The sequence below is a fragment of the Bacillus sp. BPN334 genome, assembly GCF_008368885.1.
Classification (GTDB): domain Bacteria; phylum Bacillota; class Bacilli; order Bacillales; family Bacillaceae_G; genus Bacillus_A; species Bacillus_A wiedmannii.
In genome coordinates this window covers 1-111,411 of sequence record NZ_QOZW01000012.1, presented here as the reverse complement: position 1 = coordinate 111,411, position 111,411 = coordinate 1, and the positions used below count along the sequence as shown (strand labels likewise).

The window sequence follows — 111,411 nt, the reverse complement described above, 5'->3', positions numbered from 1 at the left end:
CATAACGGCTGCGATTGGTGTTTTTAATTCATGGGATACCATAGACATAAATTCTTTACGAGATTGTTCTAATTGTTGTTCTCTCTTGAGCTCGTTTCTTAAATCTTGATTGCTTGCATGTAAATTCTTCACGATATTTGGGACCTGTGAAGCAGCTACTTGTAAATTAAAATCAGTTTGGTCTGTATTTTTGTTAAGTAGCTTTTTATCTGAGAAATCAAGATTCATAATATCTTTTAAAGCATCGCTCATAAATTGAAAAGGTTTGGCAATTAGTTTTGTATAAATTAAAGATCCGAGTAAAGATAATGCAAGCATTGTCGCGCCAATATGTGGAGCTAATTGCTGCAGTACATCTGTTAATTTTGGATTATCTTGTGCATCATTTGTTTTACTTGCTGCATTTTGTTTATGTAAGGCATCATTAGTAGCGACTTGCTTTTCCATCTCTGTAAGTGGAGCAGAAGTGCTATTTTTCCCCGTACTACTTTGTGTATGTTCTTTTGCTTTTGCAGTTTGGCTAGGCTGCAAAAGATGATTGATAGCTGTAGAGAGTGATTTATAATCTATAATAGAAGATTGGAAATTAAAAATGTCTCCCTGTGATACAGCTTTATTTTGATTCGTTTTACTTTGGTCGTTTTGTTTGTCTGAATCCGCTTGTTCTGTAGACAGCGCTCCATTTTCTTTTGCAAAACGTTCTTTATCGTAGTTTGAAGCTAGGAAGTAAATAATTTGATAAAGACAAAGTGATAAAAGAATACAAAATAATAAGGTTTTGATGAAGATATTTTTGGTGATGTTGTCTGTGCTACGATTCGATTTTGTAGCCAATGCCTTTCACCGTTTTAATATAAGGAATCCCTAATTTTTTTCTTAAGTTTTTAATATGTGTATCTATAACTCTTACATCACCATAATGTTCATAGCCCCATACCTTATTCAGCAAATCACTTCTTGATAATACTTTTCCCCGATTTTGCAGTAAAGTATAAATAATTTCAAATTCCTTTGTTGTTAATTCAATTTGATTACCATGAACATAAGCGGCATATGCTGTAGAATTTAACATCAATTCACGGAATTGTAGTATAGTTGCGGTTTCTGCTTCCTTCGTTGCTGCCCTTCTTAATACAGCTTCTACACGTTTAATAAATACGGTGTAATGAAACGGTTTCGTAATATAGTCATCAATACCTAATTCAAATCCTTTAATTTCACTTTCTTCATTATGTAAGCCTGTTAACATAATAATCGGTACATCAGATTGTCCTCGCATAATTTTACAAATACTATAGCCATCTATATCTGGTAACATCACATCAAGGAGGACAAGATCGTATGAATTTTTTTGGAAAAGAAGTATACCTTCTGTTCCAGCGCCAACGACATCAACGGTAAAGTTTTGTGCCATTAGAAATTCACGAATTAGTTCTTGTATATCTGGGTTGTCTTCAATCACCAGTATATGCGTCATAGTAACACCTCCTAAATAACGCTTTTTACTGCAATATTCGAATTCATCATTTTTCCGATGACTCAGATTGTTTATACATATAATAAGCCCCCGCCATAAAATAATCATGAAAGTAGCAAGGGGAGTTGTTTTAGTGAAACTGAATATTTAAGAATTACAGTAATTCTATTATAGTATGTATTGTAAAATTTATAAAATATTATAACTGTATAATTTTAATATCCATGTTTATCAATGTTTAGATGTTACTTAATACAATCTATCCCTATTATATATGTAAATACAGTTGTTTTGCTACTGTAAATGAAGAAATAAAATAAGCCAAGATATAAAATTCTTGGCTACACGTAAATCGTGTTGTTAGGTTATTTTACAGTGACAGTAGCCTGCTGGGGAATACGCTCAAATAACCAGTGTATATCATTGTTATACATACGAATGCAACCTAGTGTTGTCCATTTGCCAATTGCCTGATTATTGTTCGTACCATGAATCGCATAAGTTGTTCCGTAAGTTCCTGCCATGTTTAGTCCGAGCCAACGGTCACCCAGTGGATTACGTGGATCGCCGCCTTTAATTTTGCCTGTATAATAAGGACGATTTTTAATTTTATTTACGATTTGAAAAGTACCTTTAGGTGTAGGAGTAGCTGCTTTTCCAGTAGCGACAGTAAAACTCTTTATAAATTTTCCATTTTGATAATAATCCATTTTATTTAACTGCGTGTTTACAATCAGTTGATCGTTCGTTGTAGCTGCCTCAGCATTTGTGAATGGAATAGTTAAAAATCCTAATGATAATAGTGCGCTTAATAATAGTTTTTTCATTATATTCTCCTTTTTACTATTGTAATAGTCTTACATACAATGAATTTGCAATCCTCGTAATACTTTATTTACATTTTCATCTAATGTTTCAAAGAAGGTAGTAATCTTTGGATTTTGTTTGTTGTTTTTATCAATAAGTAATCTTTCATTTAGTAAAAGTTCACCATGCAGTCCAAAACTTTGAACTTGAATATTTAGCTCATCTTCAGTTTCAGAAATAATTGGTAAGAAGTAGTGGAAAGCTTTCGTTGGAATGATGTAACTTTTACCAATCATGCTTTCTTGATTTGAATTAATCCATTTTTTCGTAACAATCTTAATGTTCTTTTTTGAAACGATAAAAGACAGTGTTGTAGATTTTGTTAAACTTACGTCAAATTCACTTGTTTCACATATGTGTAAATTAAAAACGGTTTCATTTTGGTGAGATTCAACATTTGTATTAATAAAATCGTGCATTTTATAAGCTTCCATTTCTTATTCACCCTTTTTTTAATTTCGAAAAGCGACTTATATTTATTCAATTTAATGATTAGTAATATATTAGTTAAATTTTTCAACAAATTCCGCTATAATCTTACAATACGTATATGAAGCTAATATGAAGTTAGTATGAGTTTGTAGTGGTTTTTTATTGAGAACGAAATAAGGTGATTTTTAAGTGTTAAAAAATGGATGAAAAATGTATATTAAGGCCAGGTTTCTCACGGTATATATTTGTTAAGTTGTTTTTAAATGAACGTACATAGAAGTAAATAAAGAACAGAAAACTTTAGTGTGAGCCTTACAAAAATGTAATAAAAATGTAAGCTATTGTGATAGTTATTTCGACAATTTTTTTATACAATAATAGTAAGAAGTTGTACGTGATTGAAAGGAGAGATGACATGGAGTGGGTTCATGAATTATTTCAGCAGTACGGGTACTATGTTGTACTTGTTGGTTTGCTGTTAGAATATATTGCACTTCCGTTTCCGGGAGAGCCAACGTTAGCATATGCGGGGTTTTTAGCACAGAAGGGCGATTTAAGTTTACCGATTTTAATTATCTTATCCTTTATTGGGACAAGTGTAGGAATGACAATTCAATACTTTTTAGGAAATAAATTAGGTATGCCCTTTGTTCAAAAGTATGGGAAATACGTATTTTTAACACAAAGAAAAATCGACTTAACAAGAATGTGGTTTGATAAGTATGGATACTTCCTTATTTTTATCGGCTTCTTTATTCCTGGTGTACGTCATTTTACAGGATATTTTGCAGGAATTATTAACTTACCATTCCGTCGTTTTGCAATTACAATTTACTCAGGTGCTCTATTTTGGGTATCATTCTTCTTAATCGGTGGTTATTGGTTAGGTGGAAACTTACATGACATCTTTGGAGTGCTAGAAGATCATATCGGTAAAATCATTGTTGGAGTTATCGTTATCGTAGCAATTACGTTAGGTGTTCGTTTCCGCAAACAGTTAAAACGAGTATTGTTACAAAACGCAAGTTAATATGGAATCCATTCTATGTCAGAATTTAGGAAGGCAGTGCAAAAGCACTGCCTTTTTATTTTATATTCCAATCTATTCTCAACTTTCCTTTTAACTTATTGCCATTAACTATAATGTAATACGTTCCCGTCTTAATTGCTGCAAATTGGTATGTATTAGGACCGTTTGAAGCTAAATAATTTTCTTCCTCTTGAAACTCACTAGCCATTTTTACGGCTCCCATGTAGCCATCTGGATTTTCAGCTCGTGATTCAATGGTAAATTCTAATATGTCACCTCGTTTTAGTTCAATGGGGACTTTATGTTCACCACTAAAATGTTGAAAAGATGCTTCGAAAGAGTTTTCTGTTTTTGTTTCGACCCATTGTTCTTTTGATGTTCCAATCTTTCCTAGATCGATTAAGTTGATTGTGATAAATATAATAAGCATAATACCTGGCACGACATATTGTATCCACTTAAATTTTGTTGCTATAACTGCACATAAGTAGAAAAAAAGAGAACACACTGCTCCAATTGATCCGAGAAACAAGAACTGTATTAGACTAGCTTCTTTAAATATTAGGAATGGAAGAGAAAATAAATAGCCGCAAAAAATATAAAGGCATAATGTCTTCAGTCTTGTATATGTTTTTAATTTCAATTTATCGATGCAAATAGAACAAAAAATTGCATATGCCGCAAGAATAGGAACGAAGGGAACATATAGTAGTTCTCGTAATCCAGCTAAGAAACTATATAATGTTTGTTGACTAGTTGTTAAGAGAAGCGTGCTAATAAGTAATAATAATAATAAAGCTGCTGTAAGCTTAGTAAGAATGTAAGAAAAGGTAGATGTTTTCTTCATATGGAACCTCCTTTGTTTAATATTTCACATTCATTATATAAGTTATTTTCATCATAATACATCTTTATTTTTGTCAATTATTATAGTCGTAATGACAATTATAATTGACAAAGATAAGGATATTATTTACAATTTTAATTAAATAAATGAAAAAGAGGGAAGACATGAAGCTTCAAAATCGAGTGAGGGAATTGCGAGCAAAGTATCGTTTATCACAAGGGGATTTAGGGAAAGCGATAGGATCATCACGGCAAACGATTAGTTTAATTGAGCGCGGGGATTATGCACCATCTATCGTATTATCGTTAAAAATCGCACAAATTTTCAATGTACCGGTGGAGGAAATATTTACGTTAGTGGAGGGGGAAGAGGATGATGAAGAGTAAACGAAAAAAACAATTTGATTTTGTGGGGAAAATAGCATTAAGTATGATGGGTGGCTTTTTAACATCTTATATAGCTTTAAATTTACCCTCGGATGAACCGAGAAAATTATCATCTAATACATTTATAGGTGTATGTACTATTTTTGGAATCTTAATGATGTACTACACTTGGAAGAATACACGTATGTTAGCGGAGGCACGCGATGAAGAAGAGAGCGTACAAGGCAGAAAGTTAGGTATTATAAGTATATATTTACGTGTAGGTGATATAGTTACCCAGGCATGGTTTGTATATGCAGTTATTACATGTAGACGTGCACTGTTGCAGGATACAAATGTGTCATTTGCAGTGTGGAATTTAGTAGCTGCTATTGTCTGTTTGACTATTGTAGTGGTTATCGGGCTCATAACAAAAAATCGTTATAATAAGTTATATCCTGAACAAGGTGTAACATATATGGAATCTATGAAAATGTGGACGAAAAACGCAGATGAAGGATTAAAGCACATTGTGCATGAAGCTGGATATAAAGCGTATGAATTTACGAATACAATATTAGCATATGTATGGTGGGCTGCCGTTATATATACAGCGGCTAGTGATATCGATTTTGTATTAATTGGCTTAATCTCATTTATTTGGATATTGCATCTCGGAAAATTCATGTACGAGATGCAGAGAAAAATGATTTATTAAGGGGAGAAAAAGGTGGATATTTTAAGAAGGCCAGCTGGTTCTATGACGGTGGCGTTAGTTTTGTCCATTTTATACGGAGTAATCCGAACTGGAAAATTAGAAACAATGCTGAACATATGGGCATTATTGGCTATTTTTCTGTTAGTGGTAATCATTCATGAGTTAGGACATGTCATATTCGGCGTAATGGGTGGTTTGACATTTAAATTTATGACAGTAGGGCCTATTACTGTTCAAAAAGAGAAGGGGAAAGTACGTATTCGAGAAAATAAATTATGGGCGTACTTCGGAGGCGTGGCAATGTTAATACCGCCTTCTATAGTAACACCGAACCTTTCGAAAAAATGGGCATGGATGACTTTAGGTGGACCGATAACAAGTTTACTATTTGGTATTACTTTTGGTTACATATACATGGTAAGTTATTATCAATATCTGTTATATTTTTCTGTTTTCCATTTTATCATTTTTGCGGTTACAATCGTACCGATAAAAGGAACGCTTATGAGCGATGGTATGCAATTTCTTATTTTAATTAAAGATGATGAAAAGGCGAAGCAGCATGTATATAACATTCAAGTATCGAGTGAGTTATTTAGTTATAAGAGGCCGAAAGATTGGGACGAGAGATTAGTAAAACTTACCGAAGATAAAATAAAAGAACATAAAAGTATAAGAGAGATCATGAGCGGACTTATGCTTGTCTTCCTTGCCCGGTCGGATCAAAAGGGAATGGAAAGAGCGATACCATATATAGAACAAGTTGCCCAGCTCCCTGTAACGAAAGAAAATAAATATTTCGTTAGCAGTTTTCACAGTTGGTATCTTTTATATAAAGCTCTTTATGAGATGGATCGTCTTTCTCTGCAAGAAGCGAAGGTGCATGGGAAGGCCATTACAAAAATAGACCTACATGGGTATTATCGAGCACAAGCAATTGTTACATATGCAGAGAATGATTTAGAAGCTTCCCGTATGTATATGAAGAAAGCCGATAAAGAATTACAGAATGCTGAAAAGAATGAACTGGGATATTTACAATTAGAGAGAGAATGGTTTGAGCAGTTGAAAGAGAGGGTATCTTACGATGGGTAAGGTATCCTCTTTTTTCTATGTCGTCTTCTGCCGTTCCATAAAAAGTCTGGGGCGAGTAAAATAAGATTAGAAGAGCAAAGCTTGGAGGAATTCTAGATGGAAATTTTAACGATTATTTTAATAGTCTTGCTCATTTATGCTGTTTTTAAAGTAGCATATGTAGCATTAAAGATACTCGCGATCCTATTAGTTATCTTTTTAATCGTAGAGTTCGGCAGTAAATTGCTTGGGGGATAGGGTATATTGTACGCTTTGAATGTCGGTAAGTCGATATGTTGTGTCGAAGCGTCGATATAATGAAAAAATCGCCGATATAAGTGGAGAAATGATCGATATATTTGAAAAATCGTTGATATATTTTAGTGAATACTAAGTGGGGTATGTGGAAAAGAAGTTGCCATGAGGGTAGCTTCTTTTTATTTTGATAATGGGTATGAACAAGAAAGAATAACAAACAAAAAAGCTGGAAGATATTCTTCCAGCTTACGAGTTACTTTCAATTTGGCGACCGTTTTCTTCTTCATTGTCTTGTAAAAGGTTGAATACGTCTGCTAGGCAGAATGCAATGAACCAAGTCCATAGACCGTGGAAGAAAGCTGAGCTTAATTGAAGTGGTAATGTATAGTTAGTCATTGAGTAGGAAATACATCCGCCAACGATTCCGATCATTGTTAATAACATTGTTTTTTGTGCATTTTCTTCTGGATTGAAGAGGAAGTAAATGTATCCACCTAAAATTGAAGCGCTTACAAGCGTTTCGATTCCATTAAAAATGATATTCTCTCCAAGCTGAGTGTTTGTCCAGAAGCAGATTGTTCCGCCGATAATAGCAAACAGGACAGCTATTGTATATCTTATATATTGATTCATATGTTCATCTCCTTATGTAATAAGATGATTTGGAAGTCAAAAAGGTAGGTATAGTATATTGAAGTGAATTTTAGTTGTACGTATCTTTTTATAAAAAGATCATGGAAGAATAACTAAGATGATCGGTTTTTTAAACCGTTACGTGTATGGTGTTTGAAATATACCTGACTGCTCGTTTCTTTTTGCTTGTAAAAATAAGAGAAACTTCCAAGTCTATATACTCTTTTTTTGTGAGTCTGCTTTCATTATAACACATTTAGGGCCACAATAATAGAATTATCTGATTTTGTAATAAGTGTAAAAAATAAAAATCGCAAGGAAATACCACTAACAATGCAGTTTAGTGGAAGAAGGATTTTAATTTATTATGATGAAATATGTAATCAAGGTGAGATTTAAGAAGGAAGCTTACATACTATAAAAAATGTTTTGTAGCATGAATGTAAGGGAGGAGAGCTAACTTGGAGATCACAACAGAAAGATTAATAATTAGACCTTTTAAGAGTACTGATTTACAGGATGTATTTGCTATTTATAATAATGATGATACATGTAAGTTCCTATTACATAATAAGTGGACTCATGAAGACATGCAGAAAAAATTTAATAAGAAGCTAGCAAACAGTGTACTTACTGAAGAATCAATATTAAGTTTGGCAGTTATATACAAGGCTAAAGTAGTTGGTGATTTATCCGTATGGTACACAAATATGAAAGATACTGTTGAGATTGGTTATAGTTTTTCAAATGAAGTAGCTGGGAGAGGTTTGGCAACAGAAGCAGTAAGTAGTTTGGTATTTAAATTATTTAATGAATTTAATGTACACCGTATACAAGCTAACCTTGATGCACGTAATACTGCTTCAAAAAAATTGTGTGAACGAATAGGTATGAGAAAGGAAGCCCATTTCATACAAGATTTTTGGAATAAAAATGAATGGACAGATAGTTTTGTATATGGAATGCTATTCTCCGATTTGTAGTAATAAACTTCGTGATTTTATTATGCTAAAGGGTGCGTTAGTTGCATAACAAAGGGCATAACATATTATATATGACTAATATGTTATGCCCTTTCATGTATTAACCTTTTTTATATGCGTTTGAAACGGCCGACAATTTCAACTGTTTCAGTAATGTTCATGAATGCTTTGTTATCCACTTGACGGATAATACGTTTCATTTCGCCTAACTCATAGCGAGTCACGACAGTGTAAATCATTTTTTTCTTATGGTTTGTATAGCCGCCGACAGCATCTACCATTGTCACCCCGCGTATGCCGTGATGCAATAGTGCGCTTTTTATTTCCTCGCCTTTTTCTGTAACTGTCATTATCGTTAATTTAATATGTTTCGTATGCACAGCATCGATAACTTTGCTGACTACAAACCGGCTAATTAACGTATAAAGCGTAATATCCCATCCGAAAATAAATCCTGCTGCAACAAGTAAGATTAAGTTGAATCCAAAGATGATTGCTCCAATTGAAATATCTCGATGTTTCGCTACAATCAATCCAACAACATCAAAGCCACCTGTTGAAGAAGCAAATCGGAATATGATCCCTGAAGCTGCTCCACAGATTACACCACCGAATACAGAAGATAGTAAAATATCGTCTGAAACTTGGTGTACAGGGATAATGTTCATCGCTAACGATGATACAGCTACAAAGTACGCTGTTAAAAAGGTTGTCTTCTTGCCTAAGTAAAAGTGACTTAAAATAAGAAGAGGAATGTTTAGTAAAAAGATAAGTGCACCGATATTGTAGTGCATTAAATAACCGATAATCATCCCTACACCAGCGAATCCACCGCTAATCATGTTATGCGGGATAAAGAACATATTCATAGAAATTGCATACAAAATAGAGGCTACGAAAATAACAACCAACTGTATGATAAATTCTAAGTGGAATGTTTTAGCTGCTGGGAAGGATAAAAAGGCGGTGTCGGGAACGTAATCGGCGTCTCCTAGTTGACCCATAGTATGTTTCATCTCCATATTCATTTTTGATTACAAGAAGAGAATAAAGGTTTTTTCAAAAACTGGCAATAGTTTTATTATAATGCAAAAATTTTATAAATTTCTAACAAATTAAACCTATACAAGGATGCGTGTGAATATACTAAAGAAAGCGAATACATTAGTTTTTTAGCATAGTTTTCTTGAGAAAATATGCAAAATACTTTTTTGACGATAAAAGGAAATAGAGAATGTTTGTGGAATGTGCTAAAATGACCTTATTAAGGATGTGAAGCGATGGAATTTTTATTGCAGGATGCAATTCTATATATATCGTTTGTAACGACAGCACTTTGTTTATTAGAAGTTTTCTTCCTTGCTAATGTTTCTCGCTTTGTGCGTCAGCAAGCATCAAGCGGTAGACAAAGAGCTTTTAAACTAGTTAATACGTGTGAAGAGGGTACTGGTAATGTATCGCTTTTCTCTATTTTTTATAAATATGGAATGATTCGTTCTGTGCGCAGACAAGAATCCAGTGAAGAGAATGACGAGGTCGGTCCGTATACACCAATGTTTCGCTAAATAATTACGAAACATTGGAGGAATGAACATGTTAAAATCATACCGAGCTGTGCTCGTTAGTTTATCATTATTACTTGTTTTTGTTTTATCTGGTTGCAGTAATGCAGCCCCAATTGATGCACATAGTACGGGAATTTGGGATCATTATTTCGTATATCCAATCTCGTATATGATTCAATTTGTTGCTCATCATATACCAGGAGCTAGCTTCGGGATTGCTATCATTATTATGACGCTCTTTATTCGTTCAGCCATGATTCCATTAGCTGTTTCGCAATATCGTAGTCAAGCGAAAATGAAGAAAATGCAACCTGAACTGCAGAAGCTGAAACAAAAATACGGTGATGTGGGTAAAGATCTTGAAAAACAAAAGCAGTATCAAAAGGAAATGTCGGAACTAATGAAATCAGGCGGTTGGAATCCACTTGCTGGTTGCTGGCCAATCTTTATACAAATGCCGATTTTCTCTGCTTTGTATTATGCGATTAGCCGAACAGAAGAGATTCGCACATCTTCATTTTTATGGGTGAACTTAGGACATGCAGATCCTTATCATATATTACCGATTATCGCAGCGTTAACGACATTTATTCAGATGAAAGTTTTCCAATCTAATATTACACCTGGAGAACAAGTACAGATGCTGAAAATGCAGCAAATTATGATGCCGGCAATGATTCTATTTATGGGATTTGCGGCGCCATCAGGACTTGTGTTGTACTGGATAACGGGTAATTTATTTACAATGACACAAACAATTGTATTAAGAAGAATAATGGAACGTGAAGAATTACAATTACAAAAAGCTTAGAAAAACACCGCTCGGGATGAGCGGTGTTTTTTGGTTAAGTCGTTAAGGAAATGTTAAGAAACCAACATTACTATAGGCATTGTATACGATAGTGTACATGCTTTAGAAATATGAAGGAGGAAATTTCCTATGAAGAAGAAAACAGTTGGGTATTTAGCGATTGCAGGTGCTTTATCATTCGGAATCATTGGAGGAGTCGGTATTCCGGCATTCGCGGCAACGAATACTCCAGCAGCTGAGCAGTCTACAAAAACGGCGAAAAAAGATTTGGATGACGCTACAAAACAAAAAGTAAAAACGATTATGGACGATACAAAGAAACAGTTGAAGGAGTTAGGTGTAAACCTTCCAGAGAAAGAAAAACGGAAAGATATGTTCGCTAACTTAGACGAAGCAACAAAAGAAAAAGCGAAATCAATCTTAGAACAAGAGAAATCCGGCAAACTAACACGTGAACAAGCAAAAGAAGAATTAACAAAGCTAGGTGTGAAATTCCCTGAGAAAGGTAAGCATAAAGACATGCTTGCTGACTTAGATGAAGCAACAAAAGAAAAAGCAAAGTCTATTTTCGAACAAGAAAAATCCGGGAAATTAACTCATGAGCAAGTAAAAGAAGAATTAACAAAGCTAGGTGTGAAACTTCCAGAGAAAGAGAAGCATGAAAACATGTTTGCGGGATTAGATGAGGCAACGAAAACAAAAGCAAAAGCGATTTTAGAAAATGAGAAGAAACAATTAGAGGCGTTGAATGTGGATCTTCCGCATCATAAGATTTTTATGAAAAAAGATGAGAAATAATTGAGTGAAGTCGTATCTTTCGTGTGGGCAACCGGAAGGTACGTGCGAGGACCGATTTCTGTTAGCAGAAATCGGTCCCTTTTAATGATTCAATAAAATTTTTTTCATTGTTAGTATGTATCCAAAGACGCAGTAGAAGATTGCAAAACCGATAAACACTTCTGTGTATTGGTATTTACCTAATACGTAGAAGGCAGCAGCTGGTATAATAGCTACCGCTAAAATGCTATAACCAGGATACTTGTGCCTGTACATGATAGCGAATAGAACAGAAAGAAACGTAGCGATGATACAAAAAACAGCAATCATTATTGGTGCACCTCCTATATAGATTGTACCATTTTTAGGGAATTAGAGAAGTGTCGTAACTTCTGTTATAATATAAGAAGAGAAATATTTCTTATGTTATATAAAAAAATATATTGATTTTTTCTAACAATTCAATATAATGAACAATAACTACAAAATTCGACATCAAGAAGTGATGATGAGGACATGATCAATTTTTTACGATTCTCAGAGAGGGAAGCCTTTGGCTGTGAGCTTCCTAATACGGAAAACTGGATTACCACCTCTGAACTGCAGCAGTGAACGGATACCTAGTAATTGCTTGCCGGCAAAAACCGTTATTTAGACTTGAGAAATTGGTGAAGTGTGTTACTTTGCGAATTGAAACAAGGGTGGAACCACGAATACAACACTCGTCCCTTTTTTAGGGAGGAGTGTTTTTTTATTTCATTTTTGCATCACACTAGAATTGGAAGGAGGATACGCAGCATGCATCATGATGAGAAGAACAAAATTGGTTTAACAGTAGCACTTTCTATCGTAGTAGGAACGATTATTGGATCTGGTGTGTTTATGAAACCAGGGAGCGTATTAGATTACTCAGGGAGTTCTAATATGGCTATTCTTGCTTGGGTAATTGGTGGACTATTGACGCTAGCCAGTGGTTTAACAGTAGCTGAAATTGGAGCGCAAATCCCGAAAAATGGTGGGTTGTATACGTATTTAGAGGAGATTTACGGAAGCTTTTGGGGATATTTATCAGGCTGGATGCAAACGATTGTTTATGGACCAGCTATTATTGGAACATTAGGATTGTACTTTAGTTCTTTAATGATTAATTTTTTCTATTTAGATAAAGTATGGAATTTACCAATTGCTATTGGAACAGTTGTGTTCCTTGGCGTTGTAAATAGTCTGGGAACAAAATACGGAGGTATCGTTCAAACAATCACGACAATTGGGAAAATGATTCCGATCGTATTAATTGTTGTACTAGGTTTTTGGAAAGGGAATAGCGATATCTTTAATGTAGTAGTGCCGATATCAGAAAATCAAAGTATCGGTATGGCAATTTTAGCAACATTATTTGCTTATGACGGCTGGATTCTACTTGCTTCGATTGGCGGAGAAATGAAGAATCCAACAAAGTTATTACCGAAAGCGATGACAGTTGGGATTTTAATTGTAACGGCTGCTTACGTACTAATTAACTTAGCGTTATTAAATGTATTACCAGCAGCGAAAATTGTAGACCTTGGAGAGAATGCAACAGCGACAGCTGCGGGCATGTTACTTGGAGAATATGGCGGAAAAATCATTAGTATCGGTATTATCGTTTCTATTTTCGGTTGTTTAAATGGAAAGATTTTAACGTTCCCACGTATTCCGATGTCGATGGCAGAGCGTGGACACCTTCCGTTTTCTAAGTTTATCGCAAAGGAAAGTCCAAGATTTAAAACACCAGCAAATGCGATTACTGTTGAAATCATTTTAGGAATTATTTTAATGATTATTAGTGATCCGAATAAGCTATCTGAGATTTCCGTATTCATTATTTATATTTTCTATGTAATGACGTTTATTGGTGTCTTCATTTTAAGAAAACGTAACAAGAATAAAGAGCGTGCATACAGTGTACCGTTATTCCCGATTGTACCAATCGTTGCGATTTCAGGATCATTGTTTGTACTTGGAAGTGCGATTATTAATGATCCGGTAAGTTGTTTCTTATCAATTGGAATTGTCTTTACTGGACTGCCGGTGTATTGGTATTTAAATAAGAAGAACAAAAATAGTGTTTCATAATTAGAAGGCAGGCGTATGATACGCCTGTTTTTTTACTGTAAAAAAATTGTACTTGTTTTCAATTTCTTTTTTGGTTACTATAGTCGTAGTAACCAAAAAGAAAGCGTGGGGAAAAACTTGAATTTTCGTGTGTATATTTTAGCTATCGCGGCTTTCGTAGTCGGAACGGTTGAGCTAATTATAGGAGGAACGCTCGATCTAGTTGCCAATGATTTAGGAGTATCTATTAGTGCAGCTGGTCAGCTTATAACAATATTTTCAGTAGTGTTTGCTTTATCAGGTCCGGTTTTATTAGCGGTAACTGGAAAATTTGAAAGAAAAAGATTATACATTGGGGCATTATCAATTTTTTTAATCGGAAATATTATTTCAGCATTTAGTGTGAATTACGGGATGTTAATGTTTTCAAGGGTTGTTTGTGCAGCGAGTGGTTCGCTTATTATTGCACTATCAGTAACACTTGCTTCTAGTGTTGTAGAACCGCATTTTCGTGCGCGTGCAATTGGAATTATTTTCATGGGGATTAGTGGATCGCTCGTACTTGGAGTACCACTTGGACTTGTACTAGGAAATGCATATGGATGGCGTGCACCATTTGTATTAATTTCGGTATTAACAGTTATAGCAATCGCTTGTATTTCATTATTCTTAACGAAAGTACCACCGACATCAGTGTTATCAATAAGAGAACAAATTGCTACGTTAAAAGATAAGAAAATCGTAAGTGCACAGTTAACATCATTTTTATTTTTAACGGGGCATTTAACACTATATGCATATTTAACACCATTTTTAAAAGATGTGATGCACGTGGAAGCGGATTGGATTAGTGTATTTTACTTCATTTTCGGAATTGCAGCGGTACTTGGAGGCGGTCTTGGGGGCTTGCTTGCTGATAAATGGGGATCGAAGAAAAGTATTATTTCCATCATTATTGTATTTGCATGTGCAATCTTTATATTACCAATGATGACATTCTCATTCCCGCTGTTCATTATTATGATGGGACTTTGGAGTATGCTGAGCTGGGCTATTTCGCCAGCGCAACAAAATTATTTAATTGAAATTGCGCCAGAATCAGCTGGTATTCAGCAAAGTTTAAATAATTCTGCCCTTCACTTAGGAATTGCACTCGGTTCAACAGTAGGCGGAGTTGTTATTGAAAAATCATCTGTTATATATAACGCTTGGGTAGGAGGCGGCTTTATTATATTAGCGCTGCTTTGTGCGATTTTCTCTATTACGAGAGGACGTTCTGCTCAGTTTGCGAAGGAAGAATCTATCGTTTGATAGGTTCTTTTTTTTATTTGTAAAAAATTGCAGGTTTTAGTAGGTATATGGAGAAAGTTGTATGCAGCGAGGTGATGGGTAAATGATGTTTAATTTCTCGATATTCGGTATAATACTTGCACTATTGCCGATAGTTGTAGTTGTTTTTGTATTAGGGTGGATTCGTGTCATCTATCAAAATTCAGAGAAACAAGTGGAGCAAAATGAGAAAATTATTGAGCTGTTGATGGAGATAAAGGAGCAAAATAAAAAGGAGTCTAGGTGAAGAACTAGACTCCTTTTTTGTATGCAATTAATACCGCAACTTCCGCAACAAACTTTTAATTTCCTCATCTTGCATGAAGAGATCCAGATGCTTCTCTGTAATTTTTGCAAGTGCAACGTCGTGATAGAAGAATTCTGTAAAGAACTTTACGAAAGGTTGTGACATTGTTTTCATCGCTTGCCATGACTCTTGCTCTACACCAGCAAATAAAATTTCGCGGTCGTCAACGATTAGCAGCAAGTAGCGTTCTAATGCATTAGGTTCTTCAGTTGGGATTAGAAAATGCATGTTTTCTAAGTCTGTTTCTACTTGTCCAACTATAAGGGACTCGAGTTTGACGCCTTGTTTTGCTTTTTCTTCTAATGAAGAAAGGTATTCTAAAAGAGTATCATTCCAAGCTGAAATGCGAATCGATTCTTTTGCACTTTCGATGAGTTCCTTACTTTGCACTCGAATAGAAGATTGCATTTTTAAGCTCCACACACGGTCATCTGTAAATGATTTTTTCGATATATTTGTTTCCAATTCTTTAATATTTGATTGGAATTCTGTCGTTAATTTTTCAATTGCTAGCTTGAGTGGTAAAGCTGTATACAGCTTTTTCTTTTCTGAAACAGAATCCATTACCATCCCTTTATCGATCAGGCGTGCTAGCACTTCATATATTTTTGCTTTTGGAACACCAGAGTGCTTCACAATCGTTGTAGCATCTAGTGGTTCGTTGCTTGATACGACAACTTCATAAGCTTGGCTTTCATATTGTGAGAAACCGAATTTTTGTAACATAGTTCCCTCCGAACGAATGAGATTATATAGCTTAAGGATAATGAACTATTTGTTTTTGCACAAGTGGTAGTAGGTTGTCTACTCAAATTGAGATGAGAATTAATTTCAATTTTTTAATTTTATCCATTATACTTAATATAGTGATTAATATGATTACAATACAACGAGAAGGGGATGCTTGGGGGAAGATGTTAAGAAGTTTACGTTTAAAAATTGCGGTAGTATTTTCGGTGCTTATTTCTATGATGTTTGTAATATTAGGTACAGCAATGTATCAATTACAGAAAGAGAAGGAAGTGCGCTCCTTAGACCAGTATTCTCAAAATACGATGGATCTTGTGACAGAGCAACTTACGACATTTGTTCAAAGAACGGATGAAGATATGGGATATTATGCGAACAGTGAGATGGTTCGTAATATACTTCAAGACGGTGTTACTCCAGAAGAAGAAGCCTTTTTGACGAAAGAGTTTTCGGAGTACAAAAAGAATCATCCTGGCATTTTAGACTTATATATTGGTACGAAAGATAAAAAAACATTAAGTGCCAATCTTGCTGAAGGTGGACAAGTGCCAGAAGGATATGATCCAACGACAAGATCATGGTATAAAGACTCAGAAGCTGATGTGAAAAAGGTTCACTGGGGACAACCTATGTATGAAATTGCAACAGGTAAGCTAAGCGTGGGAGTTTCTAAAGCAATTACAGCTCAAGATGGATCTGTATTAGGTGTTGTTGCGATGGATGTATCACTTGGAACAATTCAGAAATTACTTCATAATATTCAATACAATAATGGCGGAGAAATGTTTATTATAAATGATAAAAGTATGGCTCTTGTTTACCCAGAGAAAATAGGGAAAGATGTTTCGAAAGAGCCACTTGTGAAGAGTTTAAATAAAGAGGTAACAAAATATGCTGTCACTACATTAAAAGGTGAAGATGTAGTTGTTTATAGCCAGTCATTTGATTTGATGAAATGGAAAATAGGAATTTTTTATCCGAAAGAAACGATTGATGGGCTATTAAATAGTACGAGAAATACAGTCATTATAATGGCTTGTATTAGCTTATTAGTTGGAATCGCAGCTTCATACTTGTTCTCAAGAAGATTAGCAAGACCATTGCAACTATTAACGAATCACGTTCAAAAAGTAGCAGAAGGTGATTTAACGTTGCAAATGAAAGTGACAAGTAAGGATGAAGTTGGAGAACTGACGAACCACTTTAATCATATGGTTGAGCAAATGAATGAAATGGTAAGTAAAATTAAAAATAGTGTATCAACAGTGCAACAATCAACGAATAATCTACATTATTTAACGAATGAAACTGTAGCAGCTAGTAGAGAAGTATCAGGTGCAATGGATGATGTGAGCGGAGGAGCGTCCACTCTTGCTAATAGTGTAGATGAAGTTTCAGAACAGCTCGAGAATATGGCGCAGTCAGTGGAACAAATGAATCACTCCGTTGGTGAAATAAAAGGTGTGGCTGGCAAAGCTGAAGAGGCATCTAAGCAAGGATTAAATACGATGCGTAATTTAGTTCGTACGAGGGGCCAATCATCATCGATTGTTGTTCATACAGAGGAAGCATCCGGAAAGTTAGAGCAAAGAGTTGGATCGATTCAAAATGTTGTAGAGCTTATAAAAGGTATTTCGGATCAAACGAATTTACTTGCTTTAAATGCTTCAATTGAGGCGGCACGTGCAGGGGAACAAGGTAAAGGCTTTGCTGTTGTGGCCGAAGAAGTTCGAAAGTTAGCGGAACAATCTAAAGAGGCGACAGGAGAAATCGCAACGATGATTGGCGATGTACAAGTAGAGGTAAGACGGGTTGTAGAAGTTGTAAGTAAATTAAAAGATATTGCAGATATACAAAATAAAGTTACGACAGAGGCAGAAACGGAATTCCGCACAATTATGTCAGTTGTAAATACGATTAGTACTTCAGTCGAACAAATTGTAGAAGAGGTACATAACATCGGTTATGAGCAAGGAGAAATTACAACGGTAATGCATACAATTGCTAGTACGAGTCAAGAAAGCGCAGCTGTTTCGGAAGAAGTAAATGCTGCAACTGAATCTCAAGTGAGTCATCTAGAAAAGGTAGCTCATACGATGGAAAGTTTGACGGAGCATATGAGAGACTTAGAAAGATTGGTTGAGCAGTTTAAAATAGAGGAATAACAAATTAGTAAAATGATGAGTATTTCGGTAAAATAGACAATGGATATATAAGAAGCAATTATAGGAGGAAGACTACTATGGCAATTGTTGACGTATCGATTATTCCAGTAGGAACGGGTAATCCAAGTGTTAGTGAATATGTAGCAGAAGTACAAAAGGTGCTAGAGAAAAATGCAGATCGCGTGAAGTATCAATTAACACCAATGAATACAGTAATTGAAGGAGATCTTCCTGTCATTCTAGAAGTAATTCAACAAATGCATGAAGTTCCATATACGAAAGGTGCACAGCGCGTTGCAACAACAATTCGTATCGATGATCGTCGTGATAAAGTAAGCACAATGGAGAAGAAATTAAACTCTGTTCGATCAAAATTATAAGAAAAAGCAGCGATTTTCGCTGCTTTTTTCATATAGGAGGTAAATAAAATGAGTGAAAAGTTTAACGAGCAATTTGACGGATTACTAGAGAAATACACGGAGTTATTACTGGGAGAGAGCAATGAAGAGAGAAAAGAACAGGTACAGAAGTGGGCCCTGTATTCTTATATTGCAAAGACGATGCCAGCTTTAGTGAAGCACTGGAATGAGACATATCCCGATGCAAAAGAAGAGATGGTACAGTTAATTACAGATATTAAAAAGCTGAATGAAGAGAAGAGAAATGAGCAATAAAAAACTTGAGGTAAATATAATCTCAAGTTTTCAGTATTAATATCCTTATATAATTTACATGGAATATAAAGGGTTTTATAAGCATGTCGAATATTTTCGACATGCTTATTTTGTGCCTAGTAAATTCGTTTTTTCTAAATGTCGAAAAATATTCCCTGCATATTTATAAGCGGAAATATAGGGTTTTAAATGTTTTTATAGTATTTTATAAATTATCTAAATAATTATTTGTATCCAATAATTTTAAACAGTGATATAATTTTGAAGAGGGGTAAAAAACAGATAAATCACAGTCATAGGGGTGAATTACATGGAACAATTAATGCGAAATTCGTTTCTTTTCTTGTCAAAAAATAAAGCGCTAACAAAACTGGCTAAAAAGTATGGTTTGCGCTTTGGTGCAGGTCGCTTCGTCGCAGGGGAGACGATTGAATTAGCGACAGCTGCAATTAAAGCATTAAATAAGCAAGGTCTTTGTGTAACAATCGATTATTTAGGTGAATTCGTTGATAACGAAGCGGAAGCAAATGAAATGGCTAGCGAATCGATTGAAGCGATTCGTGCAATTGGAAGAGAAGGTCTTAATTCGCAGCTTTCTTTAAAGATGACTTCTATGGGATTAGATATCTCTGATGAAATCGTAATGAACAATATGCGCCGTATTTTAGAAGCTGGAAAAGAAAATGGTGTGTTTATTACAATTGATATGGAAGACTATACGCGCTGCGGGAAAACAATTGAGATCTTTAAACAATTAAAATCTGAATACGATAATATTGGTACAGTTATTCAAGCTTACCTATATCGTACAGAAAAAGATATGGAAGAATTAAATGCTTATAGTCCTAATTTACGTCTTGTAAAAGGAGCTTATAAAGAGCCTGAAGAGGTAGCGTTCCCGGATAAGAAAGATGTAGATGATAACTATAAAAAAATTATTAAAATGCACTTATTAAATGGAAATTATACTGCAATTGCTTCACATGACGAAGCGATTATTGAATATACGAAAAAACTTGCCGAAGAACACAACATTCCAAGAGACCAATTTGAATTCCAGATGTTATATGGTATTCGTAATGAGCGTCAACTTGAGCTAGTAAAAGAAGGTTACAAAATGCGTGTTTACGTACCTTATGGAAACGACTGGTATGGCTACTTCATGCGTCGTCTAGCAGAGCGTCCAGCAAACGTTGCGTTCGTATTAAAAGGTATGGTTAAAAAATAACCAAGGAGAAAATACTCCTTGGTTATTTTAATTGCTGAAATGCGTAATGTGCCATTTTTTTCGTATCAGGATATAGTTGTGTGCGAGTAGAAGATAATACAACATTAATGACGCGTTTACCGTCTTTTTCATCCACTGTTACGACCGTATATTTTCCGAGTGCTGATAGACCGCTTTTACTTCCAATTGCATATGGATCGTCATATAGTTCTTCTCGTCCATAGTTTGCGATGTTTGGAGAGCGTTCTGAAGTATGTAGAGTTGTACGTGTTGAATTCATATATTCTAAAACAACTGGGTACTTTAATGCTTCTTTCGTAATCATAGCAATATCATATGGTGATACTTTATTTCCGAGTGCATCAGCACCACTTGCATTTTTGAAAGTCGCATGCTTTGTACCAAGTTCCTTCGCTCTTGCATTCATCATTTTTACAAATTCATTTTTTGATCCTACGATATGTTCTGCGATAGATTCAGCGATTGGGTCTGCACTAATGATAAGCATAAGTTTTAATGCCTCATCACGCTTTAACTTTTCCCCAGCACGAAGTTTAATCTTCTTACTTTGACTTTCCGTTTTAATTGCGTTCTCTGTAACCGTAATTTCTTCATCTTCTTTTACATTCTCTAGTAAGAGTAAGGTAGTCATCATTTTCCCTATACTAGCGGGATAAGAGCGTTCGTCTTCCCGTTTTCCATACAAAACTTCACCTGTGTCTGCATCGATTGTAATGCCGTATTGCCCAGTAATGTTAGGTTGATCCGCTCTTACAGCTTGTTGCCTTTGTGCATAAGAGAAGAAAATCATCCCTGTAAATAGTGTAGCAATCATTACAATCATAACTATTGTTCGTTTCATCATCGTTCCCTCTTTTGTTTTCCATATGTACAAATAAATTGGGCAGAAAAAGCAGCCATTACCCATTATGCCACGTTTTCTGCCCAAAAATATACCGTTATTTTTCGCCCATATTATGCTTCTTATATTGTTGGTTATTACCTTGACGGCCCTTTTCCACACCGTGATTATGCGGACCTGCATTTCCCGTTACGCTTGCTGCGCTAATTCCAGCCTTTGAAGGGTTCTTCTTAAGTTTTGCCATATATATTCCTCCATTTTCGTCAGATTATAAAAAGGAAAAGTGTATTTGAGTGAAGAAAATACATATATATAGCATGGACAAATAAAAGAAAAATATTTATTTCAGAAAATTTTATCAATAAATATATTGCGAAAATTCAAACTGTATCATATATTTATTAGTAGAGGCTCACTCATTGATTGCGACTTATGTCGAAAAATTGAATGAGCATTCATTCAAGAATAGGGGGAGAATTGGATGTTCCAAATTAAAAAGGCTGCTGTTCTAGGTTCAGGCGTAATGGGTTCAGGGATTGCGGCACACTTAGCTAATATTGGTATTCCGACATTATTGCTTGATATTGTACCACCTGCGCTAACAAAAGAAGAGGAAGCGAAGGGACTTACATTAGAACATAAAAGTGTGAGAAATCGTTTTAGTAATACGGCTGTGCAAAAACTACTAAAGCAAAAACCAGCTCCTCTGACAGTGAAAGGAAATCTAGCACTGATCGAAGCAGGTAACTTAGAAGATGATCTTGAGCGTCTAGCTGATGTTGATTGGATTATTGAAGTAGTAGTTGAAAACTTAGATATTAAAAAGAAACTATTTGAAAAAGTAGATGCTGTTCGTAAAACGGGTTCTATTGTAAGCTCGAATACGTCAGGCATTTCAGTAGAAAAAATGGCAGAAGGTCGTTCAGACGACTTCCAGAAGCACTTCTTAGGCACACACTTTTTTAACCCACCACGATATTTAAAACTTCTAGAGGTAATACCGACGAAAGAAACAGATCCACAAGTATTAAGCTTCATGAAACTATTTGGCGAAGACGTTCTTGGAAAAGGCGTTGTTATCGCAAAAGACACACCAAACTTTATTGGAAACCGCATCGGTACGTACGGTTTATTAGTAACTCTTCAAGAGATGATAAAACGCGGCTATAGCATTGGGGAAGTTGATTCTGTAACAGGCCCACTTATTGGTCGTCCGAAGAGTGCAACATTCCGTACATTAGATGTTGTCGGTTTAGATACATTCGTACACGTTGCAAATAACGTATATGAAAACGTACAAGAAGAAGAGCGTGATGTATTTAAAGTACCAGCTTTCATGCATGACATGCTTGATAAAAAATGGCTTGGAAGCAAAACAGGTCAAGGCTTCTTCTTAAAACAAGGAAAAGAAATTTTAGAATTGAACCCTGAAACGATGGAGTACGAAGCTCGCAAAAAATTAAAAGCTGCATCTATCGAGTTAAGTAAACAAGAAAAAGGTTTATCGAATAAATTGAAAGCGCTTGTATACGCGAAAGACCGTGCAGGAGAGTTGTTATGGAACATCATTACACCGACTCTTTTATACTCTGCAAAACTTCATAAAGAAATTGCTGACGATATCGTTGCAATTGACCAAGCGATGAAGTGGGGCTTCGGCTGGGAGCAAGGACCATTTGAAGTTTGGGATGCAATTGGCGTTGAAAAGTCCGTTCAAAAGATGGAAGAAAACGGTGCAGTTGTTCCGACTTGGGTGAAAGAAATGGTAGAGAAAGGTTTCACTACTTTCTACAAACATGATAACGGAGATAGCTACTATTACGATAATGGCGAATATAAGCTAATCGAACGTAATAAAAAGGCAATTTCTCTTAAACAATTAAAAGCGAAAAATGGCGTATTAAAGAAAAATAGCGGAGCGAGCTTAATTGATTTAGGTGACGGCATCCTTTGCTTAGAATTCCATTCGAAGAGTAATGCAATTGGTATGGATATTACGCAAATGATTAACTACGCTGTTGATGAAGTAGAAAAGAATTATAAAGGTCTTGTTATCGGTAACCAATCGAAGAACTTCTGCGTTGGTGCGAACCTAGCAATGATCTTAATGGAAGCACAAGATGACAACTACTTTGAAATTGAGTGGGTTGTGAAAAACTTCCAAGATGCAATGACGAAAATTAAATACTCTTCTAAGCCGGTTGTAGCAGCACCATACGGTATGACGCTTGGCGGAGGTACAGAAGTTTGTTTACCAGCAGCTAGCATTCAAGCTTCTAGCGAAACGTATATGGGCTTAGTAGAAGTTGGTGTTGGCTTAATCCCTGGCGGAGGCGGTAATAAAGAGCTATACATTAAACACTTAAATAAAATGCCAAACGGTGTAGAGTTTGATCTGCAAAAAGTTGCGAATAAAGTATTCGAATCTGTAGCGATGGCGAAAGTTTCTACATCAGCACAAGAAGCTGTATCGAACAACTTCTTAGGCGATAAAGACGGTATTAGTGTGAATGGTGATCACTTACTATATGATGCGAAACAAAAAGCACTTTCTTTATATGAAGCAGGTTATAAAGCGCCGATTCGCAAAAAGATACCAGTTGTTGGTGAAACAGGATATGCAACACTTGTACTTGGTGCAGAAGCAATGCATTTATCAGGTTACATTTCTGAACATGATCTTCACATTGCGAAGAAACTTGCATATGTCATTGCGGGCGGAAAAGTGCCGTACGGAACAGAAGTTGATGAGCAGTATTTATTAGATGTAGAACGTGAAGCATTTATTAGCTTAGTAAGTGAGATGAAATCACAAGCAAGAATGCAGCACATGCTTGTAAAAGGAAAGCCATTACGTAACTAATAACGAGGGGAGATATCGTTCATGAGAGAAGCTGTCATTGTTGCGGGAGCAAGAACACCAATTGGAAAAGCAAAGAGGGGTTCATTAAAAACAGTTCGTCCTGACGATCTAGGGGCGTTAGTAGTAAAGGAAACGTTAAAGCGTGCGAATTATGAAGGACCAATCGACGATTTAATTTTCGGTTGTGCAATGCCAGAAGCAGAGCAAGGTTTAAATATGGCTCGTAATATCGGCGGACTAGCAGGACTTTCTTACGATGTTCCAGCTATTACAATTAACCGTTACTGTTCTTCAGGGTTACAAAGTATTGCTTACGGAGCGGAGCGTATTATGCTTGGTCACTCGGAAGCAGTATTATCAGGCGGAGCGGAATCAATGAGTTTAGTTCCGATGATGGGACACGTTGTTCGTCCAAATAGTCGCCTTGTTGAAGCAGCTCCAGAATATTATATGGGTATGGGACATACAGCAGAGCAAGTTGCTGTGAAATATGGAATTTCTCGTGAAGAACAAGATGCATTTGCAGTAAGAAGTCATCAACGTGCTGCGAATGCATTAGCTGCAGGGAACTTTGCTGATGAAACAGTATCTGTAGATGTAACGTTACGTACTGTTGGATCAAACAATAAACTGCAAGAAGAAACAATCATTTTCGCACAAGACGAAGGTGTAAGAGCAGAAACGTCGCTAGACATTTTAGGTAAATTACGTCCAGCATTTAACGTTCGCGGTTCTGTAACAGCTGGTAACTCTTCACAAATGAGTGACGGTGCAGCATCTGTACTATTAATGGATCGTGAAAAAGCAGTGAGTGATGGCATGAAACCACTTGCGAAATTCCGTTCATTTGCAGTAGCTGGCGTACCACCAGAAGTAATGGGAATCGGCCCAATTGCTGCAATTCCAAAAGCGTTAAAATTAGCTGGTTTAGAGCTATCTGATATTGGCTTATTCGAACTAAATGAAGCATTCGCTTCTCAATCGATCCAAGTTATTCGTGAGCTTGGTTTAGATGAAGAAAAAGTAAACGTAAACGGCGGTGCAATCGCACTTGGACATCCACTTGGCTGTACAGGAGCAAAACTAACACTATCTCTTATTCACGAAATGAAACGCCGCAACCAACAATTCGGTATCGTAACAATGTGTATCGGTGGCGGAATGGGAGCAGCGGGAGTGTTTGAATTACTATAAAAAGTGGAAGCGGCTCGTTCAGAATGTGAGGAAGAAGCGAAGCCACCGAACATTCTAGCCGCTGGAACTAGATTATAAAAAGTGGAAGTGGCTCGTTCAGAACGAGACGCCCATGCAAAGAATGGAAGCAACAAAGGTTTATAAAAAATAAAATTGAGAGCCAGCTTCTTTCAAAAAGAAAGGAGCGGCTTATGAAAATATGAAGGAGGAAATTTTCATGGAAAAAACAGTAGGAAATGCGGTTAAAGGCGGTAGCTTTTTAGTTGATGAGATTACGATTGATCAAGTGTTTACGCCAGAGGATTTTTCATCTGAGCATAAAATGATTGCAAAAACGACAGAGGACTTTATCGTAAATGAAGTTCTTCCAGAGCTTGAATATTTAGAGCAACACGAGTTTGATCGTTCTGTTCGCCTTTTAAAAGAAGCTGGGGAACTTGGTTTATTAGGCGCTGACGTACCAGAAGAGTACGGCGGAATTGGCCTTGATAAAGTAAGCTCAGCGTTAATCGCAGAGAAATTCTCTCGCGCTGGTGGTTTTGCAATTACTCACGGTGCTCACGTAGGTATCGGATCTTTACCAATCGTTTTATTTGGTAACGAAGAGCAAAAGAAAAAGTATTTACCATTACTTGCAACTGGTGAAAAATTAGCGGCATACGCATTAACAGAGCCAGGTTCAGGGTCTGATGCATTAGGTGCGAAAACAACTGCACGTTTAAATGCAGAAGGTACACATTACGTATTAAATGGTGAAAAACAATGGATTACAAACTCTGCATTCGCTGACGTATTTATCGTATACGCAAAAATTGATGGAGAGCACTTCTCTGCATTTATCGTAGAGAAAGAATATGCTGGCGTATCTACAAGCCCAGAAGAAAAGAAAATGGGTATTAAATGTTCTTCAACTCGTACGTTAATTTTAGAAGATGCATTAGTACCGAAAGAAAACTTACTTGGTGAAATCGGTAAAGGTCATATTATCGCGTTCAACATTTTAAATATCGGCCGTTATAAATTAGGTGTTGGTACAGTTGGATCTGCGAAACGTGCAGTAGAAATTTCAGCACAATATGCAAACCAACGTCAACAGTTCAAACAACCAATCGCTCGCTTCCCATTAATTCAAGAGAAACTTGCGAACATGGCAGCGAAAACATATGCAGCTGAAAGCTCTGTATACCGTACAGTAGGTTTATTCGAAAGCCGCATGAGCACATTATCTGAAGAGGAAGTAAAGGACGGTAAAGCAGTAGCAGCTTCTATCGCTGAATATGCAATCGAGTGCTCTTTAAATAAAGTATTCGGTTCTGAAGTACTAGATTATACAGTAGATGAAGGTGTTCAAATTCACGGTGGTTACGGATTTATGGCAGAGTACGAGATTGAAAGAATGTACCGCGATTCTCGTATTAACCGTATTTTCGAAGGAACGAACGAAATTAACCGCCTAATCGTACCAGGTACGTTCTTACGTAAAGCGATGAAAGGTGAATTACCACTTCTTCAAAAAGCACAAAAATTACAAGAAGAGTTAATGATGATGATGCCAGAAGAAGTAGGCGATGAGCCATTAGCACTTCAAAAATATTTAGTAACTAACGCGAAGAAAATCGGCTTAATGGTAGCTGGATTAGCTGCTCAAAAATACGGTAAAGCATTAGATAAAGAGCAAGAAATTCTTGTGAATATCGCTGATATCGTAAGCAACCTTTACGCAATGGAGTCAGCTGTTCTTCGTACAGAAAAAGCAATTAAAACAACTGGTCTTGAAAAGAATAAACAAAAAGTGTTATACACTGAAGTATTCTGTCAAGAAGCATTCAACGAAATCGAAGCAGATGCGAAAGAAACACTTATCGCAGTTGAAAACGGCGACATGCTGCGCATGATGTTATCATCATTACGTAAATTAACTCGCCACACACCACTTAACGTAATTCCGAAGAAGCGTGAAATTGCTGCGAAAATTTTAGAAGATGAGCGTTACACAGTTTAATAGGTGTAAAGAACAGTAGTCGTATAAACGGCTACTGTTCTTTTTTTTTTTTTTTTTTGCAAAAATGAAAATTTTAGTGTCATAAAACTAATACCATTAGTATAATGAAACTAATAGCATTAGTTTTATTCAGAAAGGGAGCTGGAAATATGAGAGTGATACATGAAAAAACGGTATACCAATTGTCATTTTTGCCAAGAGTGTTTCCTGTGAATTGTTACTTTGTCGAGGAAGAAGATGGTTTAACTTTAATTGATGCGGCTTTGCCATATAGCGCGAAAGGAATTTTACAGGTGGCTGAGAAAATAGGGAAGCCAATTACTAAGATTGTATTAACACATGCGCATGATGATCATATTGGTGCATTAGACGCATTAAAGGAAGTGCTTCCTAATGTTCCAGTCTATATTTCTAAGCGGGACGCAAAGCTTTTAGAAGGAGATACGAAGTTACAAAAGGATGAACCGAATATGCCGATAAAAGGCGGTGTACCTAAAAAGATAAAAACGGTACCTGATGTTTTATTGGAAGATGGCGACCGAGTTGGATCGCTTCTTGCGATTATGACACCGGGACATACGCCAGGATCCATGTCGTTCCTTGATGTAAGAAATAAAGCTCTTATTGTCGGGGATGCCTTCCAAACAAGAGGAGGTATGGCTGTTTCGGGACAAATGAAATTTTGGTTTCCGTTTCCTGCGATGGCAACGTGGAGCAAAGAAATATCACTACAAAGTGCAGAGAAGTTAAGCGAATATGAGCCTTCCTTGCTTGCGACAGGACATGGGAAAATGATAAAGGATCCAGGCACTGTCATAAAACTTGCTATTAAGGAAGCTAAGCGGAATATAGAAAGTAGGAAAGAAGGTTAATTTATGTCACCGAGAATCGGACTTACATTGCAAAAAATTGTAGAAACAGCAGCAGAAATTGCAGATATAAATGGAATACAAGAAGTAACGTTAGCCTCATTAGCGCAAACATTAGGGGTACGTTCACCCTCGCTATATAATCATGTGAAAGGTTTACAAGATGTACGGAAAAATCTTGGTATGTACGGAATAAAACAGCTGCATAACAGACTGGAAGAATCGGCTGAGGGTAAACGTATGGATGAAGCAATTCATGCTTTAGGAGAAGCGTATGTAGCATTCGTCCGCAAACACCCTGGACTGTATGAAGCAACCTTTTTACGAGATGAAGAAGTAAGAAAAGCAGGTGACGGAATTGTAAAGCTTTGTCTTCAGGTTTTACAGCAGTACGGCTTAGAAGGAGAGAATGCACTTCATGCGACACGTGGATTCAGAAGTATTTGCCATGGATTTGCGTCGATTGAACAGCAGGGTGGATTTGGTTTGCCGCTAGATTTAGATACAAGTTTACATGTATTATTGGAAACATTTATTAAAGGATTACATGTAATGAGAGGTTGAATAGGAAGCGAGACAACCCGAAACCTTAGAAGCGATTCTAAGGTTTTTTAGTATATATGATTTCAAAAGAACGGTAGATGGATAAAAGTTCCATTTGGTGTTAAAAATAGTTTACATGATGTTAAAAATAAATTACAATTAAAATATAGAAAACAATGTAAAAAGAGGAGAGATTATGAAACAGAGTGGAAATTTACAAAATAATCTCGTTGTACTTAGAGCAGAAAAGCGCTGGTCACAAACAGATTTAGCGAACAAAGCTGGGGTAAGTAGACAAACGATCGCCTCAATTGAAGCGAATCGTTACAATCCATCTTTAATTTTAGCTTTTGAAATTGCACATATTTTCGGTAAGGAGTTTCATGAAGTTTTTCAATATAAGATAGAGGGGGAAACGGAATGAGTGTTGTAATAGGGATCATAATCTCAGTAGCAGGAATAATAGGTGTTTTATATTCAACACGTTTTCAGAAGAATGAAGGGGAAGATGAAAGAGGCGAGCATATTACAGGGAATGCAGCTAAAATTTCATTATTTGTATTTTTATTTCTATATTTAGTTATCTTTTTAATCGGGAATCTATATTCATTGACAGGCGAAGAGTATAAGTTAGCAAATGCATTTTTATTAGCTGGAGTACTTTGTTCGTATGCTTTAACTATTGTAGTTTTGAAAAGAAGATATTAGATGGAAAAGAGTCTCTAATGGTTTAGAGGCTCTTTCTTATTAAATGATATTATTTTGCAGGTTTGAAAAATGTATATATCGCTAAGAAAAAGCAAACGAAACTGAATGCGATAGGATCTTGATAGGGACTAGGTTCAGAGCCTTTCTGAATTTCTGTAAGGAATTCATGGGTTTTCATAGTCATTGCTCCTTTAACTAATAAGTTTTATATGATGCGAGGGGTATGGTGGATAGAAAGTTTTTTGAAACTTCATATAATAATTATTGTATAGCAATCTGATTCCTAAAACTATAGAATACAAAGTTTTCATAATATGTAAAATTGCATATTATTCTTTTGAAAGATTTGCTATATTATCTTTATATTTACATTAAAGGATTTTTGTTGAGGGAAATGAAAACAAATGGAGGAATATTATGAGTAAAACAGTGTTAGAAGCGTATAGTGCGGAAAGAAAAATAGAGAATATAACATATAAAAATCTATTTGTAATGATAGCAACCATTTTAGGATTCTTACTTCTGGGAGGATTATTCCTTGGTTTGGCTTTGGGGATTTATGGTGAGGAAGCGTTGCGTGATAATTTAGAGGGGTACTATTTCCTTTTAATAGATGCAGCTGTTGTTGCTATCGTTTTACTAGCTTATAAACCAGTTCTTCATTTTATTAAATCTATTTGGGATGTATCCGTTTTGAAGAATGGGAAGACATATTTATATCTATTAATTGGTTTTATAGTCATTGCGTTATCACAATATTTAATGTTACATGTGTTTAGTTTTGAAAGTGCAGAAGAACAGAAGGAACAATTAGGGAGCTTAGGGATTCAAAATAGCATACAAAGTATTATATATGTGTTAAGTGTTGCTATAATTACACCGATTAAAGAAGAAATTCTATTTCGAGGTATTTTATATCGATTTTTAGAAAAGAAATATAATTTTTTAGTTGGTATCATTATTTCTTCCTTCATTTTTGGAATTCTTCATGGAGGTCTTCTGATTACGGCAACGATTATGGGAATGGTATTTGCAATGTTATACAAAAAGACGCAATCTATTATACCTAGTATTGTTTTACACATTGTATGGAACTTACTTGTGAGTATAAGTATGATTGTGTCTCTATAAAAATAAATACATAACCAGTATAAAAGATGAATGGCTTAGCTATTCATCTTTTATTTTGTATGCACGTGAAAAAGTTAATTCATGTATACAATCAAAAAAGAGCTAAATACTAACAGTGAACGAATAAAGAAAGGTAGGAGTATTCTATGCAAAATTTAACAGAGCTTGAAGTAGAAAACTTACGCCATTTAATTGGTGGACATGCAACAATTATTAATAAGTTAGACCAGTATGCACAGGCTTGTACAGATCCACAACTGAAACAAATGTTACAAAAGGATGCGCAAGATGCACGAAATACGAAACAGCAATTAATGACTTTCCTAGGATAGGAGGAAACGACAGATGAATGAAAAAGATATGGTAAACGATTATTTAGCAGGATTAAATGCAAGTTTAACAAGTTATGCAAATTATATTTCTCAGTCTGATAATGAACAGTTACATCAAACGTTAATCCAAATTCGTAATCAAGATGAGATGCGTCAACGTAATATGTATGAGTACGCAAAGCAAAAGAGTTATTATAAGCCAGCTGCACCTGCTAACCCAATGATTGTACAGCAATTAAAAGGCCAATTAAGTGCAGAATAATGGGATGAAAAAACGGGCGAATGAAGTCGCTCGTTTTTTTGTTTTGTCCCGTAAAAGTACAATTGGTGAAGGGTGATTAAGGTTTCACTTTATATATGTCAATAAATATATAATAAATATTTTTCCAGTTGTAACAAATATGACGAAAATGGAATATAACAATTCGCAAAAAAGACAAAAAGTTTGCTCAATGATTCACAAAGTATCCATGGTTTATATCGTGGGAATCTATATAATGAGGAGTGTAAAGAACAAAAGAAATAGATTATATGATCAATTAGGAGAGATTGCTATGAAAAGAAATACAAGAAAAATTGCAATTATCGGTACTGGATTAGTTGGATCAAGTTGTGCATATTCCATTGTAAATCAAGGCATTTGCGAAGAACTATTATTAATTGATATAAATCATGAACGTGCAGTTGGGGAAGCGATGGATTTATCACACTGCATTAATTTTACAAATACAAGAACAAAAGTATATGCAGGAAGCTATGAAGACTGCAAAGATATGGACATCGTTATTATTACAGCAGGACCAGCACCAAAACCTGGACAAAGTCGCTTAGATACTTTAGGAGCGAGTGCGAAGATTATGGAAAGTATTGTTGGAGGCGTAATGGAAAGTGGATTTGATGGTATTTTCTTACTTGCATCGAACCCAGTTGATATTATTACATATCAAGTGTGGAAATTATCTGGATTACCTAGAAATCGTGTGATCGGTACTGGTACATCATTAGATTCTTCTCGCTTAAGAACAATTTTATCTGAAATGTTACATGTAGATCCTCGTAGTATTCATGGGTATTCTCTAGGAGAACATGGTGATTCTCAAATGGTTGCTTGGTCTCACGTAGCGGTTGGTGGAAAGCCGATTCTACAAATTTTAGAAGAGAAAAAAGACCAATTTGGTGAAATAGATTTAGATGAAATTGTTGAGAAGACTGCAAAAGCTGGATGGGAAATTTATAAACGAAAAGGTACTACTTATTACGGAATCGGAAATTCTCTAGCGTATATTGCGAGCTCAATCTTTAATGATGATCACCGTGTAATTGCTGTATCAGCCATTTTAGATGGTGAGTATGGTGAATATGATATTTGTACAGGAGTGCCAGCTATTATTACTAGAGATGGTATGAAAGAAATTGTAGAACTAAATTTAACAGAGGATGAAGAATCTCGATTCGCAAAATCAAACGATATTTTACGTGATTATATGAAAACAATTGGTTACTAACTTATAGGAGAAGGTGAAACAAATGAAGGAATATATAATGTCTCGTGTATTTAAAGCATCAGCTGGAATCGCACAAGGTATTTTCGTATCCCTTGGAATTGGTTTACTAATCGAAAATATAGGAAGAATTGTTGATATTCCAATGCTTATTACAATCGGGGTTGTTGCAAAATCACTTATGGCACCAGCCATTGGTGCCGGAATTGCCTTTATGCTCGGTGCAAATGGTCTTGTAATTTTCTCGGCTATGGTAGCTGGAGCGATTGGTGCCGGATCCATTTCCATTACTGAAGCGGGTCTAATCATTAAAACAGGTGAACCAATCGGTGCATTATTAACAGCAACTTTAGCTGTATATATTGGTAAACGTTTAAGCGGAAAAACTGCGTTAGATATGATGCTCGTTCCATTTGCAGCAATATTAGGTTCTGGTTTAGTCGGTATATGGTTATCTCATAATATTACTCCTGTGTTAAATACAGTTGGAGCATTCATTAAAGATAGTTCAGCTGGTAGCCCGTTCATCGCTTCTATTGTTATTGCAGTCGTTTGGGGACTATTACTTATCTCTCCAGCTTCATCAGCTGCGTTAGCGATCGCACTTAGCTTAGACGGTGTTGCAGGTGGTGCTGCTCTTGCAGGCTGCGTTGCTCAGTTTATCGGATTCTCTGTAATCTCAGCGAAAGAAAATAATTTAGGCGGTATATTAGCTCAAGCGCTTTGTACTCCGAAAGTACAGTTGCCAAATATCACTAAAAATCCAATGATTCTCGTCCCAACTGTCGTCGCCAGTGCTATAGTTGGTCCAGTATCTGCATTAATTTTCCAACTGGAAGCAGGAAAAGAAATTGCAGGTCTTGGATTAAGTTCTCTTATCGCACCAATTAATTTAATTTCTAGCGAAGGATGGGAAGTTGTCCCAGCGATGGTAATCACTTATATCATCATTCCAGTAGCTGTTTCTTATATACTTTACATTGCTCTTAAAAAAGCAGGTCGTATTCATTCTGGTGATATGACTGTACCGCAATCTTAAATTTTATATAGAGAAAAGCAGACTGGAAGCCACAGTCTGCTTTTTACATTTTGTGATTTTGTTTTACTGGAACACGTACAGTTTCTTTTGCTAATAAAAGCTGAACGCCGAAGTAAAGTATGCTTGCAAGCGTCATTCCAGAAATGGCGTCTACAAATGCGTGTTGCTTCGTAAATAGCGTTGATAAAATAATAAGCGTACCGAAGAAGGTAAGAATATAATATTCAAAAGCATGTTGTTCTCTACGTTTAAAGGCAGCTAGCATAATCACAAAGGTAGTAAGAACGTGAATGCTAGGGAAACAGTTTACCGGCTGATCGATACTATAAATATAGCGGACTAGTTCGGAAAATACGTCTGATCCAACGACTGTTGGACGTGGTACAGTTGTTTGCCAAAAATAATAAATAGAAAAACAAGCAAGTTTTCCAAAAATTATACTACTTAAAGTGACATAATATTGTTTTCGATCTGCAAAGCAATAATAAATAAGTGCGCCGTATAAGTAAGGAAACCAAAGTAAATAAGGAATAATAAATGCTTTCACAAATGGAATCCAATCATCTACTACAGTTGTGACATCTACTGCGTGTACAGTAGATTTATTTAATACATCGTAAAGGGGACTTACGAGTACGAGTAGAAGTATATAACTTAACGGAAGAAAAGATGAAAGTTTAAATTTCTTCATGATAATCTCCTATGTTTAGTAATGTAAGTAAATTCAATTGATTATAATATAGAAATGTCATTTGAGCTATCGATTTTACTTACATTTTCTTGAATTAACCTTACGTTTTCGTCACTTGACTTAAAAGAAGGGGAGGGTGCTAAATGAAGCGTTTATCGTATTTCTTATTTTTTATATTGATATGCCTAGTGAGTGCTGGGTGTGCAAAGGATAAAGAAGGAGAGAAATTAGAATATAACGGGAGAGCACTCGTAATTGGAGTTATTGGAGAAAAGCCGAAAGATACGTTTAGAAATATAAAGTTTGAAAATGTGAAGTTAGAGGAATTGGAAAAGAAATCTAAGGAAGTGGATGGTTTTCTAATAATGAAAGATCACTTTCAAGAAGCCTCAACAGAGCAGTATAAAGATGTATTTTCATCGCTAAAGAAACCAGTGTTTTTTATTGGTTTACAAGATAAATCATATTCAACTTTTATTACAAAAGGGATAGAGTATAACAGTGCACGAAAAGATGTAAATGCTATGTATACGCAAGGTTTTGCAAATATCGGAAGTGGTGAAGGACAACAATGGGCAGTTGGTTTATCGAATGGTGGAAATACAGAAGAAAGTATTCATAATATGTATATCGTAGTATTTCAAACAATTGCAGATTATTTGAATAGATGATGAAGGAGCCTGTAAACGAGGCTTCTTATTTTTTTATGTAGAAGCATATAACAATGTGATTGAGAAGCTCACGCAAGCTTTACAACGTATGCCAGATGCATTCGCGGCTGTAATGATACCGATTTATAATTTTATATCAGCTATTGCAGATTTAATTATAAAATTTAATAAAGCGCATCGAGTATTAGCTCGTTTTATCAAGGGATGATAATGTTAGTTCCACATCTCCCCCCTTGCGATTGGTATTGGTTTGTGGGCAAGTATGCAAGCAGCTTTAGCTTCATTATGGCCAATAAGCGTTCCTGTTGAGACTGGACTTGCGGTTATGAGTGGCTAAGGTATGGTTAGTGGCGTCTGCTTGAGCAGGAATTGCAGTAGGATATTCATATGCATATAAACATGTTTATTTATATACTCGCTTACTCTTTCTATACCTCACTACATCATAACGACTATGCCATAGTTATGTAATGGATTTCTGTTAAAAATTAGTATTAAATATCTTAATTGAAGTGCACTGCATTTCTACCCATTCATTTGTTATATCTTGCTCAATTCCTTCTAAATCAATTAGTATGATACTATCGTAGATATTTAGTGTTGCTAAGTTATCCTCACTGTTATAATCTAGCTTAGCAATTACTTTAAAGCCTTTACTATTCTGAATTATTGCATTTGCATTTTTATCTGAAAAGGTTATATTTGTATTCCATATAAATTCATCATCTATATGTATTTCTACATTATAGTTTTCGTTTTTTTCTGGCTTATCCCCATCACACTCAGCGATAAATGGATTGCTATCTACTTGAACTAAAACTTTATATCCATCTAATAATTTTTCTGATATATCCACTATTTTAATATCCATTGCTTATTACTCCTTTTTATTTTTAATATGGTACTCTAACAAGGGGATTGTCAACATTCATTACGTTATTTACGGGGACAAAGATCCATTTTTCTTTATGAAAGAAAAAATGTAAATAAGAGGATATGTATTGTGAGGATAAGGGGGGAATGATGTTGAAAACTATTAAAAATACATTATTATTTGTTCTATGTTTGGTAGTTCTTAGTGGTTGTTTTACAAGAGAGGGAACGATTGTTGGTGGTAAGGTTCATGGAGGTTCAAATAGTATAGATGGAAAGTATAAAAGTTTCACAGGTTTTGCAACTCAAGATATGGATGTAAAAAAAGGTGAAAGCTGGATATTTATCTTTGATGATAAAACGAAGCAAGGAACCATAAAGGCTTATGTTTTAGATTCAAATGATAATACAATACTGGAAGTTAATAGTGGAAACAGTAAAAATAATATTAAAGTGTCTAAAGATGATACATATAAAGTTAAAATTATAACAGAAGAACATGGTGGAGAATTTGAAATATCATGGAAAAAAGAAAAGTAGTTAAGTTAATGAGTATCGGGCTATTATTATGTTCTTAGGATTCGAATACCTTCCAAAGAGATGGAGAAAAAGGAAAGTTTCAGAAAAGTTTCTGCAAGCAAAATTTGCTGATGAAGGAAAAGGGATTTTGATTATTACTTATGCTATAGATTTATATGTAATATCTATTCCTTTAAAAGTAAAGAAATATAATTCACTTTAATTTGTATTGAATATAGAAGTGATTATGCTATGAAAGTCATGTGTATACATGGCTTTTTCTTTGCAGTAATTTCTTACCTGTCGGTGCTATTGCATCCGTTGTAGCGTTATGCGGCGGGTTATTCATTATGGTCGGTGGCCAGGAACAGGGATTTTCCCTTATTTCAAGAGCTGGGATTGTCTATATGGTGGTTCAACTGATTCTGTTATTTATGCGATTACTTGTTGGGATTGCTAAAGCTATTTTGTCCTACACTAGTAGGGCTTTTTTATTAAAAGTAGTTCCTCAATATTCATGAAATATGCAAATGTACATATTGTATTTATTTGGATATTTTCTATGTTAAAATTAAATATAGGGATTTTTGTATATAACGAACTAAAATCAGAAATATCCAATGAATTTTGAGAGGTGTTATATGTTTAAAAACAAGAAATTAATTCGATTTGGTCTAACATTACTTGTATGTTTATGTGTAATTGATTTTACAATCAGTTATTTTCAAGCATATCTCGAATCAGCGGCAGGTATTAAATGGGTAGTCTCAGAAACTTGGAGAACTATTTTGTTAGATGCCCCTGAAAGTATATTGGTTATTTTAGGCGCAATTGCTTTATATGATTTCACAAAAGAAACATCTCCAAAAGACGCATCCATTTAAATGCGTCTTTTTTCTTTGCAGTAATTTCTTCAACATCATGGAATACTCTCACTATTACGGCCAAAATCGTTAGTTCCTTTTATCTGTACGCCTTTGTCACTTAAAGTGTTTCCGGGTTCTGTGATTATAGGCTGAAATGGTTAAATAAACGTTTGTTTAAGATGTATGTTCGGTAGAAAGAAACCGATGCAACTCAAAGGTTAACAAAGAAAAGTAGGAAATTAATCAAACGTTTGTTTAAGGTGTATGTTCGGTAGAAAGAAACCGATGCAATTCAAGGGTTAACAAAGAAAAATAGGGAGTTAATCAAACGTTTGTTTAAGATATATGTTCGGCGTGGGATGAGAAAAAAATTTAAAAAAATTATATATTTATTTTTTCTTAATAAATGGCGGAAAAATAAGAAAAATTTGCAGGATTATTAAAAATTATCACGAAATAAGTAAAAGTTTAGCGAATAATCGTTTGAAATAATAAAACGTTTTCTATATGATAAAGGTAAAGGTTAGTAAAAAAGTAGGTGAATTTATGACAGTAACATTTTATTCATATCCAAAGTGTGGCACATGTCAAAAAGCAAAGAAATGGTTTGAGGCAAACGATGTAGCATATGAGATGATTCATATTGTTGAAAATCCACCGTCAAAAGAAGATTTACGTAATTTACATGAGAAAAGTGAATTACCATTAAAAAAATTCTTTAATACAAGTGGAATGCGTTACCGCGAACTTGGTTTAAAAGATAAGTTAAAGGATGCAAGCGAAGACGAAATGTATGAGCTTTTAGCATCTGATGGCATGTTAATTAAACGTCCAATTGTAACAGATGGAACGAGTGTAACACTTGGTTTTAACGAAGAGCAGTTTGAAAGTGTGTGGAAAAAGTACCAATAAGGTATTTTTACATAATTAATACATTCACTGGAGGTACAGTCATGAGCATTCCAAATAATTTACGTTACTCTGAAGAACACGAATGGGTAAAAACAGAAGGTAATGCGGTTGTTATCGGTATTACTCATTTTGCGCAAGGTGAGTTAGGCGATATCGTATTCGTTGAACTTCCTGAAGTAGGTGCAACAATCGAAGCTGACGAGCCATTCGGAAGCGTAGAATCTGTTAAAACAGTTTCTGAATTATACGCACCTGTAAGTGGTAAAGTTGTAGCAGTAAACGAAGAATTAAGTGACCAACCAGAACTAGTTAACGAATCTCCATACGAGGGTGCATGGATGGTTAAAGTTGAACTTTCTGATGCAAGCCAAGTTGAGAAGTTATTAACTGCAGAAAAATATGCAGAAATGACAAACCAAGACTAATTATAGTCGACTAAAGGACAGCCTTTGTGCTGTCCTTTTTTATTTTGTGTTACATAATACATTTAAAATCGAGTGTAAATGAATAAGCTATTATGGGAATGAACGTTTTTCGGTAAGGTTTCATGTGGCTTCGTAATCTGAACGAGCCGCTTGCGCTTTTCTTTTGCAAAAATAAACAGGAAACAACATGAAAATAACGAATATACTATATACTAAGTTAAAGGTTGTATAGTATATGGTGATCGGGTGATGACATATGATTTATGTGGAAAAAGTCATTATTGTAGAAGGTAAATCAGATAGAAGAAAGATTGAATCTATTATTCGTGAACCGGTGGAAATTGTTTGTACAAATGGTACAATTGGTTTATCGAAAATGGATGAGCTCATTGATCAGTTTTTTGATAAGGAAGTGTATGTACTAGTGGATGCTGATGATGCTGGAGAAAAGTTAAGGAAACAGTTTCGAAAAGAATTTCCGCAAGCAGAGCATATTTATATTGATCGCTCGTACCGAGAAGTGGCAACTGCGCCATCTTCACACTTAGCAAATGTATTATGGGGAGCTGACATTGACGTTTATACAGAATATTTACGGTAAGGAATGATAGAAGTGATTGATTGGACAGGTGCCGAAGCTACAGCCCTAATAGGAAATGAAGAAAAAACAGTGTTATATGTGTATACACCAATGTGTGGAACATGCCAATTGGCAAAGAAGATGTTAACGGTCGTTGAGATGACAATTGAAGATTTGAAAATTGGAATGTTAGATTTAAATTATGCCCCGCATTTAGCGAAAGAGTATGGGATAGAAAGTGTACCGTGTTTACTTGTTTTTGAAAATGGGACACTCATGAAGAAGATATATGCATTTCATTCGGTTGAATATTTATATACGGAATTAAAGTAGGCGGCAAAGTTTTTGCCGCCTCGACATATTTCTCGGGAAATATGTCGAGATGCAGGGTGGCTACAGTATTTGTCGAGCGAAAGTAACAGGATTGCTCTTTAGTGAGAGGGAATGGTATGTGTAATAGAAAGTGATATGAAGGATGTGATTTAGGGTGAAATTATATTCTTTGCTGCAATCATTTGTAAATTACGCTAATGGTCAATATCATTTAGAGCCGCTTTTAAGACAAGGAGAAAGAACTGTTAATTTCCGCTTTGGAGATGAAAGTTGTTCGTTACAAATTTCAAGAGATTATATAGAGCTGCTACATGAGGAACGAGGAACGGAGCAAATCGTTTGTGTAGATGAGGAAGATGTAAAACAATTGGTGAACGGAAATGTACGATTGCAAATGTTAATGAACGATGGACGTGTACAATATTCGGGCACGTATCGAACGATGCTATTAGTTGAATCGATGTTTCATATATGTAAGCCGATGTCAGTGGGTGCTTAAAAGTCTGAAGTTTCTTTTTTTACGAAAATTTCTGTTGACATGGCGTATGGATATTGATACAATTCAATTCATAAAATATAGACAATTTCATAAATTACAAATCAGACGAAAATGTAATCTGATTTCTCTTATCAAGAGAGGTGGAGGGACTGTGCCCTGTGAAGCCCGGCAACCGTCAACTTATGTTGAAATGGTGCCAATTCCTGCAAAGCAAATGCTTTGAGAGATGAGAGAGAGGGATAATGTTGTTATATACGCATATAAACCTTTCTGCTTCTCTAAAAGCGGAAAGGTTTTTTTGTTGTTTGAATGTGGAGGACATTCAAATAATAAAAGTAGTGATAACGGTGGACTACACGCATTAAAAATAAAAAATTGCGGAGTCGACCAAAAATCTAGCTTCAGCGGCTAGAACAAAAAAAGGGGTGAACATCATGATCTTGTTAGAAAATGTAAAGAAAATATATAAAGCAAAAAGCGGTGATGTCACTGCTGTAGATAATGCCAATTTAAAAATAGACAAAGGTGAAATCTTTGGTGTTATCGGATATAGTGGCGCTGGGAAAAGTTCGTTAATTAGATTATTCAATCAGTTAGAGAAACCAACTTCTGGCCAAATTACAATTGCAAATCGTGTGATTTCAGCAATTACAGGGAGTGAACTTCGTAAGGCAAGGCAAGAAATCGGAATGATTTTTCAGCACTTCAACTTACTTTGGTCACGAACTGTACGCGAAAATATCGAGTTCCCACTTGAAATTGCAGGTGTCGATAAGGCGAAGAGAAGAAAACGCGTAGATGAGTTAATTCATCTTGTTGGATTAGAAGGAAGAGGAGACGCGTATCCATCTCAGCTAAGCGGAGGACAAAAGCAACGCGTTGGTATTGCAAGAGCATTAGCTAACAACCCACAAGTGCTTTTATGTGATGAAGCGACATCAGCTCTTGATCCAGAAACGACAGATCAAATTTTAGATTTATTATTAGATATTAATAAGCGTCTCGGTTTAACAATTGTACTCATTACACACGAGATGCACGTGATTCGAAAGATTTGTAATCGAGTGGCGGTAATGGAGAAAGGAAAGATTGTAGAAACGGGTCCAGTACTTGATGTATTCCGCAATCCGCAGAAAGACATTACAAAGCGATTTGTACAGCAGTTAACGGATTCTGAAGATACAAATGAAACGATTGAAAGTTTAATTGAAAAGTATCCAGATGGTAAAGTAATTCGTTTGCAGTTTATCGGTGAAGCTGTAGAAAGACCAGTACTTCAAAGATTAATGCAACGCAGTGATATAGAAGTTAGCATTTTGCAAGGAAACATCGCACAAACGAATAACGGCTCTTACGGTAGTTTAGTTGTTCATTTAAATGGTGAGGAAACAGCGATTCAGCAAGCAATAGAGGGAATACATCAAGATCAAGTAGAGCTGGAGGTGATTGCACATGGATAAGTTAATTGCAAATGTTGATTGGAATCAAATGTTAGAAGCAACTGGTGAAACGTTATATATGACGGCAATCGCAGCTCTTGCCACATTTGTATTAGGACTAATTTTAGGATTGTTACTCTTTATGACAGCGAAAGATAATTTATGGGAAAACAAAGCGGTTAACACGGGGATTGGAGCGTTCGTAAACATTTTCCGCTCGATACCGTTCATCATTTTAATCATTTTATTAATCCCATTCACAAAGATTCTGCTTGGAACAATTCTTGGAGCGAGTGCAGCACTTCCAGCTTTAATTATTGGAGCGGCACCATTTTACGCAAGAATGGTTGAAATTGCGCTTCGTGAAATTGATAAAGGTGTAATTGAAGCTTCGAAAGCAATGGGAGCAAAAACAAGCACAATTATTTTGAAAGTGTTAATTCCAGAATCGTTACCAGCATTAGTATCTGGTATCACGGTTACGACAATTGCTTTAGTAGGCTATACAGCAATGGCGGGAGTTGTTGGTGCTGGTGGCCTTGGAACGCTTGCTTATTTAGAAGGATTCCAACGAGGAAATAACGATGTAACAATCGTTGCGACAATTTGTGTATTATTAGTTGTATTTTTCATTCAGTGGATTGGTGATAGTTTAACGACTCGAATAGATAAACGATAATAAAAAATGGGAGGATATTTCAAATGAAAAAATTATTACTTACAGCACTTATTTCAACTTCAATTTTTGGGTTAGCTGCTTGTGGCGGGAAAGATAAAGATGAAAAGAAACTTGTTGTTGGTGCTTCTAACGTACCGCACGCTGAAATTTTAGAAAAGGCGAAACCGTTACTTGAGAAAAAAGGAATTGAATTAGAAGTGAAAAAGTTCCAAGATTACGTGTTACCAAATAAATCGTTAGCGGATAAGGATTTAGATGCAAACTACTTCCAGCACATTCCGTATTTAGAAAAAGAAATGAAAGATAAAAAATATGATTTTGAAATAGCAGGGAAAATTCATTTAGAGCCAATCGGTGTATATTCTCAAAAATATAAGAGCTTAAAAGAACTTCCAGACGGGGCGACAATTATTATGAGTAATTCCGTTACTGACCATGGACGTGGTTTAGCGATTTTACAAAAAGAAGGCATTTTAAAAATTAAAGACGGAGTAGATCCAGTTAGTGCAACTCAAAAAGATATTGCAGATAATCCGAAAAACTTAAAGTTCAAAACGGATATTGAGCCTGGTTTATTACCACAAGTGTATAACAATAAAGAAGGCGACGCTGTTTTAATTAACTCGAACTATGCAATTGATGCGAAATTAAACCCAGAAAAAGATGCAATGGCAATTGAAGGTGATGATTCTCCATACGCAAACGTATTAGTGGTTCGTAAAGGTGATAAAGATAAAAAAGCGATTAAAGAGCTTGTAGAAGTATTGCATTCTAAAGAAATCGAAGACTTTATTACTAAAGAATATAAAGGAGCGGTTGTTCCTGTAAAAGAATAATTGCTGAAAAGGGCTGGTGTATGCCGGCCCTTTTTTATAACTACATAACTATAAGGGAGAAGGGGACATCATATGAAAAAGATTCTACTGTCAGTTGTTACAGCGCTGTCTGTATTTACATTAGCTGCTTGCGGAGGGAAAGATGAGAATAAGCTTGTTGTAGGAGCTTCTAACGTGCCGCACGCCGTTATTTTAGAAAAGGCACAGCCGATATTAGAGAAAAAGGGTATTAAATTAGAAATTAAAAAATTCCAAGATTATGTTCTGCCGAATAAAGCATTAGCGGATAAGGAAATTGATGCAAACTACTTCCAGCACATTCCTTACTTAGATAAAGAAATTCAAGAAAAGGGATATAAAATTGTAAACGCAGGAAAAATCCATTTAGAGCCAATGGGCATTTATTCTAAGAAATATAAAAGTTTAAAAGAACTTCCAGATGGCGGAACAGTTATTATGAGTAACAACGTAGCGGAGCGTGGCCGTATGCTCGCATTGTTACAAAAAGGCGGCGTTATTAAATTAAAAGACGGTGTAGATGTTGTTAAAGCAACAGTAAAAGATGTTGTAGAAAATCCGAAAAACTTAAAGTTTAAAACAGATGTAGAGCCTGGATTGTCACCAAAGCTGTATGAAAATAATGAAGGTGATGCTTTATTCATTAATTCAAACTATGCAATTGATGCGAAGTTAAATCCAACAAAGGATGCAATTGCGATTGAAGGATCAGACTCTCCGTACGCAAATATTATTGCAGTTCGTAAAGGTGACGAGAAGAAAAAAGAAATTAAAGAATTAGTAGAAGTACTGCATTCAAAAGAAATCCAAGACTTTATTAATAAAGAATATAAAGGTGCTGTACTTTCGGTAAGTGAATAAACACAAGGAAAGGACTGGAAAATTCCCAGTCCTTTTTTCTTTATATAAATAAGAAGAAAGGTGTATCATATAAGGATGCAAGGGAAATACTTATATACATTTGTGAAAAAATTGTTACTTTTTTTCGTCGTTTGCGATATCATTTTATTTGATATAAGATTAGAATGAGAATAAAATGAGAATATGAACGTTTTAGGAATTTTTAAAATGTATATATAGGATTAATGGAGGTATTGAGATGGCTGGTTCTACATTAACGGTTAAAGACTTACACGTATCAATTGATGGCAAAGAAATTTTAAAAGGTGTAAACCTTGAAGTAAAAGGTGGAGAAATCCACGCAATTATGGGACCTAACGGAACAGGTAAATCAACTTTATCTTCTGCGATTATGGGTCACCCAAAGTATGAAGTAACAGAAGGTAGCATCATCATCGACGGTGAAGATGTATTAGAAATGGAAGTAGACGAGCGCGCACAAGCAGGTCTATTCCTAGCAATGCAATATCCAAGTGAAATTAGCGGAGTAACAAACGCTGACTTCTTACGTTCTGCAATTAATGCACGTCGTGAAGAGGGCGATGAAATTTCTCTTATGAAATTTATCCGTACATTAGATAAAAACATGGAATTCCTAGAAATGGATCCAGAAATGGCACAACGTTACTTAAACGAAGGTTTCTCTGGTGGAGAGAAAAAACGTAACGAAATTCTTCAATTAATGATGATTGAGCCAAAAATCGCAATCTTAGATGAAATCGACTCAGGTCTTGATATCGATGCATTAAAAGTTGTATCTAAAGGTATTAACCAAATGCGCGGCGAAGATTTCGGTTGCCTAATGATTACGCATTACCAACGTTTATTAAACTACATCACTCCAGACTTCGTTCACGTTATGATGAACGGTCGTATCGTTAAATCTGGTGGCCCTGAGCTTGCACAACGTCTAGAAGCTGAAGGTTACGACTGGATTAAAAAAGAATTAGGTATTGAAGACGAAACAGCAGAGCAAGAAGCGTAAGAGAGGAGCATAAACATGACAATCGGTACATTACCTTTCGATCAAGAAACAATCCGTCAGCGCGCAAGCGAAGTAAACGAAGCTGCTTGGTTGACTGAGTTCCGCTTACAAGCTCTTGCACAAGCAACTGAACTTCCAATGCCAACGCCTGATAAAACGAAAATTGAAAAATGGGACTTTATCGGAAAAGGCGACGCTGCTAAGCAAGAGCCTGTAAGTTCTTTAACAGAGCTTCCAGAAGCAGTGAAAAACTTAATCGATGAAAATAACAGCGTATTAGTACAACGTACTGGTACAACTGCATTCGTTTCTTTAGCAGACGAAGCAAAAGAAAAAGGTGTTATTTTTACAGACATCGTAACAGCTGCAACAGAGCATGCTGAATTATTACAAAAGTATTTAATGAAAGACGGCGTGAAGGTAGACGAGCATCGTTTAACTGCACTTCATGCTGCATTAATCAACGGCGGTGCATTTGTATATGTTCCGAAAAACGTTGTTCTTGAAACTCCACTTCAAGCTGTATTCTTAGTAGACGGCGAAGAAGCTAACGTATATAACCACGTACTATTCGTGGCTGATGCGAACAGTACTGCAACTTATGTAGAAAACTACGTTGCAAATGAAAATGCTAAAGGTATTGCAAATATCGTAGCAGAAGTAATCGTGGAACAAGGCGCACAAGTGAAGTTCGGTGCGGTTGATCTATTAGCAAAAGATGTAACAACTTACGTTAACCGCCGCGGTGTAGTTGGACGCGACGGCCGCATTGATTGGGCTCTAGGCCTTATGAATGACGGAAACACAATTTCAGAGAACGTTACGAACTTAATGGGCGACGGTTCATATGCTGATACGAAAACAGTAACAATTGGCCGTGGTAACCAAACGCAAAACTTTACAACTAAAGTTGTTCACTTCGGTAAACACTCTGAAGGTTGGATTTTAAAACACGGTGTACAAAAAGATAGTGCAACATCTATCTTTAACGGAATTGGTAAGATTGAACACGGTGCATCTAAATCAAATGCACAACAATCTTCTCGCGTTCTTATGTTAGATGAAAAAGCTCGCGGTGATGCAAACCCAATTCTTTTAATCGACGAAGATGATGTAATGGCAGGTCACGCAGCTTCAGTAGGCCGCGTAGATCCGTACCAATTATACTACTTGATGAGCCGTGGTATTCCAAAACGCGAAGCAGAACGTTTAGTCATCCATGGATTTTTAGCACCTGTAGTAAATGAGCTTCCAATTGAAGGAGTAAAAGCACAGCTTGTTGAGGTAATTGAAAGGAAAGTTCGCTAATGAATATTCATGAAATACGCAAACAGTTTCCAATTCTTGATCAAAAAGTGAACGGCAAACAACTTGTATATTTCGATAGTGCAGCAACTTCTCAAAAACCAATTCAAGTAATTGAAACGTTAGAACGTTACTATAAAGAATATAATTCTAACGTGCATCGCGGTGTTCATACGCTCGGTACGAAAGCTACCGACGCGTATGAAGGTGCACGCGAGAAAGTTCGCAAGTTTATTAACGCGAAATCAATGGAAGAGATTATTTTCACGCGCGGAACGACAACTGCATTAAATACAGTAGCGGCTAGCTATGGTCTTGAAAATGTAAAAGAAGGCGATGAAATCGTTATTTCTTACATGGAGCACCATAGTAACATCATTCCGTGGCAACAAGTTGCGAAGAAAACTGGTGCAACTTTAAAATACCTTCCGCTTCAACCAGACGGTACAATTTCTTTAGAAGATGTTCGTCAAACAGTTACACCGAATACAAAAATCGTTTCTATTATGCAAGTATCAAACGTACTTGGAACGATTAACCCTGTAAAAGAAATCGGAGCAATCGCACACGAAAACGGTGCAATCATGATCGTTGATGGAGCACAAAGTGCACCTCATATGAAAGTGGATGTACAAGATTTAAACTGTGATTTCTACGCATTATCTGCTCATAAGATGTGCGGACCTACAGGTATCGGCGTATTATATGGTAAAAAAGAATTGCTGAACAATATGGAGCCAATTGAATTTGGCGGTGAAATGATTGATTTCGTAGATTTACAAGAATCTACTTGGAAAGAGCTTCCGTGGAAGTTTGAAGCAGGTACACCGATTATCGGTAATGCAATCGGACTTGGTGCGGCAATTGATTTCCTAGAAGAAATCGGTCTTCATAATATTGAAAAGCATGAACATGAATTAGCGCAATATGCTTTAGAAAGACTATCAGAAGTAGATGGCGTTACAATTTATGGTCCAAAGCATCGCGCTGGTCTTGTTACATTTAATATTGAAGACGTACATCCTCATGATGTAGCAACTGTATTAGATGTAGAAGGCATTGCGGTTCGCGCAGGACACCACTGTGCACAACCGCTTATGAAGTGGCTGAAAGCTTCTTCTACAGCACGTGCGAGCTTCTATTTATATAATACAAAAGAAGAAATTGATACATTTGTTGAATCGCTAATCAAGACAAAGGAGTATTTCACAAATGTCATTTAATAATTTAGATACGTTATACCGTCAAGTTATTATGGATCATTATAAGAATCCTCGTAACAATGGCGTGTTAGAAGATAGTGTTACTGTTAACTTGAACAATCCAACTTGCGGCGATCGTATTCAACTTACGATGAAAGTAGAAGAAGGTATTGTGCAAGAGGCGAAGTTTGAAGGAGAAGGATGTTCTATCTCAATGTCTTCAGCTTCGATGATGACACAAGCAGTAAAAGGTAAGAAAATTGAAGAGGCACTTCAGCTTTCTAAAATTTTCTCTGACATGATGCTAGGAAAAGAGTACGATGACAGCATTGATTTAGGAGATATTGAAGCATTACAAGGCGTATGCAAGTTCCCTGCACGTATTAAATGTGCAACATTAGCGTGGAAAGCGTTAGAAAAGGGCTTAAACGAAGATAAGTAATGTTAAAGGTTCCTAAAAACGAGGTTATCTAAGGAGGGACACACCAACATGGCGAAGCAACTGCCAGATATCGGCGATTATAAATATGGTTTCAAAGACAAAGACGTTTCGATTTTCCGTGCTGGACGCGGTTTAACAAAAGAAATCGTTGAAGAGATTTCACGTATGAAAGAAGAACCACAGTGGATGTTAGACTTCCGTTTAAAATCACTGGATAAGTTCTATGAAATGCCAATGCCACAATGGGGCGGCGACTTAAACGACTTAGATTTCGATGAAATTACGTACTACGTAAAACCATCTGAGAAATCTGAGAAGTCTTGGGATGAAGTACCTGAGGAAATTAAAGCGACATTTGATAAATTAGGTATTCCTGAAGCGGAGCAAAAATATTTAGCTGGTGTATCTGCACAGTACGAATCTGAAGTTGTATACCACAACATGAAAGAAGACCTAGAAGCTCTAGGAATCGTCTTCAAAGATACAGATAGCGCATTAAAAGAGAACGAAGATATTTTCCGTGAGCATTTCGGAAAAGTAATCCCACCAACAGACAACAAATTCTCTGCATTAAACTCTGCAGTTTGGTCTGGTGGATCATTCATCTACGTTCCAAAAGGTATTAAAGTGGATACACCACTTCAAGCGTACTTCCGTATTAACTCTGAAAATATGGGACAATTCGAGCGTACGCTTATCATCGTAGACGAAGGCGCACACGTACACTACGTAGAAGGTTGTACAGCACCTGTTTACACGACTAACTCACTTCACAGTGCGGTAGTAGAAATCATCATTAAGAAAGATGCATATTGCCGTTATACAACAATCCAAAACTGGGCGAACAACGTATACAACCTAGTTACAAAACGTGCGGTTTGTGAAGAAAACGCAACGATGGAATGGATTGACGGTAACATCGGATCTAAATTAACGATGAAATACCCAGCAGTTATCTTAAAAGGCGAAGGCGCTCGTGGTTTAACATTATCTATCGCGATTGCTGGTAAAGGCCAACACCAAGATGCTGGTGCAAAAATGATTCACTTAGCACCAAACACGTCTTCAACAATCGTTTCTAAATCGATTGCGAAGCATGGTGGTAAAGTAACTTACCGTGGTATCGTACAATTCGGACCAAAAGCGAAAAACTCTCGCTCTAACATCGAGTGTGACACGTTAATCATGGATAACCAATCTACATCTGATACAATTCCTTACAACGAAATCAAAAACGATTACGTTTCACTTGAACACGAAGCGAAAGTATCGAAAGTATCAGAAGAACAATTATTCTACCTAATGAGCCGCGGTATTTCTGAGCAAGAAGCTACAGAAATGATCGTAATGGGCTTCATTGAGCCATTCACACGTGAACTTCCAATGGAATACGCAGTTGAAATGAACCGCCTAATCAAGTTTGAGATGGAAGGTTCTATTGGTTAATAGATAAAGTGGAAGCGCCCTGCAATGCAGGGCGCTTTTTTATGTTGTGCTGGGGTCTATTCAGTTCAGTCCAGGTAGGGATACCTGGGTGGATGTTCGGTTAAATATATCAACGATTTTTTAAATATATCGATCATAACTCGGAATATATCGACGATTCGACAAAGTAAGACAAAAGAAATTCTTCATATACCCCGCAACATTTTATATGAAAAGAGAACAACTGGAAGTAAGGCAAAGATATTGATAAACCCACTGGATAATCCAATCGCCCCCGACCTACCGAACTCTCTGTTAAACTTTTTGACAAATCCCCCGAACCCCAACCCAACCATCTAGAATCCTTCCAAACAATAGAAAAAGTTTTCATATCAAAAAGGGCAATCTTTTGCTTTTTCTCACAATGCGAGTACAATGTAAAATAGCAAGAAAAGACGAAAAGTATTTACAGGATTATTGCGTACGTGTAGCGTAAATGGCAGTAAGGAACTGAGAGGAGGTTTTTTCTCTGAATATAAATAAAGAAACAATCATCCACCTTTATCATACAAACGATATACATAGTCATTTTGAAAATTGGCCGCAAATTTCTCGGTTTGTACAAGGGGAGAAAAAGCGAAGACAGGAAGCGGGAGAGACCGTTTTGACGGTTGATATCGGCGATCATGTGGATCGTTTTCATAGTATTTCGGAAGCGACGAATGGACTTGGCAATACTAAGCTTTTGAATGAGGCGTTATATGATTATGTAACAATCGGAAATAATGAAGGAATTACGTTAGCGAAGGAGCATTTGAATCGTCTATATGATGATGCTGGATTTGAGGTGCTCGTTGCGAATTTATTTGAAAAAGAAGGTGTACGTCCGGAGTGGGCAAAGCCTTATAAATTACATACAACGACAGATGGGGTTACGATTGCCTTTATCGGGTTAACGGTAGCTTATCCAGAGTTTTATCATATGCTCGATTGGCATATTGAAGATCCACTTATCCATTTAGAGTCTATTTTAGAAGAAGTGCGAGATGAGGCTCATATTACGGTTGTCCTTTCTCATCTTGGAAAAAGCATGGATGAGTATATGGCAGAGCATTATGATATAGATGTTATTTTAGGTGCACATACGCACCATTTATTTGAGCGTGGAGTTCTCATGAATAATACTTTACTTTGTTGTTGTGAAAAGTGGGGACGTTACGTTGGGCACGTTCAGCTTACTGTGGATAAAGAGACGAAGAAGTTATTGAAAAAGGACGGTAGGGCGATTAAAACAGAACGTTTAGGTGCTTATAGCAAACCGTTATCCACAATTGAAATGCTGCAGGAAGAAAGTAAACATATTATGGCAGAGCCTGTCGTTCATTTAAAGGAATCATTACCGATCGATTGGTTTCATGAGACATCATTTTCTCACATGTTAGCAAATGCGCTGAAAACGTGGTGCGATGCAGAGATTGGCATGGTGAACGCTGGTGTACTTCTTGAAGGATTAGAAGAAGGTGTTGTGACGCGCGGAGATATTCACAGAATTTGTCCACATCCAATTAATCCATGTTTATTAAAAGTGCCAGGAAAAACGTTACGAGAAGTTATTTTGAAAGCACGTCGCCCGAATATGGAGAACCTTGAGGTAAAAGGATTCGGATTTCGCGGAAAAGTGATGGGAAAAATGATTTATGCTGGTGTAGAGGTCATTCCAGATACGATTCCTGGGAATAAAATTTTACTCGAAGATGTATTGATTAACGGGGAATCGCTGGAATTAGATCGTATATATACGGTAGGAACGATTGATATGTTTACGTTCGGATACTTATACCCAGAGCTATCCACACTTTCTGACAAACAATATTATATGCCAGAGTTACTCAGAGATGTGTTAACAGACGTGTTGATAACTCATACATCTTCCGTCAAACTATAGGCTAGTTACTTGTAACACTCATTTTTCTCTTGTCATACAGATAAGAAAGAGAGGGGTGTGAACTATGGTTAATGTGGAGCCAATTATAATTGATAATTATACGTTTATTGCGGTTAGCGTCAAACTTCCAAAGACAAATTTGCTAGCTGTAATGAGCGATAAAGGATATATTATGTGCGGTGCATTAGATGTAGGTCTTTTAAATGAGAAGTTAGGGGATCGAGGAATTATTGCTGGCCGTGCGGTTGGTGTAAGAACGATTGAACAGCTTCTTGAAGCACCGCTAGAATCAGTAACGATTGAAGCCGAAGCTTTAGGTATTACGGCAGGCACAATTGGAAAAGAAGCATTATTAAAAATGAGATAAGCATATATCGTCCCTCCTTCTTGCATAGAAATGATATAAGAAGGAGGTTTTTTTATGAGTATATTTCGTTCGAAAAATTCGCGGTTTCGAAGGGGGCCTATTTCCTTTCGGTACATACTGCTTATGTCGTTTATTCTTTTTGTTATATTACTCGTGCAAGGATTATGGATTGTGAATAGTAGCATTCAGCCAACATTACTTAAATATGGAGAAGTAGAGACGCATAAAATGGCGACAGCGATTATGACAAAGGCGGTAAAAGATAGAATTAATGAAGGATTCGATGTCGATTCATTAATGAAAGTACAAAATGATAAAAACGGGAAAGTATCCACAATTAATTTAAATACGAAGCAAGTAAATGAAATCGTAACATCAACGACCACATACATAGAAAAATATTTACAGCAAGTAGAACAAGGTGATTTGAAGGGGCTAGGTATTTCTGAAAAAAATGGAGCAACGATGGCAGTTCCTTTTGGTCGTGTAACGGATAATGCGCTTCTTGGAAATATAGGTCCCGATATTCCAATCGATTTCACGACGATTGGTCATGTGAATACGGATATTAAACAAAAAATTGAACCGCACGGGATCAATACGACAGCGATTCAAATTATTATGGAGATGGAAGTCACGTTGCAAGTGATTATTCCATTTCATACGAAAGAAATAACAGTGAAGCAAGACGTTCCGATTGCAACGCGCATTGTTCAAGGGGAAGTACCTACTTATTATGGAAGCGGGAGTGTTGTTGTACCTGATAAAAAGAAAACGGATAGTTAGCCGAATTTAAAAAATAACCGTAGCATATTGCTACGGTTATCGCTTTGTATTCGCGCGTTCTTTTCGCTCCCAAAGACTTAAATGCATGTATGGATCGAAAGCCCATTCTGTATAACCATTGTCTTTATACATGCCGAAATGTAGGTGGGGCGGGAATTTTCCAGCTGTGCCGGGAGGGCCGTAACCGGTGCTACCGACAAATCCGATTACTTTTCCGGGCTCAACAATTTGTCCAAGCTGTATTTCCTTTGAGAATCCGCCTAAATGAGCGTAATAATGGTAGTTATTATGAAGGTCACGAATGCCGATGCGCCATCCGCCAAGACGGTTCCAGCCTTTTGTTTCAATAATGCCATAGCAAGTGGATCTTACTGGTACGCCGTAGCCTGCAAAAATATCGGTTCCTTCATGAACCCTCCTTCCCCCGAAACTTCTTCCAGCACCGAAAGTACTACGGTAGCTATGATCACTACGAATCGGGAGAGGGAAAGCATTTCCTTCTAAATTAATACGTCCATAATGTTTATAAATACGGGCGTATTCGGTAATTAATTCAACTGTTTTCGCACGTCTATAATATTCCCAAAGCATAATGTGAATACGGTCTTCGGACGGTCCTTGTTTCTTTAAAATCGTTGCTGCTGTATGCAAAAGATCACGGTCGTTATTTGCATTTGCAAATCCATCTTTGTCACCATCTAAACCCATCCCGCCAAATAGAGAAATTGTATGGGGAAGAGTGTCGTTAATATTAACGGGTCCAGCCCATATTTCTGGTTTGAAATAAAGGGAAATGATGGCATCTGGTTTTTTCGGAATATCTTTTCTTACGCTCCGTATATTTCTTTCATATTGATCCATTGCAGCTAAGTAATACCACGGAATGCCTGAAGATTGCTCGGTTTCTTTATATAGTGCCATGCGCTTTTCGTATATGCTTTGCTGATTATCTTCACCGTAAGCGATGTTTTGGTGGAGAAGAAAGCAAATCGAAAGCAAAAGAGAAATTTTTCGAAGCATGAAATAGACTCCTTTCACAACATCACTCTTTTTAGTGTGGGATATACGGAGTATTTCATTATAGGGAACGATTGGAAAAAATCTTAGAATCTTCATTTGAGCAAATCGCTTTCATACGTTAGAATAGATATGTTACATTGAAAGAAGCGAACACGGTAAACTATTTCATATTGTGCGGAGTTGATAACCATGACAAAACAAACAGAATATAAGCGCAAGCCCGAATGGTTGAAAATTAAGTTAAACACGAATGAAAACTATACAGGCTTAAAGAAAATGATGCGTTCTAAGAATCTTCATACAGTTTGTGAAGAAGCGAAATGTCCGAATATTCATGAATGCTGGGCTGTAAGGAAAACAGCAACATTTATGATCTTAGGTGCGGTTTGTACACGTGCTTGTCGTTTTTGTGCGGTTAAAACAGGCTTACCAACTGAGCTTGATTTACAAGAGCCAGAACGCGTAGCAGATTCTGTAGTACAAATGGGCTTAAAGCACGTTGTTATAACAGCGGTTGCACGTGATGATTTAAAGGACGGCGGAGCAGCTGTTTTTGCTGAAACAGTACGCGCTGTTCGTCGCAAAAACCCATTTACGTCAATCGAAGTATTACCATCTGATATGGGTGGAGTAGAAGAAAACTTAAAAATGTTAATGGATGCAAAACCAGATATTTTAAACCATAACATTGAAACAGTACGTCGATTATCTAACCGAGTTCGCGCTAGAGCAAAATATGACCGTTCATTAGAGTTTTTACGTCGAGCGAAAGAAATGCAGCCTGATATTCCAACTAAATCGAGCATTATGGTGGGCTTAGGTGAAACGAGAGAAGATTTAATTGAAGCAATGGATGACTTACGTGCAAACAATGTGGATATTTTAACTCTTGGACAATACCTACAACCATCTAAGAAGCATTTACCAGTTCTTAAATATTACCCACCAGCAGAATTTGCAGAGCTTAAAGAAATTGCACTTAGTAAAGGATTTAGTCACTGTGAAGCTGGCCCACTTGTACGTTCTTCTTACCATGCGGACGAGCAAGTTCGTTCTGCAAAAGAAAAAGTAGCAGAAGCAAAATAATGACAAAAGAGAGCTAATGATTAGCTCTCTTTTTGTTTATATTCTAAAACAGTATTTGGGCATGTTAATAAGATTTTCTTTAATTCCTCTGTGGATAATTCAATTGTAAATTCAGGTACACCAGGTGTAATTAAAATTTTATCGTAAGCATAAATAGCACTATCCACAATAATCGTTACATGTTGTGAATAACCGAAAGGAGCTACACATCCTGGCGTACAGCCTGTTTCTTCTCTTAGCTCATCAGGAGAACAGAGAGATAAGCTTTCTCCAGTTATTTCTTTCATCTCTCCTCGGTTGAGCCTTGTGCCCTCTAACGTGAAAAATACGTAATAATCTCCAGACTTTGATTTTAAAAATAAGCTTTTACTTGGAGTGCCGTGTAAGCCAAGCCTTTCACGTACGATACGATCTGTTTCATAATCGAGTACTGGTTCGTGTTCAAACTTTTCGTAAGAAGCATTTGTTTTATGTAGTAAAGCAAGTACATCTTCGTACATATGGAGTGATACCCCTTTCTATTGTTAGTACAGTTTCTTCTCGTGGCGTCAACTGAATGTGTTGGAAAGAGATATTACTTGGACGGTGCTCCCCATAATCGTTTTAGGATACATTGTTTATCGAGTGTAATTTCGTAAATATCAGGATTCGTTAAAGCTCTCCATTCAATAAAGCCGATCGTATGATCAAAGTGCTTTAAAATGAGCGTGAGTAAGTTGCCGTGTGTAACGAGTAGTGTTGTAGTATGGTTTAACTTTAAAACGTCTTGGATAAGTGATATAGCTCGATCCGTCGCTTGTTTTGTAGACTCTCCGCCTGAAAAGGCAATATCTATATTTGTAAAAGTAGATTCTAGTTTTTGCAACCAATCATCCATTGGAACGTCGCTTAATATGCGTTCAGCTAATCGTTCATCTTCTTGGATAGACAAGTTAGCTTGAAGCGCATAGGGCCGAATAGAATCGATAGCTCGCACAAATGGGCTTGAAATAATATGATCTATTTGTGGTTGGTTTTCTAAGAGGAATGTAGCAAGAGTGTTTGCTTGATTTTTTCCTGCAATCGTTAATTCGGCATCACGTTCTTGTCCAGTTGCTGAACAATGTCGTATTACAATCAATTTCTTCATAATTCATCCCCATCTTTCAAGTTGACGCTATATACTTCGACAAATGTGGAAAAAATTCCTTTTTATTGGAAACGGCATATTGATCTAAATATGTGGAAAAGTAATGTGGATAAATGAATATTTGAGGTGTAATGATGAAAAAAATGATATGTATTATATTCGGTCTTTGTTTTTTTATACACTTGTCCACAACATATGCAGAATCCAATCAAAAATTAAATTATCCAAGCAATCGAAATAAATCGTTTGTGAGTGAGGGTGTGTTTTACGAACAGTTAGATAAGAAAATCTATAAAGAATACAACAATGCAACATATAGCGTTCGGAAAAAGATTTTATTTAAAGAAGTGCCCGATGAAGAATTTTCTTTCAGGCAAAAAACAGCCGTGGGTTGCCGGGGTGAAGTGGTGCTTCAAGATATTTTTATTCACCCTGATCGCCAAGTTTATTTTTTCGCTTCCTTTTCTCAAAATGAAGTAGACGAATTTCATAAGTACATTGTTATAGATGCAGAAACAAAGAAGGAGCTGCGAGAGGGCAAAAGTTATCATCATTACGATAATCCATATAAAAAATAACCCACCAACTGGTGGGTTATTTTTACGCCGGTACACTCATTAATTTCGCTTTCATTTTACGAATAAGAATGACAGCACCAATTGTGAAGAGAAGGGTAATTCCTTCTGCGACGAAGATGTTAATTGTTTTTGTTTGGTAAAGCGCCGCGAAAAAGTCTACAAATGCGTGGAATAATATAGCGTAAACAAGGAAGATATATTTCTTCTGTTTTACAGCGAATAAGACAAGCATTGTAAAGGCAATTTGTAATACAAGGGCCATAATTCTTTCCAAGCTGCCAAGGAAGTATAAATAAGCAGGTTGTTCTATTAACATATCCTTTACAACATTTAATTGTGGTAGTTTTTCTGCCATTTGAGCGAAGCTACCATTGTTAATAGCATTAGCGAATATAAGTGTCTGCAAGGCAGAGAATCCGCCAACTAAAATGGATTCAATCCCGCCATGACCAATTCCATAAGCGAAGCCATCTTTATATTCTAGATATTTTTTTAGTAGGAAGAAGAAGGCAACGAAGCGTCCTAATTCTTCAAAAATACCAGCAGTTAGTCCGCCATAAATTGCAAAGACAAACGGATTTTCTAAAAATGGAGCGATTGCTGGATTACCGCGCATAAATAGGTGGAACGGTGTTTCGAGAATTTGGGTAAATCCAATAAAGATAAGAACACCAACGCCGACCACTTTCCAATTAATATTATATTTTTTACGGAAATAAACGAGTACAACAATTGGGACCAGAACCGAAACAACGAGTTGAAATATGATGCTGGCAATTACAGTATTTGAAACCATACTTTCACCGCTTTCTAATATATGTACATATCTATTATGCATGAAATATGGGAGAGATGAAACTTTTAACAAAAAATGAATGTACTTATTGACTCTAACGTTGCGTCATACTTTATCGTATGTATTAAGGGGGAGATACACATGACAATGAAGGTAAAGGAAGTAGCTAATTTAGTTGGAATTAGTGTGCGCACACTGCATCATTACGATGAAATTGGGTTATTAACCCCAGACGAGACGACAGAGTCTGGATATCGTCTGTATTCCAATGAAAATTTAGAGACATTGCAGCAAATTTTATTTTTTAAAGAACTAGGCTTCCCTTTAAAGAAAATTAAAGAAATTATCATGAGTCCATCATTTGACCACGAAGAAGCACTACAGCTTCACAAGAAAATGCTTCTTGAAAAGCGTGCTAGGTTAGATAAAGTGATTGCGACGATTGATAAAACAATTCAGCATACAAAAGGAGAGATTGAAATGACGAATAAAGAGAAATTTGAAGGCTTCGATTTCAGCCATAATCCGTACGAAGAAGAAGCGCGTGAACGATGGGGAGACGCAGCTGTAGATAAAGCGAATGAATACGCGAAAGGTATGTCAAAAGACAATCAAGAAGAGTTTAATACGATTTATAGAAATTTGGCGGCGCTTAGACACGGCGCACCAGATTCTAAAGAGGCACAAGAAGCAATCGGGGTATGGTACGATTACTTGCAAAACTTCGGAGAATATTCATTAGATGCTTTTAAAGGACTCGGTCAAATGTATGTCGCTGATGAGCGCTTTACGAAAAATATCGATAAGTTTGGTGAGGGGTTAGCACAGTTTATGTGTGATGCGATGGAGGTTTATGCGGATTGTAAGAAATAGTAAAAAAGGTGGAGGTTTTCTCCACCTTCTTTATTTTTTTATCATATCATATCATTCAAAGTCTGATCCCCCGTATTGTTCAAATGAGGATTTTTGCTCATTTCTCGCTTTAGCATATCAAGGCTTTGTGTATATTCTGTATCATTTAACGCGCCAGATTGAAGCCCTTGAATTTGAGAAATCAACTTTTGGTCTGTTGATACATATGCTTTATAATAGCGAGGGACGATGGACAAAGCAGCTTTATATACTTGATCTGCTACGAGTTTTGGATCCGTTGTGTTTGCACGGTATACAACAAATACTTCATCATCGGTAACGAGCGTAGCAGCGTTTGTAACGTCAGGAAGTTTGACTGTCATGCTTGTAATCATTTCAGCGACTTTCTCGCGGTTAATGGCTCCTACTTGTTTGTTAGATACTTCATGTTTTTGTTTAGATGAATAACCGACTCTTGTAAGCCGTGTATTTGTATTTTCCGTATGATACATGTCGTTTTTATTGGAAACAAGAACACGACTTCCTTCTTCACGTTCCATTTCGGCTTTATTCGTTGATTGACAGCCTGCAAATAAGGAAAGAGTGAGGAGAGAGAGTATAATTTGTTTTTTCACGATGTATCACCTCCTTCTCCATAGTATGCACTAATTTTCAATTTTTTGTATTTGAAATTGTTGGTTGGTATGCTTTGTGATACGATAAAAAGAAGAATGCTTAGAGAGGAAGTTAATGATGGAGCAAAAGCAAGAGCAAGAGATGCATGCTACGGTGAGCATTAATAATGTGCAGTACGAAGTAATTAAAAACTTTCGTGACGGTTTTAGTGAAGAAGCATTTAAAGAGCGTTATGCAGAAATTTTAAATAAATATGATTATATCGTTGGGGACTGGGGTTATGAGCAACTTAGATTGCGCGGTTTCTTTGATGATAGTAATCAACGTTCGACATATGATACGAAAATTAGTACGTTAACGGAGTATTTATACGAGTACTGTAACTTCGGTTGTGCACACTTTGTATTACGAAAAGTGAAGAAATAAAAAAATCCTCTTACGATTGTAAGAGGATTTTTTTTACTTGCTCACAAACAAATTGAAATAGAATCACCTTCAGAAAGTATTGCATTTGGTTTCATTTGTTGTCCGTTCAATTGAATATCCCCATTTTTAATTTTATCCACAATGCGTGTACGGCTCCAGTCAGAAATATATGTGGATAAAGCTTTATCGATTCGGTGGGAACCGAAAACGATATCTAATACGATTGTAATTTCAGCTACGCCACTTTCTTTATGATGTGTAATGGAAATGGTAGTAGTTGTTTCTGTTTGATCTTGCGTATTCATGTCGACTGTTTCCACATGATCAGTAAATGATTTATAAATACGAAGTTTTTGGTTCCAAGTATGATCTTTCGGACATTTATAAATGGCAAAACGATATATATTTTTTCCGTTGGCGTTATGCCTACGAATATTCGTGTCAGTAAATAGGGTAGTGCGTCTGCAATTTTTACAATACTTTTCGATTGTATTTTGCTCATTTTCATATAAACTCCAAGAAAGTTGTACTTTCTGCATTTTCCTTCACCTCTTATAGTAGTGGTAAAGGAACGTAATACAGCTATTTGGATGTCTTGTAGTATGAAGACATGAGAAATAGACAAAAATAAAAGGAGGTTCCCCAAAGAGGAACCTCCGTAAACATCATACTACAGATGCGTTACGTTCCTTTGTAATGGGAATGGGCAGATTACTCCCTTGAAAAAGCATGGTGCTTTTTTGAGAGTAATGCTATCCAATTGCTGGTCCATTACAAAGTAAATGTTGGCATACGTAGATAACGTCCTTTTTATCCAAATAGATTTATTCTTAATTATAACATAGAAGATTGAAAATTCAAAACTCTTATAACGGAAAAACACCAGCTAACATAGCTGGTGCCTACGATAAATTATATAAGTTCAAATAAAAATGAGCGTAGTTCTTCTGCAATTTCTTCAGTCATCGAAAATGCATGCTCTAAGTAGCCTGGTTCGTTTAAATCGTCAGGACCGATGATTGCAAATCTATTGCGCTGCATATCAAGGACAATTGTTTTACCGTAATGACGATCGGAGTATAAAAGCGCTAAATCATGACGCTCATTTTCTCCCATAAAGCTAACGAAACGAGTTCTTGTAGCGACTGTATCGTCGTACAGAAAGAAACGTTCTTCCATACACATGGCTCCTTTATTAAATATCTAAGTTTAAGTGTGGTTTATGATCTAAATGGTGATGCGTTTTAATGAATCGTACCGTTCTTGTTTTGTAACGCATAACGATAGAATATGTTTCAGCTAAATCTCCGCCAAGGAATTTCACACCGTCTAATAACTCACCAGCAGATACACCAGTTGCTGAGAAGATTGCATCATCCCCAGATACTAAGTCATCTAACATAAGCAGTTGACGAGGATCTTCTAATCCCATTTCACGACAACGTGCTTCTTCTTCTTCGTTCATTGGAACTAAGCGAGCTTGCATTTCACCTTCAAGGCATTTTAATGCTGCTGCAGAAATAACACCTTCTGGAGCTCCGCCAATACCTACGAATAAATCAATACCCGTTCCAGGTAGTGCTGTTGCGATTGACGCACCAACATCACCATCACCAAATAACTTTACGCGTGCACCTTTTGCACGAACACGTTCAATAATATCTTGATGACGTTCACGTTCTTGCACGATAACTGTTAGATCGCGAATCTTTTTATTGTTAGCTTCTGCTACAATTTCAATTGTTTTTTCAATTGGATCATCTAAGCTAATTTTACCAGCTGCTTTTGGACCAACCGCGATTTTTTCCATGTACATATCAGGAGCATGAAGAAGGTTTCCTTTATCGGCGATTGCGATAACTGCCATTGCATTTGCAAGACCTTTTGCAACGATGTTTGTACCTTCTAATGGGTCAACGGCGATGTCTACTTCTGGACCGTTACCTGTTCCTAGTTCTTCACCAATATACAACATCGGTGCTTCATCAAGTTCTCCTTCACCGATTACAACTGTACCTGCCATGTTTACTGAATCAAACATATCACGCATTGCTGTAGTTGCTGCATCATCTGCTTCGTTTTTCTTTCCGCGGCCCATCCACTGTGCGGATGCTAATGCTGCTGCTTCTGTTACACGGACAATTTCTAGTGCGAGTTCACGTTCCAAGATTCCATTCCTCCAATTTCAAAAATCATACAAATATAACTATAACAAATAACGGAGAAAAGGTGAATTCGAAAAATTGTCGATTTTTTCAGAAGAAAGCGTTACAATTAAAATGTAAATGCTTTAATTTCCAGGTAGGTGACATTCATGTATTTTGTAGACAGAAAGAAAATAGAACAAATGCTAGTATGTTTAGAACGAGCAACAAGTACATTTCAAGAGAAAAAGATATATGAAACCGAGTTTGAATTTTACGCATTAGAACGCATAGCCCATCTAATTATTGATTGTGTATTAGATGTAGGGAATGCGATGATTGATGGATTTATTATGCGCGATCCAGGAAGTTATGAAGATATTATCGACATTTTGATGGACGAGCGAGTGATAAGTGCAGAAGAAGGAAGAGGAATGAAAGAAATTATCCTTCTTCGAAAAATGCTTACGCAAGATTATATTCAAATGAATCATGATGAATTATATAAGACGATTCAAAAACATATTGCAGTGGTAGAGAAATACCCAGCAAATATTCGCAGTTATTTAGAGAAGGAATTAGGACCTGTATCTGCATTTGTACCAGAATAATTATGCTTATAAGATCCCCAGGACTATCTTTTGGGGATCTTATATTGTATGTGAGAAAGTAAAGGGAGAAGGGAGAAGGGTGAAGCATGGGGGAAGCACGTACGACGAAAGATGAAATTGTGCAATTGTTGAAAGTAAAGGGAGAGCACACGGTAGCGGAATTAGCTGATGTTTTAGAGATTACAGAAATGGCGATTCGAAGACATTTAAGTAATCTTGAGAAAGATGGTTTCATTTATTCTAAGATGGTAAGACAACATGTCGGAAGACCAACTTATTTGTATGGATTAAGTGAAAAGGGAGAAGATACATTCCCGAAAGAGTATAAGCAATTTGCGATTGATATGCTAGAAGATTTAGCTCGAATGGGTGATGAAAAAATACTTAGTCACATTTTAAAAGAGAGAACGAAGCGAATGGAAGACCAGTTGCAAAAGCGAGTGAGTAATCAGAAGAGTTTAGCATATAAAGTGCAAGAGATAGCAGCTATGCAAGAGAAAAATGGTTATATGGTTCAAATAAAGAGAGATGGAGAGAACTCTTTCGTAATTGAAAAACAAAACTGTCCGTTAAAAGAAATTGCAGAGAGATTCCCGCAAGTATGCGAAGATGAAAAAGAGATGTATAATCGTTTATTTGCAGGAGCAGATGTAAAGACGTTGGCAAACATGTGTGAGGGCGATTGTAGTTGTTCTTACCAAGTAAAAGAGAAAAAATGAACGTTATGGGGCGCTTTAAGGTAAAGCGTTTTTTTCTTTGGAAAAAGCGGGTAATATAAGAGTGGTATGATAGGTGAGAACGTTAGCATAGAAGGAGAGACATAATGATGTATAAAGGTTACTTAATTGACTTAGACGGTACGATGTATCGCGGAGAAGAACAAATTGAAGAAGCAAGCGACTTCGTAAAAGCATTAGGAGAGCGCGGCATTCCTTATTTATTCGTTACGAATAATTCGACGCGTAAACCAGAACAAGTGGCAGAAAAACTTGTTCGTTTCGATATTCCAGCGGAAGCAGAGCAAGTATTCACAACGAGTATGGCGACAGCGAACTTTATTTATGAACGTAAACAAGATGCAAAGGTATATATGATTGGTGAAGAAGGCTTACATGATGCGCTTGTGGAAAAAGGGTTTGAACTTGTGGATGAAAATCCTGATTTCGTTGTTGTTGGTTTAGATCGTGACATCACATATGAAAAATTAGCAAAAGCTTGTCTTGCTGTGCGTAACGGCGCAACGTTTATTTCTACAAATGGAGACATTGCCATTCCGACTGAGCGCGGATTATTACCAGGTAACGGTTCATTAACATCAGTTGTAGCAGTATCAACAGGTGTGGAGCCAATCTTTATCGGAAAACCAGAATCAATCATTATGGAACAAGCGTTAAAAGTGCTTGGGATAGGAAAAGATGAAGCATTAATGGTTGGGGATAACTACGATACAGACATTTTAGCGGGAGTAAATGCTGGCATGCATACGCTTCTTGTCCACACTGGAGTCACAACTGTGGAGAAGTTAACAGAATATGAAGTACAACCAACGCAAGTTGTGCATAACTTGACGGAGTGGATTGAGAAGATGTAATGAAAAACAGGTAACCGGAAGTGGTTACCTGTTTTTTTATGCATAATTGCATATGTGCTATTGTTATATAAAATGTAAAATTTATATGTAATGATATTGAGGGGAGGGAATTAGAGTGTACTGGATGTCATGTATTATGTTTGTTTTTACATTATGTGTTTTATTTTTTGTTCTATGGAAGATATATAAAATAAATGAAATGAAAAAAAGTGTGGGAAAACTTATTGCAACATATCCACGAGTGAAGAGACGTTGGATTGCATTACTTGGACCAGCATATTTCATTGGACAATGTATGTATATATATGCTCAGTACGTAAGTGGCGATATTGATACAGCTGAACAGTTTCTTATTCAGTCGGGTAGTTATGTTGTAGCAAGTTGTTTTATGACTTTAATAGCTATCCATCTTATTAAAAGTGTACAAATATATGAAAAAGGTGTAGTAGACGGATTAAACTTTTATTCATACGAAGAATTAAAAGGCTATAAAACATCGACATGGGAAAATCCAAAAGAAAATATATTTTTATATCGCGGGCGAGAAAAAATGAATGACAATGTGAATTTACTTATTAGACAGGAAGATATGAATGAATTAGAAAGCATTCTTCAAAGATATATTCCGAAATTAATGATGAAATAAAAAACTCCGGTTTTAACAACCGGAGTTTTTTATTAGAATGCACGATTTACTACCTCTTTCACTTCTTCAAGATATTGTTTACGCACATTATCATCCACAGAAGGAACACTCGTATAGAATGTATGCTCAATTGTTTCAATGCCTGTAAACTCAAAAATACCAACATCCGCTGTTTTCTTCATTGCTTCAAACATACCGCCTGCTGTGTATGCTTCTTTCGTATTTCCCATTGTGGATAATAATAATCCTTTTTTACCGCTTAATAACTTTTCAATACCATTTTCACCGTAAGCATAAGCGAAGCCATGGCTAAATACACGGTCAACGTATCCTTTTAAAATAGCAGGAAGTCCCGCCCACCAAACTGGATAAATGAATGTAATGCTATCGGCCCAAGAGATGTGCTCTTGCTCTTCTTTAATATCTTCTGGTGTATTTCCTTGAGAAAATGAGATGAAATCGGAAGCGCCTAATACTGGATTGAAGTTTAATTCGTATAGATCACGAACGCGTACTTCATGACCTTTTTCTTCTAATTCACTTTTTACCGTTTCTAAAATTGCATGGTTGAAGCTTTCTGTATTTGGGTGTGCATAAACGATTACATGTTTCATTGCTCTTCCTCCTATTTGTGGATATGTGAATAGTTTTTTATTTATGTAACTATTATGGTTACTTCTTTTGCGGAAGTCAAATGATACATATGTATAAAAAGACGGCAAAAATCGTCTTTCTATACCCCACTCATACAAAGAACAAAGAAAACAAATAAAATGATGACAATACCAATGCCGAAATTAAATACGAGAGTACTATCCATATTATGTAACCTCCTTATTTGAAAGTAAAAAGCACTCTAGCCAAGAGTGCTTTTTTTATTTTGAGTCTACTTCAAAACTTTGAGAAAAGGGTTCATGCATGTAAAGAGTTACATTATTTTATGTGTTTATATGTTGAAATGAGTAAGTCCTTGTGAGATATAAAAAAAAGACACTCTTTCGAGTGTCTTTCATGATGACAAAATGTGCCAATTGCTTGAGTTTGATAAGGCGCTAATATCCGTTTTAACGCCTTTTCTTTGATCAAGAAGTGTAGCAACAGCGATTCAAATAAATTGTACCATTTGTTTCATAGGTGTGCGTATGTAATTATGCATATTCCAATTAGAGGGAAATGAGGCGCGAAAAATGAATGAGTATATATAGAATATTTGATTAGGAGAGAGAAGGATGGATATACATAAGTTAACGGTAGCAGAAGCAAATGAGATAAATACGTGGACGTATGAAGAACCTTATGATTTGTATAATTTTTCAGGAGAGGAAGAAGCAATAGAAGAATTATTAGATGGGACGTATTATGGCTGTTGTGACGATAAGGGAGAGTTTATCGGCTATTTTTGTTTTGGGGAAAATGCACAAGTACCAGGTGGAAGAGATGCTCATTTATATGGTGGTGAAGATGTAATTGATATCGGACTTGGCATGAAGCCAGCGTTAACAGGGAAAGGGCTGGGTAACATATTTTTTCAAGCTGGGATAGCCTTTGCAGCGAAAGAATATAAGCCGAAGATGTTTCGACTTAGTGTAGCGACATTTAATACAAGGGCGATTACGCTATATAAAAAAATAGGTTTTCAACAAGGTCCTATTTTTTTAAGCCGCGGAAGAGAATTTATGCTCATGGAATATGAAAGACCGTCAGTATGAAACTGACGGTCTTTCATATTTTATTCCGAATGCTCAGCTCTATGCGCTAAGCGGCTTGAAGCAGCGGCAGCAATTCCGCCAACGATATCATCAAGGAATGTATGCACCTTTCCAGATGATTTATCATTTAAGAATTCTAAAATACCAGGTTTTAATTTATCGATATATCCAAAGTTCGTGAAACCGATAGAGCCGTACACATTAACGATAGAAAGTGCGATCACTTCATCAATTCCGTATAAGCCTTCATCACGTTTTACGATATCTTGTAACGGCTCACTTAACATTCCTTTTTCAGCAAGAACATCGAGTTCGATACCAGTAATCAGTGCGTTTTGTACTTCACGTTTTGATAATACACGCTCAACGTTATAACGGCATTCTGACATCTCTAAATTTGGATGATATTTTTTTTGAAGAAAATGAACAAGCTCAGCAATATCGTCAATTGTTACACCGCGCTCTTGTAATAGTTGTAATGCTCTTTCTTGTAGTTGATTTGATTCTTTCATGTTTATCACCTTTTTTTCTTTTTAGTATTTGTATACGTTTCGTTGCTTTATCATGTGCATAGGCATGAAAGGCGAGCACAAGCTCATATATATAAAGAAAAACCATAGGTGGCGACTGCGATGATTCATCATATTTATGAGCATTATCACATGCATGTTAAAGAATTAATCCCCCTTGGCCCCTATAAAAGCTTTTGGATTCGCAACAAAATTTATGTACTTGTTCCAATTGGAGAAATGGAGGAAGAAGTACTTGTAGAGATGAAAAAGCTCAGTGACTATATGAACCAGCAAGGGGATATAACTGTAGCGACTTTCGTTCCGACTATACACGGCTACTATGTATGTGAGATAGAAGAACAAAATTACTGCTTATTAAAAGGTATGCGTGCGTTAGAACGACATGCTACATCATTAGGAAGTGAGCTTTCTATATTCCATAAACGAGGCGCATTCTTTCCAGAAGAAATCGAGCAATTAAGCCGCATTGGTGAATGGAAAGCGTTATGGGAAAAAAGACTCGACCAATTAGAAAAGTTTTGGCAATCACAAGTGATGAACCACCCTACAGACGTATTCGATCAATTGTTTATTGAATCCTTCCCGTATTACTTAGGAGTTGCAGAAAATGCAATTCAATATGTTGTTGATACAGAGATGGATGATACGCCGCAAATGACTGATGCAGCAACAATTTGCCAAGAACGATTCACACCTTTATTATGGCATCAAACGAAGCGCCTCAAACTTCCTTTTGATTGGGTGTATGATCACCCAACTCGAGATATGGCAGAATTAATCCGCTATATGATGATAGAAAAAAAGAAAGCCTGGGAGCAAACAATCGTTCAATTTGTTACAGACTATGAACGAAATTATTCGCTATCCTCTTTTGGTTGGCGCTTATTATTTGCAAGGCTCCTGTTCCCACTTCACTATTTTGAAACAGTCGAACGATATTACCAAACAGGAAATGAAGAACAAAAAAGCATATATAGAGATCGCTTAGAAGCCATTTTACACGATGTGAACCGCTCTGAGCAATTTATGAAGCACTTTTATGGATCACTTCGTTTACCAGTTGATAAGTTAGGTATTAGGAAATTAGATTGGCTATCTTAAAATAAAAAAGAGACCGGGTGAGGTCTCTTTTTTTTATACTACAATTGTATGTAATACATTATGCCCCTACCTGTTGATCTGTACATATATTTAAAATGAATTGATGTCTTTCGATTTTTTCATTTACTTTACTCAATAATTCTTGCTGGATTTCTTTAAATAAAAATTGATAGCTTGTATTCCATGTTGGTATAACGGATGAAAGGTCTAATAAATATTCTTTTTTCTTTTCTAGTTCTTGAATTGTTAAAAAAGTGTTTCCCATTCTTGGCATGTGTCGTCCCCCTATGTTTTTTTCTGTATATGTGTGAACGATTCTATAGTATTAATTATCTCACTTTTTGAGAAGGATTTCCAATTTTGTTTTATGATGTTAAAGGAGAAGTGTTATTTGAATAAAAAAAGAGACCCATTTGGGTCTCTTCCTAGGAAGCGATTCTGAACGAGCTGCTTCCGCTTTTAGATTAATATCTAGCTTCAGCGGCTAGAACAGTCGGCCATTTCGCGCCTTCCTGTGAGGCAAAAAGCGCCTCTTCGTCAGGAGCTCCAATGACCTCCTGTTCTGAATGAGCCGCTTCCGCTTTTAATTAAAATACTTGTTCTACTTCAATAACGCCTGGTACTTCTTCAAGTAATGCGCGTTCGATACCAGCTTTTAGTGTGATTGTAGAACTTGGGCAGCTTCCGCAAGCACCCATAAGGCGTAATTTTACGATACCTTCTTCAATGTCTACTAATTCAACGTCTCCGCCATCGCGAAGTAAGAATGGACGTAATTTATCTAATACTTCTAGTACTTGTTCTTCCATATGTGGGTTTTCCATTTTTATCGACTCCTTTCATCAGTTTTATTATAATCAAGATAGAGGGGAAAATCTATTTTTTCTGTTCTTGTTTTAATGTCGAAATTTTTTATCATGTTTATAACGTGTTTTTTCAGTATAGGGGTAGGGAATAAGTTTGTAAAATGATGTGCTTATGTACTAAGACATCTGAATATACTGTTGAAACAAGAAGCGGGGGAGAAGAAATGGTTAATGTGCAAGTGTATGGGACGAAAGTAATTTGTGCAAGCTGCGTTGGAATGCCATCTTCAACAGAAACGTTTGAATGGTTACAAGCGGCAATTGGGCGTAAATATGAAGGACAAGAAAATAAATTTAATTTCGAGTATATTGATTTTCAAGAAAAACAAGAAGATGAAGATAAAAAAGCATTCGCAGAGCGCGTAGTGGAGGAAGATCTATTTTATCCAGTCGTTCTTGTAAATGGAGAAGTTGTTGGAGAAGGAAATCCTCGTTTGAAGGATGTTTACGAAGAAATCGAGAAATATTTATAAAACAGGAAGCCTTTGCGAATTCGCAAAGGCTCTTTTTTATTGGAGGGATAGATGTGAAAAATGGAGTGAAGCATGCGTTACCAACGGAAGTACAACAGTTAATGGAGCGGTACACAGTAGAATTAAAAGAAATTTTTTTGGACGAAAAGATAGTCGGGGTATATATTTACGGCTCCATCGCACTTGGTGCATTTCATGCAGAAACGAGCGATGTTGATTTTGTTACGGTAATAAGTGATTCTGTGAATGAAGCTGAAAAACAGCAACTTGTAGAACTTCATAAGAAACTTAGTGATAGTACGTTAGGTAAAAGAATGGATGGTATGTATATTCCGCTTGCTGATTTAGGAAAATACAATGATGAAATGAATGAGTACGTGTATTGTGCAGATGGTAAAGCAAATATAGGTCATTGGGATATTAATGCGGTCACATGGTGGACGTTAAAAAATCAAGGTATTACAGTTACTGGGAAAGAAGCTGAAGATCTTTCGTTTCAAATAAGGTGGGACGATGTAGTAAATACGATGAAATACAACGTAGAACAATACTGGAGTGAAAAAGCAAAGCAGCCATATTTATTTTTCGTAGAAGAGTGGGTAGAATCAGCTGTCGTTACGATGGGCCGTATTTTATATACACTGGATCATAAAACAATCGTTTCAAAAGATAGTGGATTGCAATACTTGTTAGAACGTTCAGCGGAAGAATGGGGACTTTTATTAAAAGAAGTAGCGAGAATACGGCAGAATCCAAAAGAAAAGCGAATGCTCTCAAGGTGGAGAAGGGCAGATATGACGAGGAAGTACTTACTGCATTTAATTGAAACATGTAGAGAGAAATGGTAGGAAAAAAACAGATGATACATTAGATTGTATCGTCTGTTTTTGTGTTAGAATTGGTATATAATGGATTAAAAGGTTTAATTATACTGGAGGGATAGGATGAATACAGAATTAGCTACATATGAAGAAAAGAATGTACAAATGAGTATGCGCGAAGTAATTAGTATGATAATAATTATTTTTGGAGTCATGTATGGAATTGATTTTTTGAACATTATATATGACTCTTCCTTATATCCATGGTATGTAGATTATCTTATTCCGCCTTTAACATTTCTTACTATTATTTTAATATACTCACCAGTAAGAAATTACTGTGCACATTTATTAAAATCAATACAGTTCAATAATTTTAAGCATTATGTAACGATAGTAATGACGATGATCGTACTGCTTATATATCTTGCGGTATTAAATTTAGTTTTACCACATGGGCTTGGTGTGAATGAATCTAATATAGTAATAGAGCCTACTAAAAGTGAAATCATTTTATACGTAGTTGTACTCACAATTTTCGCACCGATTTGGGAAGAACTTTTATTTCGGGGGATGTTTTTCACAAAATTATCTCAGCGCTTTTCTACACTTACTAGTATTGTTATAAGTGCTTTTATATTTACTTTAGGGCATCCACTTACTTTAGGTGGTGTTTTATATATTTTTGGTGGTGGTATATGTTTAGCCTACACTTATAAGAAAACAAATAATTTACTCGTTCCATGGGTAATTCATTTATTCAATAATTCATTTTTTATATTAGTAAATTTTCAACTGTAAAAAGACGCCTTTTTGAAAAGGGCGTCTTTCGTATTTTGGAGAAATGGATTTACATGTACTGTGTAGAGGTAAGGTAATACGAAATATAGATAGTTTCATGTGAAACATTTTTATTATCAAATATACAAAATGTCGTTCGCTAAAGTAGTGAAGGTGTTACTTGAGAGATTATGACGGATGATCCAACTTGGAAGTTTGTGAAGAAAGAAAAAGATTATGACGTAGTAGAGTTTACTGGTTATGATTATACAGAGAAGAAAAATGTGAAAATAAAATTTGCTGTTTATTTTAGTGAAGACTATTTTGAATGGCAAGAAGTATATGAGAATAATAAAAAGTTAAGTGAAGAAGAGTTAGAAGAGTATCAATTTTATATTGAAGAAAATAGTTGGAGTTTCTAGTGAAAACTCGTTTATTTTGAAAAGAAGAATCCTGTGAAGGTTCATTTTTTTTATTGGAAACACCATACGAATTGAAAATTTGTAAAATACAATAATAAATGAGAATTCCAGGTAGGCTTGTCAATAACGTAAGACTATGGCACTATAAAGAAATGCTGTACAAATTTTATTTATCGAGATGTAAACATCAATTTTGATTTTTACGTATAAATAATGAACGGAGGAAATGAATTTATGGCTACTTTACCAAATTGTCCAAAATGTAATTCAGAATATACGTATGAGGATGGCGTTCTTTTCGTATGTCCTGAGTGTGCTCATGAGTGGGGCCAAGAAGCAGAAGCTGAAAATAATGATGGTGCAAAAGTTGTAAAAGATGCGAACGGAAACGTTCTTCAAGATGGCGATGCTGTTACTGTCATTAAAGATTTAAAAGTAAAAGGAACTTCTTCAGTTGTGAAGATCGGTACGAAAGTAAAGAGTATCCGTCTAGTTGATGGCGATCACGATATTGATTGTAAAATCGACGGTTTCGGAGCTATGAAGTTAAAATCACAGTTCGTTAAGAAGGCGTAAGTAAAAAGAGGAGGCGATTAGCCTCCTCTTTTTTATTGTCATTTTTTATCGGTAAGTCTATATAATTTTATTTACCGTGAACAGTGCAACATTTACCGCGCACCATAGTCAATCTCTTTTAACTGACACCGTTTATTAAAGAATGTTTTATATCCAAGCTGTAAAAAGATAATGACAGCAAAGGCAGTACTCCCAGAAATACCGAGTATGATGGCGATTTGATATTGAATGGCTGTAAATGGTGATACACCAGCTAAGATTTGACCAGTCATCATGCCTGGTAGGCTTATAATTCCCATTCCGACCATGGAGTTGATTGTTGGCAAAATAGCAGAGTCAAAAGCGTCACGTATGAGCGGAGCAGTTGCTTCTTTCGGTGTTGCACCGAGCATAAGTGCTCCTTCAATTTGACCTCTTTGCGATTTCATATTGTTTAAGAACGTATTTGCACCGAGAGAAACACCTGTCATTGCATTTCCAACTAACATTCCTGTAATCGGAACGATATATTGCGGAGCATACCAAGGATCATGCCCGATAATAACAAAGATAAATAGTAGAAGTGGCCCGATTGATCCGGCAACCATGGAAAGCGCGGCTACTCGTTTTAAGTCTTTTGACATCGGGATGTTAACTCGTTTATAAATATTAAAAATGGCAAAGGTAGTAATAGAAGTAATAAGAGCAATTGTATAAAATGGATTACTATTTTCAAATACGTATGTAAGGACATATGCAACAAGTACGAGCTGAATCGTCATACGGAATGTTGCGAGCGCAATTTGTTTTTCACGCGGTATTCCTTTTAATTTTACAAGACCTATTAAAATAAGAATAAAAATATATGCAGCGGCAAGTTGCCAAATTTGGAGTTCAATAACGCCCTTCAACTGAGAGCACTTCCTTTCTAGTTGCACCGTTTGTTTTGCTAATTTCAATAATATCGTCTGCAATTTCTTCTGGAAGTTGTTGTGAGTGTGTGATGAAGATAACTGTTTTTTTCTTTTCTTTTGCTAGCATAGTAAATTGTTTCATAACGCGGCGTTCTGTATCGCTATCTAGTGCCGAGGTTGGTTCATCTAATAAATAAACAGGTGGATCCATAAGTACGATACGTGCAAAAGCAAGTCGCTGTTTTTCTCCGCCTGATAATGAATCGGCGTTGTCTTCTAAATTTTTTTCTAAGCTAACAGTCGTTAGTGCGCCTCGCAAAATATCATCATTTGGAAATGGTTTTTCGGAAAGACGAAGTCCCATTAATAAATTGTCTTTAATCGTTCCATCAAAAATAGGTGGAGTTTGCCCAAGCATGACTACGTCACGTCGTAATTGAATAGGAGGATAATCAGAAATCAGCTTTCCGTTATATTCAATTGTACCGGATGTTGGAGATTGTAAATCATTTAGCATGCGAAGCAATGTACTTTTTCCGCTCCCACTCTCACCGATAATACATGTGATTTTTTCTTTTTGAATCTGTAAATAAGGAATGTGTAGTATATCTTTGTATGTAACGTCTTTTAATATAAACATAAATGGCTCCTTTCTGATTCTATTTATATCGTATCAAAAAAGAGAAGATAACGGTTATAAAGAGCAACGTTTTTTCTTCGTCTTGAGTTTTATTAATAAGTTAAGTAAACGATCTAATTCTTGACTGAAAGAAATCACTTTATCATGAGTGAATCCGTACTTTTCAACGAGATAGATCAATTCTTTCTTCTTTACTTCTATTCGATTGTTTAGTTTCGTTAAGTTCATAAGTGAAATGGAATACCTCCTGTAAAAGTGTTTACAACATAAAAAAATAAGACCGAATGACTTCGGTCTTAAAGGAAATAAAACAACTTATAAATAGCATACACTGTTCATCGATAGTTTTTAATATAAAAATGAAAAATAAATCATTATCCATATTGAGAAAGATGTGTCTGAAAATTATATTGTAACTCATAAAAGAGGCTGCCTACTTAGTAGACAGCTTGTAAAGTATTAACCTTTATGATATTTATACATCCAAAGAAGACCGGATTTTAATAATCTCGGTACACGTCCCATTAATGGTTGGTTTGCAAGTAAACCGAAGCCGTGCTTCTTACCAAGAGAGCCGAGAACACCTTTTAATTTGATTACAGGTAGTTCGTCAGGAAGTGGTTCATTGTTCCAACGTTTTAATAATATTTGGACAATTTGCTCTCCTTGACCTTCAGCAAGTTGTGCAGATGGAGCGTGTGGAAGTGCTGCGCAATCTCCTACAACATACACGTGCTCGTTATTTGGAATATTGTGATATTTTGTTAAAACAACCCGTCCGCTACCATCTTGTTCAACTGGAAGGTTTCGAACAACTTCATTTGCTTGAATACCAGCTGTCCAGACGATTGCATCACATTCAAGTGGTTCATCGTGGTTGTACACAATATTTGGTTCTACTTTTGTAATGTTAGCGTTTCGTATAATAGTAACCTTATGTTTTACGAACCATTCTTCTACGTATCTACTTAATTTCTCTGGATATGGGAATAGAATTCTATCTTTTCGATCAAATAAGTGAATTTTTAAATCAGAACGGCTTTCGCGAAGTTCACTTGCAACTTCAACGCCACTTAATCCAGCGCCAACGACAGCTACTGTTGCGTTTGGTTCTAGACTATTTAATTGTTCATATGTCTTACGTGTTTGTTCAATCGATTGTAGGCTATGTGTATATTCCTTCGCCCCAGGAACGTTATGATATTTATCCTCACAGCCAAGACCGATAATTAAATCATCATATTGGATCGCTTCGCCGCCATCGAGATGAACAGCTTTTTCTTCGAGATCAATATTTGTTATTGTGCCGTATTGAATATTGAGGCGTGGGTGCTCGGGAAACGGTATACGAATATGTGTTTCTGAAATAGTACCCGCAACTAATGCATAATATTCAGTTTTGAAGCAATGATATGGTACTTTGTCGATTAATGTCACTTGTACATCATCTGGAAGTTGGTTGCTTGGAAGTAGCCTCTGCAGAATTCTCATTCCACCGTAGCCGCCACCTAGTATTACGAGGTGTTTCATGATGGATTACCCCTTTTCTGTTGAAATATCCCCTAATCATACAATTTTATATTAATAAAATATTTCGACTTTACTCAATCAAATTATATCGAATTTGTGAACAAATAACAATGCATGAATGAATACTCTGTTGTACAATAAGAAGAAAAGTAAAGTAAACTGTTTTTCCTTTTTAGTTACTATTTCATTGCAGGTAGCATGTTATATAAAATAAGACCATCTACTTTGAAGTGAAATAGTGAAGTAACTAAATAGTTTAGAATGTATAACGAAAACAACAAGAGACAGCTTAGTTTTCTTCTTAATAGATAGAGTCAGAAGGTAATTTGTTTTGTAGTACAGGGGGGAGAATTTTGATTAAACCATTAATTGAATTTTGTGTAGGTAACCTTGCGAGTGGATCACAAGCAGCTTTAGAGAAATTAGAAAAAGATCCGAATTTAGATGTAATGGAGTATGGTTGTTTAGGATATTGTGGCATTTGTTTTGAAGGACCGTTTGCACTTGTAAATGGTGAAGTAGTACAAGGTGCTACAGTAGAAGAACTGGTCAATAATGTATATGATTATTTGGATGAAAATCCAATGTTTTAAGGTGTTGCAATCAGCAGCACCTTTTTCTTTTTCTATTAGATAAAATTTTCTTTCCCGGGGGAGGATAATATTGTATATAAATAAAAAAGGCCCTTGTAAAAGGGCTTTTTTCTTACACAATTTGTGCAAGAATGGCTCATCGCCAAATGTTGTCAAATATGAGAAACGGGGGACATTCATATTGTGTTCTAAAAGCGTGCATTTTATACTTAAAATAACAAACTATTTTTGGAGTGAATACAAATGAGCCGATTTTCTTTTACAAAAATGCATGGTCTTGGCAATAGTTATATATATGTAAATATGTTTGAAGAACAAATTCCGGAAGAAGATTTAGCTCTTGTGGCGGAAAAGGTTTCCAATATTAATACTGGTATTGGAGCAGATGGGATGATTTTAATTTGTCCATCTGACGTAGCTCCGGTGAAAATGCGCATGTTTAATAATGATGGTTCAGAAGGAAAGAGTTGTGGTAACGGTTTACGATGCGTAGCGAAATATGCGTATGAGCATAAACTAGTAGAAGAAACAGTTTTCACAATTGAAACGTTAGCTGGTATTGTAACAGCGGAAGTAACGGTAGAAGAAGGGAAAGTTACATTAGCAAAAATCGATATGGGAGCACCGCGTTTAACACGTGCAGAAATACCGATGCTTGGTGAAGGTGAAACACCATTTATTCGTGAAAACTTCTTATACAATAATCATCGCTATGCATTTACAGCTGTTTCAATGGGGAATCCGCATGCGGTTATTTTTGTTGATGATGTAGAACAAGCGCCTCTTACAACACTTGGTCCAGTCTTGGAGACACATGAAATGTTCCCAGAGCGAGTAAATGTTGAATTCATCGAGATTTTGAATGATGCAGAGATGAACTTCCGCGTTTGGGAACGTGGATCTGGTGTAACACAAGCTTGTGGAACAGGGGCGTGTGCTGCAGTTGTAGCCTCTATTTTAAATGGGAAAATGGAACATGGTAAGGAAATTACAGTTCATTTAGCTGGCGGCGATTTAATGATTGCATGGACAGAAGAAGGCAATGTGTTAATGAAAGGACCAGCAGAAGTAATTTGCCGCGGAGTGTATGAGTACAAGATAGAAGCGTAAAGATGTATAATAGAATGAGAACAGAAAGGATGGTGTATTTCATGATTGAAGTAACAGAACAAGCAGCTTTTCAAATTAAAGATATGTTAAAAGATGCTGAAGATGGAGAGAAGTACGTGCGCCTTGCTGTACATGGCGGCGGATGTACGGGCCTTTCTTACGGCTTAGGATTTGAAGTAGAACCAAAAGAAGACGACACAGTTCTTGAGTTTTTCGGTGTTGAATTTGTTATCGATACAGAAAGTGCTCCAATTGTTAAAGGAGTAAAAATTGATTATAAACAATCTATGCTTGGCGGCGGATTTACAATCGACAATCCAAACGCAATCGCATCATGCGGATGTGGATCATCTTTCCGTACAGCGACGAATGCTGGTAAGCCAGAAGAGTGCTAAGTTTTTAGCAGAAATAGAGAAAGACCTTTTTAGCGATGAAATAAAATCGTTAAGGAGGTCTTTTCTTTTGTCGTAAAAAATCAAAAACGTCGCCTTCCCAATTTAGAAACCGACTTTAAGATATGTTGCACAACGAATGTTAAAATCTAATTTATTTTTGCATAGATGCAAGTATCAGTTAGTTGTTTGCCGTCAGCTGAAAGATCTTCATTACGTAATGTCCCTTCAAGCTCAAAACCTAGTTTTTCAGGGATTGCACGACTTTTCGTATTATTACGTTCACATCGTATTTCAATCCTTCTAAATTTGAATAACTGAAATCCAAAGTTTATTAACGCACTTACTACTTCTGTCATATATCCATTACCACTAAATTGCGTGTTAATCCAGTATCCAATTTCACATTTAGAAACCTTCCAATCGATTTCGTGAAGGCTAGCCGTTCCAATAAAATCATTCGTCTCCTTATGGTAGATAAGATAGCGAAAGCTTTCTCTTTTCAAAAAATCTATATGCGCATTTCTCAGGAGAATTTCGGTTTCTTCAACAGTAGGAATTGACTGGAATAAAAGTAGCCATTGCTTTAATTCACGAATGGAATCTTTAATAGCTTCGTGTACGATATTCCCTTCACCAGCTTGAAGTGGTGCCCGAAGAATGAGTCTGTCTGTTTCTATTTGTAACGGAACATCCAATAAAATAGGGTTCATAGTATTTCTCTCCTCGAAAACTTTAAATTAGGACATATAAAAACTTTCGCTCGAAAGCTAGAAAACAATAAGTATATATTCCATTCATCATTTAGAAATCCCTTTTCATATATTGAAGACGAAACTGCCAGTTGGTACAAAAAAATAGCTGCTAAAGTAGCTTTAAGTTGTTCAACTTATGCATTATTATTTATTTGAGCTTCTTTTAAAGTTCTCTTTGTTTGAGTTATATTTGAAGGGTAGAAAGAGGAGATATATGCTGGAAGATATTTTTGAATTTATATTGAAGTACGTTATAGGTTCTATTTTTAGAGTTATAAGATACCTTGTGATAGATATTATAATAGAATGCATAATAGAAGGTGTAATAAACGGTATAAGGAAATTACGTGATAAAATCTGTGATAAGTGGCGAAACTGGCGTGAAAGACGTTATTGGCGGTAATAGGTACATAAAAAATTGGCAGTAAAGAGATAGAGGATAAAATGCCTTAAGGGGGATGATTAATTCATTTCCCTTAAGGCTTTTTATAACGAAGTAGTAGCAACTCATCCAAGTTTAGAATCCGTACTCAGTCCAATTGGTGACGGAATGACGGTTTCTAAAGTGAAGAAATAATGATTATCTTACAAAAGTGTAATGTTCATGTCATGTTTTTGAATTTCTTCTTTAAAGCTTAGGCTTTAAGATAACAATATAAGAAAAACACATGAGGTGAAGGAAATGAAAAGATATATTGCACTTTTTAGTATTTTAGTTGTATTTGCAAGCCTATTAGTTGGTTGTGATTTAAATCGTATGGGTAAAGACGAGTATTACGTTCAAATTACAGTAGATGGAAAAGAGTATAATGGTAAATCTGATAATGGTGAGCCGTATAAAAATTACGAATATAAACTAAATGGTTTTGATAAAGACGGGAAAGAAAAAGAATTAGAATTTAATGCACAAAAAAATCTTCGTAAAGAAGCATTCTTACGTGTATATCACTCAGATAAAAAAGGTGTATCAGCTTGGGAAGAAGTAAAGAAAGATGAGCTTCCTGCGAAAGTGAAAGAAAAATTAGGTGCAAAATAAGAAAGAAAAAGGAATTGACGAACAGGGTCAATTCCTTTTTATATTCTCGAAATCCTCTTCTGAAATGACTTTCAATCCATGTCTTTTGAATAAAGCAGTTGTTACCCCGTAACCAGTTTGTTTATTCCCGTTAAATTCTCCAGTGTAAATCGTAGAACTACCACAAGATGGACTGCGTTCCTTTAAAATAATATATTCTGGATGTAAATCTTTCATTTGTTCTAGAGCTTTATAAGCACCGCTCACGAAAGCTTCTGTAACATCTTCACCGTCTTTTGTCATCACTTTCGCTTTCCCATCTAAAACATCATCGCCATTCCCGCCAATAATTTCAGCTGAAGGACGAGGCGTTGGTAATCCTCCTAATACTTCAGGACAAATGAGGACTGTATCTTCTTGCTGAAGTAGCTCCTCTATTTTTGAAACGAGATTGTCATTTCCATCATACCGACAAGCGATACCACCTAAACAAGCGCTAATTACGATCATATTGTCACCTCCAAAAAAATTTAAAATATCACGCCAATTTTGCTTCCTGACTCTTACCTATAAATGAGGTGATAAAAATGGGAAGCTTATATAATTTAATGAAACCATATAGTGAATTTCGAAGTAAAGAAGAGTTTAATACATATCAAAGACAAATTTTGAAGTGCTATCGATTTGAATTAAATAAAACGGATACTACCATCATTCATTTTTTAGGAAAGTATGCGGTGAATGAGAAACAGAAAACAGTGGGAGTTGCTTGTCCGTTAATGGAGACGATTGCTACAAAAGTTGGAAAGAGCATTCGTACAGTACGCCGCTCAATTGCAAAGTTAGAGGAACTAGGAATTATAAAGCGTGTTGCGACAAAAGAAAGACATAAGCGCGGCGGATATAGTGCGAACTTATATGTATTTCTTACATCTGCAATTGACCGCATGGATGACCGTATGAAACTGTCCGCATGTGAAAGTGAGGATCGTGTAGATGGCTGTAGTAAAAATGAGCAAAAAAGTGAAGGGGAAACAATTATTTTTAAAAACATTCCACAAATAAAAGAGAATAGAAAAGAAACGTACGAACTTGATGAGACGTATTGCCGTCACGATATACCGAAGCCTTTTATATACGCACTTGTGCCAATGACGCGTAATCCGAAAAAGATTAATATATTTTGGAGTAAGGTGGAACTTGCATATAAAAAGAGCGGGTTACTAGAGCAAGGTGTTTTACTGGAGCAAATATTAGCTGATGAAGAAGTGTATGGAAATTTCATTTGGCGAGTAAAGAGTGTTGTGAGAGCGTATAAATACGGGGAAATCCGTAAAAATGTTAAGGCGCTCTTATATAGTACAGTGCGGGATCTATTTTTAGAGGTTGGACTAGAATGGGGAGCAGCTGTGAGAAGAAGTAAGGGGATACTGTTATTTGATCCGTTTAAAAAGGAGCCATGCGTATAACACATGACTCCAAGTAGTTAATCAAACTTTCTTACAACTGGAACACGAATCGCTACAAAGAGTACGAAGACGATAACGGCGATTGCACCGCTTTTCATAACGGTTACGATTGGAAGTCCTATTGCAAGTGCGATTGATGTGAATGCATAAGAAAGCGGGATAAAGCCCATTGATGAGAGCATAAGTAAACTCATTACGCGTCCCATCATTTCTTCTTTTACTGTCGATTGAATCATCGCCATAAGCGGAACGATAGCCATTGCAATTGTAATACCGTAAAACATGCCAGCTAATAATGCTTGCCAAAGTACGGTGCTAAAGTTGATTGATAAGAAGAATACACCAGACAGTAGCATCATGATAATACAAAATAGACCGCGTCTACGATTAATATTTTTTAAACCGACAATGACAGCGCCTATTGCCATTCCGCCTCCTACAGATGCTTCTAAGTAACTGAACTGAAGCGAGTCACCGTGCAGAACATTTTTAACGAAAAGCGGGAAACCAACTTGCATCGGACCGATTAAAAATAAGTTTAAAAAGGCGCTACAAAGAAGGAAAGTTGAAAGGAATGGTGATTCCTTTACATATAAAATTCCTTCTTTAATAGAAGTGAACATGCCTTTGTCTGTATTTTGCTGTTCTGGCATCGTAAATTGTATTTTTTGAACGAGTATGGCTGCGACAATTAGTAATAAAATCGTGATCGAAAAGATCGTCTCATAGTTCGTAAATTTGATAAGAATTCCGCCCAGTACAGGGCCTAAGATGACCGATGCTTGATTTGACATTTGTGTAAGTGAGTTTGCTTGTGTTAAACGGCTTTTTTCTACAAGTTCAGGCAAGATAGATCCATCAGCTGACCAGAAAAAAGCATCAGCAAGCCCAAAGAATAAAGCGAATAAAGCAAATGTATATAGTGTTACATCACCTACGATGAACCATGTAAGGATGGTTGCGACAAGAATAGCACGAATAATATTAGAGTAAAACATAATGTTTTTTTTCGGGAATTTATCAGCTACAGCACCGCCGATAATCATAAAAATAAGCCTTGGAACACTAAGAGCTACGAAAACAACACCGAGTGAAGCCTCAAGGTTTAATGTTTTTGCTATGTACCAGGTTTGTGAAAAAGTAAAAAAGGCTAGGGCAAAACTTGAAAAGAGTGTAGCTGCCCAAAGGAAAAGGAAATTTGTATTTTTTAATAACGGTTTCGCATTTTCTTTTAAAGCAGATTTATTTTGTTGTAGTTCCTCCATATTGCTTCCTTTCTATGTGACAAATTTAAACTAAAAAACCTATTAACAATCGTTTTATACAGTTTCTAATATTTCTATACTGCACTTTCTCATTGTAGACAATAATGTTGGGTTTGCACAGTGGCTATTTAACGACAAAAAAGAAGATACCATTTGGTATCTTCTTTTTTGTCGTTCAGGCTAATGCAATATAAATATCTAATTGTACGTTGGTTGGATCTGTTGCTTTTTCATCATAAAGCTCAAAGTCTGTTGTAAAAGCACGTTTGTTTTCTTTCGACCATTGCCAAATATATTCCCAAGCCTCACAAACGACTTCAGCAACTGGTCCTTTTCTCGTTGTAAATACCGCATATGTAGCGGCAGGTATTGTTAAAGTTGTCATATTTTCAGGAACGTCTTCTAATGAAGAAACGGGCATACCGATCGTAAATTGATATGTACCAGTTTCATCCGATTCGTAATTTGAATAGAAAGCGAATGTTTCTTTCGTTTGTTGATTTGGGATGTGATGCATCATTTGTTCTTGGAAGTATCGGTTCCAAAGCTGTGGGATTTTTCCTTCAGTAGATGCTTCTTTTTCGTTTGTCGTCGTAATCGAAACGCCGATTGCTTGGAAATCTTCTTTTTTTACGATCTTAGGTTCTTTCATTTTAAAATATCCCCCTTATCAAATAGAACGTTTGTTCTTGTTTATTGTAACATATTTTGGAAGGATACGGTAGCACAATAATAAAAGAACTCCTTCACGTAAAAGGAGTTCTTTTCATTTCTATATTAAAACATACTTGAGCTGTGCATCGGTTGAAGTTTTGCGTTTGGATCGAAGTAAGCTTTTGCATTGTTTACTGCTGTTGGTGCTTCACCAAAGCCGCAAGCAATGAGTTTTACTTTTCCTTCATATGTACAAATGTCACCAGCAGCGTAAATGCCAGGAATATTCGTTTCCATTTTTGAGTTCACGAGAATGCTGTTTTTTTGTATATCTAAGCCCCAGTTTTTAATTGGACCAAGAGAGGAAACGAAGCCGTAGTTTACAATTACATCATCCACATCGATGATAATTTTTTCTTCCGTTTTTACGTGTTGAAGAACGACTTGTTCAATATTGTCATCACCAATGAGTTCAACTGGAACGTACGGTGTGCTTACTTCCGCACGGGAATTCATTAAGCTTTCTACGCTATGCTCATGCGCACGGAATTTATCACGGCGATGAACGATTGTAACTTTGTCAGCAATTGGCTCTAACATCATTGTCCAATCAACCGCTGAGTCGCCGCCACCAAATACTACGACGCGCTTACCAGCAAATTTATTCATATCATCAACAAAATAATGTAAGTTTTTCTTTTCGTACTTTGCTGTACCTTCTAATTCTAAGCGGCGTGGCTGGAAAGCACCATTGCCAGCAGTAATAATAACTGATTTAGAATAGTGAGTTTGCTTATTCGTAACAAGTTTAAATATACCGTCAGCTTGTTTCTCAAGCGTATCAACAGCTTCTTCTAAACAAACGGTTGGGTCAAATTTCTTCATTTGCTCTTTTAAGTTATCAACTAATTCTTGTGCACGCACTTTCGGGAATCCAGCTACATCATAAATGTATTTTTCAGGGTAGAGTGCGGATAATTGTCCTCCAAGTTGAGGTAAGCTTTCAATGATTTTTACACTTGCTTGTCTCATGCCGCCATAAAATGCTGTGAACAGTCCTGTTGGACCACCACCAATAATTGTTATGTCGTAAACTTTTTGATTTTCTGCCACTTTCATGCCCCCTATAGATGGAATTTTGATATTGATTTCATATATTGTTCATATGTACAAGAAAATCCTGCAAATGATGACACTTTCAAATAAATGATAGCATATTTGAGTTCATAATACTTCCGAAAACGACTGAATTGTGTGTAAGTTTTCGCATAGATGCTTTTTTAATTGTATAAAATATGGTGAAAGGAAAATACATGAAAAAAAGGTTGAAAAACCCTTGAAAACGCTATGTTATTTTAAAATATTGATAATTCGCCAGACGCTTGAATTCTGGAATAAAACCGACTAATATAGGGAAGTATTATGTTAAATTTCTATGACAAAAATCGTACGATTTTTTGACTGCGTTTTGTTATGATATAGAATGTGATAAATTCCACATTCTTGACAAATAGAGTTTTTAGTACTTGGTATTATTTTTCATTACTATTATATAAAGAAAAGGGTTGTGATTTGGTGAAGACTCCAAAAATCGTAGTTTTAGGTGCAGGTTATGGCGGGATGATTACGACTGTTCGTCTGCAAAAAGCATTATCTGTAAATGAAGCTGAAATTACGTTAGTAAACAACAACAGCTATCACTACCAAGCGACTTGGTTACACGAGAGCGCAGCTGGTACATTACAAGATGAAAAAATCTGTCTAGATATTCAAGACGTTATTGATACAAATAAAGTAAACTTTGTACAAGATACAGTAGTAGAAATTAAAGCTGCTGAAAAACGCATTATCTTAAAAGACGGCGAGTTAGAGTATGACTACTTAGTAATCGGTCTTGGTTTCGAATCAGAAACATTCGGAATTACAGGATTAAAAGAGCATGCATTCTCAATCGCTAACATTAATGCAACTCGTCAAATTCGTGAGCATATGGAAGCTAGTTTCGCTAAATATGCAGCTGAACAACGCGATGAGTTAGTAACAATCGTTGTTGGTGGTGCTGGATTTACTGGTATCGAGTACGTAGGTGAGCTTGCAAACCGTGTTCCAGAACTTTGCAAAGAGTACAATGTACCACGTGAAAAAGCACGTATCATCTGTGTAGAGGCTGCTCCAACAGCACTTCCAGGTTTCGATCCAGCATTAGTAGAATATGCTGTAAAACAACTTGAGAAAAAAGGCGTAGAATTCCGCATCGGTACAGCAATTAAAGAAGCAACTGAAGAAGGTATTATCGTTGCAAACGGTGATGATACTGAATTACTTAAGTCTGAAACAGTAGTTTGGGCTGCGGGTGTTCGTGGTAACGGTATTGTAGAAGAGTCTGGCTTTGAAGCAATGCGCGGACGTGTAAAAGTTGATGAGTACATGCACGCTCCAGGATACGAAGATGTATTCATGGTTGGTGACGCAGCGTTAATCATTAACGAAGAAATTAATCGTCCATATCCACCAACGGCACAAATCGCAATTCAAGAAGGTTACAACATTGCACACAACTTAACTGTGTTAGTTCGTGGCAAGGGCGAAATGAAAAAATTCGCATTTGATAATAAAGGATCTGTATGTTCTTTAGGTCATGACGATGCAATGGGCGTTGTTATGGGCAAAAAGTTAACAGGTTGGAAAGCTTCTTTCATGAAGAAAGTTATCGATAACCGTTACCTATTCTTATTAGGTGGACCTTTATTAGTTCTTAAAAAAGGTAAATTAAAGTTCTTTTAATATATAGTAGAAAAAGCAGAAACGGCTAAGAGCTGTTTCTGCTTTTTTCATTTAAAAAATATAGTATAATATATAAAAAAGAAAGAATATTCTGTCCGTTCTAGTAGAGGAGGGTATTACATCATGGAGAAGCGAGGGAAAGTGTGGTTAGCTGTTAGTGGTTTAGTTGCTACAAAAGATGGCAGGTGGCTGTTCGTTAAGAAAAAATACAGTGGATTAAAGGGGAAATGGTCTTTACCGGCTGGTTTTGTAAATGAAGGTGAGACGGTTGATGAAGCTGTGAAACGTGAAGTGTTAGAAGAGACAGGTATCGTCGCTCATGTGAAGGGGATCATTGGTGTTCGATCGGGCGTGATTCATAATGAGATTAGTGATAATATGATTATTTTCCTTTTGGAGCCTGAAGGAGAAAACATTATTGTACAGGAGAAGGAATTGTCTGAAGTAGCATTTTTACATCCAGATACGATTGCGGACGATCCAAATACGTCTGTACTTATCAAATATTTGTTTGAAGGAAGATCAGAACCACATCTTGAGATGAACAAAACATTAGATCCAGGAGAGCAATTTGGTTATACAGCTTATCACGTATTTACGGCGCAGACGAAGGAGAGGGAGAAAGAGTGAGTATACCGGTACTACTTATTTCAATGATGTTATTTTTCATTTTATTTTTTGGAATTGGATTTTTACTCAACATGATATTGCGAGCGACTTGGGTAATGGTTATTGTGTATCCGATTGTTTGTATACTTATTATTAATAAGGCGAGTGTGTGGGATTATTTTTCAAAGCCGAAAGAAACATTCTCTTCATTTGGGACAAGTGTATCGCATTTAGGGCAGGCAGATGTGTTTATTCTATCTACTGGATTAGTAGGTGCTGCCTTAGCCGGAATTGTCATTAAGAAACTTCGGAAAAGCGGATATCAAATGTTTTAATCTCCAATTCATTTGGGGATTATTTTTTTGCATATTCCTTCATCGTATAGGGAATGATTAACGATGAAGGAGTGTGGAATATAAAAATGTTAAAACGATATTGTATTCGCATTATGATGACTTGTTTACTTGTATCCGCATTATGCGTAACATGGAATGCTTTCACAGGAGTTTCTTTATTAGAGATTGTAAAGAAATATGAGGGAACGAGTGCAAAAGAAGTACATGCAGCAGAAGTTAAGAGAAATGTTGCTCCGAGTAAAGAAGTGATAAATGCTTTAGAGCAGGCAAACGACTGGTCTAAATATCGTTCAATTGAAATGACTGCAACAGGTTATACGTCGGGAATTGAATCAACTGGTAAGAGACCGGGACATCCGGAGTATGGTATTACATATTCAGGAGTTAAGGTGAAAAGGGATTTATATTCCACAATAGCTGCGGACTTACGCGTATTCCCAATTGGAACGATTCTATTCGTACCAGGTTATGGGTACGGTGTAGTAGCTGATAAGGGCGGTGCAATAAAAGGAAACCGTCTTGATCTATATTATGATACGGTGAAAGATGTTTATAGCCAATGGGGTAAGAAAAAAGTAAATGTGTATGTAGTGAAAGTCGGAAATGGTAAGTTTTCAGAAGAAGAGTTAACGATGTTAAATCAAGACGAAACGATGCAAGTGTTTCGCGGTCAATATTTAAAACAAAGATAGTCTAGTGGGAAGTACGCTAGACTTTTTTATTTTATAAATAGAAGAAATATGGATTATATAGGATGTAACAGAAGTTAGAATTGTCGCATTTTATCGAAAATAAAGTTATAATAAAGGCAGAGTAGAGAAATTTAGGGGGTCTGAACATGTTTCAAGTACAAAAAGAATTAGCAAGCCATGAAGCGGTAATCGTTGCCTTATTTGAAGAAGAGAAAACGAGTAGTTTTGTACAAGAACTGGACAAAGCTTTTGAAGGACAATTACAAGTTTTATTAGAAGAGAAAGAACTTTCTACTAAGAAGAAAGCTATTTCAAAAGTACATAGTTTAGGAAAAACAAATGTGAAACGTTATTATTTCGTTGGTTTAGGTAAGAAAGTGTCTTACACGACAGAAACGTTGCGTTCTGCTCTTGGTAAGGCGTTTAAAACGTTACAAGCAGCGAAAGTACAAGATGCAGCAATCTTGCTTGATTCTTTCGTAACAGAGAAATTGGATGCGATTGATGTAGCTCATATTGCAGCAGAAGTACAAGGTCTTGGTACATATGAGTTACAAACGTATAAATCAGATAAAAAGGATCGTGTGGAACTAGAGAAGTTCACGGCTATTACAGCGGAAGATGCACAAGAAATTGAAGCTGCATTAACAGTTGGCTACGTACATGGACGTGCAACAAATTCAGCTCGTACACTTGTAAATATGCCACCAAACGTATTAACAGCAACAAAGCTTGCTGAGTATGCTGTTGAGTTAGCAGAAAAGTATGATATGGATTATAAAGTTCTTGAGAAAGAAGAGATGGAAGAGCTTGGTATGGGTGCGTTACTTGCAGTAAACCAAGGATCTACTGAGCCACCAAAAATGATCGCTCTTATTTATAAAGGAAAAGAAGAGTGGACAGATGTCATTGGATTCGTTGGAAAAGGGATTACATACGATACAGGTGGTTATTCTTTAAAACCACGTGAAGGCATGGTCGGTATGAAAGGTGATATGGGCGGTGCTGCGTCTGTATTAGGTGCGATGGAAATTATCGGTGAACTTCGCCCAGAGCAAAATGTGATTGCTGTTATTCCATCAACTGATAACGTTGTAAGTGGTACAGCATTTAAGCCAGACGATGTAATCACATCTATGAGCGGAAAAACAATTGAAGTATTAAATACAGATGCAGAGGGTCGCCTAGCGTTAGCTGACGGTATTACGTATGCGAAAAAACTAGGTGCAAACTATCTTATTGATGTTGCCACATTAACAGGTGGTGTAATTGTTGCACTTGGAAATCAGACGACAGGCGCAATGACAAACAATGAAGAGTTGTTTGAGCAAGTGCTAGAGGCGTCTATGGAAACAGATGAATCAATTTGGCAATTACCGATTTTTGATCGTGATAAAGAACGCGTTCGAAACAGTAAGTTTGCCGATTTAAATAACTCACCAGGCCGTGAAGGACATGCGGTTATGGCAGGTACATTCTTAGGTGAATTTGCTGAAGATACACCTTGGGTACACTTAGACATCGCGGGAACATCTGAAACGTCAGGAGCGCATGATTTAGGGCCAGCTGGAGCAACAGGTGCAATGGTACGTACACTTGCAACACTTGTTGAACGTTTCGGGGAAGAGTAAGATCCAATAGAAAAGGCTGTTCCAATATTTTGGAACAGCCTTTTTTATTGGTATGATTATTGTCATTTTTTTTCGGTAAGTCGATATAATTTCATTTCCTATTGTACTGTTCTATAGGAAAAGATGGATCCTATAAAGAAATCGTATATAACGTCCCATTTAAAGCGAATGAAGTGCGGCCTGTTTCTTCAGAGACAACTAAAATAAGTGCATCGCTTTTTTCTGATAAACCAATTGCAGCTCTGTGACGTGTTCCTAGCTCAGGATCAACTTCTGTGCTTTTCGTTAACGGAAGAATATTGGCAGCTGAAACAATATGATTATTTTTAACGAGAACGGCTCCGTCATGAAGAGGGTTACCTGGATAGAAAATGGATTCAAGTAACGGTGAGGTTAAATGAGCATGTAATGTTGTTCCAGTTTGAATGAGAGAGTCAAGCGGCTCGTTTCTTTCCACAACAATAAGAGCCCCGTGTTTTCGGGCACTTAAATGTTGGACAGTTGCTGTAATAGAATGTGAGCTTTCTGTATAAGGTGATAAATACGCTTGAATATAGTATGTAGCTGCCAATGTTTGTACGTTTGCTAACATATGATGAATATCTTCCATTTTGCACAAAATACATTCATCCTCTTTATCAATTGCTTGTCTCATAATGGATAATTCTTTCTCAGCAATTTCAATCATTTGCTTTGTTTGTATTTTGAGCTCTTCTGACAAGCCCCATTCTTGCATAATCCTCATTCCCTTTATTGGAGTATTTAACCATAGTGTATACAAATATTCCTAGTAAAATCCTGTTAGATTGTAAAAAATATTGAGATACAGGTTGTTTTTTTCATATAATAAAGGTAGGACAAGCGAGAGGAGATAGAAATATGAACTGGAAACAAGAATTTAGTCGCTGGCTTTCATATGCAGAGTTAGATGCAGAACTAAAAGAACAGTTAGAAAACATGAAGCAAGATGAGAAGAAAATTGAGGACAGCTTTTATAAAAATCTAGAATTCGGCACAGGTGGTATGCGTGGTGAACTTGGTGCTGGTACGAACCGTTTGAATGTATATACAGTTCGTAAAGCAACACAAGGATTAGCAAAGTTTATTGAAAAATTAGGTGAAGAAGCGAAAAAACGCGGTGTTGTTGTAGCGTACGATTCTCGTCATAAATCACCTGAATTTGCAATGGAAGTAGCTGCTACACTTGGTGCACACGGTATCACAACATATGTGTTTGAAAGCTTGCGTCCAACGCCAGTGCTTTCTTTCGCAGTTCGTCATTTACATACAGTAAGTGGAATCGTTCTTACGGCAAGCCATAATCCACCGGAATATAACGGTTATAAAGTATATGGTGAAGATGGTGGGCAGTTGCCTCCAAAAGAAGCTGATGAATTAATTAGCTATGTAAATGCAGTAGAGGATGAGTTAACAGTTGAGGTTGCTAATGTGGAGCAATTAAAAGCTGACGGTTTATTACATATTATTGGACAAGAAGTAGATGATGCATATGCAACAGAATTGAACAATGTCATCATTAATAAAGAAATGGTACAAAATGTTGGAAAAGACTTAAAAATCGTCTTTACACCATTACATGGAACATCAAATATTTCTGTACGCCGTGGTTTAGAAGAAGTTGGATTTAAAGATGTAACAGTTGTAAAAGAGCAAGAATTACCAGATCCGAACTTCTCTACAGTAAAATCACCGAACCCAGAAGAGCATGCAGCGTTTGAGTATGCAATTCGTGACGGTGAGAAGGTAGGCGCAGATGTGTTAATCGCAACGGATCCTGACGCAGACCGCCTAGGCGTTGCAGTTCGTAATCACGATGGTGAGTTCCAAGTATTAACGGGTAACCAAACAGGTGCATTAATGCTTGATTATTTATTATCTCAAAAGAAAGAAAACGGAACGCTTCCAGAGAACGGTGTTGTATTAAAAACAATCGTAACGTCTGAAATTGGCCGTACAATCGCGAAAGCATACGGTTTAGATACAGTTGATACGTTAACTGGATTTAAATTTATCGGTGAGAAAATTAAACAGTATGAAGAAAGCGGACAATACGAATTCCAATTCGGTTATGAGGAAAGCTATGGTTATTTAATCCGTCCATTCTGTCGTGATAAAGATGCAGTACAATCTGTTCTATTTGCATGTGAAGTAGCTGCATACTACAAATCACAAGGTAAAACGTTATACGATGGTTTATTAGAAGTATTTGAGAAGTACGGTTTCTTCCGTGAAGATCTTGTATCGCTAACGTTAAAAGGAAAAGATGGAGCGGAACAAATTCAAGAGATGATGGCAACATTCCGTGAAAATCCTCCGAAAGAAGTAGCGGGCTTAACAGTTGTGGCTGTTGAAGACTATAAAGCGAGCATCGTTACATCTTTACAAGATGGACATAAAGAAGAGATTCACTTACCGAAATCAAATGTGTTAAAATATCAATTAGAAGATGGTTCTTGGTTCTGCCTACGTCCATCGGGAACTGAACCGAAGATTAAGTTCTACTTCGGTGTTCAAGATAATTCTTTACAAAATAGTGAACAAAAGTTACTTACTATTAAAGAAGATATTATGAATCGTTTATAATATAAAGTAATTTTAAGTAGTAGGGAACAAAAGGGAGTGAAACCTCCCTTTTGTTCTATGTAAGGAAATAATCGTTATTGATTCTGACAGAAGAGAGGGTATTTTGTGATGAAAAGAGTAAGAAAAGCGATAATCCCAGCAGCTGGATTAGGAACACGTTTTTTACCAGCTACAAAAGCAATGCCAAAAGAAATGTTACCGATAGTAGATAAACCAACTATCCAATACATTGTAGAAGAAGCAATAAAATCAGGAATCGAAGATATTATTATCGTTACTGGTAAAACGAAGCGCTCTATTGAAGATCATTTTGATAATGCATTTGAGTTAGAGCAAAACTTATTAGAAAAGAAAAAGTATGAGTTACTTGAAAAAGTACAGGCTTCTTCAAAAATGGTAGATATTCACTATATCCGTCAAAAAGAACCAAAAGGATTAGGGCATGCAGTTTGGTGTGCACGTAAATTCATCGGTGATGAGCCATTCGCTGTTTTATTAGGTGATGATATCGTTCAAGCTGAAAAACCATGTTTACGTCAATTAATTGAAGAATATGATAAAACGCTTTCTTCTGTTATTGGTGTACAAACGGTTCCAGAAGATGAAACACACCGTTATGGAATTATCGACCCGTTAGAGCAGGAAGGACGTCGTTACCAAGTTCGCAATTTCGTTGAGAAACCAGCAGCAGGTACAGCACCTTCAAACTTAGCAATTATGGGACGTTACGTTTTAACACCTGAAATCTTCATGTTCTTAGAACAGCAACATGTTGGTGCTGGTGGTGAAATTCAGTTAACAGATGCAATCCAAAACTTAAACGAAATTCAACGTGTATTCGCTTACGATTTCGAAGGAAAGCGTTACGACGTAGGTGAAAAGTTAGGATTCGTTCAAACGACAATCGAAATGGCCCTGCAACACCCAGAATTACGTGATGAAATGGTTCCAATGATGCAGAAAATTTTAGAAGAACACACGAAGCAACAGTCTTAATATAGTGATATAATCCCCTGTTGGATGAGCGGTAAAGGAACGTATTTACTGCTTAATCTAAAGGGGATTTTTTTGAGAAAAAAAGACACTCTCAAGAGAGTGTCTTTACTTTTGATCAGTAGGCTTTAGCTCATCAGCTTTGGATTTTATTTCATCAGTAATAGCGATATTAATATTACCAGCTGCTTTTTTGTATTCCTGAATCAATGCATTAACGTTTTGATTAAATGAAATTAAGCTGCCACTTGGAGATTGGGCCTGTTCGTTAAGCGCAGTGATAATCCCATATATTTTTTTATATTCTTCATAGGTTTCTTTATATTTATTAGGCTGTTCTTTTGCAGCTTCAGAGACTAACTTTAAATCATTTCCCATATTGTTATAAAACGTATCAACGCTTGTAATCATTCCGTCAATTTCTGTTCTCTTAGAACTTAGTGCATTATTGAAGTCCTGTCTTTTATCTATTGCGCTTGACCATGTAGTTGAATACTCGGATAACACGTAAGATGCTGCATATTTAAAGGTGTTTATATTATTATAAAAAGATGCTGCGGCAATTAAGTAATTAGCTTCTTTTTTCTTTTGGGCTTGAAGAGCTTGATACTCCTCTTCCATATTTGTTACTTTTGTTATCGTAAAGAGAAGAACGATGACGGATATAACGGTTGTTAGAAATAGTATTAACGATGTTATTAAAGATTTTTTTGCTGGTAATTTTCGTACTTTCTTAATTAACCCAATAACAATAAAGATTAAAGCCGCGCATAAACTAACTATAGTAAGAATTAAAAAGAAAAATGCTAGGCCGTTTCCAAAGGTATATGACATTCCTAACTCGCTATTTCCATATAATTTGTAACCGATACTCATACCTAGTATGAAAAATAAAGATAGTACTCCGACACTTACTTTAATAAGTGTATTTTTTGATAGATTCACTGATTTTCCTCCAAAATATTGTTCTAATTAGATGTGCAAAATATCTAATTTGCTGAATTAGCATAACAAAAATCATTTTTAATATGTGTCGTATATTGTCGAAGAAACAAAAAAGAGTTATCTTAGCATAGTAAGATAACTCTTTTTATTATGAAATCGTCGAATGAGAATGCTGATAAGCGGAACGACGTACAGCATAGTATATGCGAGGTGCGATAATAGCACCGATAATGGTAAATGCAATATCTTTTACTGCGAACCACATCATAATCATCCAAGCAGCTTTATAACTCATATTACCACCCATGAAGAAATTGACTGCCCCGTACATATAAGTAGTACCGATAATATACGTTAAAATGATTCCTGTGAAAGAGGCAATTGCAAATGTACTGAATGTTGGTCGTTCTTTTTGTTCTACTAGTTTTCCTGATACGTAAGCAACGATAATAAATGCAATAATAAAACCACCAGTAGGATCTAAAAGTGCCCCGAATCCAGCTTTGAAGTTAGCGAAAATTGGTGCACCAGCTAAGCCAACGAGCATATACACAGTCATTGATAATGCACCAAGTCTACTTCCAAGAAGAAGCCCTGCTAAAATTGCGAAAAATGGTTGCATAGATAATGGGATGCCCGCTACTTGCAGGAATGGTGCCCAAGATACAATATTTGCACCAATGGCCATAAGAGCGACGAACATGGCAGCTAATGCTAAATCTAAAACATGAAATCTTCTCATAATGTTAACCTCCTGTTGTTTTTAGGTTAACATTATCGTAGCGAAAATATTTACTTGTTGTCAATCAAAATATTTTGATAAGAAGGCTTCAAATACTCTCTTAGCAACGTATACGGAATACGGAATTGAGGAATTCCGCTTGAATAAGGAGCAATCTCATATAAAGGGAAATAAATGACGAGGTTGTCCGGTTCTAAAAAGAAGTGAAACTTTTTCGTGCTCATGACCTTTTCAGTTGCATCGGGAAAATAAATGCCTTCATTTTGTTTAATTTGTCTTACGATCTCAGCGCGGATTACTTCTTTATATGTATCTTTTTGTTGAAATAAATCATCTAAGCGTAGTAACTTTTTTTCGTTTAAATCAAATGTGTTTGCCTTCCACGTATAAAGACCGTGTGCTCCGCCTGTATATTGATAGTAATTCAAATATAGGCTGAGAAACGGTGGTTTATTCAGGGAGACTTTATAATCAACATTCGCCACGTACGGATGAAATGGTGTACTAGATCCTTCTGTTTCTTTATAATATTTTTTTGCGTCTTTTTCTAATTTTGTTTTAAATTTATCGGTAGATTTTTTGTAATAGAAATTGAGCTTATTTTGAAATTTAGAATCGGAAAAATTGTGAAAAGAAGGTCTGTTAATTTGATATTCTATATAAGGTTTCTTACCTTTTTGTGTTACAGTCTGAACATCGATTGTCAAGTTGGATGCTTTGGCTGCTAGTGCACAATTTGGTACAATAGACAGCAAGGAGAACATAAGCAGTAATATACAAAATTTCTGTTTCATTTAGGTGAAACCTCCTTATATAAGTGTTATAAGTAGTTTGAAAATAAATAGGTAAAATTATACATTCAATTAAAGTAAGAGAAGGAGGAAACGATATGGGAAAAACTTTAATGGATTCACTTGGAATTGAGTTGTTAGAGATGACAGAAGATAAGGTGGTTGCTACGATGCCTGTTGATGAGCGTACGCATCAGCCGTTTGGTTTTTTACACGGCGGTGCATCTCTTGCATTAGCGGAAACAGTAGCAAGTGTTGGTTCATACAATTTAATTGATCAAGAGAAATGTATTTGTTTCGGTCTAGAAATTAATGCAAATCACATTCGCTCAAAGAAAGATGGAATTGTAACAGCGATCGGGACACCGATACATAGAGGACATTCAACGATGGTTTGGGATGTGCGTATTATTGATGAAAATGATGATTTACTATGCATATCAAGATGTACAGTAGCAATTAAAGAAAAACGTGAAAAGTAAAAAGAGGCGGCTCAATAGAGCGCCTCTTTTTCTTATAATTAGAACTGGATTTTCTTCTCTAAGAAACCTTTTAGTTCGCTAATTGGCATACGAACTTGTTCCATTGTGTCACGGTCACGTACTGTAACAGCTTTGTCTTCAACTGAGTCGAAGTCGTAAGTGATACAGAATGGTGTACCGATTTCGTCTTGACGACGGTAACGTTTACCGATAGAACCAGTTTCGTCAAAGTCTACCATGAAGTCTTTAGCTAGTTCTGCGAATACTTCAGTAGCACCTTCAGATAGCTTTTTAGATAATGGTAAGATAGCTGCTTTGTATGGTGCTAAAGCAGGGTGGAAACGAAGAACTGTACGAGAATCGTTTTCTAATTGCTCTTCTTCATATGCATCACATAAGAATGCTAATGTTACGCGGTCAGCACCTAAAGATGGCTCGATGCAGTACGGTACGTAACGCTCATTCGTTTGTGGATCGATATAGTTAAAGTCTTCATTAGAGTGTTCCATGTGACGTTTTAAATCGAAGTCTGTACGAGATGCAACGCCCCATAGTTCGCCCCAACCGAATGGGAATCTGAATTCAATATCAGTTGTTGCGTTACTGTAGTGAGATAATTCCTCTTCACCGTGGTCACGAAGACGCATGCTTTCTTCAGTCATACCAAGTGAAAGTAACCAGTTCTTACAAGTTTCACGCCAGAATGCGAACCACTCTAAATCTTCACCAGGCTTACAGAAGAATTCAAGTTCCATTTGTTCGAATTCACGTGTACGGAATGTGAAGTTACCAGGCGTGATTTCGTTACGGAAGCTCTTACCGATTTGGCCAATACCAAATGGAAGCTTTTTACGCATAGAGCGTTGTACGTTTTTGAAGTTTACGAAAATACCTTGTGCTGTTTCAGGACGAAGGAAGATTTCGTTCGTGCTAGACTCTGTAACACCTTGGAATGTTTTGAACATTAAGTTGAACTGACGGATTTCAGTGAATTCTTGGCTACCACAATCAGGACATTTTACTTCATGTTCTTTCATTAAATCAGCCATTTGGTCGAAAGTAAGACCATCAACAACCATTTCGATGCCTTTTGCATCTAATGCATCTTCAATTAATTTGTCGGCACGGTGACGCGCTTTACATTTTTTACAGTCGATCATTGGATCGTTGAAGTTACCAACGTGACCAGAAGCGATCCAAGTTTTTGGGTTCATTAAAATAGCTGCGTCTAAACCAACGTTATGTGGAGATTCTTGAATGAATTTTTTCCACCAAGCTTTTTTAACGTTATTTTTTAATTCGATTCCAAGTGGACCGTAATCCCAAGTGTTTGCAAGACCACCGTAAATTTCAGAACCAGGGAAAACAAAACCGCGATGTTTCGCTAAGTTTACAACTTGTTCCATTGAATACATAATAAAATCCTCCTTTTGAAAGTTAACGTATTGGCGATGACGTGCTCAGATACTAGTGAAACGAGCGGTATATGCTTTGAAAACATAAAAAAACGCTCATCCCAAGGCTTAATTGCCTAGGGACGAGCGTTTGCCCGCGGTTCCACCCTAGTTGATACACAACAGGTGCATCCACTTTATCACGTATTGCTCGGGACTGCCGTTTCCTTGCGGTTTCAGGCTTTCACTATCCCTGAATCGCTTTTGTGCAAGTACTTATAAGTCCGTCATCGCTACTTATATTAATAATAATGAACATATTCTAACACGTTCTTTTTTAAATCTCAATAGAGGAACGCGTCTATCTATGATAGAGTCTCGCCTATTTTTTCGTTATTTATTCCGTAATTTTGTTTAATGTGCTTAATTGCTTCACGTTTACTAAGCGAGGCAAGCTCGTTATTTTGCACGTATTCCCAAACGACATCGGGCTTCGTTTTTGCATATTCGCGAAGGACCCAGCCGATTGCTTTTTGAATGAAAAATTCTTTTGAAGAATGTAGTTGTCCAATAATCCAGAAAAGAAGTTCTTCATCCATCTTTTGTTTATATTTTAGCTGGAATAAAATAGCGGCGCGTTGTAACCATATGTTATCTGATGCAATCCATTTTGGAATATAGGCGGAAATTAATTCCGGATGTTTTAAAAAGATATTCCCTAAAAATGTAGGAACGATGCTATCGACAGAATCCCACCAAGATTTTGTTACAATGAGTTCTTCTAAAAACGGGATATGCGTTTCGTTTATATGCTTTTTATATTTTTGCATAATATCGAGTGCGGCCGCTTGAAATTCACGTTCTGGTAAATCCCAAAGCTCACGTACGATAACTTGGAAATCTTTTTGATCTGGGAGAGTATGTATTTGGATGACGTCTTTCAATAGTTGTCTTCTTTCAGGTGTTTGAATACCGAGAAATGGGAAGTGATTTTTCATATAACGTGCCATCGGTTCCGCTTTTTCAAGGTTTTTATGAGCTATGAAATGCTCTTGTAATGCTTGTACAAATGGATGCATAAGTGCGTTCTCCTTTCTTATTACCTTTCTCATACCATTATACAGAGAGTTTGGATAAATTTTAAAACATAACTTGTAAAGTAATGAAATATGTTGAAAGTAGAGAGGAGAGGATAAGATGGAAGATCAAGGCGTACTAGCAGGTTTCTTTGCTCTTAGTTTTGCGTTTATTCTTGTTATATTGATTTGGGCAATTATTGCGTATTTATTAACGGCTTTTGCACTGTATACGATGGCGAAAAATGATGGTGCAACGGATGGTGCTCTTGCGTTTATTCCTTTTTTAAATAGTAAGATATGGGGGGATTTAGCGAAAGACAAATTACCGGATTTCTTAAAAGAAGAAGCAGGATGGAAAGTATTCGGCATATATGTCGCGTGTTTCATTTTTAACTTCGTACCAATTCTATATTTATTAGCAACAGCTGTATCGATTGTGCTGTCTATTTATCTTATCTACGCAATTTTAGATAGATACGGAACGAATTCTATATTGTTTACGATTATTCATACAATCACATTTTCGGTTTTCTTACCGATTCACTTGTTCATTATTCGGAATGAGCCGGTAAGGTATAAAGAGTAGATATATGCGGGGAGCTGTTTCAAAGATATTTTGGAACAGCTCTTTGTTGGTTAATCGATATTTCGTTGACTAAGAAAAAAGGGCTGCCACATAGGACAGCCCTTTTTTTACTACATAAGGTAGCGTAAATAAATATAAATATGAGAAATGATTAATGAAACGATCATAATTGGGAAGCCGACTTTGAGGAATTCCATGTAGCTAAATTTATGGCCCTCACGACTTGCGATACCTGCAACAATTACGTTAGCAGAAGCTCCGATTAATGTTCCGTTTCCACCTAGACAAGCACCTAATGCTAATGCCCACCATAATACGTCGATTTGTGCGTCAGAAGGTGATAAACCTAGCCCAACTGCCATATCGTTAATAAGTGGGATCATTGTTGCAACGAATGGAATGTTATCAATTGTTGCAGAGGCGATACCAGATACCCATAAAATAAGGATAGATGCGTAAGAAACATCTCCGCCTGTTATTCCAATTACTTTTTGAGCTAACATTTTGATAAGGCCGATATCAATAAGTCCTCCAACAAGTACGAATAGTCCTGCGAAGAAGAAGATTGTTACCCACTCTACACTTGCGAATACCTCTTCAATTTCATGTTCTTTCACACCGATTAGCATAAGTACAGTAGCACCAGTTAAAGCGATGATAGCCGCATCAACATGGAAGATCGAATGAGTCATGAAACCTACGATTGTAAGTCCAAGTACTGTTAAAGATTTTTTCATTAATACTGGATCTTTAATGTATTGTTTTTCATCTAAACTCATTAATTTTTTAATTTGTACAGGATCAGCAATTAATTGTTTACGGTACATGAAGTAAAGTATTGTCGCTGTAACAGCAATAATAATGATTACGATAGGTGCTAAGTTGAATAAGAAAGCATTGAAATCTAAATGCTTATTTGCAGAACCAATCATAATATTTGGCGGATCACCAATTAATGTTGCTGTTCCTCCAATGTTTGAAAAAATAATTTCAGAAAGTAAATAAGGAACAGGATTTACTTGCAGTATGCGCGTAATAGATAAAGTAACTGGAACAACAAGAAGTACAGTTGTAACGTTATCTAAAAATGCGGAACCAAGCGCAGTAAGTAAGGAAAGTGAAATTAAAATTTTAATTGGATTTCCTTGCGCCCCTTTTGCTGCTTTAATGGCAACGTATTGGAAGACACCCGATTTACTCGTAATGTTCACCAGAATCATCATACCGATGAGTAGCGTAATCGTCCCCCATTCAATATGTTTCGTAAAGGCGTTGTGTAAATCAACGACCCCCATAATTACCATGAGTGCTGCACCAAGAAGTGCGATGACAGCGCGATTAATTTTTTCTGAAATAATAATGGCATATGTAATTAAAAAGACTGCGATAGCAAAATAATACTGCCAGTTTGCGAGCTCTTGCGTTGTTTCGTGCAAAACTCTCATCTCCTTTCATTCACTTTTCTTAGTGTGTCAAAAATGTTCCCAAAGAAACACACATAAAGTCATTATAAAGTAGAAAAATGGAGGATGTAAATGAGAGGGGGTATTTTGTCATATTTTCTGCATCGGTCATTTTTTCTTATTTTTAAAAATATTTGTGGGCATTTGACATATATATAAGATACATCCAATCTGAATATTTAAAATGGAATTAGCATTCGAGCTTGTTCGTGTAGGAGTGTTAAATAGAAAGGAATGACAAAGATGATAAGGAAGGGATCGTATGGATGAACAACGATTTTTATTTTTGGATTTTGAGTTTACGATGCCCCAGCACAGAAAAAAACCAAAAGGATTTTTCCCGGAAATCATTGAGGTAGGACTCGTTTCGGTTGTTGGCTGTAAGGTAGAAGACACGTATTCAGCTCATGTTAGGCCGAAAACTTTTCCTTCTTTAACGGATCGATGTAAGAAATTTTTAGGAATTAAACAAGAAGTCGTAGATAAAGGAATTTCGTTTCCAGAACTCGTTGAAAAACTTGCAGAATATGAAAGGAGATGTAAACCAACCATTGTTACGTGGGGAAATATGGATATGAAAGTGTTGAAGCATAATTGTGAAATGGCAAGAGTAGACTTTCCGTTCTTAGGACAGTGTCGTGATTTATCAATTGAGTATAAGAAGTTTTTTGGGGAGAGAAATCAAACTGGATTGTGGAAAGCAATTGAGGCATATGGAAAAGCAGGGACGGGTAAGCATCATTGTGCGCTAGATGATGCGATGACGACGTATAATATTTTTAAATTAGTAGAAAAAGATAAAGAGTATTTAGTGAAACCAGCACCCCCAACATTGGGAGAACTCGTTGATTTTTCAAAAGTGTTAAAGAAAGTGAGTACACAGTAACGACCAAATTGCACAGTATGTAATTTGGTCGTTTTGTTTTTTTTTAAAGTTTGTAATCTTTTTTTAATTGCTCTAATGTTTCTAGACTACGAACCGCAAAAGGTGAATCATCTTCAGAAAATGAATTCATTTGAGTTTCTAATGCTAATTTGAGTGACTCTGTATACTCTGGAATTTCTCCTTCATATTTCTTCACCATTTGCTCTGGAATGTTCGTCTGTTCCCGGAAAGCTAAAGCACGTCTTTCATGGAAAAATGGTACGTCAGCTTGTTTTACGTTATGTAAGTCACCTTGCACCGGATGTTTTAAAACAGCTAACACTTTTACGACGTAACTGCCAGGACGGCTATTTGTAACTTCGCCGATGTATTTGCCAGTTTTATAAATACCAGTAACGATTTCACCAATTTCAAATGTTTCTCTCATATTTTTCACCTCAAGTTTATAGTAAGGAAAGTGTGCGAAGGAGTCAAAGAAATCATTCGCTTTTGGAACGCCCCTTGAGAATATGAACTGGTTCAACTATAATTTAAAGGTATATAACAGAAAATTCTGATGTTTTTTGAATCCAATAATAAGGAGTGTTCGTTATGATGCCTTTATATTTTCCGGAAGATAAAACAGAATATATTATTCCAGGGATTGTTTGCGTTCTATTTATCATTGGTGCCGTTGCTACGTGGCGTATGTTCATTCGTGTATCAAAACGCGAAGCGGAGCGATTACAGAAAGTTGAAGAAAAACTTTTAGCGGAAAAGAAACAGTAACTCATTTTTGTATGTTTCCCTCTATGCTCGGACAATCTAAGGGCAGAATATATTTTGGAGGGAATAGAATGAAAAAACGGCTTTTTTTCAGTTGTTGTTTATTATTTCTGATGGCAGGTTGTGACCAAGGAAAGCCGAAAGAAATTGACGTGAAATTACATAATGCTTCAGGCGATGAAGTGGGGACTGCGAAAGTAAAGCAACAAACAAGCGGAGTGAAAATTACGATTAAAGGGGAAGGTTTTGCACCAGGCCCGCACGGCATACATGTACACGAAATTGGTGAGTGTAAAGCACCACGTTTTGAATCATCTGGCAATCATTTTAATCCTGATAATAAAAAACATGGACTTCTTAATCCGAAGGGTGCAGAAAACGGTGATTTACCGAACGTAATTGCAGACGGTTCTGGAAAGATCAAGGCAGAAATCGATGCGCCGCACATAACGCTTGAAGAAGGAAAAACAACGATTCATAGAAAAGATGGAGCGTCTATTATTATTACAGAAAACGCTGATGATGGTATGACACAACCAACAGGTAAATCAGGTGATCGAATTGCTTGTGGTGTCATTGTAAAAAAAGCATCGGATATGAAGAAAAAGTAAAAGCTACCGTGCATGGTAGCTTTTTTTGTGAAACGTAATTGAAAAGATATTGATAAAGGAGGTTGTCCCAAAACGATTGGAGGTCGCCTCCTTTCTTATTCTGAAAACGTATGGCGCAACCTATTTAAGATTTCTTCTAAAACAGATCTTGGACAGCCGATGTTAATTCGAATATGTTCTTCTCCGCCTAATCCGTATTTCTCACCAGGTTCAACGATGATTTTCCCTTTTTCCTCAAGCGATGTGGTGCGTTCGTTTTGAGAAAGCTGTAGGCGAGAGCAATCAATCCATAATAAAAAGCTACCTTCTGGTTTTGTTACAGAAAGAGCGGGTATGTGATTTTTAATATATTCACAAGCGAATTGAGCGTTATCTTCTATATATAATCGAATTTCATTTAGCCAATCATTACATTCTGTATAGGCACTTTGCATCGCTGTATAGGCAAATGTATTTAATCCGTGGAAACCTTGTCTATATTGGATAGATGTAAAGGTTTGACGGAGTTTTTCGTTTGGAATGATAATAATCGATGCTTGTAATCCGGCGATATTAAATGTTTTACTCGGAGCCATACAAGTAATCGTGCGTGCTGCTAATTCTTCAGATAAAGAAGCAAATGGTGTATGAGTACGATCTCCGTAAATAATATCGGCATGAATTTCATCTGCGACAACGATTACATTATATGTTGTACACAATGCGCCAAGTTGTGTGAGTTCATCTTTTGACCAAACACGCCCGATTGGATTGTGAGGACTACAAAGAAGCATGAGTTTGACGCCTTGTTGAAATTGCTTTTCTAAATGCTCGAAGTCTATCGCATATGTATCATTTTGTTTCTGTAATGGACTCACGCATAATTGTCTATTGTTTGTTGTAACCATTTCGAAAAATGGGGGATAAATAGGTGGTTGTACGAGAACGGATTCATTTTCCTTTGTGAAGGCCTGTATGCTCGTACTAAGAGCTGGAACGATCCCTGCGCTAAAGACAATCCAATCTTTTTGAATATCCCAGTTGTACTGTTTTTTTGTCCAGTTACAAATAGTATCTCCAATATTTTCGGGAGGAAGTGTATAGCCGAAAATAGGATGCTCGATACGTTTCTTTAAAGCAGTTTGAATTGGTTGTGGTACTTCAAAATCCATATCAGCTATCCAAGCGTGGATAAGTTCTTCGTTTTTATACGTATCCCATTTTGTACTATGAGTTCCACGTCGATTGACTGTTTTATGAAATAGTTGCATAAGTTTGCCCCCTTCTTCTGTAAAACCGTTAAGTTATGAAAGTTCTCTCTCTTCTTATAGAATAGCTGATGTGATAGGATAAAGAAAAGCATTAAAAAGTGAAAAGGCGGGAAGCGAATGGGTACATATGAAAAGATGATAGAGGTTGTGAAGAATTGGGATCCGTTTCAAATGGGACCGGAGTTTTATGAAACAGAAGCGAGCGATGTTGTGAACGTCGTAAGTGTGTTCGACGATTCAAAATACATCGCAAAAAAGATTCAACATATATACTTTATGTCTTTTGAGGAAGTACCTGCGCTTGAAAAATGTGAGAAGTTAGCTGTGGAATTACTTGTAATAAAAGAAGGCGGAAGTTGTTCATTGTAGGCTGTCGGAATTTCCGACAGCCTTTTGCATTATTGCGCGGAAAACGCAATGATTTCTTCATAAACATGTTCAGGCTTTTCTTCAGGTAGTAAATGTCCTGTGTTTTCGTAAGAAATAAATTTCGAATTTGGTAAATCTTTGTGTAGCCGATGACCTACATGTACAGGGACGACACGATCTTTTTCACCCCAAATGAGTAGTGTAGGTGTTTCGATCTTTTGTAATTCAGTTGAAGATAAGTCACCTTCACGGTCTCTTATCATACGAGTTAAAGCAGGGAATATACGGTTGTCATAAAAAGGAGCGGAGTAACCTTCCTTCATTTCATCGTCAATTAATGAGTGATCATGAACGACATTCATTAAGTTATGAACAATCCCGCGCCGTATAATCCAGTTCTTTACGTATAAATGAAAGAACGGTAAGTAAGAAGAGTACAGTAAAGGTAAGGTTGCGCGTGCTAAATAGCTAGAGCTACATAGTAAAATCGTCTTTGAGATTAATTCAGGGCGTATACGGTTTACATAGAGAGAAATTTGTCCACCCATAGAATGCCCAACTAACACAATATTTGAGAGAGATAAATGTTCAATTAAATCGATGATAACCGTTGCTAAATTATGATAAGAATACTTAAAGAGATGAGACTTATCACTTTTTCCGAATGGTGGTAAATCAAGAGCTAGTACTGTTCCTGCTTTCGATAATAAAGGAATGAGGCGGCGGTAACTGAATGAGGAAGATAAAAAGCCGTGAACGAGTACGAAAGTAGGACGTTCCGTTTTGTTGTCATGTTCATACAATTCGTAATGAATAGTAGTGCCGCGAGTGGAAAAAGTGAAATAAGGACAAGTATATTCGTGATTCATTTTTTGTCACTCCATTGATTTTTGTTCATATCATTTCCAAGGAAGAAAAAAATATGTTAACAAAAAAAGGCAAGATGACGATGTCATCTTGCCTTTCGCTTATTTATTATTACCCACGAACAATATTAGGCGGTGTTTTTCCTTGTAATCCTGCAACTAAATTTTCAGCGGCTGTCATAGCCATTTGCTGCCTAGTCTTTAATGTTGCAGATCCGATGTGCGGTAAAGTCACAACATTTTGTAATGATAAGAGGGGATTATCTTTTTGAATTGGCTCTTGTGTAAAAGTATCGATGCCTGCTGCAAAGATTTTCTTTTCGGTTAACGCATGGATTAACGCTTCTTCATCTACTGTTTTCCCGCGAGAAGCATTAATAAAGATTGCTGTTTCTTTCATTAATGAAAATTCTTTTTCTCCGATAAGGTGATACGTTTCATCTGTTAATGGAGTAAGAAGAATAATAAAGTCAGACTGTTTGAGTAGCGTCTGTAAATCACAATATGTAGCATCAAATTTTTGTTCAGCTTCTTCTTTACGGCGACGGTTATAATAAAGAACATCCATATCAAATCCGAATTTCGCTCGTTTTGCAACGGCTTCTCCAATTCGCCCCATACCGATAATACCGATTGTACTATGGTGTACATCCAGCCCGAAGTGCTCTTTTCCAATTTCGGCGTTCCATTCACCATTTTTCACGTAGGAGTCGAGTTCACAGACGCGGCGACCAGCAGATAACATAAGAGCGAAAACAAGGTCAGCTACTGTATCATCTAATACATATGGTGTATTCGTTCCGATTACATTTCGCTTTTCCATCGCTTGTAAATCAAAATTATCGTAACCGACAGAAATGTTGCTTACTACTTTTAAGTTAGGAGCTACATTTAATAATTCTTCATTAATAGCAGATCCAAAATTTAATAATCCATCTTTATTTTGTATTTTCTCCAATAGGACATCACGAGGCACCTTCTCATTTTGCTCCCATTTTTCATAATCACAGTGTTCTAATAAATAGTTTTCTACAAATGTTGGAACTGGTTCAGCAATATAAACTTTTGGTTTCACGGTTCCATCCCCTTTCACTTTATCCTACGTTTTTTCACTGATTAAAGTTTCACTTTATTTTGACATAATTCACTAAAAAAATCTTCTTTTCAAACTGGAAAGGGTATTTGTATAATTTAGACACAACCGAAAAGGAAGGATGATTTATATGGTGACAGAAAAAGAATTAGAATTATTAGCTTGTCTTGAAAAAAGTAGTCGATTATCTGTAGATACATTAGCGAAGCTGTTAAATATAGAAGTAGAAGAAGTAAAGAAGATGGTTGAAAAATTAGAAGCGGAAAAGATTATTGTGGATTATGTAACACATATCGATTGGACGAAGGTAAAAGAACATACAGGTTTAACGGCGATGATCGATGTGAAAGTTACGCCAAAGCGCGGCGTTGGGTTCGATGCGGTTGCTGAACAAATTTATCGTTATTCAGAAGTGAAATCTGTGTATTTAATGTCAGGGACATACGATCTTTCTATTACATTAGAAGGAAAGACAATGGGAGAAGTAGCGATGTTTGTTTCTGAGAAATTAGCAACAATTGAATCTGTCGTTTCTACAACAACGCATTTCATTTTGAAAAAGTATAAACATGAGGGAATTATTTACGAAAAAAACGATGATGATAAGCGCATTGTGGTGACACCATGAAGCAATTTGAACTATCTAGAACGGCAGAATCTTTACAACCATCTGGTATTCGAAAGTTTTTCGATTTAGCAGCAAATATGAAAGGTGTTATTTCTCTTGGAGTAGGAGAGCCTGACTTTGTTACACCTTGGAATGTAAGGCAAGCATGCATCCGTTCTTTAGAACAAGGATATACGTCATATACAGCAAATGCAGGATTATTGGAACTTCGCCAAGAAATAGCAAAGTATCTAAAAAAACAATTTGCAGTATCCTATGATCCGAACGATGAAATCATTGTTACAGTTGGAGCGAGTCAGGCGTTAGATGTAGCGATGCGTGCCATTATAAATCCTGATGATGAAGTACTCATTATTGAACCAAGTTTCGTTTCTTATGCACCGCTTGTGACATTAGCTGGAGGAGTTCCGGTTCCTGTGGCAACGACTTTAGAAAACGAGTTTAAAGTACAACCAGAACAAATTGAAGCAGCTATTACAGCGAAAACAAAGGCAATTTTGCTTTGTTCACCAAATAACCCAACAGGTGCAATGTTAAATAAATCCGAGCTTGAAGAAATAGCAGTGATTGTTGAGAAGTACAATTTAATCGTATTATCTGATGAAATTTATGCAGAGCTTGTATACGACGAAGTATATACAAGTTTCGCGAGTATTAAAAATATGCGCGAGCATACAATTTTAATTTCCGGATTTTCAAAAGGGTTTGCGATGACAGGATGGCGCCTCGGTATGATTGCAGCTCCTGTTCAATTTTCGGAATTAATGCTCAAAATTCATCAATATTCCATGATGTGTGCACCGACAATGTCTCAGTTCGCAGCACTTGAAGCGTTACGCGCGGGGAATGATGAAGTAATTCGGATGAGAGATAGTTATAAGAAACGCCGTAATTTTATGACGACATCGTTTAATGAAATGGATTTAATGTGTCATGTGCCGGGCGGAGCATTTTATGTCTTTCCTTCTATTTCTTCAACTGGACTATCTTCGGCAGAATTTGCAGAACAGTTATTATTAGAAGAAAAGGTGGCTGTTGTACCTGGAAGTGTATTTGGCGAAAGTGGTGAAGGATTTATTCGTTGTTCGTATGCAACATCGCTTGAACAACTTATGGAAGCAATGAAGAGAATGGAACGGTTTATAGAAAATAAAAAAAGGACAAAACATAATACGTTTTGTCCATAAAAGGGGGGGAATACTAGAAAGCCATGTGTTAGTATTCTATCCCAATATTAGAAAATTATACGTACTCTAGGAAATTTTTCGTTAATTTTGAATGAGTTCTGTCATAGTGGTATAATTTACTAATATAAGGTATGCGTATCCTGAGTAGCTTTACTTAGGGTACGTACTAACTAATCGGATATTTAACAATAAATCATCTGCTTTGCTATCTACAATTGTAGAGAAAATGGTAAACGTATGGGAGTGTTTCATATGTCAGAACAATATACAACTGGAGTGGTTGTAACAGGGAAAGTGACTGGGATTCAAGATTACGGAGCATTTGTAGCGTTAGATGCAGAAACACAAGGGCTTGTGCATATATCTGAAATTACAAATGGATATGTAAAGGATATTCATGACTTTTTAAAAGTCGGCGATACAGTAGAAGTAAAAGTACTTTCAATTGATGAAGAACACAGAAAAATGAGTTTATCGTTAAAAGCGGCGAAAAGAAAACAAGGACGGATTCTTATACCGAATCCATCTGAGAATGGATTTAATACGCTGCGAGAAAAGCTAACGGAATGGATTGAAGAATCCGAGTTAACAAAGTAAAAGAGGAGCGCATATGAGCGTTCCTCTTTTACTTTGTTTTATGATATATATTTGCAAATATGATTGCATGCAATCATATTCGTATGTCGGAGGTGAAATAAAGACATACTGACTAGCGAATTTCGTTCGTTTCTGGGTGAGTGCCAAGATTTTCTGATGGTTTAAAGAGTAAACCAAGATTGATAAGCCCAGAAATACCGACGATACCGTAAATAATGCGTGCGAGAGCTGAGTTTTGTCCACCGAAAATGGCAGCCACTAAGTCAAACTGGAAGAACCCGATCAGTCCCCAGTTAACAGCACCAATTACAGTAAAGACTAATGCGATACGTTGCAGAGTACTCATGAAAAAGCCCCCCCTTAATTGTGAAGCATGAGCAAGCGATGAGTTAATTAACTCCTTTATAGAATGGCGTAGTTATGTTGTTTTTATACATAAAAAATATAAGAAAAAGGATGTATATACATCTATACCGAAAAATGCGAATTTTTATGCAAAAAATGAACTTTTTCTAAAAAATATATTTTGGTTACGGTTACAATTGTTGAATCGCTTGATTTACAACTTCAGTTTCGCTAAAGTGAATACAGAAATACATATACATTATTGGAGGGAAAAAGATGAGTACACATGTAACGTTCGACTATTCTAAAGCGTTATCCTTCATCGGTGAACACGAAATAACTTATTTACGTGATGCAGTGAAAGTAACACATCATGCAATCCACGAAAAAACTGGAGCTGGGAACGATTTCCTTGGGTGGGTAGACCTTCCGCTTCAATATGACAAAGAAGAATTCGCTCGCATTCAAAAATGCGCAGAAAAAATTAAAAATGACTCTGACATTTTACTTGTTGTAGGTATCGGTGGTTCTTACCTAGGAGCACGTGCAGCAATCGAAATGTTAAACCATTCTTTCTACAACACGCTATCTAAAGAACAACGTAAAACTCCACAAGTGCTATTTGTTGGACAAAACATTAGCTCCACTTACATGAAAGATTTAATGGACGTATTAGAAGGTAAAGACTTCTCTATTAACGTTATTTCCAAATCAGGTACAACAACAGAGCCGGCACTAGCATTCCGTATTTTCCGTAAGTTATTAGAAGAAAAGTATGGAAAAGAAGAAGCTCGCAAACGTATTTATGCAACGACGGATAAAGCACGTGGTGCATTAAAAACATTAGCTGATAACGAAGGTTACGAAACATTCGTTATTCCAGATGATGTTGGAGGCCGTTTCTCTGTATTAACGCCAGTTGGTTTATTACCAATCGCAGTAAGTGGCTTAAATATTGAGGAGATGATGAAAGGTGCAGCTGCTGGTCATGGTGACTTCGGTACATCAGAACTAGAAGAAAACCCAGCTTACCAATACGCAGTAGTTCGTAACGCTTTATACAATAAAGGAAAAACAATTGAAATGCTTGTTAACTATGAGCCAGCACTTCAATACTTCTCTGAGTGGTGGAAACAGTTATTTGGTGAAAGTGAAGGAAAAGATCAAAAAGGCATTTTCCCATCTTCAGCAAACTTCTCAACTGACTTACACTCATTAGGTCAATACGTTCAAGAAGGTCGTCGTGACTTATTTGAAACAGTTCTGAAAGTAGGTAAATCTACACATGAACTAACAATTGAATCAGAAGAAAACGATTTAGATGGATTAAACTACCTTGCTGGTGAAACTGTAGACTTCGTAAACACGAAAGCATACGAAGGTACATTACTTGCACATAGCGATGGTGGCGTACCAAACTTAATCGTAAATATCCCTGAATTAAATGAGTACACATTCGGTTACCTTGTATACTTCTTCGAAAAGGCATGTGCGATGAGCGGCTACTTATTAGGCGTAAATCCATTCGACCAACCAGGAGTAGAAGCATACAAGAAAAACATGTTTGCTTTACTTGGTAAACCAGGATTTGAAGAGTTAAAAGCAGAATTAGAAGAGCGTTTAAAATAATAAAAAGCGACCGGATTCCGGTCGCTTTTTATTATTTTATCGAAAAGTCCATCGGTATATTCAAACTAGAGTGGGTATGCTAAAGAAAAAGTCTAGGAGGGATGGGCTTGATTCCGATTCAATCAAATTTAGAAGGACGTACATATGCGTTATATAAGTTAGAAGAGATAATGAAGCCACTTGGGTATAACATTGGTGGCAATTGGGATTACGATACAGGATGTTTTGATTACAAAATCGATGAAGAAGATGGCTATCAATTTCTGCGAGTGCCATTTACAGCAGTGAATGGCGAATTAGATGTGCCTGGTGTAATAGTCCGTCTGGAAACACCGTATATTCTTTCGCACGTATATCAAGACGAACTAGATGATCACGTAAATACTTTAACGGCTGGAACGAGTGGAATGGATCAATTTGCTGAGCCGAAAGATCCAGATGGAGATGTGAAAAGGAAATATATCAATATTGGGAAAGTGCTCATGCAGGAACTAGAAAAACATTTTCTTAATGGTGAATAACAATGAGTATGTCGCTTTCAATGAGAACAAAGGAATGGACTGGATTAATCATATATTGTTCGTCGCGTTTTATACCTAGTAAGAGAATGTTTTGCTTTAAAAGAGTGTAGCTGCAATTTGCAAAAGTTTGTCCGGTGCAGGAAGGATAAAGCTCCATCAGTTGTAATTTGTTATCAGAGATTTCATCGTAAAGTGAGAATAGTACACCTGAAATGGAAGGAAATAAAAGAGAAGCTGTAAATACATAGCTCGTTAATTTATTTCCTTCTATAATTTCTGATGCACCAGCTCTCGTTGCATTTTGAATTTGTTCAGTAGTAAGAAGTTCAGCGATGCAGTGAATGTTTGGGTTGAGCCCTTTTGCAGTTAAAATATTTAAAATGGACTGTGTATCTGCTAAGCTTTCATTTTTTTCTTTATCAGCTGTTATTAATATAGTGTGAGCCGTTGTAATATTAGCTTTTAATAAAGTTTGATCGTGATGGGGGCAACCCTTAATAAATTCTAAATGATGAAATGGTTTTGGAAGTAAAGAAAGTGTTTCATCAATTAAAACGATATCAAGGTTCGGTTGTAAGATGTGCATTTGTTTTACAACATGTTTTGCCCGCTCATTCCAACCCACGATAATCATATGACCGTTAGAGGTAGCGGCTTCTTCTCCTTTAATTTTCATATATTGTTTATTAATCATATCAGTGGCGAACAGAACCATATAATAAGAACAAAAACCGGTTCCAAATAAAATAATACCCATACCGATAAGTTTGCCTATTAGTGTATGCGGGGCAAAGTCACCATAGCCAACGGTGAAAATGGTAACGATTGACCACCAAACACCATCAAACCATGTGGTGAAGTGCGATGGCTCTAATCTATGTATAAGGAAGCCAGAAAAAGCAGTAAGTACAACAATAAAGCAAACTAAACGAAAAATAATGGAATCACGAAATGTATCTACTAAATTTGGACGGGATTTCAAACTTTTATTCCTCCTTACTTTGCAGGACTACATTCATTGTTACCATTATAGAAAAAAGAAAAACTCTCTAATTTAAAAGAGAGTTTGTTTTACATTACATACTTTCTAATTCAGTTTGTTGAACACTTTCAAGATGCTGGAGGGCGTAGTAAACATCAGCAGTATGCCTTTTTTGATCGATAGATAATTTCAAATGTAAATAGTGAGAGCCATTCTCCAATGTTTTGAGCTTCATATTCTTAACTTTTATATCCATTTCTTTTATTTCTTCAATTACAATTGGGATATTGTCCATATTTCGCACAACAAGCTTTACTGCGATATCACGTTGACGAAATGATCTCGGTCCTACAAATTTCATTGTTAATGGTATAAGTTCGACGCTAATCATAAGGAAACACATTCCGAAAATCGCTTCGATATAGAATCCAGCCCCAACAGCAATACCAATACCAGAAGCACCCCAAATCATAGCAGCAGTCGTTAGTCCTGCAATGCTATCGTTTCCTCTTCGTAAAATAACACCGGCACCTAAAAAACCGATTCCTGATACAATTTGAGCGGCAAGTCGAAGTGGATCCATATTCATATGATCGGTATGTGGTAAATTGTAAGCCGCTTTAATAGAAACAATTGTCAGGAGGCAACTAATAATAGAAATAACTAAACAAGTTTTTAAACCAAGTGGTTTCCGTTTTAATTCGCGCTCTAAACCGATAGCGAACCCTAAAATAGCCGAGAGACCTAGTTTGATTAATAAATCGGCATAGTCCATATATATTCCTCCTTGTATGATATGGTATATGAATAAAACGTTTATTATAGAAAGAAACGCTTTTTGATAGAGTGACTTTATATAGAATATATGTAGGAATTATTTATACATGAAAGAGATATTTCGTTTAAGTATATGATATTAAAAAAGAAATGTGGGTGGTTTTAAAAAAAGTTTATAAAAGGTGTTGCATTTCATTTTTCACCATGATATATTAATAACCGTCGCTGATGCGGAAACGCAGAAAACGACAAAAAAGAAATTAAAAAACTTAGTTGACATCGAAAAACGAAGATGTTAACATAAGGAAGTCGCAAATGAGCGACCAAGTAGTTCTTTGAAAACTGAACGAAACAAACAACGTGAAACGTCAATTTTTATTTTTAGATGCTAGACAAACTAACTTTATTGGAGAGTTTGATCCTGGCTCAGGATGAACGCTGGCGGCGTGCCTAATACATGCAAGTCGAGCGAATGGATTAAGAGCTTGCTCTTATGAAGTTAGCGGCGGACGGGT

General features: G+C 36.3%; 136 protein-coding genes, 1 rRNA gene, 2 pseudogenes, 1 riboswitch and 1 other annotated feature (1 of these 141 only partly in view). Of the genes and pseudogenes, 91 read left to right on the top strand and 48 right to left on the bottom strand.

Going from position 1 to position 111,411, the window contains the following annotated elements:
• From DN393_RS18355 to DN393_RS18340, 4 genes are all read right to left on the bottom strand, one after another.
• Window positions 1-834 carry the 5' portion of a sensor histidine kinase gene (locus DN393_RS18355; RefSeq protein WP_000201984.1) on the bottom strand. 609 nt of this gene lie to the left of the window's left edge, so 834 of the gene's 1,443 nt are visible here — the first part of the coding sequence; it begins with the start codon at window positions 832-834; the stop codon falls past the left edge of the window.
• Window positions 812-1,477, bottom strand: coding sequence for a response regulator transcription factor (locus DN393_RS18350; RefSeq protein ID WP_000148838.1), 666 nt, complete (start codon window positions 1,475-1,477; stop codon window positions 812-814). The genes DN393_RS18355 and DN393_RS18350 overlap by 23 nt, the downstream gene beginning before the upstream one ends.
• A 365-nt stretch (window positions 1,478-1,842) precedes the next feature.
• A complete protein-coding gene (locus DN393_RS18345; protein WP_000735052.1) occupies window positions 1,843-2,304 on the bottom strand; it encodes a L,D-transpeptidase in 462 nt (153 codons plus the stop codon).
• 30 nt (window positions 2,305-2,334) lie between these two features.
• Window positions 2,335-2,778: a DUF3978 family protein gene (locus tag DN393_RS18340; RefSeq protein WP_000388758.1), complete on the bottom strand. Its 444-nt coding sequence runs from the start codon at window positions 2,776-2,778 to the stop codon at window positions 2,335-2,337.
• 413 nt (window positions 2,779-3,191) lie between these two features.
• On the opposite strand from DN393_RS18340, the gene DN393_RS18335 reads away from it, so the two are divergent.
• A complete protein-coding gene (locus tag DN393_RS18335) occupies window positions 3,192-3,806 on the top strand; it encodes a DedA family protein (protein ID WP_088047827.1) in 615 nt (204 codons plus the stop codon).
• A gap of 55 nt (window positions 3,807-3,861) precedes the next feature.
• Here the strand turns inward: DN393_RS18335 and DN393_RS18330 are convergent, their stop codons facing one another.
• A complete protein-coding gene (locus DN393_RS18330) occupies window positions 3,862-4,653 on the bottom strand; it encodes a hypothetical protein (protein ID WP_149173747.1) in 792 nt (263 codons plus the stop codon).
• A 164-nt stretch (window positions 4,654-4,817) separates the two neighbouring features.
• On the opposite strand from DN393_RS18330, the gene DN393_RS18325 reads away from it, so the two are divergent.
• From DN393_RS18325 to DN393_RS18310, 4 genes are all read left to right on the top strand, one after another.
• On the top strand, window positions 4,818-5,039 hold the full coding sequence (locus DN393_RS18325) for a helix-turn-helix transcriptional regulator (RefSeq protein WP_088047828.1): 222 nt from the start codon (window positions 4,818-4,820) through the stop codon (window positions 5,037-5,039).
• Complete coding sequence (locus DN393_RS18320) at window positions 5,029-5,736, top strand: DUF3169 family protein (RefSeq protein ID WP_142289384.1); 708 nt, start codon at window positions 5,029-5,031, stop codon at window positions 5,734-5,736. Before DN393_RS18325 ends, DN393_RS18320 begins: the two co-directional genes overlap by 11 nt.
• 42 nt (window positions 5,737-5,778) lie before the next feature.
• Window positions 5,779-6,831 carry a site-2 protease family protein gene (locus DN393_RS18315; protein ID WP_064476333.1) on the top strand — a complete coding sequence of 351 codons (1,053 nt, stop codon included), beginning with the start codon at window positions 5,779-5,781 and terminating at the stop codon, window positions 6,829-6,831.
• A gap of 96 nt (window positions 6,832-6,927) precedes the next feature.
• Window positions 6,928-7,068: a DUF3985 family protein gene (locus DN393_RS18310; RefSeq protein ID WP_000404783.1), complete on the top strand. Its 141-nt coding sequence runs from the start codon at window positions 6,928-6,930 to the stop codon at window positions 7,066-7,068.
• Between the two features lie 246 nt (window positions 7,069-7,314).
• Here DN393_RS18310 and DN393_RS18300 read toward each other — a convergent pair whose 3' ends face one another.
• Window positions 7,315-7,701, bottom strand: a complete 387-nt coding sequence (locus DN393_RS18300) for a DUF3938 domain-containing protein (RefSeq protein ID WP_001077775.1) — start codon at window positions 7,699-7,701, stop codon at window positions 7,315-7,317.
• A 461-nt stretch (window positions 7,702-8,162) separates the two neighbouring features.
• Here DN393_RS18300 and DN393_RS18295 point away from each other — a divergent pair, with 461 nt between their 5' ends.
• Complete coding sequence (locus DN393_RS18295) at window positions 8,163-8,684, top strand: GNAT family N-acetyltransferase (RefSeq protein WP_064476258.1); 522 nt, start codon at window positions 8,163-8,165, stop codon at window positions 8,682-8,684.
• Window positions 8,685-8,794: 110 nt separating this feature from the next.
• On the opposite strand, the gene DN393_RS18290 is transcribed toward DN393_RS18295, so the two are convergent.
• Entirely contained in the window at window positions 8,795-9,688 is an 894-nt protein-coding gene (locus tag DN393_RS18290; RefSeq protein WP_000530035.1) for a YitT family protein, read from the bottom strand.
• A gap of 276 nt (window positions 9,689-9,964) precedes the next feature.
• On the opposite strand from DN393_RS18290, the gene DN393_RS18285 reads away from it, so the two are divergent.
• From DN393_RS18285 to DN393_RS18275, 3 genes are all read left to right on the top strand, one after another.
• Window positions 9,965-10,249 carry a hypothetical protein gene (locus DN393_RS18285; RefSeq protein ID WP_000394931.1) on the top strand — a complete coding sequence of 95 codons (285 nt, stop codon included), beginning with the start codon at window positions 9,965-9,967 and terminating at the stop codon, window positions 10,247-10,249.
• Window positions 10,250-10,277: 28 nt separating this feature from the next.
• Window positions 10,278-11,060 (top strand): membrane protein insertase YidC, encoded by a 783-nt coding sequence (gene yidC, locus DN393_RS18280; protein ID WP_098103570.1) that lies wholly within the window; start codon window positions 10,278-10,280, stop codon window positions 11,058-11,060.
• Between the two features lie 129 nt (window positions 11,061-11,189).
• Window positions 11,190-11,858, top strand: coding sequence for a hypothetical protein (locus DN393_RS18275; protein ID WP_149173746.1), 669 nt, complete (start codon window positions 11,190-11,192; stop codon window positions 11,856-11,858).
• Between the two features lie 81 nt (window positions 11,859-11,939).
• Here DN393_RS18275 and DN393_RS18270 read toward each other — a convergent pair whose 3' ends face one another.
• A complete protein-coding gene (locus DN393_RS18270) occupies window positions 11,940-12,167 on the bottom strand; it encodes a hypothetical protein (RefSeq protein ID WP_064476261.1) in 228 nt (75 codons plus the stop codon).
• Window positions 12,168-12,333: 166 nt separating this feature from the next.
• Window positions 12,334-12,570 (top strand) — a binding site (T-box leader).
• A 65-nt stretch (window positions 12,571-12,635) separates the two neighbouring features.
• Between DN393_RS18270 and DN393_RS18265 the strand changes: the two genes are divergently transcribed.
• The 3 genes from DN393_RS18265 (at window position 12,636) to DN393_RS18255 (ending at window position 15,507) form a co-directional block, all read left to right on the top strand.
• A complete protein-coding gene (locus tag DN393_RS18265; protein WP_098103571.1) occupies window positions 12,636-13,952 on the top strand; it encodes an APC family permease in 1,317 nt (438 codons plus the stop codon).
• 105 nt (window positions 13,953-14,057) lie between these two features.
• A complete protein-coding gene (locus tag DN393_RS18260) occupies window positions 14,058-15,242 on the top strand; it encodes an MFS transporter (protein WP_098103575.1) in 1,185 nt (394 codons plus the stop codon).
• An 82-nt stretch (window positions 15,243-15,324) separates the two neighbouring features.
• Window positions 15,325-15,507 carry a hypothetical protein gene (locus DN393_RS18255; RefSeq protein ID WP_088047832.1) on the top strand — a complete coding sequence of 61 codons (183 nt, stop codon included), beginning with the start codon at window positions 15,325-15,327 and terminating at the stop codon, window positions 15,505-15,507.
• Window positions 15,508-15,534: 27 nt separating this feature from the next.
• On the opposite strand, the gene DN393_RS18250 is transcribed toward DN393_RS18255, so the two are convergent.
• The gene (locus DN393_RS18250; RefSeq protein WP_064476264.1) at window positions 15,535-16,293 is read right to left on the bottom strand and encodes a TrmB family transcriptional regulator; all 759 of its coding nucleotides are present in this window, start codon (window positions 16,291-16,293) and stop codon (window positions 15,535-15,537) included.
• 188 nt (window positions 16,294-16,481) lie between these two features.
• Here DN393_RS18250 and DN393_RS18245 point away from each other — a divergent pair, with 188 nt between their 5' ends.
• The 4 genes from DN393_RS18245 (at window position 16,482) to DN393_RS18230 (ending at window position 20,384) form a co-directional block, all read left to right on the top strand.
• Window positions 16,482-18,482 carry a methyl-accepting chemotaxis protein gene (locus tag DN393_RS18245; protein ID WP_064476335.1) on the top strand — a complete coding sequence of 667 codons (2,001 nt, stop codon included), beginning with the start codon at window positions 16,482-16,484 and terminating at the stop codon, window positions 18,480-18,482.
• A gap of 77 nt (window positions 18,483-18,559) precedes the next feature.
• Window positions 18,560-18,862, top strand: a complete 303-nt coding sequence (locus tag DN393_RS18240) for an MTH1187 family thiamine-binding protein (RefSeq protein WP_001018862.1) — start codon at window positions 18,560-18,562, stop codon at window positions 18,860-18,862.
• A 48-nt stretch (window positions 18,863-18,910) separates the two neighbouring features.
• The gene (locus DN393_RS18235; RefSeq protein WP_001290592.1) at window positions 18,911-19,156 is read left to right on the top strand and encodes a YusU family protein; all 246 of its coding nucleotides are present in this window, start codon (window positions 18,911-18,913) and stop codon (window positions 19,154-19,156) included.
• A gap of 310 nt (window positions 19,157-19,466) precedes the next feature.
• Window positions 19,467-20,384: a proline dehydrogenase family protein gene (locus tag DN393_RS18230; protein ID WP_000436767.1), complete on the top strand. Its 918-nt coding sequence runs from the start codon at window positions 19,467-19,469 to the stop codon at window positions 20,382-20,384.
• A gap of 22 nt (window positions 20,385-20,406) precedes the next feature.
• Here the strand turns inward: DN393_RS18230 and DN393_RS18225 are convergent, their stop codons facing one another.
• Together DN393_RS18225 and DN393_RS18220 are read right to left on the bottom strand one after the other, a co-directional pair.
• Window positions 20,407-21,246 carry a D-alanyl-D-alanine carboxypeptidase family protein gene (locus DN393_RS18225; RefSeq protein ID WP_149173745.1) on the bottom strand — a complete coding sequence of 280 codons (840 nt, stop codon included), beginning with the start codon at window positions 21,244-21,246 and terminating at the stop codon, window positions 20,407-20,409.
• Window positions 21,247-21,343: 97 nt separating this feature from the next.
• Window positions 21,344-21,490, bottom strand: a complete 147-nt coding sequence (locus DN393_RS18220; RefSeq protein WP_001096344.1) for a YuzL family protein — start codon at window positions 21,488-21,490, stop codon at window positions 21,344-21,346.
• Between the two features lie 237 nt (window positions 21,491-21,727).
• Here DN393_RS18220 and DN393_RS18215 point away from each other — a divergent pair, with 237 nt between their 5' ends.
• The 12 genes from DN393_RS18215 (at window position 21,728) to DN393_RS18160 (ending at window position 33,429) form a co-directional block, all read left to right on the top strand.
• Window positions 21,728-24,109: a 3-hydroxyacyl-CoA dehydrogenase/enoyl-CoA hydratase family protein gene (locus tag DN393_RS18215; protein WP_064476266.1), complete on the top strand. Its 2,382-nt coding sequence runs from the start codon at window positions 21,728-21,730 to the stop codon at window positions 24,107-24,109.
• A gap of 21 nt (window positions 24,110-24,130) precedes the next feature.
• Complete coding sequence (locus DN393_RS18210) at window positions 24,131-25,303, top strand: acetyl-CoA C-acetyltransferase (RefSeq protein ID WP_064476267.1); 1,173 nt, start codon at window positions 24,131-24,133, stop codon at window positions 25,301-25,303.
• 217 nt (window positions 25,304-25,520) lie between these two features.
• Window positions 25,521-27,305, top strand: coding sequence for an acyl-CoA dehydrogenase family protein (locus DN393_RS18205; RefSeq protein WP_000416287.1), 1,785 nt, complete (start codon window positions 25,521-25,523; stop codon window positions 27,303-27,305).
• Window positions 27,306-27,454: 149 nt separating this feature from the next.
• Window positions 27,455-28,177, top strand: a complete 723-nt coding sequence (locus tag DN393_RS18200) for an MBL fold metallo-hydrolase (RefSeq protein WP_098111104.1) — start codon at window positions 27,455-27,457, stop codon at window positions 28,175-28,177.
• Between the two features lie 3 nt (window positions 28,178-28,180).
• Window positions 28,181-28,738 carry a TetR/AcrR family transcriptional regulator gene (locus DN393_RS18195; RefSeq protein WP_064476269.1) on the top strand — a complete coding sequence of 186 codons (558 nt, stop codon included), beginning with the start codon at window positions 28,181-28,183 and terminating at the stop codon, window positions 28,736-28,738.
• Window positions 28,739-28,913: 175 nt separating this feature from the next.
• Window positions 28,914-29,141, top strand: a complete 228-nt coding sequence (locus DN393_RS18190) for a helix-turn-helix transcriptional regulator (RefSeq protein ID WP_064476270.1) — start codon at window positions 28,914-28,916, stop codon at window positions 29,139-29,141.
• Window positions 29,138-29,425, top strand: coding sequence for a DUF2178 domain-containing protein (locus DN393_RS18185; protein WP_064476271.1), 288 nt, complete (start codon window positions 29,138-29,140; stop codon window positions 29,423-29,425). The genes DN393_RS18190 and DN393_RS18185 overlap by 4 nt, the downstream gene beginning before the upstream one ends.
• A gap of 417 nt (window positions 29,426-29,842) precedes the next feature.
• A complete protein-coding gene (locus DN393_RS18180; protein WP_064476272.1) occupies window positions 29,843-30,556 on the top strand; it encodes a CPBP family intramembrane glutamic endopeptidase in 714 nt (237 codons plus the stop codon).
• A gap of 146 nt (window positions 30,557-30,702) precedes the next feature.
• Window positions 30,703-30,888, top strand: a complete 186-nt coding sequence (locus DN393_RS18175; RefSeq protein ID WP_001180550.1) for a hypothetical protein — start codon at window positions 30,703-30,705, stop codon at window positions 30,886-30,888.
• A gap of 13 nt (window positions 30,889-30,901) precedes the next feature.
• Window positions 30,902-31,150 (top strand): spore coat protein, encoded by a 249-nt coding sequence (locus DN393_RS18170; protein ID WP_001002991.1) that lies wholly within the window; start codon window positions 30,902-30,904, stop codon window positions 31,148-31,150.
• Window positions 31,151-31,442: 292 nt separating this feature from the next.
• Entirely contained in the window at window positions 31,443-32,393 is a 951-nt protein-coding gene (locus DN393_RS18165; RefSeq protein ID WP_064476273.1) for an L-lactate dehydrogenase, read from the top strand.
• Between the two features lie 22 nt (window positions 32,394-32,415).
• Complete coding sequence (locus DN393_RS18160; protein WP_064476274.1) at window positions 32,416-33,429, top strand: PTS sugar transporter subunit IIC; 1,014 nt, start codon at window positions 32,416-32,418, stop codon at window positions 33,427-33,429.
• Between the two features lie 43 nt (window positions 33,430-33,472).
• Here DN393_RS18160 and DN393_RS18155 read toward each other — a convergent pair whose 3' ends face one another.
• Window positions 33,473-34,120: a phosphatase PAP2 family protein gene (locus DN393_RS18155; RefSeq protein WP_064476275.1), complete on the bottom strand. Its 648-nt coding sequence runs from the start codon at window positions 34,118-34,120 to the stop codon at window positions 33,473-33,475.
• A 143-nt stretch (window positions 34,121-34,263) separates the two neighbouring features.
• Here DN393_RS18155 and DN393_RS18150 point away from each other — a divergent pair, with 143 nt between their 5' ends.
• Both DN393_RS18150 and DN393_RS18145 read left to right on the top strand, forming a co-directional pair.
• A complete protein-coding gene (locus DN393_RS18150) occupies window positions 34,264-34,791 on the top strand; it encodes a hypothetical protein (protein ID WP_064476276.1) in 528 nt (175 codons plus the stop codon).
• A 55-nt stretch (window positions 34,792-34,846) separates the two neighbouring features.
• A complete protein-coding gene (locus DN393_RS18145; RefSeq protein WP_002034624.1) occupies window positions 34,847-34,999 on the top strand; it encodes a hypothetical protein in 153 nt (50 codons plus the stop codon).
• Window positions 35,000-35,272: 273 nt separating this feature from the next.
• Here the strand turns inward: DN393_RS18145 and DN393_RS18140 are convergent, their stop codons facing one another.
• Entirely contained in the window at window positions 35,273-35,662 is a 390-nt protein-coding gene (locus DN393_RS18140) for a hypothetical protein (protein ID WP_088046852.1), read from the bottom strand.
• A gap of 152 nt (window positions 35,663-35,814) precedes the next feature.
• On the opposite strand from DN393_RS18140, the gene DN393_RS18135 reads away from it, so the two are divergent.
• The 20 genes and pseudogenes from DN393_RS18135 (at window position 35,815) to yunB (ending at window position 52,127) form a co-directional block, all read left to right on the top strand.
• Window positions 35,815-36,204 (top strand): hypothetical protein, encoded by a 390-nt coding sequence (locus DN393_RS18135; RefSeq protein WP_141530027.1) that lies wholly within the window; start codon window positions 35,815-35,817, stop codon window positions 36,202-36,204.
• Window positions 36,205-36,494: 290 nt separating this feature from the next.
• Window positions 36,495-36,704 (top strand): annotated as a pseudogene (locus DN393_RS18130) (hypothetical protein); the annotation flags it as partial.
• 120 nt (window positions 36,705-36,824) lie between these two features.
• Window positions 36,825-37,067 carry a DUF3937 family protein gene (locus DN393_RS18120; protein ID WP_141525236.1) on the top strand — a complete coding sequence of 81 codons (243 nt, stop codon included), beginning with the start codon at window positions 36,825-36,827 and terminating at the stop codon, window positions 37,065-37,067.
• Window positions 37,068-37,595: 528 nt separating this feature from the next.
• Window positions 37,596-37,961, top strand: coding sequence for an arsenate reductase family protein (locus tag DN393_RS18115; RefSeq protein WP_002129756.1), 366 nt, complete (start codon window positions 37,596-37,598; stop codon window positions 37,959-37,961).
• A 41-nt stretch (window positions 37,962-38,002) separates the two neighbouring features.
• Window positions 38,003-38,386, top strand: a complete 384-nt coding sequence (gene gcvH / locus DN393_RS18110) for a glycine cleavage system protein GcvH (RefSeq protein ID WP_088046856.1) — start codon at window positions 38,003-38,005, stop codon at window positions 38,384-38,386.
• Between the two features lie 256 nt (window positions 38,387-38,642).
• Entirely contained in the window at window positions 38,643-38,987 is a 345-nt protein-coding gene (locus tag DN393_RS18105) for a toprim domain-containing protein (RefSeq protein ID WP_000640866.1), read from the top strand.
• A gap of 3 nt (window positions 38,988-38,990) precedes the next feature.
• Window positions 38,991-39,299, top strand: a complete 309-nt coding sequence (locus DN393_RS18100) for a thioredoxin family protein (RefSeq protein WP_081257354.1) — start codon at window positions 38,991-38,993, stop codon at window positions 39,297-39,299.
• Between the two features lie 154 nt (window positions 39,300-39,453).
• Window positions 39,454-39,798 (top strand): hypothetical protein, encoded by a 345-nt coding sequence (locus tag DN393_RS18095; RefSeq protein ID WP_064476281.1) that lies wholly within the window; start codon window positions 39,454-39,456, stop codon window positions 39,796-39,798.
• 125 nt (window positions 39,799-39,923) lie between these two features.
• A riboswitch (SAM riboswitch) is annotated at window positions 39,924-40,031 on the top strand.
• Window positions 40,032-40,232: 201 nt separating this feature from the next.
• Window positions 40,233-41,258 (top strand): methionine ABC transporter ATP-binding protein, encoded by a 1,026-nt coding sequence (locus DN393_RS18090; RefSeq protein WP_000601755.1) that lies wholly within the window; start codon window positions 40,233-40,235, stop codon window positions 41,256-41,258.
• Window positions 41,251-41,916, top strand: a complete 666-nt coding sequence (locus DN393_RS18085; RefSeq protein ID WP_000359328.1) for a methionine ABC transporter permease — start codon at window positions 41,251-41,253, stop codon at window positions 41,914-41,916. The genes DN393_RS18090 and DN393_RS18085 overlap by 8 nt, the downstream gene beginning before the upstream one ends.
• 23 nt (window positions 41,917-41,939) lie before the next feature.
• Entirely contained in the window at window positions 41,940-42,752 is an 813-nt protein-coding gene (metQ, locus tag DN393_RS18080) for a methionine ABC transporter substrate-binding lipoprotein MetQ (protein WP_088046857.1), read from the top strand.
• A 72-nt stretch (window positions 42,753-42,824) separates the two neighbouring features.
• A complete protein-coding gene (metQ, locus tag DN393_RS18075) occupies window positions 42,825-43,631 on the top strand; it encodes a methionine ABC transporter substrate-binding lipoprotein MetQ (protein WP_088046858.1) in 807 nt (268 codons plus the stop codon).
• A 238-nt stretch (window positions 43,632-43,869) separates the two neighbouring features.
• On the top strand, window positions 43,870-44,655 hold the full coding sequence (sufC, locus tag DN393_RS18070) for a Fe-S cluster assembly ATPase SufC (RefSeq protein ID WP_000929161.1): 786 nt from the start codon (window positions 43,870-43,872) through the stop codon (window positions 44,653-44,655).
• Between the two features lie 15 nt (window positions 44,656-44,670).
• On the top strand, window positions 44,671-45,963 hold the full coding sequence (gene sufD, locus DN393_RS18065; protein WP_000152177.1) for a Fe-S cluster assembly protein SufD: 1,293 nt from the start codon (window positions 44,671-44,673) through the stop codon (window positions 45,961-45,963).
• The gene (sufS, locus tag DN393_RS18060) at window positions 45,963-47,183 is read left to right on the top strand and encodes a cysteine desulfurase SufS (protein ID WP_001020765.1); all 1,221 of its coding nucleotides are present in this window, start codon (window positions 45,963-45,965) and stop codon (window positions 47,181-47,183) included. The genes sufD and sufS overlap by 1 nt, the downstream gene beginning before the upstream one ends.
• Window positions 47,173-47,604, top strand: coding sequence for a Fe-S cluster assembly sulfur transfer protein SufU (gene sufU, locus DN393_RS18055; protein WP_000009525.1), 432 nt, complete (start codon window positions 47,173-47,175; stop codon window positions 47,602-47,604). Before sufS ends, sufU begins: the two co-directional genes overlap by 11 nt.
• A 48-nt stretch (window positions 47,605-47,652) precedes the next feature.
• Window positions 47,653-49,050 (top strand): Fe-S cluster assembly protein SufB, encoded by a 1,398-nt coding sequence (sufB, locus tag DN393_RS18050; RefSeq protein ID WP_001118829.1) that lies wholly within the window; start codon window positions 47,653-47,655, stop codon window positions 49,048-49,050.
• Window positions 49,051-49,558: 508 nt separating this feature from the next.
• Window positions 49,559-50,974: a bifunctional metallophosphatase/5'-nucleotidase gene (locus tag DN393_RS18045; RefSeq protein WP_370458096.1), complete on the top strand. Its 1,416-nt coding sequence runs from the start codon at window positions 49,559-49,561 to the stop codon at window positions 50,972-50,974.
• Window positions 50,975-51,038: 64 nt separating this feature from the next.
• A complete protein-coding gene (locus DN393_RS18040) occupies window positions 51,039-51,341 on the top strand; it encodes a YunC family protein (RefSeq protein WP_000248463.1) in 303 nt (100 codons plus the stop codon).
• Window positions 51,342-51,395: 54 nt separating this feature from the next.
• Complete coding sequence (gene yunB / locus DN393_RS18035) at window positions 51,396-52,127, top strand: sporulation protein YunB (protein WP_064476285.1); 732 nt, start codon at window positions 51,396-51,398, stop codon at window positions 52,125-52,127.
• Window positions 52,128-52,163: 36 nt separating this feature from the next.
• Here the strand turns inward: yunB and DN393_RS18030 are convergent, their stop codons facing one another.
• On the bottom strand, window positions 52,164-53,147 hold the full coding sequence (locus tag DN393_RS18030; protein ID WP_000944679.1) for a M23 family metallopeptidase: 984 nt from the start codon (window positions 53,145-53,147) through the stop codon (window positions 52,164-52,166).
• Between the two features lie 189 nt (window positions 53,148-53,336).
• Between DN393_RS18030 and lipA the strand changes: the two genes are divergently transcribed.
• Window positions 53,337-54,233, top strand: a complete 897-nt coding sequence (gene lipA / locus DN393_RS18025; protein WP_000166376.1) for a lipoyl synthase — start codon at window positions 53,337-53,339, stop codon at window positions 54,231-54,233.
• Between the two features lie 20 nt (window positions 54,234-54,253).
• Here the strand turns inward: lipA and DN393_RS18020 are convergent, their stop codons facing one another.
• Window positions 54,254-54,733 carry a YbaK/EbsC family protein gene (locus DN393_RS18020; RefSeq protein WP_000272726.1) on the bottom strand — a complete coding sequence of 160 codons (480 nt, stop codon included), beginning with the start codon at window positions 54,731-54,733 and terminating at the stop codon, window positions 54,254-54,256.
• A gap of 74 nt (window positions 54,734-54,807) precedes the next feature.
• Entirely contained in the window at window positions 54,808-55,362 is a 555-nt protein-coding gene (locus tag DN393_RS18015; protein ID WP_064469505.1) for a histidine phosphatase family protein, read from the bottom strand.
• A 134-nt stretch (window positions 55,363-55,496) separates the two neighbouring features.
• Here DN393_RS18015 and DN393_RS18010 point away from each other — a divergent pair, with 134 nt between their 5' ends.
• Entirely contained in the window at window positions 55,497-55,940 is a 444-nt protein-coding gene (locus tag DN393_RS18010; RefSeq protein WP_064469504.1) for a hypothetical protein, read from the top strand.
• Window positions 55,941-55,962: 22 nt separating this feature from the next.
• On the opposite strand, the gene DN393_RS18005 is transcribed toward DN393_RS18010, so the two are convergent.
• A complete protein-coding gene (locus DN393_RS18005; RefSeq protein WP_142289305.1) occupies window positions 55,963-56,778 on the bottom strand; it encodes a YhfC family intramembrane metalloprotease in 816 nt (271 codons plus the stop codon).
• A 99-nt stretch (window positions 56,779-56,877) separates the two neighbouring features.
• On the opposite strand from DN393_RS18005, the gene DN393_RS18000 reads away from it, so the two are divergent.
• Window positions 56,878-57,609, top strand: coding sequence for a MerR family transcriptional regulator (locus DN393_RS18000; RefSeq protein ID WP_064476287.1), 732 nt, complete (start codon window positions 56,878-56,880; stop codon window positions 57,607-57,609).
• A gap of 41 nt (window positions 57,610-57,650) precedes the next feature.
• On the opposite strand, the gene DN393_RS17995 is transcribed toward DN393_RS18000, so the two are convergent.
• Window positions 57,651-58,223, bottom strand: a complete 573-nt coding sequence (locus DN393_RS17995; RefSeq protein ID WP_149173743.1) for a YhcN/YlaJ family sporulation lipoprotein — start codon at window positions 58,221-58,223, stop codon at window positions 57,651-57,653.
• Window positions 58,224-58,338: 115 nt separating this feature from the next.
• Here DN393_RS17995 and DN393_RS17990 point away from each other — a divergent pair, with 115 nt between their 5' ends.
• A complete protein-coding gene (locus tag DN393_RS17990) occupies window positions 58,339-58,650 on the top strand; it encodes a YutD family protein (RefSeq protein ID WP_002008894.1) in 312 nt (103 codons plus the stop codon).
• 41 nt (window positions 58,651-58,691) lie between these two features.
• Here the strand turns inward: DN393_RS17990 and DN393_RS17985 are convergent, their stop codons facing one another.
• From DN393_RS17985 to glpX, 3 genes are all read right to left on the bottom strand, one after another.
• Window positions 58,692-59,189 carry a hypothetical protein gene (locus DN393_RS17985; protein WP_064476288.1) on the bottom strand — a complete coding sequence of 166 codons (498 nt, stop codon included), beginning with the start codon at window positions 59,187-59,189 and terminating at the stop codon, window positions 58,692-58,694.
• 373 nt (window positions 59,190-59,562) lie between these two features.
• Window positions 59,563-59,829, bottom strand: coding sequence for a DUF3055 domain-containing protein (locus DN393_RS17975; RefSeq protein ID WP_000392616.1), 267 nt, complete (start codon window positions 59,827-59,829; stop codon window positions 59,563-59,565).
• A gap of 16 nt (window positions 59,830-59,845) precedes the next feature.
• Window positions 59,846-60,817: a class II fructose-bisphosphatase gene (gene glpX / locus DN393_RS17970; protein WP_064476289.1), complete on the bottom strand. Its 972-nt coding sequence runs from the start codon at window positions 60,815-60,817 to the stop codon at window positions 59,846-59,848.
• 147 nt (window positions 60,818-60,964) lie between these two features.
• On the opposite strand from glpX, the gene DN393_RS17965 reads away from it, so the two are divergent.
• The 4 genes from DN393_RS17965 (at window position 60,965) to DN393_RS17950 (ending at window position 63,642) form a co-directional block, all read left to right on the top strand.
• Entirely contained in the window at window positions 60,965-61,405 is a 441-nt protein-coding gene (locus DN393_RS17965; protein ID WP_064476290.1) for a DUF86 domain-containing protein, read from the top strand.
• An 86-nt stretch (window positions 61,406-61,491) separates the two neighbouring features.
• Window positions 61,492-62,124 (top strand): helix-turn-helix transcriptional regulator, encoded by a 633-nt coding sequence (locus DN393_RS17960; protein ID WP_064476291.1) that lies wholly within the window; start codon window positions 61,492-61,494, stop codon window positions 62,122-62,124.
• A gap of 107 nt (window positions 62,125-62,231) precedes the next feature.
• Complete coding sequence (locus DN393_RS17955) at window positions 62,232-62,996, top strand: TIGR01457 family HAD-type hydrolase (RefSeq protein ID WP_064476337.1); 765 nt, start codon at window positions 62,232-62,234, stop codon at window positions 62,994-62,996.
• A gap of 115 nt (window positions 62,997-63,111) precedes the next feature.
• Window positions 63,112-63,642, top strand: coding sequence for a hypothetical protein (locus DN393_RS17950; RefSeq protein WP_064476292.1), 531 nt, complete (start codon window positions 63,112-63,114; stop codon window positions 63,640-63,642).
• 32 nt (window positions 63,643-63,674) lie between these two features.
• Here the strand turns inward: DN393_RS17950 and DN393_RS17945 are convergent, their stop codons facing one another.
• Window positions 63,675-64,256 carry an NAD(P)H-dependent oxidoreductase gene (locus DN393_RS17945; RefSeq protein WP_064476293.1) on the bottom strand — a complete coding sequence of 194 codons (582 nt, stop codon included), beginning with the start codon at window positions 64,254-64,256 and terminating at the stop codon, window positions 63,675-63,677.
• 615 nt (window positions 64,257-64,871) lie between these two features.
• On the opposite strand from DN393_RS17945, the gene DN393_RS17940 reads away from it, so the two are divergent.
• Complete coding sequence (locus tag DN393_RS17940) at window positions 64,872-65,351, top strand: GNAT family N-acetyltransferase (RefSeq protein ID WP_088046861.1); 480 nt, start codon at window positions 64,872-64,874, stop codon at window positions 65,349-65,351.
• Window positions 65,352-65,371: 20 nt separating this feature from the next.
• Here DN393_RS17940 and DN393_RS17935 read toward each other — a convergent pair whose 3' ends face one another.
• A complete protein-coding gene (locus tag DN393_RS17935) occupies window positions 65,372-65,863 on the bottom strand; it encodes a phosphatidylglycerophosphatase A family protein (protein ID WP_000665100.1) in 492 nt (163 codons plus the stop codon).
• Between the two features lie 120 nt (window positions 65,864-65,983).
• On the opposite strand from DN393_RS17935, the gene yutH reads away from it, so the two are divergent.
• A complete protein-coding gene (yutH, locus tag DN393_RS17930) occupies window positions 65,984-66,985 on the top strand; it encodes a spore coat putative kinase YutH (RefSeq protein WP_149173741.1) in 1,002 nt (333 codons plus the stop codon).
• A gap of 58 nt (window positions 66,986-67,043) precedes the next feature.
• Here yutH and DN393_RS17925 read toward each other — a convergent pair whose 3' ends face one another.
• Window positions 67,044-67,259: a hypothetical protein gene (locus DN393_RS17925; protein ID WP_064476294.1), complete on the bottom strand. Its 216-nt coding sequence runs from the start codon at window positions 67,257-67,259 to the stop codon at window positions 67,044-67,046.
• 313 nt (window positions 67,260-67,572) lie between these two features.
• Complete coding sequence (locus DN393_RS17920; RefSeq protein ID WP_000431158.1) at window positions 67,573-67,809, bottom strand: NifU family protein; 237 nt, start codon at window positions 67,807-67,809, stop codon at window positions 67,573-67,575.
• Window positions 67,810-68,015: 206 nt separating this feature from the next.
• Here DN393_RS17920 and DN393_RS17915 point away from each other — a divergent pair, with 206 nt between their 5' ends.
• The 5 genes and pseudogenes from DN393_RS17915 (at window position 68,016) to phnA (ending at window position 70,923) form a co-directional block, all read left to right on the top strand.
• Entirely contained in the window at window positions 68,016-68,324 is a 309-nt protein-coding gene (locus DN393_RS17915; RefSeq protein WP_048561653.1) for a YuzD family protein, read from the top strand.
• 53 nt (window positions 68,325-68,377) lie between these two features.
• Window positions 68,378-69,172: a nucleotidyltransferase domain-containing protein gene (locus DN393_RS17910; protein ID WP_088046862.1), complete on the top strand. Its 795-nt coding sequence runs from the start codon at window positions 68,378-68,380 to the stop codon at window positions 69,170-69,172.
• A gap of 96 nt (window positions 69,173-69,268) precedes the next feature.
• Window positions 69,269-69,946 carry a CPBP family intramembrane glutamic endopeptidase gene (locus DN393_RS17905; RefSeq protein WP_088046863.1) on the top strand — a complete coding sequence of 226 codons (678 nt, stop codon included), beginning with the start codon at window positions 69,269-69,271 and terminating at the stop codon, window positions 69,944-69,946.
• A gap of 119 nt (window positions 69,947-70,065) precedes the next feature.
• Window positions 70,066-70,347 (top strand): annotated as a pseudogene (locus DN393_RS17900) (DUF2628 domain-containing protein); the annotation flags it as partial.
• 234 nt (window positions 70,348-70,581) lie between these two features.
• Window positions 70,582-70,923, top strand: a complete 342-nt coding sequence (gene phnA / locus DN393_RS17895; RefSeq protein ID WP_000212737.1) for an alkylphosphonate utilization operon protein PhnA — start codon at window positions 70,582-70,584, stop codon at window positions 70,921-70,923.
• Window positions 70,924-71,015: 92 nt separating this feature from the next.
• On the opposite strand, the gene DN393_RS17890 is transcribed toward phnA, so the two are convergent.
• From DN393_RS17890 to DN393_RS17875, 4 genes are all read right to left on the bottom strand, one after another.
• Entirely contained in the window at window positions 71,016-71,813 is a 798-nt protein-coding gene (locus DN393_RS17890; protein WP_000679243.1) for an ABC transporter permease, read from the bottom strand.
• Entirely contained in the window at window positions 71,797-72,456 is a 660-nt protein-coding gene (locus DN393_RS17885) for an ABC transporter ATP-binding protein (protein ID WP_076541849.1), read from the bottom strand. Before DN393_RS17885 ends, DN393_RS17890 begins: the two co-directional genes overlap by 17 nt.
• A gap of 54 nt (window positions 72,457-72,510) precedes the next feature.
• Entirely contained in the window at window positions 72,511-72,684 is a 174-nt protein-coding gene (locus tag DN393_RS17880; RefSeq protein ID WP_063222111.1) for an aspartyl-phosphate phosphatase Spo0E family protein, read from the bottom strand.
• Window positions 72,685-72,915: 231 nt separating this feature from the next.
• The gene (locus tag DN393_RS17875) at window positions 72,916-73,986 is read right to left on the bottom strand and encodes an NAD(P)/FAD-dependent oxidoreductase (protein WP_064476298.1); all 1,071 of its coding nucleotides are present in this window, start codon (window positions 73,984-73,986) and stop codon (window positions 72,916-72,918) included.
• A gap of 353 nt (window positions 73,987-74,339) precedes the next feature.
• On the opposite strand from DN393_RS17875, the gene DN393_RS17870 reads away from it, so the two are divergent.
• From DN393_RS17870 to DN393_RS17860, 3 genes are all read left to right on the top strand, one after another.
• Window positions 74,340-74,579: a YuzB family protein gene (locus tag DN393_RS17870; protein WP_000595025.1), complete on the top strand. Its 240-nt coding sequence runs from the start codon at window positions 74,340-74,342 to the stop codon at window positions 74,577-74,579.
• A gap of 243 nt (window positions 74,580-74,822) precedes the next feature.
• Complete coding sequence (gene dapF, locus DN393_RS17865; protein WP_064476299.1) at window positions 74,823-75,689, top strand: diaminopimelate epimerase; 867 nt, start codon at window positions 74,823-74,825, stop codon at window positions 75,687-75,689.
• A gap of 41 nt (window positions 75,690-75,730) precedes the next feature.
• Window positions 75,731-76,084, top strand: coding sequence for a HesB/IscA family protein (locus DN393_RS17860; protein WP_000573830.1), 354 nt, complete (start codon window positions 75,731-75,733; stop codon window positions 76,082-76,084).
• A 146-nt stretch (window positions 76,085-76,230) separates the two neighbouring features.
• On the opposite strand, the gene DN393_RS17855 is transcribed toward DN393_RS17860, so the two are convergent.
• Window positions 76,231-76,794, bottom strand: a complete 564-nt coding sequence (locus DN393_RS17855) for a GNAT family N-acetyltransferase (RefSeq protein ID WP_064476300.1) — start codon at window positions 76,792-76,794, stop codon at window positions 76,231-76,233.
• A 256-nt stretch (window positions 76,795-77,050) separates the two neighbouring features.
• Here DN393_RS17855 and DN393_RS17850 point away from each other — a divergent pair, with 256 nt between their 5' ends.
• From DN393_RS17850 to DN393_RS17840, 3 genes are all read left to right on the top strand, one after another.
• Complete coding sequence (locus DN393_RS17850) at window positions 77,051-77,239, top strand: hypothetical protein (RefSeq protein ID WP_064476301.1); 189 nt, start codon at window positions 77,051-77,053, stop codon at window positions 77,237-77,239.
• A 66-nt stretch (window positions 77,240-77,305) separates the two neighbouring features.
• Window positions 77,306-77,413, top strand: coding sequence for a methyltransferase (locus DN393_RS32435; RefSeq protein ID WP_081257367.1), 108 nt, complete (start codon window positions 77,306-77,308; stop codon window positions 77,411-77,413).
• Window positions 77,414-77,518: 105 nt separating this feature from the next.
• Window positions 77,519-77,872, top strand: a complete 354-nt coding sequence (locus DN393_RS17840) for a YxeA family protein (protein WP_098101656.1) — start codon at window positions 77,519-77,521, stop codon at window positions 77,870-77,872.
• A 27-nt stretch (window positions 77,873-77,899) separates the two neighbouring features.
• Here the strand turns inward: DN393_RS17840 and DN393_RS17835 are convergent, their stop codons facing one another.
• Entirely contained in the window at window positions 77,900-78,361 is a 462-nt protein-coding gene (locus DN393_RS17835; RefSeq protein ID WP_098111116.1) for a 2-thiouracil desulfurase family protein, read from the bottom strand.
• A gap of 77 nt (window positions 78,362-78,438) precedes the next feature.
• Here DN393_RS17835 and DN393_RS17830 point away from each other — a divergent pair, with 77 nt between their 5' ends.
• Window positions 78,439-79,320: a helix-turn-helix domain-containing protein gene (locus DN393_RS17830; protein ID WP_149173740.1), complete on the top strand. Its 882-nt coding sequence runs from the start codon at window positions 78,439-78,441 to the stop codon at window positions 79,318-79,320.
• A gap of 17 nt (window positions 79,321-79,337) precedes the next feature.
• Here the strand turns inward: DN393_RS17830 and DN393_RS17825 are convergent, their stop codons facing one another.
• The 3 genes from DN393_RS17825 to DN393_RS17815 form a co-directional block, all read right to left on the bottom strand.
• Window positions 79,338-80,585 carry an MFS transporter gene (locus tag DN393_RS17825; RefSeq protein WP_064476305.1) on the bottom strand — a complete coding sequence of 416 codons (1,248 nt, stop codon included), beginning with the start codon at window positions 80,583-80,585 and terminating at the stop codon, window positions 79,338-79,340.
• 175 nt (window positions 80,586-80,760) lie between these two features.
• Complete coding sequence (locus DN393_RS17820) at window positions 80,761-81,237, bottom strand: GyrI-like domain-containing protein (protein ID WP_149173739.1); 477 nt, start codon at window positions 81,235-81,237, stop codon at window positions 80,761-80,763.
• Window positions 81,238-81,362: 125 nt separating this feature from the next.
• Window positions 81,363-82,352: an NAD(P)/FAD-dependent oxidoreductase gene (locus DN393_RS17815; RefSeq protein ID WP_000829782.1), complete on the bottom strand. Its 990-nt coding sequence runs from the start codon at window positions 82,350-82,352 to the stop codon at window positions 81,363-81,365.
• 462 nt (window positions 82,353-82,814) lie between these two features.
• Here DN393_RS17815 and DN393_RS17810 point away from each other — a divergent pair, with 462 nt between their 5' ends.
• From DN393_RS17810 to pepA, 5 genes are all read left to right on the top strand, one after another.
• Window positions 82,815-84,023 (top strand): NAD(P)/FAD-dependent oxidoreductase, encoded by a 1,209-nt coding sequence (locus DN393_RS17810; protein WP_142289306.1) that lies wholly within the window; start codon window positions 82,815-82,817, stop codon window positions 84,021-84,023.
• Between the two features lie 123 nt (window positions 84,024-84,146).
• Window positions 84,147-84,653, top strand: a complete 507-nt coding sequence (locus DN393_RS17805) for an NUDIX hydrolase (RefSeq protein WP_149173738.1) — start codon at window positions 84,147-84,149, stop codon at window positions 84,651-84,653.
• Window positions 84,650-84,967: a YuiB family protein gene (locus DN393_RS17800; RefSeq protein WP_000027007.1), complete on the top strand. Its 318-nt coding sequence runs from the start codon at window positions 84,650-84,652 to the stop codon at window positions 84,965-84,967. The genes DN393_RS17805 and DN393_RS17800 overlap by 4 nt, the downstream gene beginning before the upstream one ends.
• A gap of 86 nt (window positions 84,968-85,053) precedes the next feature.
• Window positions 85,054-85,680, top strand: a complete 627-nt coding sequence (locus tag DN393_RS17795) for a 3D domain-containing protein (protein ID WP_000920109.1) — start codon at window positions 85,054-85,056, stop codon at window positions 85,678-85,680.
• A 146-nt stretch (window positions 85,681-85,826) separates the two neighbouring features.
• Window positions 85,827-87,311 (top strand): cytosol aminopeptidase, encoded by a 1,485-nt coding sequence (pepA, locus tag DN393_RS17790; RefSeq protein ID WP_064476309.1) that lies wholly within the window; start codon window positions 85,827-85,829, stop codon window positions 87,309-87,311.
• 130 nt (window positions 87,312-87,441) lie between these two features.
• Here the strand turns inward: pepA and cdaS are convergent, their stop codons facing one another.
• Window positions 87,442-88,047, bottom strand: coding sequence for a sporulation-specific diadenylate cyclase CdaS (gene cdaS / locus DN393_RS17785; protein ID WP_001158734.1), 606 nt, complete (start codon window positions 88,045-88,047; stop codon window positions 87,442-87,444).
• A 143-nt stretch (window positions 88,048-88,190) separates the two neighbouring features.
• Between cdaS and DN393_RS17780 the strand changes: the two genes are divergently transcribed.
• On the top strand, window positions 88,191-89,915 hold the full coding sequence (locus tag DN393_RS17780; RefSeq protein ID WP_064476310.1) for a phospho-sugar mutase: 1,725 nt from the start codon (window positions 88,191-88,193) through the stop codon (window positions 89,913-89,915).
• Window positions 89,916-90,023: 108 nt separating this feature from the next.
• Window positions 90,024-90,911 carry a UTP--glucose-1-phosphate uridylyltransferase GalU gene (gene galU / locus DN393_RS17775; protein WP_000832650.1) on the top strand — a complete coding sequence of 296 codons (888 nt, stop codon included), beginning with the start codon at window positions 90,024-90,026 and terminating at the stop codon, window positions 90,909-90,911.
• Between the two features lie 105 nt (window positions 90,912-91,016).
• On the opposite strand, the gene DN393_RS17770 is transcribed toward galU, so the two are convergent.
• The 3 genes from DN393_RS17770 to DN393_RS17760 all read right to left on the bottom strand — a co-directional run bounded on the left by DN393_RS17770 (window position 91,017) and on the right by DN393_RS17760 (window position 93,389).
• The gene (locus DN393_RS17770) at window positions 91,017-91,853 is read right to left on the bottom strand and encodes a hypothetical protein (protein WP_064476311.1); all 837 of its coding nucleotides are present in this window, start codon (window positions 91,851-91,853) and stop codon (window positions 91,017-91,019) included.
• Between the two features lie 148 nt (window positions 91,854-92,001).
• Entirely contained in the window at window positions 92,002-92,595 is a 594-nt protein-coding gene (locus DN393_RS17765; RefSeq protein ID WP_001252151.1) for a biotin transporter BioY, read from the bottom strand.
• A 50-nt stretch (window positions 92,596-92,645) separates the two neighbouring features.
• Window positions 92,646-93,389, bottom strand: coding sequence for a DUF3298 and DUF4163 domain-containing protein (locus tag DN393_RS17760; RefSeq protein WP_064476312.1), 744 nt, complete (start codon window positions 93,387-93,389; stop codon window positions 92,646-92,648).
• A gap of 95 nt (window positions 93,390-93,484) precedes the next feature.
• Here DN393_RS17760 and DN393_RS17755 point away from each other — a divergent pair, with 95 nt between their 5' ends.
• Window positions 93,485-93,868 carry a hotdog fold thioesterase gene (locus DN393_RS17755; RefSeq protein ID WP_000520763.1) on the top strand — a complete coding sequence of 128 codons (384 nt, stop codon included), beginning with the start codon at window positions 93,485-93,487 and terminating at the stop codon, window positions 93,866-93,868.
• 38 nt (window positions 93,869-93,906) lie between these two features.
• Here DN393_RS17755 and DN393_RS17750 read toward each other — a convergent pair whose 3' ends face one another.
• Window positions 93,907-95,283 carry a glycine--tRNA ligase gene (locus DN393_RS17750; RefSeq protein WP_060488162.1) on the bottom strand — a complete coding sequence of 459 codons (1,377 nt, stop codon included), beginning with the start codon at window positions 95,281-95,283 and terminating at the stop codon, window positions 93,907-93,909.
• Between the two features lie 344 nt (window positions 95,284-95,627).
• On the bottom strand, window positions 95,628-96,341 hold the full coding sequence (locus DN393_RS17745) for a DNA alkylation repair protein (RefSeq protein WP_064476313.1): 714 nt from the start codon (window positions 96,339-96,341) through the stop codon (window positions 95,628-95,630).
• A gap of 118 nt (window positions 96,342-96,459) precedes the next feature.
• On the opposite strand from DN393_RS17745, the gene DN393_RS17740 reads away from it, so the two are divergent.
• Window positions 96,460-96,927 carry a hypothetical protein gene (locus DN393_RS17740; RefSeq protein ID WP_088046868.1) on the top strand — a complete coding sequence of 156 codons (468 nt, stop codon included), beginning with the start codon at window positions 96,460-96,462 and terminating at the stop codon, window positions 96,925-96,927.
• Between the two features lie 110 nt (window positions 96,928-97,037).
• Here DN393_RS17740 and DN393_RS17735 read toward each other — a convergent pair whose 3' ends face one another.
• The gene (locus DN393_RS17735; protein ID WP_000545212.1) at window positions 97,038-98,363 is read right to left on the bottom strand and encodes an ArsB/NhaD family transporter; all 1,326 of its coding nucleotides are present in this window, start codon (window positions 98,361-98,363) and stop codon (window positions 97,038-97,040) included.
• A gap of 289 nt (window positions 98,364-98,652) precedes the next feature.
• On the opposite strand from DN393_RS17735, the gene kapD reads away from it, so the two are divergent.
• Window positions 98,653-99,276 carry a 3'-5' exonuclease KapD gene (gene kapD, locus DN393_RS17730; protein WP_064476315.1) on the top strand — a complete coding sequence of 208 codons (624 nt, stop codon included), beginning with the start codon at window positions 98,653-98,655 and terminating at the stop codon, window positions 99,274-99,276.
• Between the two features lie 43 nt (window positions 99,277-99,319).
• Here the strand turns inward: kapD and kapB are convergent, their stop codons facing one another.
• The gene (gene kapB, locus DN393_RS17725) at window positions 99,320-99,703 is read right to left on the bottom strand and encodes a kinase-associated lipoprotein KapB (protein WP_001209345.1); all 384 of its coding nucleotides are present in this window, start codon (window positions 99,701-99,703) and stop codon (window positions 99,320-99,322) included.
• Between the two features lie 164 nt (window positions 99,704-99,867).
• Here kapB and DN393_RS31620 point away from each other — a divergent pair, with 164 nt between their 5' ends.
• Both DN393_RS31620 and sodC read left to right on the top strand, forming a co-directional pair.
• On the top strand, window positions 99,868-100,044 hold the full coding sequence (locus tag DN393_RS31620; protein ID WP_000982763.1) for a hypothetical protein: 177 nt from the start codon (window positions 99,868-99,870) through the stop codon (window positions 100,042-100,044).
• Between the two features lie 68 nt (window positions 100,045-100,112).
• Window positions 100,113-100,652, top strand: coding sequence for a superoxide dismutase [Cu-Zn] (sodC, locus tag DN393_RS17720; RefSeq protein WP_064476316.1), 540 nt, complete (start codon window positions 100,113-100,115; stop codon window positions 100,650-100,652).
• Window positions 100,653-100,747: 95 nt separating this feature from the next.
• Here the strand turns inward: sodC and DN393_RS17715 are convergent, their stop codons facing one another.
• On the bottom strand, window positions 100,748-101,902 hold the full coding sequence (locus DN393_RS17715) for a MalY/PatB family protein (protein WP_001175862.1): 1,155 nt from the start codon (window positions 101,900-101,902) through the stop codon (window positions 100,748-100,750).
• A 117-nt stretch (window positions 101,903-102,019) separates the two neighbouring features.
• On the opposite strand from DN393_RS17715, the gene DN393_RS17710 reads away from it, so the two are divergent.
• On the top strand, window positions 102,020-102,271 hold the full coding sequence (locus DN393_RS17710; protein ID WP_000537644.1) for a YugE family protein: 252 nt from the start codon (window positions 102,020-102,022) through the stop codon (window positions 102,269-102,271).
• 29 nt (window positions 102,272-102,300) lie between these two features.
• Here the strand turns inward: DN393_RS17710 and DN393_RS17705 are convergent, their stop codons facing one another.
• Both DN393_RS17705 and DN393_RS17700 read right to left on the bottom strand, forming a co-directional pair.
• The gene (locus tag DN393_RS17705; RefSeq protein WP_001015206.1) at window positions 102,301-103,140 is read right to left on the bottom strand and encodes an alpha/beta fold hydrolase; all 840 of its coding nucleotides are present in this window, start codon (window positions 103,138-103,140) and stop codon (window positions 102,301-102,303) included.
• Window positions 103,141-103,249: 109 nt separating this feature from the next.
• Window positions 103,250-104,230 carry a 2-hydroxyacid dehydrogenase gene (locus DN393_RS17700; protein ID WP_098101649.1) on the bottom strand — a complete coding sequence of 327 codons (981 nt, stop codon included), beginning with the start codon at window positions 104,228-104,230 and terminating at the stop codon, window positions 103,250-103,252.
• Window positions 104,231-104,360: 130 nt separating this feature from the next.
• Here DN393_RS17700 and DN393_RS17695 point away from each other — a divergent pair, with 130 nt between their 5' ends.
• The 3 genes from DN393_RS17695 to yugI all read left to right on the top strand — a co-directional run bounded on the left by DN393_RS17695 (window position 104,361) and on the right by yugI (window position 106,642).
• Complete coding sequence (locus DN393_RS17695; RefSeq protein WP_000255701.1) at window positions 104,361-104,858, top strand: Lrp/AsnC family transcriptional regulator; 498 nt, start codon at window positions 104,361-104,363, stop codon at window positions 104,856-104,858.
• Window positions 104,855-106,045, top strand: a complete 1,191-nt coding sequence (locus DN393_RS17690; RefSeq protein ID WP_064476319.1) for an aminotransferase — start codon at window positions 104,855-104,857, stop codon at window positions 106,043-106,045. The genes DN393_RS17695 and DN393_RS17690 overlap by 4 nt, the downstream gene beginning before the upstream one ends.
• 252 nt (window positions 106,046-106,297) lie before the next feature.
• Entirely contained in the window at window positions 106,298-106,642 is a 345-nt protein-coding gene (gene yugI, locus DN393_RS17685) for a S1 domain-containing post-transcriptional regulator GSP13 (protein WP_000003765.1), read from the top strand.
• A gap of 112 nt (window positions 106,643-106,754) precedes the next feature.
• On the opposite strand, the gene DN393_RS17680 is transcribed toward yugI, so the two are convergent.
• Window positions 106,755-106,988, bottom strand: a complete 234-nt coding sequence (locus DN393_RS17680; protein WP_000105788.1) for a DUF378 domain-containing protein — start codon at window positions 106,986-106,988, stop codon at window positions 106,755-106,757.
• A gap of 275 nt (window positions 106,989-107,263) precedes the next feature.
• Between DN393_RS17680 and DN393_RS17670 the strand changes: the two genes are divergently transcribed.
• Window positions 107,264-108,616: a glucose-6-phosphate isomerase gene (locus DN393_RS17670; protein ID WP_048561621.1), complete on the top strand. Its 1,353-nt coding sequence runs from the start codon at window positions 107,264-107,266 to the stop codon at window positions 108,614-108,616.
• A 107-nt stretch (window positions 108,617-108,723) separates the two neighbouring features.
• Window positions 108,724-109,137, top strand: a complete 414-nt coding sequence (locus DN393_RS17665) for a YugN-like family protein (protein WP_064476320.1) — start codon at window positions 108,724-108,726, stop codon at window positions 109,135-109,137.
• Here the strand turns inward: DN393_RS17665 and DN393_RS17660 are convergent.
• Complete coding sequence (locus DN393_RS17660) at window positions 109,124-110,119, bottom strand: potassium channel family protein (protein WP_064476321.1); 996 nt, start codon at window positions 110,117-110,119, stop codon at window positions 109,124-109,126. The two genes, DN393_RS17665 and DN393_RS17660, sit on opposite strands and share 14 nt — an antisense overlap.
• Window positions 110,120-110,213: 94 nt before the next feature.
• The gene (locus DN393_RS17655) at window positions 110,214-110,894 is read right to left on the bottom strand and encodes an MgtC/SapB family protein (RefSeq protein ID WP_000384161.1); all 681 of its coding nucleotides are present in this window, start codon (window positions 110,892-110,894) and stop codon (window positions 110,214-110,216) included.
• Window positions 110,895-111,299: 405 nt separating this feature from the next.
• On the opposite strand from DN393_RS17655, the gene DN393_RS17650 reads away from it, so the two are divergent.
• Window positions 111,300-111,411: ribosomal RNA gene (locus tag DN393_RS17650) — 16S ribosomal RNA — on the top strand; the annotation flags it as partial.

Coding starts and splice junctions, on each gene's coding strand:
- DN393_RS18350 (WP_000148838.1), bottom strand. CDS start 1,477: ATGACGCATATACTGGTGATTGAAGACAACCCAGATATACAAGAACTA.
- DN393_RS18345 (WP_000735052.1), bottom strand. CDS start 2,304: ATGAAAAAACTATTATTAAGCGCACTATTATCATTAGGATTTTTAACT.
- DN393_RS18340 (WP_000388758.1), bottom strand. CDS start 2,778: ATGGAAGCTTATAAAATGCACGATTTTATTAATACAAATGTTGAATCT.
- DN393_RS18335 (WP_088047827.1), top strand. CDS start 3,192: ATGGAGTGGGTTCATGAATTATTTCAGCAGTACGGGTACTATGTTGTA.
- DN393_RS18330 (WP_149173747.1), bottom strand. CDS start 4,653: ATGAAGAAAACATCTACCTTTTCTTACATTCTTACTAAGCTTACAGCA.
- DN393_RS18325 (WP_088047828.1), top strand. CDS start 4,818: ATGAAGCTTCAAAATCGAGTGAGGGAATTGCGAGCAAAGTATCGTTTA.
- DN393_RS18320 (WP_142289384.1), top strand. CDS start 5,029: ATGAAGAGTAAACGAAAAAAACAATTTGATTTTGTGGGGAAAATAGCA.
- DN393_RS18315 (WP_064476333.1), top strand. CDS start 5,779: ATGACGGTGGCGTTAGTTTTGTCCATTTTATACGGAGTAATCCGAACT.
- DN393_RS18310 (WP_000404783.1), top strand. CDS start 6,928: ATGGAAATTTTAACGATTATTTTAATAGTCTTGCTCATTTATGCTGTT.
- DN393_RS18300 (WP_001077775.1), bottom strand. CDS start 7,701: ATGAATCAATATATAAGATATACAATAGCTGTCCTGTTTGCTATTATC.
- DN393_RS18290 (WP_000530035.1), bottom strand. CDS start 9,688: ATGGGTCAACTAGGAGACGCCGATTACGTTCCCGACACCGCCTTTTTA.
- DN393_RS18285 (WP_000394931.1), top strand. CDS start 9,965: ATGGAATTTTTATTGCAGGATGCAATTCTATATATATCGTTTGTAACG.
- yidC (WP_098103570.1), top strand. CDS start 10,278: ATGTTAAAATCATACCGAGCTGTGCTCGTTAGTTTATCATTATTACTT.
- DN393_RS18275 (WP_149173746.1), top strand. CDS start 11,190: ATGAAGAAGAAAACAGTTGGGTATTTAGCGATTGCAGGTGCTTTATCA.
- DN393_RS18270 (WP_064476261.1), bottom strand. CDS start 12,167: ATGATTGCTGTTTTTTGTATCATCGCTACGTTTCTTTCTGTTCTATTC.
- DN393_RS18265 (WP_098103571.1), top strand. CDS start 12,636: ATGCATCATGATGAGAAGAACAAAATTGGTTTAACAGTAGCACTTTCT.
- DN393_RS18255 (WP_088047832.1), top strand. CDS start 15,325: ATGATGTTTAATTTCTCGATATTCGGTATAATACTTGCACTATTGCCG.
- DN393_RS18250 (WP_064476264.1), bottom strand. CDS start 16,293: ATGTTACAAAAATTCGGTTTCTCACAATATGAAAGCCAAGCTTATGAA.
- DN393_RS18245 (WP_064476335.1), top strand. CDS start 16,482: ATGTTAAGAAGTTTACGTTTAAAAATTGCGGTAGTATTTTCGGTGCTT.
- DN393_RS18240 (WP_001018862.1), top strand. CDS start 18,560: ATGGCAATTGTTGACGTATCGATTATTCCAGTAGGAACGGGTAATCCA.
- DN393_RS18235 (WP_001290592.1), top strand. CDS start 18,911: ATGAGTGAAAAGTTTAACGAGCAATTTGACGGATTACTAGAGAAATAC.
- DN393_RS18230 (WP_000436767.1), top strand. CDS start 19,467: ATGGAACAATTAATGCGAAATTCGTTTCTTTTCTTGTCAAAAAATAAA.
- DN393_RS18225 (WP_149173745.1), bottom strand. CDS start 21,246: ATGAAACGAACAATAGTTATGATTGTAATGATTGCTACACTATTTACA.
- DN393_RS18220 (WP_001096344.1), bottom strand. CDS start 21,490: ATGGCAAAACTTAAGAAGAACCCTTCAAAGGCTGGAATTAGCGCAGCA.
- DN393_RS18215 (WP_064476266.1), top strand. CDS start 21,728: ATGTTCCAAATTAAAAAGGCTGCTGTTCTAGGTTCAGGCGTAATGGGT.
- DN393_RS18210 (WP_064476267.1), top strand. CDS start 24,131: ATGAGAGAAGCTGTCATTGTTGCGGGAGCAAGAACACCAATTGGAAAA.
- DN393_RS18205 (WP_000416287.1), top strand. CDS start 25,521: ATGGAAAAAACAGTAGGAAATGCGGTTAAAGGCGGTAGCTTTTTAGTT.
- DN393_RS18200 (WP_098111104.1), top strand. CDS start 27,455: ATGAGAGTGATACATGAAAAAACGGTATACCAATTGTCATTTTTGCCA.
- DN393_RS18195 (WP_064476269.1), top strand. CDS start 28,181: ATGTCACCGAGAATCGGACTTACATTGCAAAAAATTGTAGAAACAGCA.
- DN393_RS18190 (WP_064476270.1), top strand. CDS start 28,914: ATGAAACAGAGTGGAAATTTACAAAATAATCTCGTTGTACTTAGAGCA.
- DN393_RS18185 (WP_064476271.1), top strand. CDS start 29,138: ATGAGTGTTGTAATAGGGATCATAATCTCAGTAGCAGGAATAATAGGT.
- DN393_RS18180 (WP_064476272.1), top strand. CDS start 29,843: ATGAGTAAAACAGTGTTAGAAGCGTATAGTGCGGAAAGAAAAATAGAG.
- DN393_RS18175 (WP_001180550.1), top strand. CDS start 30,703: ATGCAAAATTTAACAGAGCTTGAAGTAGAAAACTTACGCCATTTAATT.
- DN393_RS18170 (WP_001002991.1), top strand. CDS start 30,902: ATGAATGAAAAAGATATGGTAAACGATTATTTAGCAGGATTAAATGCA.
- DN393_RS18165 (WP_064476273.1), top strand. CDS start 31,443: ATGAAAAGAAATACAAGAAAAATTGCAATTATCGGTACTGGATTAGTT.
- DN393_RS18160 (WP_064476274.1), top strand. CDS start 32,416: ATGAAGGAATATATAATGTCTCGTGTATTTAAAGCATCAGCTGGAATC.
- DN393_RS18155 (WP_064476275.1), bottom strand. CDS start 34,120: ATGAAGAAATTTAAACTTTCATCTTTTCTTCCGTTAAGTTATATACTT.
- DN393_RS18150 (WP_064476276.1), top strand. CDS start 34,264: ATGAAGCGTTTATCGTATTTCTTATTTTTTATATTGATATGCCTAGTG.
- DN393_RS18140 (WP_088046852.1), bottom strand. CDS start 35,662: ATGGATATTAAAATAGTGGATATATCAGAAAAATTATTAGATGGATAT.
- DN393_RS18135 (WP_141530027.1), top strand. CDS start 35,815: ATGTTGAAAACTATTAAAAATACATTATTATTTGTTCTATGTTTGGTA.
- DN393_RS18120 (WP_141525236.1), top strand. CDS start 36,825: ATGTTTAAAAACAAGAAATTAATTCGATTTGGTCTAACATTACTTGTA.
- DN393_RS18115 (WP_002129756.1), top strand. CDS start 37,596: ATGACAGTAACATTTTATTCATATCCAAAGTGTGGCACATGTCAAAAA.
- gcvH (WP_088046856.1), top strand. CDS start 38,003: ATGAGCATTCCAAATAATTTACGTTACTCTGAAGAACACGAATGGGTA.
- DN393_RS18105 (WP_000640866.1), top strand. CDS start 38,643: ATGATTTATGTGGAAAAAGTCATTATTGTAGAAGGTAAATCAGATAGA.
- DN393_RS18100 (WP_081257354.1), top strand. CDS start 38,991: ATGATAGAAGTGATTGATTGGACAGGTGCCGAAGCTACAGCCCTAATA.
- DN393_RS18090 (WP_000601755.1), top strand. CDS start 40,233: ATGATCTTGTTAGAAAATGTAAAGAAAATATATAAAGCAAAAAGCGGT.
- DN393_RS18085 (WP_000359328.1), top strand. CDS start 41,251: ATGGATAAGTTAATTGCAAATGTTGATTGGAATCAAATGTTAGAAGCA.
- metQ (WP_088046857.1), top strand. CDS start 41,940: ATGAAAAAATTATTACTTACAGCACTTATTTCAACTTCAATTTTTGGG.
- metQ (WP_088046858.1), top strand. CDS start 42,825: ATGAAAAAGATTCTACTGTCAGTTGTTACAGCGCTGTCTGTATTTACA.
- sufC (WP_000929161.1), top strand. CDS start 43,870: ATGGCTGGTTCTACATTAACGGTTAAAGACTTACACGTATCAATTGAT.
- sufD (WP_000152177.1), top strand. CDS start 44,671: ATGACAATCGGTACATTACCTTTCGATCAAGAAACAATCCGTCAGCGC.
- sufS (WP_001020765.1), top strand. CDS start 45,963: ATGAATATTCATGAAATACGCAAACAGTTTCCAATTCTTGATCAAAAA.
- sufU (WP_000009525.1), top strand. CDS start 47,173: ATGTCATTTAATAATTTAGATACGTTATACCGTCAAGTTATTATGGAT.
- sufB (WP_001118829.1), top strand. CDS start 47,653: ATGGCGAAGCAACTGCCAGATATCGGCGATTATAAATATGGTTTCAAA.
- DN393_RS18040 (WP_000248463.1), top strand. CDS start 51,039: ATGGTTAATGTGGAGCCAATTATAATTGATAATTATACGTTTATTGCG.
- yunB (WP_064476285.1), top strand. CDS start 51,396: ATGAGTATATTTCGTTCGAAAAATTCGCGGTTTCGAAGGGGGCCTATT.
- DN393_RS18030 (WP_000944679.1), bottom strand. CDS start 53,147: ATGCTTCGAAAAATTTCTCTTTTGCTTTCGATTTGCTTTCTTCTCCAC.
- lipA (WP_000166376.1), top strand. CDS start 53,337: ATGACAAAACAAACAGAATATAAGCGCAAGCCCGAATGGTTGAAAATT.
- DN393_RS18020 (WP_000272726.1), bottom strand. CDS start 54,733: ATGTACGAAGATGTACTTGCTTTACTACATAAAACAAATGCTTCTTAC.
- DN393_RS18015 (WP_064469505.1), bottom strand. CDS start 55,362: ATGAAGAAATTGATTGTAATACGACATTGTTCAGCAACTGGACAAGAA.
- DN393_RS18010 (WP_064469504.1), top strand. CDS start 55,497: ATGAAAAAAATGATATGTATTATATTCGGTCTTTGTTTTTTTATACAC.
- DN393_RS18005 (WP_142289305.1), bottom strand. CDS start 56,778: ATGCATAATAGATATGTACATATATTAGAAAGCGGTGAAAGTATGGTT.
- DN393_RS18000 (WP_064476287.1), top strand. CDS start 56,878: ATGACAATGAAGGTAAAGGAAGTAGCTAATTTAGTTGGAATTAGTGTG.
- DN393_RS17990 (WP_002008894.1), top strand. CDS start 58,339: ATGATGGAGCAAAAGCAAGAGCAAGAGATGCATGCTACGGTGAGCATT.
- DN393_RS17985 (WP_064476288.1), bottom strand. CDS start 59,189: ATGCAGAAAGTACAACTTTCTTGGAGTTTATATGAAAATGAGCAAAAT.
- DN393_RS17975 (WP_000392616.1), bottom strand. CDS start 59,829: ATGGAAGAACGTTTCTTTCTGTACGACGATACAGTCGCTACAAGAACT.
- DN393_RS17965 (WP_064476290.1), top strand. CDS start 60,965: ATGTATTTTGTAGACAGAAAGAAAATAGAACAAATGCTAGTATGTTTA.
- DN393_RS17960 (WP_064476291.1), top strand. CDS start 61,492: ATGGGGGAAGCACGTACGACGAAAGATGAAATTGTGCAATTGTTGAAA.
- DN393_RS17955 (WP_064476337.1), top strand. CDS start 62,232: ATGTATAAAGGTTACTTAATTGACTTAGACGGTACGATGTATCGCGGA.
- DN393_RS17945 (WP_064476293.1), bottom strand. CDS start 64,256: ATGAAACATGTAATCGTTTATGCACACCCAAATACAGAAAGCTTCAAC.
- DN393_RS17940 (WP_088046861.1), top strand. CDS start 64,872: ATGGATATACATAAGTTAACGGTAGCAGAAGCAAATGAGATAAATACG.
- DN393_RS17935 (WP_000665100.1), bottom strand. CDS start 65,863: ATGAAAGAATCAAATCAACTACAAGAAAGAGCATTACAACTATTACAA.
- yutH (WP_149173741.1), top strand. CDS start 65,984: ATGATTCATCATATTTATGAGCATTATCACATGCATGTTAAAGAATTA.
- DN393_RS17925 (WP_064476294.1), bottom strand. CDS start 67,259: ATGCCAAGAATGGGAAACACTTTTTTAACAATTCAAGAACTAGAAAAG.
- DN393_RS17920 (WP_000431158.1), bottom strand. CDS start 67,809: ATGGAAAACCCACATATGGAAGAACAAGTACTAGAAGTATTAGATAAA.
- DN393_RS17915 (WP_048561653.1), top strand. CDS start 68,016: ATGGTTAATGTGCAAGTGTATGGGACGAAAGTAATTTGTGCAAGCTGC.
- DN393_RS17905 (WP_088046863.1), top strand. CDS start 69,269: ATGAATACAGAATTAGCTACATATGAAGAAAAGAATGTACAAATGAGT.
- phnA (WP_000212737.1), top strand. CDS start 70,582: ATGGCTACTTTACCAAATTGTCCAAAATGTAATTCAGAATATACGTAT.
- DN393_RS17885 (WP_076541849.1), bottom strand. CDS start 72,456: ATGTTTATATTAAAAGACGTTACATACAAAGATATACTACACATTCCT.
- DN393_RS17880 (WP_063222111.1), bottom strand. CDS start 72,684: ATGAACTTAACGAAACTAAACAATCGAATAGAAGTAAAGAAGAAAGAA.
- DN393_RS17875 (WP_064476298.1), bottom strand. CDS start 73,986: ATGAAACACCTCGTAATACTAGGTGGCGGCTACGGTGGAATGAGAATT.
- dapF (WP_064476299.1), top strand. CDS start 74,823: ATGAGCCGATTTTCTTTTACAAAAATGCATGGTCTTGGCAATAGTTAT.
- DN393_RS17860 (WP_000573830.1), top strand. CDS start 75,731: ATGATTGAAGTAACAGAACAAGCAGCTTTTCAAATTAAAGATATGTTA.
- DN393_RS17855 (WP_064476300.1), bottom strand. CDS start 76,794: ATGAACCCTATTTTATTGGATGTTCCGTTACAAATAGAAACAGACAGA.
- DN393_RS17850 (WP_064476301.1), top strand. CDS start 77,051: ATGCTGGAAGATATTTTTGAATTTATATTGAAGTACGTTATAGGTTCT.
- DN393_RS17840 (WP_098101656.1), top strand. CDS start 77,519: ATGAAAAGATATATTGCACTTTTTAGTATTTTAGTTGTATTTGCAAGC.
- DN393_RS17835 (WP_098111116.1), bottom strand. CDS start 78,361: ATGATCGTAATTAGCGCTTGTTTAGGTGGTATCGCTTGTCGGTATGAT.
- DN393_RS17830 (WP_149173740.1), top strand. CDS start 78,439: ATGGGAAGCTTATATAATTTAATGAAACCATATAGTGAATTTCGAAGT.
- DN393_RS17825 (WP_064476305.1), bottom strand. CDS start 80,585: ATGGAGGAACTACAACAAAATAAATCTGCTTTAAAAGAAAATGCGAAA.
- DN393_RS17820 (WP_149173739.1), bottom strand. CDS start 81,237: ATGAAAGAACCTAAGATCGTAAAAAAAGAAGATTTCCAAGCAATCGGC.
- DN393_RS17805 (WP_149173738.1), top strand. CDS start 84,147: ATGGAGAAGCGAGGGAAAGTGTGGTTAGCTGTTAGTGGTTTAGTTGCT.
- DN393_RS17795 (WP_000920109.1), top strand. CDS start 85,054: ATGTTAAAACGATATTGTATTCGCATTATGATGACTTGTTTACTTGTA.
- pepA (WP_064476309.1), top strand. CDS start 85,827: ATGTTTCAAGTACAAAAAGAATTAGCAAGCCATGAAGCGGTAATCGTT.
- cdaS (WP_001158734.1), bottom strand. CDS start 88,047: ATGCAAGAATGGGGCTTGTCAGAAGAGCTCAAAATACAAACAAAGCAA.
- DN393_RS17780 (WP_064476310.1), top strand. CDS start 88,191: ATGAACTGGAAACAAGAATTTAGTCGCTGGCTTTCATATGCAGAGTTA.
- galU (WP_000832650.1), top strand. CDS start 90,024: ATGAAAAGAGTAAGAAAAGCGATAATCCCAGCAGCTGGATTAGGAACA.
- DN393_RS17765 (WP_001252151.1), bottom strand. CDS start 92,595: ATGAGAAGATTTCATGTTTTAGATTTAGCATTAGCTGCCATGTTCGTC.
- DN393_RS17760 (WP_064476312.1), bottom strand. CDS start 93,389: ATGAAACAGAAATTTTGTATATTACTGCTTATGTTCTCCTTGCTGTCT.
- DN393_RS17755 (WP_000520763.1), top strand. CDS start 93,485: ATGGGAAAAACTTTAATGGATTCACTTGGAATTGAGTTGTTAGAGATG.
- DN393_RS17750 (WP_060488162.1), bottom strand. CDS start 95,283: ATGTATTCAATGGAACAAGTTGTAAACTTAGCGAAACATCGCGGTTTT.
- DN393_RS17745 (WP_064476313.1), bottom strand. CDS start 96,341: ATGCATCCATTTGTACAAGCATTACAAGAGCATTTCATAGCTCATAAA.
- DN393_RS17740 (WP_088046868.1), top strand. CDS start 96,460: ATGGAAGATCAAGGCGTACTAGCAGGTTTCTTTGCTCTTAGTTTTGCG.
- kapD (WP_064476315.1), top strand. CDS start 98,653: ATGGATGAACAACGATTTTTATTTTTGGATTTTGAGTTTACGATGCCC.
- kapB (WP_001209345.1), bottom strand. CDS start 99,703: ATGAGAGAAACATTTGAAATTGGTGAAATCGTTACTGGTATTTATAAA.
- DN393_RS31620 (WP_000982763.1), top strand. CDS start 99,868: ATGATGCCTTTATATTTTCCGGAAGATAAAACAGAATATATTATTCCA.
- sodC (WP_064476316.1), top strand. CDS start 100,113: ATGAAAAAACGGCTTTTTTTCAGTTGTTGTTTATTATTTCTGATGGCA.
- DN393_RS17715 (WP_001175862.1), bottom strand. CDS start 101,902: ATGCAACTATTTCATAAAACAGTCAATCGACGTGGAACTCATAGTACA.
- DN393_RS17710 (WP_000537644.1), top strand. CDS start 102,020: ATGGGTACATATGAAAAGATGATAGAGGTTGTGAAGAATTGGGATCCG.
- DN393_RS17705 (WP_001015206.1), bottom strand. CDS start 103,140: ATGAATCACGAATATACTTGTCCTTATTTCACTTTTTCCACTCGCGGC.
- DN393_RS17695 (WP_000255701.1), top strand. CDS start 104,361: ATGGTGACAGAAAAAGAATTAGAATTATTAGCTTGTCTTGAAAAAAGT.
- DN393_RS17690 (WP_064476319.1), top strand. CDS start 104,855: ATGAAGCAATTTGAACTATCTAGAACGGCAGAATCTTTACAACCATCT.
- yugI (WP_000003765.1), top strand. CDS start 106,298: ATGTCAGAACAATATACAACTGGAGTGGTTGTAACAGGGAAAGTGACT.
- DN393_RS17680 (WP_000105788.1), bottom strand. CDS start 106,988: ATGAGTACTCTGCAACGTATCGCATTAGTCTTTACTGTAATTGGTGCT.
- DN393_RS17670 (WP_048561621.1), top strand. CDS start 107,264: ATGAGTACACATGTAACGTTCGACTATTCTAAAGCGTTATCCTTCATC.
- DN393_RS17655 (WP_000384161.1), bottom strand. CDS start 110,894: ATGGACTATGCCGATTTATTAATCAAACTAGGTCTCTCGGCTATTTTA.